Consider the following 113828-nt stretch of genomic DNA (forward strand, 5'->3'; position numbering starts at 1 on the left):
GGCGCGGGGCCACGTCGAGGGCTGGGTCCGTCGCGCGGCCCGCTTGCTCGAGGGGCTGGACGGCGCCGGGTCGTTTGATGCTTGCCTGGCGGCGCTCGATGGCCTTGGGGTCGAGCCCGATCAATTTGACGACTACATCTCGACCTTGCTGGCGGCCACGCCGGGGTTTGCCGGGATGTTCAGCCGGCTCGAGCGGCACCCGCACGAGCGCGCCACGTGGGCGCCCCCGACCTCGCTCGTGGATTTTTGCGCGGTGCGGCTGGTGTTCGAGTGGGCCGCGGTCGAGTCGGCGGCGGCGCAGTATGGTCTGGTCCAGGCCGCGCTGGTCACCGGCGGGGGCACGTCCAAGGCCGAGCCGCAGCACCCAGACGCGAACGCGGCGTATCGACTGTTCTTGGTCGCGCAGAAGCTTGGCCTGTCGCCGGCCGAGCTCGACGCGGTCGTGCCGGAGGACCTCGACGCGCTGCTCGACGCGCTCGATGCATTTGACGAGCTCGAGCGCGGTCGGGTGTTCTTGGAGGCCTACGAGCGCCGCTATCGGACTGAGATCCTCAATGGGCTTCGCGGGGTGCGCCCCGCGGATCCAGCCCAGCGTGGGGACCGACCCAGCGCGCAGTTCGTGACCTGCATCGACGATCGCGAAGAGTCGCTCCGCCGCCACATCGAGGAGATCGATCCGAGCGCAGAGACATTTGGCGCGGCTGGGTCGTTCGGCCTCGCGATTGACTACCGGGGTCTGGATGGCGGTCGTCACGTCTCGCTCGCGCCGACGGGCGTGCGCCCGCGCCACGAGATCGTCGAGCGGCCCCAGGCCAGCGACGCGGCGCTCGGCAAGGTCCGCGAGGATCGGCGCCGACGCTGGGGCCGACTGCTGCACCAGACCTTCTTCGGCACCCGCAGCGCGGTCCGGGGCGCGCTGGCGAGCTTGCTTGTCGGTCCGTTCGCGTGGTTGCCGCTGAGCGTACGGGTGTTGGCGCCGCGGACCAGCGCGCGGGTGGTGGGTGGTCTGGGCGCGCTGGCCTTGCCCACGCCGCGGACCCGCTTGGCCAACGCGGACTCGGGCGAGGCCAGCCCACGCGGGCTCGCGAGTGGCTACACCTTCGCGGAGCAGGTCGATCACGTCTACGCGCTGCTCGAGGGCATGGGCTTGCGCGAGTCGTTCGCGCCGCTGGTGTTCCTGTTGGCGCACGGCTCGACCAGCGTGAACAATCCCCACGCGGCGGCCTACGAGTGTGGTGCCTGCGGTGGGCGACGCGGCGGCGCGACCGGGCGGTTGCTGGCGATCTTCGCCAATGATCCGCGGGTCCGAGCCAAGGTCGCCGAGCGTGGGATCCAGATCCCAGACGACACCTGGTTCGTCGCGGGCGAGCACGACACCGCGGCCGATCGGGTCGATCTCTTCGATCTGGATCTGCTGCCCGAGTCGCACACCACGCAGCTCGCCCGCGCCCGCGCGCTGCTCGACGAAGCGCGGGCGCGCAACAGCCACGAGCGCGCCCGCAAGTTTCAGCTGGCCGCGCTGTCGGCTGGGACCCGAGCCGGACTGCGCCACGTCGAGAGCCGCAGCGCGCACCTTGGGGAGACCCGGCCCGAGTACAACCACTGCACCAACGCGATGTGCCTGGTCGGCCGTCGCAGCCTGACCCGCGGCCTGTTTCTGGACCGGCGGGCGTTCCTGGTCTCCTATGATCCCGAGCACGATCCGAGCGGGGCGGTGCTGGACCGGCTGCTGCTGATCGCCGGGCCGGTCGGCTCGGGCATCAACCTCGAGTACTACTTCTCGCGGGTCGACCCCGAGCGGTTCGGGTCGGGGACCAAGCTGCCGCACAACGTGTGCGGCTACATCGGCGTGCTCAACGGGAGCTGTGGGGATCTGCGCACGGGTCTGACCACGCAGATGACCGAGATCCACGAGCCGATGCGGCTGTTGGTGATCGTCGAGGCCACGACCGAGGCGCTGCTCGGCGTCGTCGGGCGCCAGCCGATCATCGAAGCGTTGGTGATCAAGGGCTGGATCGGCCTGGTCAGCGTGGACCCGCGGACGGGTGACATGCAGGTGTTCGAGGACGGCGCGTTCGTGCCCTACCACGCCGAGCCAACCACGCTGCCAACGGCCCCGAGCTCGGCGGCGTACTACGGGGGACGGCGCGAGCCGCTGCCACCCGCGCGGATGCTCGCGGCGTCTGGCGCTCGCACGCAGGGGGGCCCGTCATGAGCGGCGTGGATCTGAGCGCGATCTGCATGATCGCGGTGCCGCTCGCGCCCTTGCTCGCGTTCGCGTTCGTGGCGATCGCCGAGCTGAGCCGGACCAAGCCGCTCAGCGAGCGGGTCGTGTCCGGCGTGGTGATGTCGGCGAGCGTGGTCGCGCTGGCCGGCTGCGTGTGGCTGGCGGGATCGCTGTGGCGATCACCCGCGGCCGAGTTGGTGGTGGATCGCGGGCCCTGGTTCGAGATCGGTCACTATCGCTTCGCCGCGCGCCTGACGATCGACAGCCTGAGCGCGCTGATGCTGCTGCTGGCGTCGACCCTGACCTTGGTCGGGGTGCGCTTCTCGGTCTCGTACATGCACCAAGATCCCGGCTTTCGCCGGTTCTTTGGGCTGCTCGCGCTGTTCGAGGCCGGGCTGTTGCTGCTGCTCGAGGCTGGCACGATCGATCTGTTGTTCATGGGGTGGGAGCTCGTCGGGTTGACCTCGACCTTCTTGATTGCGTTCTTCCACGGCCGCGAAGCGCCGGTCGCTGCGGGGTTGCGGGCGTTCGTGACCTATCGCTGCTGCGACGTTGGCCTGCTCGCAGGCGCCGTGCTCTTGCATCACCACGCCCACGCCTCGGACTTTGACACCGCGTTTGGGGCCGGGCACTGGCCGGTTGGGACCGCGCAGCTCGAGCCGCACGCGGCCACGTTGATCGCGCTGCTGTTCTTGCTCGCCGCGATGGGCAAGGCCGGCGCGTTCCCGGTTGGCGGGTGGCTGCCGCGGGCGATGGAGGGGCCAACGCCGTCGAGCGGGTTGTTCTACGGCGGGCTCTCGGTCGCGGCGGGGGCGTACCTGCTGCTTCGGGTCGCGCCGCTGTTCGCCGAGTCCATGCTCGCGCGGGTGCTGCTGGGCCTGGTCGGGCTTGCGACGATCGTGCACGCCACGATCGTCAGCCGGGTCCAGACCGACGCGAAGACCCAGCTCACCTACGCGTCGGCGACCCAGATCGGCATCGTGTTCGTGTGGATCGCCCTGGATCTGCGCTGGCTGGCGCTCATCCACTTGCTTGGCCACATCAGCCTGCGGACCTTTCAGCTGCTGCGAGCCCCGGCGGTGCTCGATGATCGGCATCGGCGCGACGCGGCGCTCGGCGGGCAGCGGCTGCACACGGGTCAGCACATCGAGCGGATCGTCCCCGAGCAGGAGCGGCTGCGGCTGTACGCCCTGGCTCGCGCGCGCTTCGAGGTCGACTCGCTGCTCGACGTGCTGGTGGTTTGGCCGTTGCTCTCGCTCGCGGACGGGGCTGCCCGGCTCGAGCGTGGTGTGACGGAGCTGTTGGTTCGCCCGCGGCCTGGCCACGGGTCGCTGTCTGGCTCGCAACTCGACGACGAGGATCTGGCATGAACGACTCGTTTCCATGGCTGTCGATCATCATCGGGCTGCCGCTAATTGGCGCGGCGTGGGTCAGCCGCTCGCACGGTCCGTTGCGCGCGCGGCAGATCGGCGGCGCGATCTCGGGGGTGGTGTTGGTTGCCCTCGCGCTGGCGCTGGTCGAGGTTGTCGGACGCGGGGGCGGTGCGCGGATCGAAGATCCCAGCTTCGCGCTGGGGTGGTTCGGTGACCGCCCGCTGCTGGGCTTGGACGCGCTGAGCGCGGTGCTGGCTGTGACCAACGCCCTCACGGCGTTCGCGGTGATCGTGGGGGCCCCGCGATCTCGCGACGAGCGCTCGCGCATTGTCACGCTGTTGCTGACCGAGGCGCTGATCCTGCTGATGCTGGCGAGCCTGGATCTGGTGCTGCTGGCGATCGCGTTCGTGGGTCTGATGGTCCCGGCCAGGTCGGTGCTGCCGCATCACGAAGCGCCCGACACCACCCGGCTGCATCGCTTCGTGTTGTTCGCGGGCGCGGTGCCGCTGGCCGCCGCGGTCGGGCTGATGTTGGTGGGCGACACGCAGACGCTTGGCTCCGATGTGCTCGATCTGCGCGTGATCTCGACGGTGCAGCACCACAGCGTGGACGCGGTGCTGGGGTTGCTGTTGGTGACGGTGTTCTTCCGCATGGCGCTGCTGCCCCTGCACTCGTGGCTACCGGCGATGACCCAGCATGGCGCGCTGGGATCGACGGTGCTGTTGGTCGCCTCGCAGTCGGGCGCGTACCTGTTCGTGCGCGTGGCCTTCGTGTTCTTCCCTGGTGACGCTGGCGGCCTGACCGCGTGGTTGACGGTGGGCGGGTTGGCATCGGCGGTGTACGCGGGCGTGCTCGGGCTGATCCAAGACGACCTGCGTCGGCTGATCGGGTGGCTGAGCGTCAGCCAGTCGGGCCTGATGATCGTGGGCCTGTGCTCGCTCGAGGCCGAAGGCGTGGCCGGAGCGGTGGTCTACTGGGTTTGCTACGGAACCGCGGTGACCGGCCTGGCGCTGACGATCTGGGCCGTGCAGGCGCGGACCGGGACCACCAAGATCTCCAAGCTCGGCGGCCTCGTCGAGTCCTGTCCGCGCCTCACGGTGGCGTTCGCGGCCTTCGCCGTCGCCAGCGTTGGGTTTCCGGGCTCGCTCGGGTTCGTCGCCGAAGACCTCATGGTCCACGGCGTGCTCGAGCGCTACCCCCTGCTTGGGATCTCGATGATCGCCGCGACGGCCCTCAACGGCATCGCGCTGATCCGTGCGCTGTTTCGCGTGTTCCTGGGGCCGGTCGTGATCACCGCCCCCGCCGACCTTCGCGCCCGAGAGCTGTGGGTGCTGGCCGGCTTGGCCGTCGTCGTGTTCGGGCTTGGCGTGTGGCCGAGCGCCGCGATCGACGTCGTCGGGCTCGCCCGACTCTGCATCCATGGCTGACCTGTCTCTCAGCTGAGTCCTGTACGCAACAGGCTCGATATCTCGGAGATCGCGGCTCGGCCAACATCGACAACGGCGCGCGCACGCGGTTGGCGAACTCGTACCATGGCCTGTTTTTGCTCGGTATCATTGATCTGTCCGGCACTCGCGTCGTAGACCACACGGTGATGATCAAATTCGAGGAACTGCGGCGAGACATCGATGGGCACGGACACACACTGAAGATCGTTGACCTCGATGGGCACCGCCGACGCTCGAACCACCCGCAGGCGTCCGCGCGCAAGGCTGCGGCAAACCTGGGGAGTCAGGCGCCTTGATGCTGCCGGTCTGGACACTGGCGCTGGCTGGCTTGCTCGGCTTCGCGCCACCTTCGGATACACCTGCGCCGATCGACCCGGTCCCCCACGATGGGTCGGCGGCGGTCGGACCCGGCGAGCCGGCCCAGCCGGCGGTCGCGGCTCAACCTGCTCAACCGGCCCCGCCTGCCCAACCGGCCCAACCGGCCCAACCGGCCCAGCCGGTTCAACCAGCCCAGCCGGTTCAACCAGCCCAGCCAGGGGTTGCAGGGGCGCCAGCTCAGCCCGCCGCAGCACCCAAGCAGCCCGCGGACGCCGTGCCGGAGTCGGGGAGTCGGCTGAGCGTCGAGTACAAGCCCAACACGGGCGTCCACATCACCAGCGCTGACGGTCGCTTCGCGATGGCCACCTGGCTGCGCATGCAGCTTCGTGACACGCTGACCCACACGCCAAGCGCCACGCCGGAATTGACCAACGGCATGGAGTTCAGGCGGGCCTCGCTGTTCTTCGCGGGCAACGTGTTTGGCCCCAACAACAAGTACTTCTTGCAGCTGGTGTTCGATCCGCGCGGGCTCGGCATGCAAAATGGCCAAGTCACGCAGTCGCCCTTGTTCGACTTTTTCTTCACGTTTGACTATCTGCGGGACCTGTCGGTGCGGGTTGGGCAATACAAGCCCCAATATAGTCGGCAGTTCATCGCGGCGTGGGCTGATCTGCAATTCGTGGATCGCTCGACCGTGCAGTCGGAGTTCTTGCTCGAACGCGACCTTGGCTTTGATCTGTTCTCGAACGATCTTGGCGGTCTGGATCTGTTTCGCTACTCGCTGGGCCTCTACATGGGGCAGGGGCGCAACAACCTGGCGATCAACGACATGCGCATGGACTACGTCGCGCGGCTCGAGGTGCTCCCGTTTGGCGGATTTGACGAATACGTAGAGGCCGACCTCGACCGCAGGCGCAAGCCAAAGCTGGCGCTGGGGGTGGCGTACTCGTTTAGTGATCACGCGCAGCAGGATCGGGGCGTGCGCGGGGCGACCCCAGCCGACGGCGGGACGACCAACATTCACCAGTTCGTGGCGGACACCATGTTCAAGGTCCGCGGGTTCTCGGCGACGGGTGAGTTCTTCTGGCGTCGCGGGGTGCGTAACCCGGGGTCCGCCGTTGACGACATGGGGGTGGCGATCCCGGTCTCGGCGCCGCGCAACGGGATTGGGTGGTTTGGACAGGCGGGGTATCTGCTCCCGAGGGCGCCGGTGGAGTTCGTGGCGCGGGGTGGACAGACGATCGCGATGGGGAACACCAGCATGGGTAGCATTGGGGAGCTTGGCGGTGGGCTGGGGTGGTACCTGCAGGGCCACGCGATGAAGCTGCAGATGGACTACTTTCACACCTGGGCGAACGCTGGCTTTGCGGATGGGGGGAACCAGGTGCGGTTGCAGCTGCAGATTGGGATCTGAGATCTAGCGAACTCCGCGTTAGGCCGTCGAGTATGGACATCGCCTCGGTGAGCAGCTTGAGCGGGTGCGGGGTTCGATGTGCTGATCGGGCAGCGCGCACGACCCGTGAGGGTCCCTCCGGGCACGGAGGGCTCAAGGCGCTAATTTGCGTTGTCATGGATCGCTGTCAACGAGGTCGGGCTGTGGCTTCGGTCGGGCACTCGCAACGCCCTCTTATTGTGCCCGGAGGGACCCTCACGGGTCTTCTGTGCGCTTCTCGTCGTTCGAGACGGCGGCTACACGCTCGGGATCGAGGGGCGTCTTGGGGGCCAACAATACTGGTTGCGGTGGTTGCACTTGAAGGTCGCGGTGGTCGTTCGAATGCTCTCGAGTGGTCGAGCAGGTGCTGCGGCAGCGCGCGTCCGAGGGTCGATGGGGGTTCCGAGTGCTGCGGCCCGTGCTGCGGCCCGTGGTGCGGCCCGTAGTGCGGGCTGTGCTCCCCAAGCACGACGTCGACCGGGCGCTGTCGAACGCGAGCGTCCAAGCATCGTGCCGCGGCCCGGCGTGGCCCAAGAAGCCGCCGATGACAACCCGCTCGCAACCGAAGCCGGGGGTCGTGCGCAGGCGATGCTCGAGGTACGCCCGCGAAACCAGTGGATGTTGGCAGCCATGGACGGTGGCCCGCTCGAGTGGAGCGGTGGTTGACCAAGAACTGCCCGATCCCGAGCGCGTAGCTGCCGTCTCGAACGACGAGAAGCGCACAGAAGACCCGTGAGGGTCTCTCCGGGCACAATAAGAGGGCGTTGCGAGTGCGTCACCGAAGCCACAGCCCAACCTCGCCGACAGCGATCCATGACAACGCAAATTAGCGTCTTGAGCCCTCCGTGCCCGGAGAGACCCTCACGGGTCGTGCGCGCTGCCCGATCAGCACATCGAACCCCGCAGACCCAAACTAGGCGCGTCGGCACCAGCGCGATCGCGTGAACCCTTGCTCAGCCCGCGTCTTCGCCCTCGCCGCACACGCTTGGCACGACAGACCCGGGCGCCAAGCTGGCGCAGCCCTCGGCCAGCCATGCGTGGGGTCGCGCGGGCCAGCGGGCCAGTTGCCCGCGGCCGTCGACGGCGAGCAAGGTCTCGCCAGCGTCGATGAATCGCAGGGCCGACACGGGGCCGAATCCGCGGAACCGCGCGAGCGCCTCGGGGCTCGACGGACGCCATAGTTCAACGGCGCTGGCGTTGGTGCCACCGCGGCCAAGCGCGAACCACTCGCCGTCGTCGGCGATCGCAACCCCGGTGATCGGCTCGGTGCCGAGCTCGAGGGTTGCGACGCGCTCGCGGGTCTGGGTTGACCACAGCTCGGCGCCGCCTAGTTGATCGATCGTCAAGAAGTACTCGCCCGTGATCGCGATGACCTCGGCGCGACGCTCGGTCTCGAAGGTGCCCAGGATCGCCGCTGTGCCGGGATCCCACACGCGCACGATGTTGCTGCGGTCGGCGCTGACGAGCCGGGATCCGTCGGGCGAGAGCGCGAGGCGATCCACGGGGGCTTCGTGGCCGGACAAGGTTGCGATCGGTTGGCCGTCACCCGCGATCAGCAACACCTTGCGGTCCTCGGTCGCGGCGGCGAGCAGCTTGCCGTCGATGCTCAGCGCGAAGTCCAGGACCCGGCTCTCGTCGGCGCCGCTGACTGTGGCGATGGGCTTGGCGTCGGGCCCGGCCGCGCCGCTGATCAACGCGAGATCGGCGTCGGCGTAGAGCAGCGCGAGGCGGCTGCCGTTGACGCTGACGGCGGCCTTCGTCAGCGGTCGTGGGAGCGGCCAGCGGGCGCTGGTCTGGCCGCCGGACCAGCGCAGCTCGAGCGCGGTGTCGTCGTAGTGGACGGTCGCGGCCACGCCTGCGGTGTTGAGCGCGGCGCTGCGCAGCGGCAAGCTGGCGGTGCTGTTGAGGGTGAGCGGGTGAATGCGAAGCTGCCCGCTCCGATCGCCAACGACCAGCGCGGCGCTGTCGGGGGTGAACGCGAGGCTGGTCAGCGGGGCCTCGTGGGCCTGCGTGGTGGTGAGCAGCTTGCCGGTCTCGATCGACCAGACCCTGGCGATGCGATCTTCGCCCCCCGTTGCGAGCAGCTCACCCTCGGGCGAGAGCGCGAGCGCGGGCAGCAAGGCGAGATCGGCGGGACCTGCCTGGGGCCCGGTGGCGCCGCTCGACGCAGGGGTGGAGGTTGGGGTCGCGGACGCGAGCTCGGCGATTGAGCGCAGGTTTCCGCGGGCGGTGTCCCACACGGTGATGGTTGGGTCGGCCTCGAATTGGATCAGCAGCTCGGCGCCGTCGGGGGTCGCGAGGAGCGAGCGGGCCCGAGCCCCTGCGCGCAGCTGCGGCGGGCTGACGCTGGCCTGGACTTGACCGCTGGCGACGTCCCACAGCTCGATCGCTTCGCCGTGAACCACGCCCACGCGGGTCTCGGCGCCAAGCCCGGGGTTGATCACGACGGCCTGCTCGAGCGTGAGCGTGCGGGCGAGCGCGCTCGCTTGCAGGCGCGCGCTCGCGTTGCCGGCCTTGGGATCGACGGTGTCGATGCTGCCGTCGCGGCGGATGACGCTGACGTTGCCGCCGTCGTCGACGGCCAGGCTTGCAACGGGCGCGAGCGGCATCGGGACCCCAAACGGTGCGGTGATCGGCGCGGGCCCGAGCGCGGCGCCTTCGCTCAGATCCCACACGGTCAGGCTGCCCTCTTCGCTGAGCGCGGCGAGCCGCTGGCCAGAGGGCGAGAGCGCGAGCGCGTCGGTGGTGCCGGCGATGCTGGTCAAGCTGGCGACGCGACGGCCCGTGTCGCGCTCCCACACGCGGAGCTCGTTGGCGTTGACGCTCGCGAGGCGGGCGCCGTCGGCCGTGAATTGCAGCCACTCGATCGGCCCGGCGTGGGCCGAGATCAGCGTGGTGTCACCGGGGCTGGCGAGGTTGGCCGTGAGCCCACGGGTGATCGGCGCGGGCACGTCGTCGATGTTCGAGCCAGCCTCGCTCCAAGCCGACAACGCCCCCAGCGCGAGCTCGAGGCCCTCGCTGCGACGGGTGGGCTCGGGGGCCAGCAGCTCGGCCCGGGCGGCTCGCTCGATCGCCAAGCGCAGACCCAGCGCCGACAGCTCGGTCTCGAGCGTGTTGATCTTCAGGCTCTGCTCGTCGGTGCCCGCGGCTTGTTCCACGGCGTGGCGGGCAGTCGCGACGAAGGTTGGGCCTTGCGGATCACCTGTGCCGCCAGCGAGCTCGGCCAGCTGTGGGGTGGACTTGTTGGACGCCGAAGCTTGGCCGGAGTTGGCGGGGGCGCCGTTTTGTGCCGCGGGGCTGCTGGCGGACACGGGCACGCTGACGGCCACGCGGTACTGCCAGACCACCGCGCCGAGCGTGGCCCCGAGCCCAAGGCACAGCGCGCCGCCTGCATACAGCAGCCGGCGCAGCCACAGCGCGCGGGCGCTCTCGCTGGCGAGCACGAAGTCGCGCTCGCTGGGGGTGACGTCGGGTCGGCCCTCGACCCACTCGATCGCCGCGCGCAGGCCCTGTCCGCGCAGCAGCTGGCCCGAGCGACGGCCACCGGTCTCCCAGCGCTCGAGCGCGTCAGAGACGGGGCGCCCCGCGAGCGCGCGCCGGACCCAATTGCGATCGAAGGCGCGCTCGACCACGCGATTGCGGACCCGCAGCTTGCCACCCGCCGAGGGCGCGACGAGCCCAGCGACCTTGAGACGGGCGACCACCAGCGCGCCCTCGGAGCCGAGCTGGCGCCCGCGAAGATCGACGATCTCACCGCGAAGCACCCGCTCGTAGGCGGCGAGCATGCGGGTGCGGTAGGGGTCGCGGTGGTCCCGGCGCAGCCGCCGGGCCGTGTCGCCCAACAGCGGATCGACCTCGGGGCCGCGCTGCAAGAACGACTCGCGGATCACCCCTTCGACGGCCGTGGCCTCTGCGCCGCGGCTGAACTCGCGCAGCAGCAGGTCACCGCAGATCCACTGGACCAGCGCGGGGTTGCCCGAGGTCCAGTCGTAGAGCGCGTCGAGCAGGGCCTTTTGATCGACGTCGAGCGGCGCGAGCGTGGGCCCAAACTCATCGAGCTGCTCGCGGCTGAAGTCGCGGGGATTGAACTCGCGGGCGGGCAGATCGAAGCTGCTGCGGCCGGGATCGCTGATCAGCTCGTCGCGGGTCAAGGCGCCGATCAAGCACACGCTCAGCCGCCGCCACACGCTGTCGTCGCCGCGGGCGTCGGACATGGCCCGCAGGGCTGCGAAGAAGTCATCGCGGGCCGGGCCGAGCGAGCGGACCAGCTCGAGCTCGTCGATGAACAGCACCAGCGGCTCTTCGCTGGGCTCGAGCAGGACCTCGCGCAAGCACGCGCGCAGGCGGGTCTGTGGAGGGCCCTTTGATCGGCGCCAGGCTTTCTTGGCTTGCTCGACCAGCCCGAGGTTGCGGGCGGCCTCGATCACCACCGAGGCACAAAATGCGTCGGCCCGGGTCTCGGCCCCGATCCCGCCGAGGTCCACGGTTGCGACCCGCACGCCAGCCTTGGCGAGCTGCTCCGACGCGCGGATCCGCAGGCTGGACTTGCCGCTGCCGCGGGCCGACAGCACCAAGGTGTACTCGCCCGCGCGCAGGGCCTCGACGAGGCCGGTGTCGACCTCTCGCTCGATGTAGGGACCTGGGCCGTAAAAGTTGCGGCCGCGCTGCGGTCGGTTGCTCGGACTGGACATCACGACGGGGGTCTATTTATACCCCCAGATGGGCGCGCGTTAGGTCTGGTCAGGGCAGCGGGGTCAGGGCATGAAGAAGCCGGTCCAGAGGGTCGTGGCGTTGCCTTGGCCGGCGGTCTCGATGCCGGTCAGCCCAAACCCTGCCGAGCTGTAGCCGGCCGCGTCGATCGTGAGCGAGGGCGGGATCAGGTTGCCGTCGTCGACCATGTGCGAGCTGCGGCAGACGATATCGCCCGCGCCGTCGACCTTGGCGACCCACGCCTCGCCCCAGTCGATGCCCTCGCCAGGCTCTTCGTTGCCGAACACCCCGCCGATGCCAAGGTTGCCGTCAGCGTCGATGCCGAGCCCACGGATCGCCCACTCGTCACCGACGACGATCCAGTCTTGCTCGGTCTTGACCCACGCCTCGGTGCCGCCCTCGAACTTGTAGAGCCACCCGCGGTACGGGAAGTTGTTCTTCTCGAACGCGAAGTAGACGTTGTCGCCGTCGACCGCGACGTCGACCGGCTCGTAGGTTTGGTTGCCGCCGGCCTGCGGTTGGGTCGTTGACTGCAGGGCGCCGCTGCCAACGAACTCGAGCAGGGTCGCCTCTTGGGTGTTGAAGTCAACGTGCTCGCGGGCGGTGACCCAGATCGTGCCGTTGGCTGCGACCGCGACCTGACCCGAGCGGTCCGTCGAGAAGTTGCCGTCGCCGGTGCCCGACCACGTGGTGGTCCAGACTTCTTCGCCGCTGTCGGCCATGGCCTTGCGGATCCAGACGTCGTCGTCGCCGGTCGCCACGCGCGAGCGGCCGACCACGATGATGCCGCCGGTCGGGTCCACGGCGATGCCGGTGGCGAGGTCGTCGGCGTCCTCCATCACCATCATCGGGCCCTGGACCAGCTGGGTCCAGGTCGCGTCTCCGGTCGCGCCGTCGAGCGCGGCGTACCACAGGTCGTCGTCGTCGGCGCCCTGCATCCACCCCGCGACATAGACCTCGCCACCCGCACCCAGGGCGATCGCTGCAGCCGCGTCGTTGCCGAATTCGCTGTCGAAACTCTGCGTCCACGCGACGGTGCCGTCGGGGTTCCACTTGGCGACCCACGCGTCGTTGTCGGCGTTGATCGTGATACCGGCCGCGTAGATGCTGCCGTCGGCGCCAAGCGCTACGTCAAAGCCGCCAGCGTTGGAGTTGGGGACTGCCTCGCTCGCGGTCCAGACCAAGCCACACGCGCTGACGGTGCAGGTCGACGAGCAGCCGTCGCCGTCGTCGGTGTTGCCGTCGTCACAGGCCTCGCCAGCGTCGACGACTCCGTCACCGCAGATCGGGCCGGTGTCGCCGTCGCCGTCACCGTCTCCATCACCATCGCCGTCGCCGTCGCCATCGCCGTCACCATCGCCGTCGCCGTCGCCGGTCTCGGTCGCGGTCGTGTCGGCCGGGACGTCGTCACTTGGGCAACCAGCCAAGAGCAGGGCGCCGAAGCTCAGCGCAAAAGGTAAGCGATGTAGCGGGAGATTCATGTCGGGAGTTTCCCCACCGATACGTGTGCGGTCAAGGATCGCGGCGCTTTGGTCCGCGGCGGGTGCTTCGGGGGCGGGACCAACGATGTTAGTTTCGGAGCGTGCGCCGCTTCGTCCCGCTGGTGTCGTTCACGATCACCGCTGCCTCGATCTGCACGGTGTTGGTGATCTCGAGGTCAGCCGACGCGAGGGTGCTCGGGTTCGCCGGTCCCGCCCAGGGGAAAGCCGAAGATCCGGCGCTGGCAGAGGTGCGGGCGCTGTACAAGCAGGGCGAGATCAAGTTCCAGACCGCCGAGTACGAAGCGGCGCTGGACTTGTGGATCCGCGCGTTCGCCAGCTTGCCAGACGGCGAACAGACCCGAAGCATCCGGCACGCGCTCGTCTACAACATCGCGGGGGCCCACAGTCGGGCGTACGAGGTCAACCGGGATCCCGCGCACCTTCGCAAGGCCAAGATCCTGCTCGAGAACTACCGAGCGGATCATCGCGCGCTCTACGGTGACGAGCCCGAGGCGATCTCGGAGCGGGCTGACGTCGACGATCGCATCGCCGAGCTCGACACGATGATCGCCGCGTCCGAGGCCGCGGGGGAGACCTCGCCGGTCGCCGCCGAGGGCGACGCCAACCCAGACCCCAACGTCATCGCGCCGGTGCCCCCGGTCGGACCCAACCCCGCGAGTCCGCAGCAGCAGTGGGAGGCCGAGCTCGAGGCCGACCCCACGCTTGGTCCGATGTGGGCGCAAGGCCAAAAGCGGCTCGTGGGCGGGGCGGTCTTGACCGGGATCGGTAGCGTGTTCGCAATCATCTCGATTGGTGCGTTCGTGATCGCGCCTTCGGCCGATGTGTTCGCGGGCGCGTTTTGGACGGGGGGGACCGTGACCGGCGTTATCGGGCTGGGCCTCCTGATCCCCGGGGGGGTGCTGATCGGCAAGGGCGCCTCGCAGCGGCGGCAGGTGCTCGATGTCAAGCCCAAGCCAATCGCGCGATTGGTCCCAATCATGCTATCGGGACAATCGGGACAACCGGGACAACCGGGACAACTGGGGCCCGAGGGCGTGGGCGTGGGCTATGCTCTGCGCTTTTGATGGGTCGCCGCTAACGACCACCCAACAGACCAATGTCCCGCAGGAACTGACCCACCTCGCGATGGTAGCGCTTGCGCTGGACCTGCCAGGCGTGACCGCCGGGGAAGCGAAAGTGACGGGGCCGATCCCAGTGCTCCCACAGCGCGCGAGTGTGGTCCGCCGTGACCAGCGTGTCGCCAAGTCCAGTGATGATCAATCGGCGGTCCCAGGCCACCTTGGGCCGGTGGGTCAGCGGTGAGTGCAGCGACCAAAAGTGGTGAAAGCGCGCGCGCGTCATACCTAGCGCCTCGGCTTGCGCACGCATGGGGTCACCGCCGCCGTGATCCCACAACAGATGCGCCATCGAGGCCGGCGGCATGACCGGAATCACAAAGTCCAAGCGCGCGTCGATCGAGGCCATGAGGGCCGAGGTGTAGCCGCCCAGCGAAGAGCCCATCATGCCGACCGGCGCGCTGTTGCGCTTCAGGATCAACGAGATCACCGTGCCCAGCTCGATCGCGGTCTGGATGAACGCTTCATTGGTGCGCACCAAGTCCGACGAGGGGTGCAGCTGCCCGCCCATGCGCGCCCCCGCCGGGGTTCGGCGCGCGTGAAAGGGCGCGAGGTAATAGTGGACGTCGAGCCCGAGCCCGTGAAACAAAGCGGGCACGTCATACTCGTGGCGGTGCATCCACCACGGGCCCGCGCCCCAGCCATGGGTGAGCAGGATCGACGCCGGCGCCGGATCGAGGTGTCGCCACGACCACAGGTGAGTCTGTGCGATCTCGGGGTAGGTCGCGTACTCGGGTTGGTACGCGGGATCGTAGGGCGTGTAGGGCGTGTCGAAGCTCAGGTGCTCATCGATTCCGACCTCTCGGCCGCGAGCGAGCAGCGGCTGGCGCTGAACCACCCGAGGCTTGGGGAGCACGAGCGGGGGCGCGAGCACGCGCTGGGGGTCGGCGAGCAGCGCTGGATCGACATAGCGCTGCAACCGGGTCACGAGCTGCTCGAACTGCGCGGGGGCCAGCGCCGGCTGGTTGGCGATGAACAGCCGACGCAGGACCGCGAGCAGGATCTTATCGGCCCCGCGAGTTGCCAGGGCGACGAGCTTCTCTGGCATCGCCGGGGGGGCGTGCATGCTCGCGACTGGCAGGTTTTCGTGCTGGGTGGGCCGACTGTGTGGGGCCGCCCGCCGCTCAATCGGCAAACACAGCCTCGAGGGTGTCTGCGCTGAGGATCCGTTCGATGTAGCGCTCGAGCTGCGCCTCCGAAGCGGCTTGGATCTGGGCCGCGTGGTCAGGCGGCAGCTCGCCGAACTTCAGGGTCAGGAGCTTGCCGAGCACGCCGATGCGGCCTTCGAGTCGGCCCTTCTCCATGCCTTCTTGACGGCCCTTCTTCATGCCCTCTTGTCGTAGCTCTTCAGCGATCGTCATGGCGATTTCCTCGGCTTCGGGGATCTGTTCGTGGATTTTCGCACGAAAGGTTGCGAAGTGCATGCCCCCCGCGACCAGGGCAATGTAGCGCAACAGCTGCGCGACGGCCTGCGTCCCGTCCGGTGCGCGCAGCGCCTCCCGGAACTCACAGATCCAGTGTTTGAGCTCGTGCAGCAGCCGCGCGGAGTTTCGACTGTCACGCAGCACCCACAGCGCCAACTTGGGAAACGCAGCCAACGCCCACCCACGCAGGTCTTCGTTGCTGAGGTCAGACAGATCTTCGACGAGCAGCGTGAAGCTGGGCACCAACGGTCCCAACCCGGGTATCGAGTCGGGATGCGGGGTGAACAGCTCGCCAAACGAGACAGGCGCGGTCCAACCTTCAGGTGCGTGGGAGATGACGGCGGGAATGATGAGCGGGAGCGGGGCCTTGTCTCGGCGGTGTCGCTCGTGAATGTTGACGAGGTACCGAAGCATGCGCAGCGGCATGAACGGGTCGTTGGTGCTCTGATGTTCGAGCAACAAGTACAGCAGCACGCGGGTGTCGTTGAATCGGGCAGAGAACAGCAGGTCGGTGTGGCTGTCACGGAGCGCTGGATCAATGAACGAGCCGCGCTCGCGCGCGAGCGTGTGCCATTGGATCTGGGCGCAGAGCTGTGGGGGAATGACCTGGCGAAGCAGGCCAGCAGCGTGCTTGGGTGTATCGAAGGCGGCCTTGAACAGCGCATCGTGGGGTCGTCGTGTCATGGTGATGATCTCCTCAGTGGACGTCTCTACTAGCACTCGGGTCGAGGGGGCCCTGCGGGTGTGGGCGTGACGGGGTGATCGAAACCTGCGTCAGCGGCCTCGTACGGCAGATCCAAATTCCCTCGCGGGCGCGCGCGATTCGCAGGTGGCCGAGATCCGGGCCACACGACGACCCCAGGAATCCCCAAGGTTTTGGGGTGCACTCGGCACCAAGTTGGGCGAGAGTCGTGGCATGACGCGGTTCTGGTCTCTCCACGCTTCGGCGTTCGCCCTCGTGTTCGCGCTGGGCTGCAGCCCTGCAACCTACAGCGAGGCGAACACCAGCGTCGCGGACGAGAGCACCACCGCCGCCGAGAGTGGAACAGGAGGCGACACCCAGGCCGAGGGCGGCGACAACTCGGCGGACGGCAGCTGCGTGGTCGGGTCTGACGGGTGTCCGTGCACACCCGGAGGCGGCTGCGATCCCGGCTTGATGTGCGAAGCCGGTGTGTGCGGCGGCTGCGTGATCGGGTCGGAGGGCTGCGCGTGCACCAGCGGTGGTGGCTGCGATCCCGGGCTCATGTGTGACGCTGGTGTGTGCCTACCGGGCGCGAGCACGGGCGACGGTGACCCCACGACGGGAGACGGAGACGGAGACGGGGACGGGGACGGAGACGCCGATCCGCTGGTGTGCGTGATGCTGCAGAACGGCTGCGACATTGCGGATCCCCAGCTGTGCGTGTGTGAGGGCTGCACCAATAACGGGCAGTGCACGCAGGACGAGGACTGCGTGTGCCCCGACTGCACGAACCAGGACTATTGCGTGGGCCAAGCGTGCACCAACAACGGGGAGTGCAGCCCCTACTACGAAGGCTGCAGCTGCTCGGACTGCGCCGACCATTCTTTTTGCTAGTACCATCAAATTCACTGCGGCAGGGTACTCGTCCCTGGGACGCACTTCGTGCGTCCCAGGGACACAGGAAATGCGTTCAGAGCCCCCTTCAAGGGGGCCACACATACGGATGCGAACAAACGGCCCCGAGGAGCGAAGCGACCAGACGCGCGAGCGGCTGCAGTCGGCGAAGTCCAAGGTCTATGTGGGGGTCATTGCTAGCCCTGCTAGCCGACGGGGGGAATCTCGTCGCACTTGGCCGCGATCGCATCCGCGAGCGTGTTTGCGAGCAGCGTGTTCATCTCGTCGGCCGCCTGCGCCGCCGGGAGGTTGTCGTCGGGCAGCGGGGCGACCTGCGCTGGCTCGCTCATACCCTCCAGAAAGTCGTCGAGCGGGAGGTTGCCTTGGGCGTTGCAAGCGGACTCGAGCAGGAACCCGCCACCGATCACGCACTCGAGCCCACCGCAGCCGCTCTTGGCGGCCGCGACCTTGTCGAGCATGGCCTGGCCCCCCGACACGCCGTTGATCATGAGCGGGGTCTGGTCGGGCTCGTCGGTCATGAAGAACACGACCAGCACCGCGCCCTCGTCTCGCACGAAGCCAGCGTTGGTCGCGTTGTTGGCCGGGTCGAACGCCCAGCCGGCGGGCGCCGTCGACATCTCGATGTTGGATCCGCCGGTCCCGATCGCGGCGGCGTCGGAGAACCAGGTCTTCAATGCGGCGGTCTGGGCCGCGTCGCCAACGTTGAAGCCAAAGTAGTTCTGGCCGCCGCCGGGATCGAACAGGCGGCCCTGCGCGCCGTTCTTGCCCGTGTTCTGGATGTCGGGCGTGACGTAAAAATTATCGCTGGGCATCCCGTCGCCCGTGAACGTGCACATGCCGTTGCTGATGCTGGTGGTGCCTGACCCGGCGTAGCCCATCTCGGAGCTGGTCACCGCGACGTGGACGTTGGTGCCCTCGGGCAGCTCGGCGGCGAGGGTGTCGGCGAACTGCGGGAACGCGAGGCCGAGCGCGGCCTGGTAGCCGCCCATCGACACGGAATTGTCGATCACGAACAGCAGATCGACGAAGTCGCAGCTCTCGTCCCCGGGGCCATCGTCGACGCCAGTGTCGGCTGGGAGCACATCGAGCTTGACGCCGTCGCCATCGCCATCGCCATCGCCGGCGGGATCGCCATCTCCGTCGCCGTCGCCGGGACCACTATCCCCGTCACCGTCGCCGCTGCTGCTGCCAGACTCGAGGGAGGTGCTGATACCCGTGTCGATATCGGAGCTGGTTGAGAACGGATTGGCGCCGCCGTTGTCCGGCGAGCAGCCGATCAGCGCGACAACAGTCAGGGGGATGACGACGAGATGCGAGGATTCGAACATGAGTATTACCCTGTAATTGAGATTGCTACTGACGCCGACGCAGCAACGGCAAGCCGAGCAGGGTCAGCAACATGAGCGCGGGCGCCCTGGTTGGGAGCCCATCACTGGCGCAGGCGCAGCCGCTGTCGGAGTCGTCGAGCCCAAAGCCTGGCGGGAGCCCGCCGGAGTCTTCTCCGCCCGATTCACCGCCGGAGTCGCTGCCGGAGTCACCCCCGGAGTCACCGCCCGAGTCGGCGCCGCCATCACCTGGCATGCCGCCTTGTTCGACGAGGATCCCGATCACGGGGCTCATCGCGGAGTTGTCCCATTCGTCGGCGGCGATGCAGTAGATCTCGTAGCTGCCCTCGGGGATGTTGGTGACCTCCCACGCGAACGGCGGCGCGGCCTTGGTCCCGCCCATCTGCGCGCCGTCGATCCACAGCTGCACCGACGCGAGGTCCTGGTTGTCGTTGGCCTCGCAGGTGATCGTGAAGCTGGCCCCAATTTCGAAGGTGTCGCCGTCGTAGGGGTAGCTGACCACGACGTTGGGCGCTTCGGTGTCCGGGTCGTTGGCGCCGAACATACCCAGCAGCTCTTGATAGGAATTTTGCTGACCCGCGCTGCAGAACTGCTGGTGCTGGGGGTTGCACTGGATCGGCTGACCCTGGCCGCTGACCAGCGTGATGCAGGTGTCGGTGAAGCTCGGGTTCCCGCCCTGGTTGTACGGGTTCATGATGTCCGAGCTGCTGCTGACGTGCTCGAGCCCGTAGGCGTGCGCGACCTCTTGGCTGATCGTCGTGGCCTGGGTGTTGGCGCCAAACTGGCCGAGCTGGCTGGCGCTGTGGAACGCAAACACCACGTTGCTGGGCATCTGGTCGTTGCAGTCGAGCGGGGCGATACCCAGCACGCCGTTGCCAAACGGGTGGTTGGCTGGCCCGGTCAAGCACATGGTGTAGGTGCCGCTCACCGGCCGCGACTCGGTGACCACGACGTTGAACGGCGCCCAGTCCTGCTTGGTCGCGTCCATGATCGACTGGCGCTGCGCCGCGGTCCCGCCCCAGGATGGGTAATTGCCCGAGAAACCGTACTGGCAGGCGATCCACGATGAGTTCGCGACCGCATCATCGTTGCCATTGCAGATGATGTTGGTGCCGTCCATGTTGACATAGACGTACTCGGGATCGGCCGTTGGCGTGGGTGGGGGACCGCCGCCATTGACGATCATGCCCTCGGGGATCGGGACCGACAGCCGGGTGAATTCGTGCGCTTCGACCTCGCCCGCAGGTGGGCTCGCGGCCGCGTCTTCGGAGACCAACAACATGAGCCCGAGCGCGCCGGTGACCACGGTGGCGGACAGCGCCGCGACTCCGAGCTGACGTTGGATTTGGCTAGACATGATCCGCGACGCTCCAGACCGAAGAGCTTCTACAAACCCAAGCGCCTCGCGGGGAGCAAGACGCGCGAACCCAGCCTGAATACCAGTTGGAAGCTGCGAAAAGCAACACCGATGACCGCCGGAGCGGTTGGGGCCCTGGATCCGCCGACACGATCGTGCTCCATGGCCCCTGTATTTCGTCGTTCAATGAGCTCGACCATCGTCCATGATGCGGTGAGCATGCATGAAGCGCGAACAAGCCGCTCGGTGGTCGCCGTCGCGGGTGGAACAGGCTTCATCGGTCGTCACGTGGTCGCGCGCTTGCTCGCTGCTGGCCACGCGGTGGTGGTGCTCGCCCGCGCCCCTCATGGGTTACCCAAGAGCATCGCGGGTGCTCGGCTGCGCGCGGCGGATCTGTCAACGGGCGTGGACCCACAGCTGCTCGATGGATGCGAGGTGCTCGTCAACCTGGTCGGCATCAAGCGCGAGAGCTCCGGTCGCGCCAAGAATAAAGGCGCTCCCGGGTGGAGCTGGGAGCGAGCCCACGTGCAGCTCCCCGAACAGCTGGCCGAGGCGGCTCGACTCGCCGGCTTGACCCGGATGATCCACGTGTCGGTGGCGGGCAGCGATCCCGCGGGCCCGAGCGCGGGTGCGTATCTCGAGACCAAGGCGCGGGGCGAGCAGCGCCTCCGCGCGCGCGCGGACGGGCCCGCGATCACGATCCTTCGACCGGGCGTGGTCTATGGGCAGGGCGACGACATGCTGCGCAACCTCGCCGACTCGATCCGCGCCGCCCCTGTGTTTCCGGCCCCGCGCGGCGGTCGGTCCTTGGTCCAGCCGATCGCGGTCGAGGATGTCGCCGAAGCGGTGCTGCGCTGCGTCGAGCGGCCGGTGGCGAGCGGGCGTGACTATGATCTGGTCGGCCCCGAGCGGCTCGAGCTGCGCGAGCTCGTGGGTCGCGTGGCGAGCTCTTCGGTGGTCGCCCGCCGCTGCGCGGTCGTGTCTGCGCCAGCGGTGCTGCAGCGCGTCGCAGCGTTCGCGCTCGAGCGCGTGTCTGCCGATCCGCTGATCACCCGGTCGCAGCTCGATCTGCTCGCGGTGGGGGTCGTCGGCGACCCGGAGCCGGCCTGGGTCGACCTCGGTCTCGAGCCGCGCGCCCTCGATGAAGCCGCGATCACCCACGCGCTCGCAGGGTTTGAACCGCGGCTGCCGAGCGTCCGCCTGGTCCCCGATCCAGCCGCCGCGGCGAGCCTGAGCGAGCTGGCCGGCAGCCGGATCCCAAGTTGGAAGCTCGCGTGCTTCGCCGCGCTCGCGGTCGCCAGTCTGCTCGCCGGACCGTGGCTCCCAGGATCGATCTGGACGCGAATGGCCGGTCTCGAGCTGGTGTTGTCAGTGCTGGCGCTGGCCCTGCTGCGCCTGCGCTGGGCACCCCTGTGGCGCCCAAGCGCGGCCGCGCTGGCGTGGGGCGTTGGCGCGGGCCTGGTGATGTGGGCCGGCGCGTTTGGGGTCGCGGCCGCGCTCAGGTCACTCGCCCCCGAGCTCTGGTCCGAGACCACCACGATCTACGCATGGTCGGACCAGCTCACCCTCCCGCTCCCGCTCGCGCTCTCGTTGCTCGCCATGATCGTCGCCGGCGAAGAGGTCGTGTGGCGCGGTGCGCTTGGCATCACGCTGGCAAGCCGCCAAGCGCCATGGCTTGGCCCATGGTCAGCCGTGCTGCTCTCATCCGCCCTATTCACGATCGCCCACCTCACCACGGGCCCCCCAGTATTGGCGATCGCAGCAGCCCTAGCCGGCGGCGCCTGGACCTGGCTAGCGATCCGCACCCGCACCCTGTTCGCCCCATTCATCGCCCACCTGGGCTGGGACGCATCGATGCTTTATTTGACCCCCACATAGACCTTAGACTTCGCCGACTGCAGCCGCTGGCGCGGCTGGTCGCTTCGCTCCTCGGGGCCGTTTGTTCGCAGCTGCATGTGTGGCCCCCTGGAAGGGGGCTCGCGTCGCCTCGGCGGAGGCTGGGGTTGTAATTGACCCCAGCACATGCCTTCGCACTTCGCCGACTATCGCCGCCCAATGTCCGCCGAAGCCACGCGAGCCCCCTTTTAGGGGGCCACACATGCGCCAGCGAACAAACGGCCCCGCCAGCGGCTGCAGTCGGCGAAGTCTAAGGTCTCTGTGGGGGTCTATAGAACCGGGGTCATTCAGACAGATGGCAGCTGAGGCAGCCGAACTCGCCCTTGCCGGTGGTCACATCCGTCTCTTCGCCGAGCAGCTCCGCCATCTGCGGGAGCACCGACGAGACCATGAACTTGGTCATCTCTTCGTCGAGATCCATCCCCGACTGGATCGGGTTGTCGGGGTTGAGGGGCGTGAGGTCGTTCGGCATCTTGAAGTCGACCTCTTTGTAGTCTGCGCCGTGGCAGTTGGCGCACTTGAAGGTGTCGAAGCCCTGGGCCTTGAACGACTCTTTCATGGCCGGCAGCACTTTGGTGCCCATGAAGGTCATGCGAGCGTCACGGTCCATCTCGGCCCAGGTCGCGGGGGCCTTCTCCGCTGGCTCGACCGCGCCGCCGTCGTCGCCGCCGCCGTCGTCGGCCGCGACGCCGCTGGTCGTCGACGGATCATCAGTGGCAGGCTTGCTCTTGTCGCAGCCGCTCAGACTGGTCATGCCGAAGCCCGCGCTCAGCAGCAGGCAAAGAGAGATCGTGAGGCTCGAGGGGAGGTTTCGCGTACGCATGGTCGAGATCGCCGACCCACTGGCTACCACAAAAGCTGCGCCTTGCGCGAGCCTGCGTGCAGTCGGCTACCGCTCCCAGGTTCCAAACAGCCAATCGCCCAGCGGGAACGCGAAATTAAAGTTGGCCCGACGCATCTTGCAAGGGTCGTGGTGAAGCCCGTGGTGCGAGCGGGCGAAGCGGACGGGCGGCAGCCGGCCGAGCAGGCTGTCCTTCGGCATGTGCGCGCTCAGGTGTAGCCACTCGTAGACCAGGTAGTAGAGCACGATCGCGGCGTACATCAGCAGGGCGGCGTCGCGGCCAAGCAGCCAATAGGTAGCGAGCGCCATCGGCACGCCGATCATGCCGACGAAGAACAGCGACATCCAAGCGGGAAATAGCGTCACGTGAAAGTCGCGGTGGCTGTCGACAGCCATGAGCTCGCTCGAGAAGAACCGGTGGTGCTGGCTGGTGTGACGGCGGTACAGCCGCCCAAGCCCGACGCTGAGGTGGTGCATGGGCCCGCGGTGGACCCCGTACTCGACGAGGTTGGCGATCACCCAGGTGATCGGAATGATCGCCAGCTCGGCCCAGCCCAGGCTGACGATCATCGACACCGCGACGCAGATCGCGGTAATGCAGATCGCGGTCATCGTCGCGAGGTGGCGCCAGCCGTGATAGCCCGCGCGGATCGACTCTGCGCGGTAGTCGTCTCGATATGCGCGGACGCGGTCGGGAGTGAGGGCCACGAACGCAACCTAACATGCGCTGTTGCCGGGGCCCCGCGCAAACTGGCACTCGTTGGGACACTGTGGCGCTCGGCGGGGAATTTCGACCCACCGGTTTGGCGCGCCCGCGGACGATGTGAGCTGGGCACCACTCAAAGCTGCGTTCACTGCTAGCCAGCGTTCTTGCTGCGCTGAGGCGGGCGAGTGGCTCCCCTCGAAATTCGAAATCGCGGTTCCTCGAAATTTCCATGACGATCTCTGTCCTTTCGAACACTACCTGTGGGCGCGGGCGGATGCCCGGCGTCAGCTGATGATCGCGTCGCCTTCACAAGAGCTGGACACCAGCCACCTGGAAACCGAGACCCTCGCAGGCAGCCACGAGACCCCCGAAGGCAGCGACGACACCATCCCCAGCATTCGTCTGTGTGGTGAGAGCGCAGGTTCAACGGTGGCGGCGGGCTCGATGATCGGCCGCTACAGGATCCGCGAGCGGCTCGGGGCAGGCGGCATGGGCGAGGTGTTCTCGGCCCACGACCTCGAGCTCGATCGCGTCGTCGCGCTGAAGCTGATAAACCAACACGGCGGCGCCAGCACCCGCGGCACGTCTGGCCGCGAGTGCGAGCGGCTCCGGCTCGAGGCGCAGTCGCTCGCGCGTCTGTCCCACCCCAATGTCGTCCACGTATACGAGGTTGGCAGCCACGAAGGCCGGACCTTCCTGGCGATGGAGCTGATCAACGGGCCAACCCTCGCCGACTGGGAGCCCGACTCCCTCGCCGAGATCGTCTCTGTCTACGCCCAGGCGGGCAGCGGGCTCGCGGCCGCCCACGCCGCCGGACTGGCGCACCGCGACTTCAAGCCAAGCAACGTGTTGATCGGCGCCGAGGGCCGGGTCCGGGTCGTTGACTTTGGACTCGCCGTCCCCAAACAAATGATCATCGAGGCCGCGCCAACGCTCGGCGACGAGAGCAACGAAGACGGCCGCGCCGCCTCGGCCAGCCTCGCGGGTCCAGGCACGCTGCCTTACATGGCGCCGGAGCAGGCCTTCATGGGCACGGGCGGGGCGCTGGCGGATCAGTTCAGCTTCTGTGTCTCGCTGTTCGAGGCGCTCTACGGCGCGCGGCCGTTCCCGGCCAAGGGTGTGATGGAGCTGCTCTACAAGCTCGACACCTGCACGGTCGAGTTCCCGGCGGAGCCACCCAAGTTTGCCGTGCCCCGGTGGCTGAAGCGCTTGTTGTTGCGTGGGCTCTCGCGCCGTCCAGAGCAACGCTTTGACACCATGGACGCGCTGGTGACGGAGCTGAGCCGCGATCGCCAGCGGCTGTGGCGTCGCGTCGGGTTCGCGGGGGCCGTCGCGGGCATCACCGCGCTCACCGTGCTGGCTGGCTCGGCGGCGCTGCAACCCGACGCGCCCGCGCAGCTGCCGGAGCCAGTGCTCGACGGGGTCTGGGATGCCCAGCGGCGGGCCGAGCTGTCCCAGGCGTTTGCTTCGCTCGCGCAGCCCGGTGACAGCGAGCTCGCCCAACCAGCGGCGCCAACATGGGCCGCGGGCAGCGAGGCCACGGTGGTCGCCGAGCTCGATGACTGGTCGCAGCACTGGCTCAGCGAGGCCCGCGACGGTGAGCGTCTGCAAGATCCTGCGACCCGCGACGCGGTCCGGGCCTGTCTCGCCGGCCAGCGCGAGCAAGTGAACTTCACGATCAACGCGCTGCTCACCGGTGACTCGGTGCTGCTCGAGGGCGCCGTCGCGGCCGTCGACGCGCTGCCGGAGCCCTCGCGCTGCGACGCCAAGCATGCGGCTGCGTTCGCCAGCGCAGACGCCGAGCTGATGCTGCCTGCGCTCCAAGAGCTGGCCCAAGCTGCCGCCCAGCGCGGACTGGGTCACGTCGAGCAGGCCCGGGTTGGCGCCGACGCGGTGTTGCGTCAGGCCCAGGCCCACGGGTGGGCGAGCGTCGAGCTCGCGGCGCTGCGCCAGCGCGGGCTCGCAGAGATCGACGCGGGTCGCCGCGCCGCTGGGCTCGCGGATCTTCAGCGAGCCCGCGAGCTGGCGATCCGCACGGGCGACCACCGCACCGAGGCCGAGCTGTGGGTCGAGCTGGTCTGGGCCGGGCGCAACCTCGACAACCTCGAGCTGCGTCGGGATCGGCTGGACACCGCGCGCGCTCACGTAGATGCGCTGCTGAGCGCCAGCGACTCGAGCGAGGCCAATCGGCGCGCGCAGCTGTTGCAGGCGACGGTGCGGCTGAGCGCAGCCTTGGATCACATGGACACCGGCGAAGCGGCGCTGGCCGAGCCGTTGTTGCTCGAGGGCCTGCGCCAGCTCGACGGCGTCGACGCTGGCGACTCCATCCTCGCGATCGATCACCTTCACGTGCTCGCGCTCGCCCGCGCCCAAGCTGGCCTGTTCGAGCAGGCCGACTACGACTATCGCCGCGCGCTCGCCCGGGCCGAGCGGGTTCGCGGGCAAGACCACCCAAGCAACGCGCGGATCTGGCATGACGCCGGGGCGCTGGCGCACGAGCGCGGTGAGCTCGAGCTCGCCCGCGAGCGCTTGGTGCGGGCCCGCAACATCCGGGCCGCCGCGCTGCGCGTCGATCACCCCGAGCTCGCCCGCAGCGAGCTCGGCCTGGCCTCACTCGAGTTCGTGGCCCAGCGCTACGAGGTCGCCAAGGACCACGCCCAGCAGGCGCTGCGCTCGCTCGAGCAAGCGACCGGAGACCGCGACGCGCTGCCCGAGACCCTGCGCTTGCTCGGTCAGCTCGAGGCTCGGGAGTCCCGCTGGGAAGCGGCCGTGGGCTACTACGAGCGCTCGCTCGCGCTCATGCCCACGCCCGGGATCCAGCGTTCGCTCGTCGAGCTCGAGCTTGGCAAGTCGCTCGCCGCGCTTGGCCAGCACCAGCGCGCGCTGCCCTTGATCGACGCCGCGCTGCCGCCGATCGCCGCGCGGCTCGGCCCGGCGCACTGCCATCAAATGGTCCGCAGCTACGAGCGCCACGCCGAGTCTTCGCTGAACTTGGGCCTGCCCGCCCAGGCGATCGCCAGCCTCGAGAGCGGGCTGGCTTGCGCAAAAGATCCCAGCACCCGCGCGCGGCTCGAGGCTGAGCTGCAGCGGCTTCACTGACAACCGTAACGCCGACTCACACAAGAGACATCATGCCAAACACGACCACGTCCACCAGCACCGATCCCCGCGACACCAGCACGAGCAGCAGCACGTCCACGACGTCCACGACGTCCACGACGCCGACCAGCCGCGTCACCTCTGGCACCACCTCGACCCGCGGGGATGACGACGACGACCCCAACGGCGGGATCGTCATCATCGGCCGCGGCGGCCCCTGAGGGTTGCGGTGATTCGCACCTGACGGGTCTTGTCGCTTCGCTTTGCTTCGGGCCTCGACTGGGTTCACGCCCGCGGGAGGGCCCGGCGCAACGCGTCACGCTCGAGCGTTGGAAACGCGTGCTCGCACCACAGCGCCCGGTAGCCGTCCTCGCCGAAGCGGGCGAGCACGTCGTCGAGGCACGCGAGCACGGCCGCGCCCAATTCCATCGCGGTGCAGTCGACGCTCAGCAACGGCTCACCGTCTTCGTCGCGTCCGCGGCCGGACGCCGCGAACAGCGAGATCGTCAGGCTGACCCGCTCGCCCACGCGGCGGGCGACCCAGCGGTACGCGCCGGGCTCCTCTTCGAAGCTGCCGCGCGCGATCGGGTCTCCGCGCAGGATCATGTTGGCGAGGGCTCCCAGATCGCCAAGCGCGTCGCCAATGTATGACGCCGACAGGTCGATTGCGCCCTGGGCGCTCGCCACCACCGCTGACGCCCAACCCGCGCCGGTCGGATAGAACCCGATCATCACGGCTCGCTGGCGATCCCGTTCGTCGAACAGCGCGTCGAGGTGATCGCTCAAGCGGGCGTCGTGGTCCGGTATCGGCCACACGCGGGTGTGGATGTGTTCGCTCGCGGGGATCCGTGCGAGCGCGTGGTAGCGCTGACGGATCTCCGCCAAATCGAGGTGGCGAGCGTCGACCTCGAGGTCCACGTCGACCCACCAGCGCTGACGCGCCCGGGTTGGGTTCAGCGTCGCGCCGTGATGTTCGGCGAAGCGTGCCCCGTCGTCGGCCGAGACGAAGGGAAGCGAGACGCGGAGGTAGGAGCGCATGTCGGCGGCTACGATACCCGGGTGGGCTTGGCCACGTGGGGCGCCGAGCTCCCGTGCGACCGAGATGGGCCCGCAGGTTTGGGCGCGCTTGCCACGGCTCCCGACTAGGTGACATCCTATGCCTGTGCTCGGGCGCGCGTCGATCGGGGGTCATTCGGCTCGGCTGCTTGGCCTCGTGCCTTGGCTGCTGCTCGGCTGCACCCGCGGCCTGCCAGCGTTCACGGACGACGGCGGCTCGGACGAGAGCCCCGATCTCGACCCCTACCCGTACGCGACCCAGGGCGGGAGCAGCGAGGACTCGAGCAGCAGCGACACGGACACGGAGACCGAGACCGAGACCGAGACCGAGACCGGTTGGGTCCTCGACTTCCCCCCCGAGAACAACTGCGATCCGCTCATCCAGGATTGCCCGCCCGACCAGGGCTGCTACTGGGAGAACGAGTTCGAAGGGTTTGGCTGCCGCGCGCTCGGCAACGAGGCGGGGTTCGGCGAGGCCTGCATCGATCCCGGCTTCGACTGCTTGGCGGGTCTGTGGTGCGTCCCGGAGTCGAACTATTTCGGAGGCTGCTCGGGCGGACCGGGCTGCTGTAGCCCGCTCTGCAACCTCGAGTTCGGTGAGGGGGCCTGCGGGGCGCCAGAGTTCGCCTGCATGGACCTCGGAGTTTCGTTCACGCCGAACGTGGGCGTCTGCGTGGGCGCGACGGAGTTCGTGCCGGGGGATCTGCAGATCGTCGAGATCTTCGCGGATCCGCCAGGGGTCACGATCTCCGAGATGCCCTACGAGTTCGTCGAGATCCTCAACATGTCCGACAAGCAGCTCGACCTCGGGCTGCTTTGGTTCGGCGACTACATCAACCAAAGCGCCGACAGCATTCAAGATAATTTCGAGGTGGTCGGGGGCGACGGCGGCTGCGTTCAGGCCAGCCAGACCTGCCTGGCGCCGGGTCGGCGGGCGTTGTTCGTTGGCAACGGCTACGTTGGGCCAACCGGTGGGGCGCTGGTGATCAGCTCGCACACGGCGCACATCTTCGGCGCGCTGTTGCAGCCGTTCACCCGGATCAAGCTGTACGAATTGGGCGCCAACGGCGAGTCGTTGATCAGCACCTATCGCTCGTGGAACGACCCGGAGATCGGTCCGTGGCCCGTCGATGAGCAGCCGATCCACCGGATTGATCCGGCGGGCCCCGATATCCCCGACAACTGGGTCTCAGGTCCTGCTACACCTGGCTTTTGAGGCGCTCGAGACCTGGCGGTTGGGCGACATGCTCGCCGCGCCCAGCGAGGCCCACGGGGGTGCTCGATCCCCCGCTCGCCTCAACTTGCACTGACCCAAGATGATGATTGAATCGGCTGCTCCTGGCAAACAGGCATTCTATCAGCTGTGCGAGCTGGTGAACTACGAGGATCCTGCTCCGATGTGGTCGAGGATCTGTGAGTGGAGCCAGGTGTTGACGCTCGCCCAACCTACGTTGCCGCCTCGCATCGTCGAGCTAGGCAGCGGGTTGTCGTTCAAGATAATCTTCGCGCTGCAGATCCTAGGCTACTCGCAAGAGCTCGAGACCATTGATCTGGACATCGCCAGTCTGAGCGCACAGGCTCAGGTGCATCGCTACCTCGAGCCAGGCTTCTCCATCAAGCTGTCTGCCCAAGATGTCACAACCAGGCAGTTTGCTGGCGACTCATGCCTGGTAGTCGGAAATCATTTTGTCGATGACTTCATCGCCAACCAGTTTCCCATACCAGCCTTCCCTCGAGCGAAGGCGTACTCCGATCCGGAAATGCACAGGCGCTACTGGTTGCAGCTCGCTTCGCTTGGCGCAGGGCGCATCGCACATCACTTGGCTTCCATACTATTGGCCCGCTGCGATGCGCCGCTCCTGCTAAATAACTACATCTCCAGGTTTGAGGGTACGCACGGGCTAGAGGAGAAGGTGACCTTCGTCAACAGTGTCATGGCCAAGTTGGCAGATCTGCTCACCAAGTCAGGTCACCACACGCAGCTGTTGTCTCGCAAGAATGACGTGTGGCTCTACAAAAAGCGGTGCATGGCTCAGGAGTGTCGCCATGCCGGCAAGTAGCGGTTCGAAGCAGCCTCTGGCTCGGCTGGCCGATCCCAAGCACACTCCCGCCGCGGTGCAGCGCTTGGGCGAGCGGGTGTTTGTCACGATCAAGCTGCGTCGAATACCTCTGGGCGAGATCGAGCTGGCCTTCTTCAACAGGGATATCGCAGCGAGGCTCGGGTATGAGTGTCTGGAGGGCTTCGAGGCGATGGAGCCGCTGGCGTGTGAGGCTTTTGGCCTCGAGGTCGACGAGCGCGGCTCACACTTGGCATGGGTTGATCGGCAGGAAGATCCCCTGGGCATTGCCATGAGCGGCAACCAAGGGTCAGGGAGGGCCGCCTATGTCGGGCGAAGCATCAACTTGAAGGGGATTGGCCGAACGCCGCTCGCCTTGGCGCCACGCGACTCCGACCACGGACACGGATACGTCGACATCGTCGACGCGGCCTGGGAGTGTGTCGCAAGCGACCTGTTCTACTTCGACTCCAGCTTTGGTACATCACCAACTCTGGCCCTGCTCAGGCGAAGGCAGCCGCGCTGGATCACTACCGAGTATGAATCTGCGGAGGTCGAGACGGCGATCGTGGCTCGCGTAGATAACGGCGCTCTCGACCGGCCGACCCACTTGTTTGTGCCGGGGGCCGAGTTGCGAGCGTCGCTGCTCGACATGACGCGCGCCTTCGCTCGGCAAGAGGCCGAGAAATTCACGCTGGGAGTCGTTCATGGCGCCTTCTCGGCGGGCAATATATCCGTTCACGGGCATATCTTGGACATGGACACCGTGCGCAGTGTGCTGGGGCGACACCCGCAGTATTCGCGCACCGCTCGGTACACATCCAACAGCTTTGGGTTGGAGTGGAGGGGCGCTCTGAGGATCTTGGAGAGCCTCGCTGCCAGCGAGCGAAACAACCCGGACAAGCTGAGCATAGAGGTAATCTCGAGCGTGTTTCATCGTGAGTACGAACTCACCTTGGCGAAGACGTCGTTGTTGTCATTCGGTGTTCCCAAACAAAATATCGAGCGTGTCGTCGCCATCTGCCCGGACGACGTTCAATTTCTCGTGTCCGAGTTCAAGGCCCTGGCCCAGCTGGCCTTTCCGGATCTCAGCGCTCTGTTCACTGGGTGGGTAGGGGCGCCCAGGGTCGAGGTCTTCGACTTCTCGCACTTCCTCCGGCACTATCATCGGCTACGCCAAGCCGCGCTGGATGTGGAAGCGAGGGTCATGGGGGGGCTGAAATTGCTTCGTCGGTCAGAGCCTCGGTTTGAGGTCGTTGGCAACGCTCGGATGTCCAAAGAAGTCGAGGATCATGTTCGCCAGCGGCACATGGTCGAGGACTTCAGCCAACTCGTGGCCCTCGAGCAGCGCGCGCGCGCGTTCATCCTCCGGTTTGATGGCTTCTGCTCCAAAGTAGAGAGGGCGAGCTTGCTCGACTCCGAATCTGTCATCGATCGAACATACGTCATCAATGAAGAGCGGTTCTACTCGAGCGGCTACGGCCAGTGGTGGGTCGAGAACCTCCTAGAAGCCAGGCGCCAAGGGGACTTGGGCAAGGAGAACCTCAATCGGTGCATAGAGGCCATGACGCGAGCCAATCGGCGGCTGTCGGGGAACCAGCGCTACGGCTTGGGCACGACCACTGACATGAGGGTGTTCAAGCAGGGGGTCGTCGGGAGGCTGGTGAGCGGCGCCGGCAAGTACTGCTATTTTCACGAGCCCTTCGCGGAGAACCTCGAGCCCACTGCCATTCGAGTGAACGGGTCTGCGCTGCGGCTGAGCGGGAAGGTGTCAAGTGACGGTCGAGTGTGGGTTTCCGAGCAGCTGAGTATGATGGACATGCCCGAACAGGCGCAGTTCGAGTTGCTGTGTGGCGCGACGCCGATTGCTCTCGAGGACTACTACAATACACAGCCGAGCATCCCCTTTGCGTTGGTTCCTGCTTGACCGGCGGGCGCGCTGATGACCGTGCTCGAGGACGTGGTTGGCTTCCCGTCAGCCCTGGGTCTTGGTCCGCGGCCCCACGAAGCGGTACAGCCCCCGCCGGGAGTCCGCCGCGAGCCAGGCTTGAAGGTAGCGGAGCTCGGGGGTGTCGGGGAGGTCCTCGAGGGCCTCCCCGGACCGAAGGCGGCGGACGGCCTCGACAACGCTGCCCAGCCGCGCGCCGTCGATCCCCGCGCGGCGCAGGCCAAGGAGGTTGGTGCGGTAGTGAAGCGGTGGCTCGCCGGCGAGCAAGGTGTAGGGAAGGACGTCCCGGCGAATGGCGAGCAGGCCGGCGACCATGGCGTAGGCGCCGATCCGGCACCATTGATGCGCCATGCTGCCGCCGCCAATGAAGGCACGCGGGCCGACCTCGACGTGGCCGCCGAGCGTGACCCCAGTCGCGAGGATCACCCCGTCATCGAGATGGCAGTCGTGAGCGACGTGGCTGGTGGTCATCAGATAGCAGCGCGAGCCGATTCGGGTTGGGATGTCCTCGGAGGTAGCGAGCGAGACGTTCGAGCCCTCGCGAAACACATTTTGATCGCCGATCACCAGGCTGGTGGGGGTGCGCGGATCGAACTCGAGGTGCTGGGGGCGCGTGCCGAGCACAGCGTGCGAGGCCACGTAGTTGTTGCTGCCCATGCTCACTCCGCGCCGAATGACAGCGTGGTGCTCGACTACGCAGCCGTCGCCAAGGCTAACGCCGTCCTCGATGACCGCACCAAACCCGATCTCGACCCCCTCACCGAGACAGGCGGTCGCGGCCACGTACGCCCCCGGATGGATGCTCGTCGAAGCCATCGGTCGACTCTACTGCGCGCTCAGCTGCGCGGCGAAGCGCACGGCCTCGACCCCTGCCTCGAGCGTGACGAGCTCGGCCCGATCTTGATCCAGGACCGCGGCGCAGAAGCCTTCGAGCTCGCACCGCAGCGCGTCGAACTCTGGCTCGGCCCGGTAGATGACGCGGGGGACGGGGTCGTGCGCGGGCGTCAGCGATAGCTCGCGGGCGACCAGATCGGCGATCAGGTGGCCGCGCGCGCCGATGGCCTCGAGCCGGCGCTCGCGCTTGGCCGCGCTGCGATCGGCGACGAGCGACAAGCGCGTACCTTCGCGCAGCGCCCCCTCGGCGTGGACCTTGTCGCGGCTCGTATGCGTTGGCCGCAGCTGCGCGATTCCACTTCCCATCCAGGCCAGAAGATCGAGGTCGTGGAGCGCGAGATCGAGGCCGACGCTCAACTCCCAGCTGCGGGCTGGAGGTGGACCGCGGCGCAGCGCGATGAACTCGTGGAGCGGCGCGATCTGTGGCAGTGAGGCCGCGAGCGCGCGCGCGGCCGGGTTGAAGCGCTCGACGTGACCGACCCCCGCGACCAGGCCGGCTGTCCGAAACGTGGCCTCGATCTGCCTCGCCGCGCCCACGCTGGTTGCGAGCGGCTTTTCGAACAGGGCGTGGACGCCCGCGCTGGCGAGGGCGGTTGCGATGGCGACGTTTTGGCTCGGCGGCGTGGCGACGATCGCCGCGTCGATGCCTAGCCCCAGCAGCTCGTCGCAGCTAGCGACCCTTCTGAGGCCCGACACGGTCGCCCGAGGGTCAGGATCCGCGGCGGCGACGAGCTCGACCCCGGCGAGACCCATACACAGCCGCGCGTGCCTGCGACCGAAGTGCCCGAGCCCGATCACGCCGAGGCGCAGGCGAGCGCTCACTCGCGCGCTCCTCGACGGACCGCGGCGATCACCGTGTCGCGCTCGGCCTCGGCGAGGTCGTGACGCACGGGGAGCGAGACCACGCGCGCGGCCGCCCGCTCGGTGTGCGGCAGGCTGGGGCGTTCGCGGGCGAAGGCCGGCTGCATGTGGCAAGGCCGCGGATAGTAGAGCCCATAGCCGACGCTGGCGCGCTCGAGCGCGGCGAGCAGGCGTGGGCGATCGTCGACCTGGATCGTGTACTGGTGCTGGGCGTGGACTGCATCGGGGGCGCAGCGGGGATGCTCGACGACGCCCGCGAGCGCCTGGTCGTAGGCGCGAGCGTGGACCCGACGGGCTTCGTTGCGGGCTTCGAGCCCGCGCAGCTGCACGCGCCCGATCGCTGCAGCGATCTCACTCATGCGTGCGTTGGTGCCGACGCCGAGGTGCATGCCGACCTCGCGGGCGCCGTGGTTTCGCAGCATTCGCAAGCGCTCCGATAGCTCGGGATCGTTGGTGATCAGCATCCCGCCCTCGCCCGTGGTCACGGCCTTGGTTGCGTAGAAGGAGAACACGCCCGCGCTGCCCGTGGTCCCGACGTGGCGGCCCCGCCAGCGGGTGCCGAGGGCTTGGGCGGAGTCTTCGACGAGAGCGCAGCCGTGCTTGCTACACAGCGCAGCGAGGGCGTCGACGGGCGCCGGGTGACCATAGAGGTGGACGGCGATGATCGCCGCCGTCGCCGACGAGAGCAGGGGCGCGACCGTTGCCGCGCTCACGCACATCGTCACCGGATCGATGTCGGCGAAGACTGGGCGGGCTCCGACCATGCACACGGCGTTGGCCGTGGCGATGAAGGTGAACGAGGGCACGATCACCTCATCGCCGGGGCCGATCCCGAGCCCACGCAGGGCGAGCTCGAGCGCCGTGGTTCCGTTGTTTACCGCGATGCCGAAGCGAGCGCCGCAGTGGGCGGCGAACTCGGCCTCGAAGCTGCGCACCTCGGGCCCGGCGGCGAGCTGGCCCGCGCGTAGGACTTGCTCGACAGCCGCGACCTCCTCGTCTCCGAGGACAGGGTGCGACAGCGGAATTTGTGGTGAGTACAGCGGGCGCATCGCCACCAATTCAGAAACTGCGCTTCACACTTCCGACGCTATCACATTCGTGCCGAGACTGTCGCGCCGACGGTGCCAGAGCTGGCCGAATACGACCACCTGACTGGCCTGGATCAGAGCACGACCACGAGCGCAATCACCAGGCCACACCCGGCTTTTGTGCCCACGCGGTCGGGCGATATACTCGCCGCCGAATGGTTTCGACGCGCGTTGCCCTGGCCAAGCCTGCATTCACTCGCTGTCGAGCGCTGGCGCTCGGCCTCGCGCTGTCGCTGCCCACGCTCGGTGGCTGCGAGAAGGTCGACGAGCTGAGCAAAGCTGCAAGCAAGGCCGCTGATCCCAGCGCGCCGCTCGACATCGACATGGCGCAGCTGACCACGCAGTTCGAGAGCCGGGTGACCGCGGCCGCAGGCGCGCCCGCGGTCGAGCAGGCCGCGAACGCGTGCTTCGAGAAGGTCTCGGCCGATCCGCTGGTCGGGGCTGCGGGCGAGCGGATCATGAGCGCGCTCGCGCAGTCACCCAAGCTCGCGGCGGTCGGACAGTCGATCATCGGAGCGCTGGGCGAGTCCAAGCAACTGCAGCAGATCGTGCTCGGGCTGATGGCGGAGAACCCGGGGATGAGCCCAGACGCGATCGGCGACGCGGTCGGGCAACGGATCGAGGCCGTGACCAGCGGCCCGGCGTTCGACCGCGCGTTCGACCAGAGCTTTGACAAGGTGCTCGCCACCCCCTCGGTGGTCGCGGCGCTCGACGGCCTGCAGACGGCGATCGCCAAGAACCCCTACCTCGTCAGCATCATCCGCGAGGCGGTCGAGAAGGCCGAGACCGAGGCCAACTGGGCCGAGCGTCTAACCGAGCTCAACGGCGGCAAGCGACCGAGCTCGAGCGAGGCGACCGCGTTGTTGCTCGATCACTGGTTCACGACCGCGCGGCTCGAGCAGTTCTATGTGGATCTGTTTGGGCTGCCGGCGACGGAGGCCCAGGTTGCGATCGCGGTGGTCGCGTTGCTGGATTCGCCCGCGTTCGTCGGGCACCTCAGCGACGCGCTCGAGTCGATGGCCAGTGATCCGCAGGTGCAGCAGCAGATCGTCGACGTGCTCAACACGATGCTGCTCGACGCGCCCAGCGAGGCCGCGCTCACGGCCGTGCTCGATCCGCTGCTCACCCAGCCTGCGTTCGCGACGGCGCTCGCTACGTTGATCGATGCGCTGGTTCAGGATCCCGCGCTCGCGCCGATCGGCGTGGCCGCGCTCGAAGGGATCGCCAAGGACGAGTCGGTGGGCGCGCTCGTCAACGGTCTTCTGATGGACTGGTAGCGGCCCCGCCGGCTCGGCGTGCGGGTTGGGCCACACGCCGGTCTTCATGATCTTCGGATAGTGGGCCCGCCACGCGGCGACCATGGCGTTGACCGGGATCTCGGCGTGGACGCCGTGGTCGGTCACGTACTCCGGGGGCTCGGGTGGCTTCGGCGGACGCTGTGTGTCGGGGGAAAAGGGGGGACCGTGAGGGCCGCGTCGATCTGGGGCGCGGTTGGCGCTGTGGCGCGCAGGTGATCACCGAAGTGTTTGCCGCTCGAGGCAATCGGTTGGAGCTTGGAACGAGCCATGCAGCCCGGCGGGGCATGCCGCTGATCCACAAACAACAACCCTGCGCTGTCTTGGTGTTCGTCGGGGTGGCCGCGCTGGCGAGCTTTGTCGCGTGCTCGAAAGACAACAACATCGACACCGCGTCGACGCGTCCGGGCGCCGAGCCCGAAGCCAAGAAGCCCGAGGCTTCGCAGCCCGAAGTCAGGAGGCCCGACGACGACGGCGAGCCCGCCAACGCTCCCGCGGGCGTTGGCGCGGACTGGGCCAACCCCGACAGCGTGCCCTTGCAGATCACCGCGGTGGTCATCGACGTTGGCCTCGCGGATCTCTGCGGGATCGAGCGAGCCAAGGCCTTCTTCGAGTACGACAGCGCCAAGCTGAGCTCGGAGGGGGAGCAGATCGCCACGAAGATCGCCGCGTGCTTCACCGACGGTCCCCTCAAAGGGCAGGAGCTGCGGATCGTGGGTCACGCCGACCCGCGCGGCTCGGACGCCTACAACAAGCAGCTGGGCAAGAGCCGGGCCGAGTCTGTCGCCGAGGTGCTGTTCCAAAAAGGCGTCACCAAGCGGCGCGTCGAGGTCGAGAGCCAGGGGGAGGCCCAAGCCCACGAAGACCCCGACAAGTGGCCCCTAGACCGGCGGGTGGAGCTGCGCGTCGGCAGCTGACGGTGGGGCACGCTCTGCGCTGCGTGTCAGCGTGCCAGCGGGTCATCTGGTCTCGGTCCACGCGGGAGTGGTTCATCGCAGCACACTCGCCCGCGCTACCGGACCTGCAAGATCACGTCGCCCTCGTCGCGGTTGGACGGGTCGAACACCATCGGGCCTTCGATCGGCGCCATGCTCAACACCCGCACGCTGTCCTGCGGTCGGCGGGCGGTGTACTGGGTGACGACGCCGAGGTGTTTGGCGACGTGATAGACGCCGACGATCAGCAAGACCCGGTGCTCGGGGTGCTCGGCGCGAAAGTCCGCGCTCGACTCCGCCATCGCGTCGTTCCACAGGGCCATCGCGGGATAAAACGCCGGGCCGCGCTCGCCCATGGTCTGCATGAACCGCGCCTTGAATTCGTCGTCGGGTGGCACGGAGCTGCGGGGCATCAGCGCCCGATCCTGCTCGGAGAGCGTCGCCAGATAGTCCGCATAGGTCGCCCCCGACTCGCGGTAGGCGGTGACCAGCGGGCGCGGGGCGTTGGCCGCGATCACGGGGATGCCGTTGCGCTTGGCAAACTCGATCAACGGTCGATGCGAGCGCTCGTAGTTGTCGTCGCGCTTGGTCTGTTCGCGAAACGTGGGCTCGTCGATCGACCCGGCCAGGTAGGCGTCGAGCGGGGCCTGCTGGTCGGCCTCGAAGAACTCCATGGCCAAGGCCACGGGGCGGTCTTGGGCGGCCATGCCCTGAAGCACGGCGAGCTGGACCTGGCTGCCCACGCCGTGGTGGTGCAGCTCGCCAGCCCCGACGAAGTCGACGTCGGCGAGGCTTGCGATGAAGCTGTCTAGATCGCTCGGGTTGCCTTCACGATCGAAGAAGGCGTGCTCGTTGGGGTCGACGGTGGCCGCTTGCTCGGGGGTCTGCGTTGGTTGATCGTCGCAGCCAACACCCAGTAGCAACGCGGCAGCGAGTAGCAGACGGACCCCTCGCGTGTCGACCCGTGCGCGCCGTGGAGTGAAGGGGTGGGTCCCGTCGACGAGGCTACTCACACACAATAGTGTTGCACGACCGCCCGCGCGTGAGGGATTGCGCCAGGCCCAGGCTCGTCAACGGATTGCGCCGCAGCGGGGGAGCTCCGATGATGGCGGGGTGAAGCCCTGGGACGCCGCCATTTCAGGTCGACTCGTGATCCCTGCCCAACACCACGAGGCGTGGCTGGCGGCCGAGCTCGACTGGAAGAGCGTCGCTGGGTATCAAGTGCTCAAGGGCTACATCAGCGGCGAGACGGTGCGCGACATCGTCGACGGCGTCGACTTCGTGGAGCCGCGCGAATTCCTGGAGATCAACTGGGCCGGCGACGAGATCCAGCTGCGCTCGTTTCAAGGTCAAGCGGGCTTCACCGAGAGCATGGTTGGGTTCGCGGCCGCGTGGGCGGCCGCCGCTCGGTTTGGCGGCGAGGGTGAGTTGATCGGCGTTGGCGTTGTCGCCACGCGGTTTGGCTATCGGGTCCACGTGAACGCCGGCGAGGCCAGCGTGGTCAGGATCGCCGACGAGGAGCTCGACGCGTTTGAAGCCGTCCCGCTCGCGCAGGCGGTGCGCGAGCGAATGACGGCGATCGGCGGGGCGATGAGCGACAAGCTGCGCGCTGGCGAAGGTCCGCGGCCGTTTGCGCGGCCCTCGACCGTCGCGTCCGCACCCGCGCCGGCCAAGAAGAAGTCGGCCGGTACCAAGAAGCCCGCCGCCAAGAAATCAAAAAAGTAGGCTCCTAGGGGGCGCCGCCGCTCGAGCTTGACGGCAGGCAAAACCCCTGCGTGCACACCTCGCCCGAGCCGCACTCTTCCGTGGCCATGCAGGTCTGCACGCACAGGCCGAACTCTTCGAAGCAGAACATGCCGTCGGCGCACGGGTTGTCGCCGTCGCAGGGGATCGTGCACACGCCCGAGGTCGCGGGCTCCTCATCAGGAGCTGGCAGCGTCACGCACGACTGCGGCGGCGGGCACACGTCTTCGTTGGTGGGGCACACGCTCGCGCAGTAGCCGTTGAGGCAGACGGGGGCGGACTGTGAACACTCCGTGTCGTTCGCGCCACCGCAGGGCTGCTGACACAGGCCGCTGGCACACACCTCGCCGGTCTCGCACTCGCTGCTAGCTGTGCACTGGAACCGAAAGGTCGAGGGCTCGGCCGCCTCGATGAAGCAACCCCCAAGGCCCACCCCAAGGCCCAACCAGAGCGCCCCGAGACCCAAGAGCCCGAGCGTCCGTGTCGCAGATCGCTGGCGATGAACCAGTCGATGAACCAGTCGACGAAGGTGTCCGCAAGCGGGCGAGAAGCCCTCGCCCGAGCTGGAAATAGTTGTCGTCAAGCGCGTGCGCATCAGTCGTCCATGATCTCGGACTCTTTTTTACCGAGCGAGTCGTCGACCTGTTTGGTGAAGGCGTCGGTCAGAGTCTGGATGCTGTCGAGCGCAGACTTGAGCTCGTCCTCCGAGATCTCTTTGTCCTTCTCGGCCTTCTTGAACGCGTCGTTGGCGTTTCGCCGGGCCTGGCGAATTGCGACCTTGGCGTCTTCACCCGCGCGCCGGACCTCTTTGACGAGATCCTTGCGGCGCTCCTCTGTGAGGTGCGGGATCGGGACCCGCAGGACCACGCCGTCGGAGCTGGGGTTCAAGCCAAGCCCTGCGTTCATGATCGCCTTCTCGACCGCCGAGAGGGTGTTGGCGTCGAAGGGCTTGACGATCAACAGGCGGGCGTCGGCCTTGGAGACCGTGGCGACCTCGCGCAGCCGCATCTGGGTGCCGTAGGCGTCGACGCGGACGCCGTCGAGCTGGCTTGGGTTGGCGGTCCCGGCTCGGACCCGCGAGAGCGCCTTGCCGAACGAGTCGCGGGCGCTCTCCATGCCCGTCTCGGCCTCCATCAGTACCTCTTCGCTGTCGAAACTGGCCATCGCTCAACTCCTGCCTGGTGGTTGTTCCTGTGGCCACTCGTAGTGCTTGGGCGCGACGAGCGTGCCGAGCCGCTCACCGCACACGACGCGCTCGATGTTGCCGGTGGCGAGCATATCAAACACGACGATCGGGAGGTTGTTCTCCTTGCAAAGTGAGATCGCCGTGGCGTCCATCACATGCAGGCCGCGGGACAGCACGTCGAGGTACTCGACCCGGTCAAACCGGACCGCGTCGGCGTGCTCGAGCGGGTCCTTGTCGTAGACGCCGTCGACCTTGGTGGCCTTGAGCAGCACCTGCGAGCCAACCTCCATCGCGCGCAGGGCCGCGGCGGTGTCGGTTGTGAAGTAGGGGTTGCCGGTGCCGGCGGCGAAGATCACCACGCGGCCCTTCTCGAGGTGGCGGGTGGCCCGCCGACGGATGTAGGACTCCGCGACCTCTTTTATCTCGATCGCCGAGAGCACCCGGGTGTACACGCCGATCCGCTCGAGCCCATCTTGCAGGGCGATCGCGTTCATGACCGTGGCCATCATGCCCATGTAGTCCGCGGTGGCGCGGTCCATGCCCTTGGCAGAGGCCTTGACCCCACGAAAAATGTTGCCGCCGCCGATCACGACCGCGGTCTCGACCCCAAGCTCGACGACGGCCTTGAGCTCACCCGCGATCGTGTCGAGGACCGGGGGATCGATGCCGTAGCCCTGGGCGCCCTGAAGGGCCTCACCGGACAGCTTGAGCGTGACGCGCTGGAACCTGGCTTTTGACATGCTGGGTGATCGTGCGGCGGGGGTTGGGACGAAGGCGCAAAAAAGGCGGGGTTGATGCCCCGCCTCTCAAGCGCTCAGGAGTTGGCGACCTGGGCCGCGACCTCGGCCGCGAAGTCTTCGTTCTTCTTCTCGAGACCCTCGCCGAGCTCGTAGCGAACGAAGCGACGGATCTTCACGTTCTCGCCGATCTTGGCGACCAGCTCGCGCTGGACCTCTTCGATCGTCTTCTTGTCGTCCTTGACGAACTTCTGCTCGAGCAGGACGTTGTCGGCGTAGTACTTGTTGATCTGACCATCGACGATCTTGTCGATGATCTTCTCGGGCTTGCCGTCGTTGATCGCGGTCTCGCGCAGGACGACGCGCTCGGCCTCTACGCGCTCGGCGTCAATGCCTTCGCGGTCGACGGCCAGCGGGCTCATCGCTGCGATCTGCAGGCACACGTCGTGGCAGAAGCTCTGGAAGTCGTCGAGCTTGCCGACAAAGTCGGTCTCGCAGTTGACCTCGAGCAGCACGCCAACGCGACCGCCGTGGACGTAGCTGACGATCGCGCCCTCGGTGGCGATGCGACCGGCCTTCTTCGCGGCCTTCGAGAGGCCCTTGGTGCGCAGGTAGTCGACGGCTTTGTCCATGTCGCCGTCGGTCTCTTTGAGCGCGTTTTTACAGTCGAGCATGCCCGCTTGCGTACGCTCGCGGAGCTCTTTGACCATCGATGCGGTGACCTTCATGGTTGTGTTCTCTTCTCGCTAGATGCAGTGCCGCGGGGGGGGCAGGACTAGTTCGCGTCGGTGTCGGCGGTGGCGGCAGTGCCCTCGCCCTCGGGGGACGCGGCCGCTTCGGGCGTCGGCAGCTGGGTGCGCCGCGAGACCAGCTCGACCTTGGGTCCGTCGCCGCCGGTGGTGACGCGGATCGGCGCGGGCGCGGACTCGATGTCGGCCTCTGCCACCGCGCGCTGCTTGCCAAGCCGCATGCCCTCGGATGCTGCGTCGGCGATCTTGCTGGTGATCAGTTTGATCGAGCGGATCGCGTCGTCGTTGCCGGGGATGATGTACTGGATCTTGGAGGGATCCGCGTTGGTGTCGGCCAGCGCGATCACGGGGATCTTGAGCCGGTTGGCCTCGGCGACCGCGATGTGCTCTTTGGCGGGGTCGATCACGAAGATCGCACCGGGCAGCTTGGGCATGTCCTTGATGCCGCCCAAGTTGCGCTCGAGCTTGCCGCGCTGACGCTCGAGCTGCAGGACCTCTTTCTTGGTCAGCTTCTCGTAGGTGCCGTCCTCGGACATCTTCTCGATGTTGCGCAGCTTGTCGACCGACTGGCGGATGGTCTTCCAGTTGGTGAGCGTGCCGCCGAGCCAGCGGGTGACAACGAAGTACTGGCCGCAGCGCTGGGCCTCGTTGATCAGCACGTCTTGGGCTTGGCGCTTGGTCCCGACGAACAGGATCGGCGCGCCCTCGGCCGCGACGGAGCGCACGTACGCGTAGGTACGGCGCATCAGCTTGGCGGTCTGCTGCAGGTCGACGATGTGGACGCCGTTGCGCGCGCCGAAGATGTACTGGTTCATCTTCGGGTTCCAGCGCTCGGTCCGGTGACCAAAGTGCACGCCGCACTCGAGCAGCTGGCGGATCGTGATGATCCGCTGGGCTTCGTCCATCATTTGAAGGCCGGCATCTGCGGCCACGGTATCGGTCTCGGTCATGTTTTTTTCCTCGCGTTGGGCCTCTGCCCCCTTCGTTGGAGTTGCCCACCGACCGCGGCGTCTTGTTCGCCTCGGCCGGCACGCCGGCGCATCCTCCAGGGGCATGGGGTTTGGTTGAAAAGGCGGCGGTTGGTACCACGCGCCCGCGGGACCGTCTACCGGGTCCGCCAAGCTGATTGCAGGTCGTCTCCACGCCGGCTCTTGGGCGGTGGGGCGGTGGGGCGGGAAGGCGCTGGGTGCGTGTGTGAGTCCGGCCACGTGGTTTGTAAACGGCGAGAGCACTGCCCCGAAGCCGGCGCAGCTGATACGTTCTCGCGGCGCCCATGCCCTGGATCCGTCCCCGTCAAACCTTCGTCGTTGGACTCACCGCGTTGACCCTGATCGCCAGCGGCTGCGCCGGCTTGGTTACGCCGGGCGCGGGCGCGGGGATCCGTGCGGTGGATGTGGATCTCGATCGGCCCGAGATGCAGCAGTTCACGGTCGCGAAGAGCATGACGCAGCTCGAGCGTGACGTGCGAATCGAGACCGGCGGCCGCGACCGACCAAAGCTGACGCCGGCGCTGTTTTGGACCGGCATCGTGGTTGGCACGGTTGGCGCCGTGGGCAGCGTGTCGTTTGGGGTCGCCGGCTTCGTGACCAAGAACCAACTCAGGAGTGGGTACGAGGGCGACGGGCTGACCGTTGAAGACCGCGACAGCATGGTCAACCGCGGCGAGGCCTTCAACACGGCCGCGATGGCGACGGCCACCGCTGCCGTGCTCGGGTACGCGCTGGCGCTCGTGACCTACGGCGTCGACTGGAACCGCTGCGGGCCGTTGGTTCGCAAGCGCCGCGACTGCAAGTAGCGGCCGCTGGCGAAGTCGCGGCCGCTGGCGAGCTCGAGTGAAAGACCAGACGTGGGGTGCGTTGGGTCTACGCGCGGCTGCTCGCCGCTTCACCTCGCCCGCACCGGTCCCGACGCGGGCGCTCCGGTTCGCAACCTCGAAGCGGCGAGCACTGGCGCGGTTTGGTCTGCGGGCAGCCCCCGGCCGGGATGCCCTCTTCTCGTCCCTGAGGCACGATCGTCGTGGTGAGCGAAGGCCAGGCATCGAGCGAGCACGAGCCGCTGTCGTATCGGGCGCGGCTGGTCGGCGTGCTGGCTCTGATCGCGGTCGTGTTCTTGCCGCTGGTTCGCTACGGGTTGGTCTACGACGATGGTTGGACCCTGCGCAGCAATGGGTTCCTGCGTCCCGGGCAGTTCGAGCTCGCGCTCTTGTTCTCGCCCGAGGCGGCGGCGCGTCACGTCCCCGATGCGTTTCGGCCGACGCTGGTCAGCTTCGACGCGCTGAGCGTGTGGGCGCTCGGGGTCGAGCCGTGGGCGCATCATGGGCTGTCGATCCTCTTGCACCTGAGCGTGTGTGGCCTGCTCGCGCGGCTGCTGCGAAGGCTGGGCGTGGACGAGGGGTCGACCCTCGCCAGCGTGGCGCTGTTCGGGCTGCTGGCGATCCACGCCGAGGCGATCGCGGTGGTCTCGTTTCGCGAAGACCTGCTGGCGGCGGCGCTCGGGCTCGCGGCCATGCTCGCGGCCGTGCGCGGGATCCAGACCCCGCGGTGGCGACCGGCGCTCGGGTGGGGGCTGGCGGCGATGGGTCTGCAGGCGCTGGCGTGCGGGGCCAAGCTGTCCGCGGCGCCGCTGCCTGCGATCTTGCTGGTGCTCGCGTGGCTGCGGCCGGGCCCAGGCTGTGCGGTGCTGGCTCGTGATCGCACGCGGCTCGCGGTGATCGTTGGCTTGCTCGCGCTCGGGGTTGCGCTCGCCCTGGCGCAGACCTGGCTCGTCCATGGGGGCAGCCCCTACGGCCCGGACAACCCGCGGATCTTGGCCCAGCGGATCGGGCTGTCGCCGGTGCTCGCGGCCTCGGTGAAGATCCACCTTGGCTATCTTCAGCAGATCCTGGTGCCGCTCGGGCTGTCGCCGGAGTACGTCGATCGCGGGGCGGGGTGGTTCGAGCCCGCGACCATGCTGGCCGGCGCGTGCTTGGCCGCGCTGCTGGTCGCCGCGATCGCGCTGCGCCGGCGCTGGCCGCTGGCGAGCTTCGCCGTGTTGGGGTGGATGCTGGCCTGTGTGCCGACGAGCAACTTGGTGGGGCTGCCAAACATGCGGGCGGATCGGTTCATGTACCTGCCCAGCGTGCCGCTGTGTGTCGCGCTCGCGGTTGGCTTGCTCGCGCTCGGGCGCCGGTTGGTGACCAAGCTCGATCAGGAAGGTGATCTCGATCCGCCGCGCGCGGGGGAAGATCTTCGCGCTTGGCTGCCGCTCGCGCTGTGCGTGTTGATGCAGGGGTCGTTCGCGGTCGCCGAAGCGCGCGTATACGTGAGCAACACCACGCTGTGGCACGAGGCCGCCCGCCGAGCGCCCGGGTCGGCCCGCGCCCACGCGCTGCTGGGGCTCGAGTACAGCGGGGCGGCTCGCGCTGGGGATCACCTGGATGACGAGATTGCGGCGAAGGCCGAGGCTGCGTGTCGCACTGCGCAGCAGCTCGATCCACTCTACGAGCTCCCGCAGCTGTGCCTGGGCTCGCTGGCGATCTCGCGCAAAGATTGGACAGCCGCCTACGAACATCACGCGCGGGCCGTCGAGCTCAGCGTGGATCGAAACGACCGGCCGATCGCCGCGCTCGCCCAGCTGGCCCTGGATCTGCCCAGCGCGTGGCTGCGTCAACATCCCGAGCTGGGTGATCGGCGGCACCTCTCGCGCAGCTGGCTCGAGCGCGGATTGGGCGCGTATCCCTACTCCCCCGAACTCCACGCCGCAGCGGCGCGGGTGTATCACCGGCTTGGAGACGCGGAGCGGGCCATGCAGCTGTATCAGCGTGCAAGGTCGCTGCGACCCGACCGTTGGGAGACGGTCGCTGGGGGGGTGGAACTCGCCCTCGATCTCGGCGATGCTGCGGCGGCTCACCGGACGTGGTGGGCCGAGGCCAAGCTGCTCGAGCGGGCCGACCCGGCCACTCGCACGCGTCTGACCCGTCGCCTCGCCGCAGCGCGTACCTCCCCCGGATTCTCCCTGTTACACTCGCTGCTCGATCCTGGAGTCTTTGCTCATGCGCCGTAATAAGTTTTATGCCCTGCTGGTCATCGCCGCCCTCTCGATCGCCATCGGCGGTGTGGCTTGCGGCGACACCGTTGAAGACCTCGACAAGCTCGACGAGACCTACGGGGCTACCTAAGCCCCCCGCGGGCGCTCTGCACTTTGCCAAATGCGGCTGCTTCGCAGCCGTTCGCTCGCTTCGCTCGCTCGATGGGCCGGCCGTTTGTTCGCGCTGGTATGAGTGGCCCCCCAGAGGGGGGCTCGCTGATCGTTGAGCGGGGGGCTGGTAGGGGTCGCTGATCGTTGAGCGGGGGCTGGTAGGGGTCGCTGAGGGTTGAGCGGGGGCTGGTAGGGCTCGGTTTGGGTTGAGCGGGGGCTGGTAGGGCTCGGTTTGGGTTGAGCGGGGGCTGGTGGGGCTCGCTGGTAGGGGTCGTTGGCGTTGAGCGGAGGGCTGGTGGGGCTCGCTGATCGTTGAGTGGGGGTCGGTTCGGGTTGGGTGGGGGTCGTTTGGCGTTGGGAGAGTGGGTTGAGTGGGAATTGGTTTGGGGAGCGTGAGGGCGTCTGGGGTCGGGAACCTTTGATATTCTCTGCGCGGATGGGCAGGGAGGTCGAAGCGACGGCGAAGCTCGCTCCTTGCCCGCATTGTGGCGCGCTGCACGATGAGGATCTGCTGCGGTGCGAGTCGACGGACTTGCTCTTGCCGCTCGAGGGGCGGCGGCTCGATGGGAAATTTCGGTTTCTGTCGGCGCTTGGTAGCGGCGGGATGGCGACGGTGTACTTGGCGGTCAACGAGCGGGTTGATCGAGAGGTCGCGATTAAATTTTTGCGGCCGGAGGTCGGGCGGGATCCAGAGGCGGTGGCTCGGTTTCGTAGCGAGGCCAAAGCGGCGGGGCGGATCGGGAGCCGGCACATCTGCGAGATCCTGGATCTGGGGGACTCGCCGATCGGGCCGTACATCGTGATGGAGCGGCTGCGGGGGATCGATCTCGCGGCGCTGATTCGGCGGCAGGGGCGGCTGCGGCCGGGCTACGCGGTGCGGGTGGTCCGTCACACCCTCGAGGGGCTCGCGGCGGCGCACGCGGCGGGCATCGTGCATCGGGATCTCAAGCCGGCGAACATCTTTCTGCATCGCACGGAGTCGGGCGACACGGTCGTGAAGCTGATGGACTTCGGCGTGTCGAAATTTCTCGACGGTACCGGCGAAGCGCAGACCGGGAGCGGGATCCTGCTTGGCACCCCAGAGTACATGGCGCCCGAGCAGCTCGAGGGCGCCAACAAGCTGGGCCCGTCCTCGGATCTGTGGGCCATTGGCGCGATCCTGTATCGGGCGATCACGGGGCACCAAGTGTTTAGCGGGCCGACGCTCGTGGCGGTGATCCGATCGATGGCGCTCGACGAAGTGACGGCGCTGTCGCAGCTGGTGGAGGGGGTGCCAGCGGAGCTCGAGGCGATCATCCATCGCTGCTTGCAGCGCGACATCGCGGCCCGGTTCCAGACCGCGGAGGAGCTGTCCGAGGCGCTCGAGCCGTTCGAGACCCTGGAGGTCGACGCCGTCCCGATCGAGCAGCCCGAGTCGACCCGCGAGGTGCCGCTCTCGTCGCTTGGCGTCAGCTCGGACGACGATCCGCAGCCTGCGGGGGCGCCCCCGGGACCGACCGAGCCCGAGCCCGAACCCGAACCCAAGCCCGAGCCCAAGACGGCGATCTGGCGCGAGCGCGAGGGCGAGCAGCAGGCCGCCGCGGAGGAGCTCGATGTCGATGGTGGGTCTGGGCACGGCGGCGGCAACCCAGCTCTGAAGGTCATCGCAGGGATCCTATTCGTGGCGATGCTGGTGGTTGGCGGGCTGTTGGTGTTTGACCGCGAGACGGACGAGCAACCATCGCCACCGTTGGCGAGCAGCGACGAGCGGTCGCGCGAAGCCAGCGGTCCGGCGCCGCAGGATGTCGCGGGTGATCCCGACCTGGTGTTGGACCCGATCTCCGAGCCAGATGAGACCGAGACCGGTGGCGATGAGACCGAGACCGGTAGCAGCGAGACCGAGACCGGTGACGGCGAGACCGGTGACGGCGAGACCGGTGACGGCGAGACCGGTGACAGCGAGACCGGTGACAGCGAGACCTGGGTCGCCGCGACCGAGCGCCCCGCTCCATCGGGGACGTTCCGCGCCGGACCGTACATCGCCCCCAACGAGCCGGGCTCGAACACGGATCTCGCGACCGCCAAGGCGACCTGCGCGAACCTGGCGAGCACTGGCTACGCCGGCGAGTCCGGCTGGAAGTTGGCCAACCCGGCGCAGCTCGGAAAGTTCATTGGCAGCAACAAGATCAAGCGCGGTCGCTATTGGACGACGGCCTTGAACAAGGGGCGCGCGTGGACCTACTCGATGCCGAACGGCAAGAAGATCTCGGAGAAGGCTGAGCGCAGCGTCGCGCGGCCGCTGTGCCTGACCAAGTACTGAGCCCGCGGACGATCGGTATGCAGCGGACACCATGCGGGTCGGTGGTCGATCGCTGCGGCGGTCGGAGAGCTGGCACGGAGGGTCACCGGCGCTTCGCCTTCGATCCCCGGCTGGTTGCACGAAAGGACACGCCTCAGCTGCCCCTTGCACCCACAAGACATCGTAACGATCTGGCAGGCCCGCGGGCGGTTGTGCTTGGCCTACGATGCCAACCCATGGGTCTGTTCGATAGGAAACGCCAAGCCCCCGATCCCACGCCCGAGCCGGAGTTCATGCCCCAGGTTCAACACCAAGCTCAGACCACGCCCGCGCCCGCGCCCGCGCCCGTCCCCGCGCCAACCCCTCGCAACACCACGAGCACCAAGCACATGAGCACCAACAGCGACTACGGGATTCAAAAGGCGATCGAGCTGATGCGCAACCTGCCGGCGGACAACATCCCGCTGATCGTCCAGGTGGTCCGTGCGACGCTCGAGTCCATGAACATCGACGTGCCGTCGATCATCGGCGACGCCAAGGAAAAGCGGGCTCGGATCGCAACCCGGATCGACGGGCTGCGCGAGGAGATCGCCGAGTTCGAAGAGGAGATCGCTGGCCGTCGTAAAGAGATCGCGGCGCTCGAGGCCGACGGGGCAGAGACCAAGACGGTTCAGGAGCGGCTCGAGCTGGCGATGAAAGCCAACGAGGCCGAGGCCAAGAGCGCGCCCGCGGCGAGCGAGGCCGCGAGTCGGCCGCCAACGCCCCCCGCCAAGCAAACCAGCAGCGCGAGCGCGAGCGGGAAGCCGCCGGTGTTCAGCTGAGCCAAGCGCTCGCTCGTGTAAACTTCGTCCGTGGCCGACGTCGACGAAACTCTGGCTGTTGACGCGCCGGCGGTGGTGAACACGAGCGACGCGACGCTGGCCGGAGAGGCGTTGGACTTTGGCCTCAGCGAACCGGCTGGCGGTGGGGTTGGCGGTGGGGCTGGCGGTGGGGGTGGCGGTGCTCGGGCGCTGGCTCGGCTCGCCCCCGGCGACCACGTGGGGCGGTTCTTGGTGCTCGCACGGATCGGCGCGGGCGGCATGGGCGAGGTGTTCTCTGCCTACGACCCACAGCTCGATCGCAAGCTCGCGCTCAAGCTGCTTCACCCCGAGTCTCCGCGCACGGAGTCGACGCTTGGGCGCACGCGGTTGCTGCGTGAAGCCCAGGCCATGGCGCGGCTGCAGCACCCCAACACCGTCGCGATTCACGACGTCGGCGAGCACGAAGGGCGGGTGTTCTTGGCCATGGAGTTCATCGCGGGCCAGACTCTGGGCGCGTGGCTGAAGCAGGCACCACGCAGTTGGCGGGAGATCGTGCAGGTGTTCGTCGCGGCTGGGCGCGGGCTCGCAGCCGCCCACGCGGCCAAGCTGATCCACCGCGACTTCAAGCCAGACAACGTGATGGTTGGCGACGATGGACGGGTGCGGGTCATGGATTTTGGGTTGGCGCGCGCGCGCGAGCCCGGCGAGGCTTCGGCGGTCACCGCCCTCGATCGTGACAGCGTGCTCGAGCGGCTGCGCGGTGATCTCGACGGCAGCCGGGCCAACCTCTCGACGACGGTGACGGCGATGGGCTCGCTGACCGGGACGCCGGCCTACATGGCGCCAGAGCAGTTCTTGTCGCAGGCCGTCGACGCCCGCACCGACCAGTTCTCGTTCTGCGTGGCGCTTCACGAGGCGCTGTTCGGTGAGCGACCCTTCGTTGGCGACACCCCGGCCGCCCTGGCGTTCGCGGTGGTTCAAAACAAGCGCCGCGAGGCCGTCAACGACAAGGTGCCCAGCTGGCTGCGAAGGGCGATCGATCGCGGCTTGGCGATCGACCCCGACCAGCGCTGGCCCAAGCTCGACGCGCTGCTCGCCGAGCTCGAGCGCGATCGCAGCCGACGCTTGCGCCAGCTGGGCCTCGCGCTTGGCGGGCTTGGCTTGGTGGGCCTCGCGACGATCCCCTGGCTCAGCCGCGACGCGCCCGAGGTCTGCACCAACGGCGAGCTGATCATGGCCGAGACCTGGAGCCCGTCGCGCGCGAGCGCGGCCGAGCAAGCGGTGCTAGCGACCCAGCTTGGTCACGCGGCCGACACGTGGACCCGCCTCGTCCCCGAGCTCGATCTGTGGAGTCGCAATTGGGTCGAAGCGCACCGGGACACCTGCGAGGCCACCGAGCTGCACCGCGGGCAGAGCTCCGAGCTCATGCAGCTGCGAATGCGCTGCCTGGACCGGCAGCGGCGGGTGTTCGCGGTGCTGCTCGCGGATCTCGAAGCCGCCGACGCCGACGTGGTCGAGGGCGCCGTCGCGGCTGCGCAGGCGCTCCCGCGTCCAGCTCGCTGCGCCGATGAAGACTACGTCCGCGCTGTGGTCCCGCCGCCCGAGGACCCCGAGCTGGCCGCCGCCGTGGACGAGCTGCGTCGGGAGCTGGCCGCGAGCGAGTCGCTGCGCCGGGTCGCGGCCAGCGAGCGGCTCGCCGAGGTCGAGGCCCTGCGCGAGCGCGCCGCGAGCCTTGGCTATCCGCCCGTGCTCGCCGAGGCTGATCTGCGTCTGGGTCGGCTCCACGCCGAGCAAGCCCACGGTCCCGCCGCGGTCGCGTCGCTGCGCGCGGCGTATTTTTCGGCGGAGGCGCTCGGGCTCGACGAGGTCGCGCTGCGGGCCGCGACCGAGCTCATCTTTGCGAGCGGCGAGCTCGAGGCCAAGTACGACGTCGCGGTGGAGTGGGCCGAGCACGCGGCCGCCACGATCATCCGCAGCGGCACCAACGAAGACGAGGCGCGGCGGCTGGAGCGACTCGCCCAGGTTCACATGGCCAAGGGCGACAACGCCAAGGCCGAGACCGAGCTGCGCCAGGCCCTCGAGCTTCACGGCGACGCGCGGGGCAAGCAAGACGTTGGCAGCGCCGCGATCCACCTGACGCTCGCCGACTTGCTTCAGGATCTGGGTCGCCACGACGAGGCCCAAATCGAGTTCGAGCGCGGCGGCGAGCTGGTCCGCGCCGAGCTCGGTGACGGCCACCCGCGCCTGGGCCTGACCTGGCTCGGCCTCGCCCAGATCGCCGCGGACGAACAGCGCTACGACGAGGCGTTCGCGCTGATGGAGCGCGTGAGCGAGCTGTGGTCCAAGACCTTGCCAGAGGACCACCCGTGGTTTGGTGATCTCTACAACGATCGATCCAGGGCGCACAGCTTCACCGACCAACACGAGCTGGCCCGCCAGGATCTCGAGCGCGCCGTCGAGCTTCGCCGTCGCAGCCTGGGCCCCGACCACCCGAGCTTGGCCGCCTCGCTGACCAACCTTGGCACCCTTCGCTCCGAGCTAGGCGACACCGAGGGCGCGCTCGCGGCCATGCGCGAGGCCGAGGCCATCCACCAACGGGCGCACACGGATCGCTCGGGGCCCGCGGTCTACGCCCATGTCCAGTTGGCGATGGTGTTGGCGGGAACGGGGGAGCTCGACGCCGCGATCGAGCAGGCCAACCTCGCCGAGCAAGCTGGGATCACTGCATTTGGGGACAACCACGACATGGTCTTGCGCGCGCGGATCCTGCAGGCCTACTTCGGCTTGCTCGCGCATGACGACGCTGCAAGGGCACAGGCGCTGATGCTCGGCAACCTCGAGCTCGCCGAGGCGCGCGGGTTTCCGCCCAACGAGATGACCTTCTTGAGCCTCATCATCCTCGCCGAGGCGGAGACGAAGCTCGGCGCGAACGAGCAGGCGCTCGTTCACATCGAGCAAGCCGTGGCGCTCGACCGGCCGCAGAACGACATCAACTATGTCGAGCTCGCGCTCAATCACACGAAGGTGCTAGGGGCGCTCGGCCGCAAGAAAGAAGCACGGGCGGTCGCCCAGCGGGGTCTCGAGCTGCGCCGCGATGATCCGCACGCGAAGGAGCTTCACGACCAGCTGCGCGACTGGCTGCGAAGCCACTGAGGCGGGCCGTGGGCGGCGCTCTCAGGTCTTTGCGCGCCACTTCTCGCTCGAGTCTTTTGGCTTCTCGTATTTCTTCTTCACAGCGGCCCAGGCCACCTTGTGGGCTGTCTCTTCGCGCGAGTCATCCGCATCTCGTCGGTCCTCGCGCTCTTTGTATTGATCCCAGGCGCTGTTGAACGCCTCGCGGTAGATGTCCTGAGCGTGGGCGGGGAGGCTGTTTTGCACACTCTCGGGAAGGTCGGCATTTGTTGCGTACGGCATGATCCTCACTCCAGGCGAATCACCGCACGCGTGGTTGCAAACGACGTACCCGCCCTGCCAGGCACGCAGTCAGGCACGCGGTCAGGCCCGCGAACAAAGCGTGGGCCCGGACGACGCCGGGCTTGTGCCAAACCCGCTCAGTCGCTGGTCACGTTCGACTCATGACCCGTGATGCTGCCGTCTTTGAACAGGTACTCGCGCAGCTGAGCGTCGAACACGGGCATGCGCCGACGGATCCACTCGAGCGCCATCGCGGCGTGCTCGATCTCTTCGTCGCGGTTGTGGGCGAGGATCTTGCGAAGCTCGTCGTCGGTGCAGGCGTCGACGCGCTGGTTGTACCAGTCGACGGCTTCGAGCTCCTCCATCAACGAGACGATCGCACGATGGATGTCCCGGGTCTCGACGCTCAGTTGCTCGAATGGTTCGTGATAGCCTTCGTTAGACACAGCTACCCCATAGCATCCGAGCCAGAGGTTACAACCGATGTCAGGGCGCGGTAGCGAGGGCGGTGACCGTGCAGCCTGCGGGCCGCGGCATCGTGCCCTGGCCAGGCGCGCCCATGGGTGCCTGCTCGTGCGGCTGCGGCTGTCGCTCCGGGTAGGGGGTGCAGGTGACCGTCACCGTGTGACCCGAGCGGCCGACCAATTCCTCGTGGCTGACGGTGTCGGAGGATTTGAGGTTGTGCTCGGTGCCCTTGGCGTCCACGAGGGTGAACTCCTTGCCCAAGTACGCCTCGACTGACTTGGTCCGGGGCAGCTCCGTGTAGGTGAGCGTTCCGGTGACGGTCAACGTGCTTGGATCTGCGGCCGGCTGCGCTGGAGCGGGTGGGTCCTCGGCCGGATCTTCGGCCGGATCGCTCGCGGGCTGCTGGTCTTGCTTGGCGTCGCTCTTTTGCGCTGGCTCGGGCGAGTTTTCGTCTTGACCGGCGGTCGCGCAGCCAAGCAGCGAGGAGCTGAAGCACAGGCTGACGACGACGAGTTTGAGCGGGGGCAGTCGATTCATGAGGCCCGATACTACTGGCAGACGAGCAGCGGCAACAAAGTGCAGGTCAACCCGGCGCAACAGCCGACGGAGGCGCAACTCTGGCCGGAGCCCTGACAGCAATCGTCGAACACGAAGCTGCAGTTCGCGCACGCGAGCGTGCCGCCACCGTAGTTGAAGTCCGAACAGGTCTTGTTCTTCAGATCTGTCCCGTCACAATTTTCGCCGCCCTGCGCGATGTTGTCGCCACACACGGGATCGCCGTCGCCGTCGCCGGAACCGGTTGGGTCGCCGTCGCCGTCGCCGGAATCGGTGGGGTCGCCGTCGCCGGAATCGGTTGGGTCGCCATCTCCATCACCGGAGTCAGTCGGATCGCCGTCGCCGGGCTCCGTGGTGTTGTCGTCGCTCTCGCTGGCGTCGTTGGGGTCGCCGTCACCGTCACCATCACCATCGCCATCACCCATGGGGGGCGTCGTCGCGTCCTCGGCGATCGAGGGCTCGACACACACGCCCTCTTGACCGCAGACCAGGCCGTCGAAGCAGGCTCCGTTCTCCGTACAAGGCAGCCCAAGGGTATCGCCGGGAATGAAGCAAGCGAGCTGCGAGGCACCCAAGGCGATCGCCCACACTCGCGCGCGCATGCTCAAAATTCTCCTGAGAACACCAGGGCGGTGGGCGTTGCTTCGAGTGCGAGATCGGCCCGGCGAGACTTGAACGAGAGCCCGATCAAGGTCGCGCCCGAGGCCGCCGAGGCGACCGCGAGCCCAACCCCTACGCCGAATAGTATGTTGCCCGTGCGCCCGCGGCTTTGGGCGGCCATGCGGGCGTCTTGGGTCGTCACATTGACGAACGCGTTGTTGGCCTGCGCACCCATCAAGCCGCCCGCGACCGCGAGCCCCGCGAACGGAGCCGCGAGCGCGACCAACGTGATGCCCGCTCGCTTTTGGGTTCGGGCTTGCGCCGGGTTGTCCACGTTCGTGTTTGGCGGTGGGGCTGGCGTCTGCGCTCGGGCCACGATTCGCTCGAGCGCCCGCTCGCGTCGCGCGAGGTCATCTTCGAGCTTCTTGACGTCGGTGTCGGTGTCGGGATCCTTGCCAACAGCGCGCTCGTTGGCCCGATAGTCCGCGATCAATCGGCTTGCTAGCTCGAGGTGCTCGCTCTTCGCGTCAACGTCATAGGCGTAGACGTGGGCGCGGGCGAGGTTGTAGCGCAGCCGAGCCAGCGCCAGATCGCGGCGGTTGGCGTCCTCGATCTCTTCGGCGATCGTGTAGGCGCCGGTGAACGCCTCGATCGCGCCAGGATAGTCGTGGGTCTCGTACTTGGTCTGGCCGGTGTGGAACAGCTTTTGGGCGTCTGCGACCGGGTCGCTCTTCGGCCCCTCGACGACTGCCGGCGCGGACGCGAGCGCGCTGCACAATGCGGTCGAGACCAGGGCTCCAGCGAAAAGCACGGCGGGAGTGTAGCATCGAGTGTCAATGCGACCGGGGCCATGTGCTTGGACCCAACATCGACAGCGACCAGAACGCGGGTCTGAAGACCCTGGACCAACCTCCCACCTTGAAATTGGTGGGTGGTCTCACATCCTTTGGGTTTCACGATGCGCGAGGCGATAGACTAGCGGATGTACCGCATGGGTAGTTCGACGTAATGGCGCCCGGCCTGCTGGAGTCCCCAGTCGCGCAGCGCTGCGGCTGAACCGCGGCGCAGCCACGCAGCGTCGAGCTGGAATTCCACCTGGGGTGCCTCGATCACCATCCCCCGCGAGCGCGAGGCGTGAATGATGGTGTCGGCAGCCCCCACGATACCAACGTGAAGTCGCTGCATCGTCCGTGAATGGATGAACATCAGGTCCCCCGGTGAGCCGATCGCACTTCCGCACACCTGACCGCCCCCGCACACCGCCAGCTGATCATGGGAATTGCGCGGCAGCAGAATTTGCAGCGCGCGGTCGTAAGCGCGCTGAACCAGGCCCGAGCAGTCGATCCGCTGATCGCTGGTGCCGCCCAATAGGTACGGGACGCCCAGGTAGGATCGCGCTGCCTCGCAGACGCTCTGGTGACCAGACTGGGCCCGCGGTTCAGCCAGCGGTCGCGCGGTCACCTGCGAGCCAAGCAGCCCCGTCGCCCAGCCAACGGTGCCATCTCGGGCGCGCAGCAACATCCCGGGGCCGTCGTGGGCGAGGTGAGCGACTGGCCCGTCGCCCGCGACGAGCTCGGTCGCCAGCGAGCGGCGCGAACATGCGGGGTGCTGGGCCCAGAGCTCCAGCCCGGCGTCCGGGATCGCGTACCAGGCTTGCACGGGCATGGGTCGCAGATCCAACTCGAGCTTCATGCCATCGAGCAGCAGCGGGGTGAGGGTGTCGACGACCGCGGGCCGCAAGCTGGGCACCGCGATCTCCCCCGTGACGTGCAGCGCGGGCGTGAGCGGCTCGATGTGAAGGCTGAGCTCGAGGTGGGTCCAGCCATGGCGCTCACGCAGGCGCTCGCGCAGGCGCTCGAGCTCTCTCTCGATCGCGCGCAGGTACGCGTGCAGCCGTTCGTCCAAGCCCATCGACGCCGATCTGAATCAGCTTGGGCCCAGCACGCCACGCCTGCGCCACAGCCACTCGAGCAGCACCGGACCAAAGGGCAGCAGCGCGAGCACGCCCGCCACGCCGACCCGCACCAGCCCCACACGGTAGACCCGCGCGACGCTGAGCAGCGCGATCAAATACACGATCAGCAACACGCCGTGGGTCCAGCCAACCCACCCGACGGCTGCGGGCTGGTTGGCGACGTACTTGAGCGGCATGGCGATCCCCAGCAGCGCGACGAAGCTCGCCGTCTCCAGCCGCCCCAGCCAGTAAAACCAAGTCCGGGTGCCTTCATCCATCAGTGGACCACCATCGGTGCGAGCGCGGTCAACAGCGCGACCAAGATCAACCCCGTGCGCCAGCGCGATGGCTCGCGGCCTGGCTCGACCGCGCGCACGGTCTCGTGCAGCGCGACCAACGACGCGACCATCGAGATCGAGACCCACGGGGTACCCAGCGAGATCGAGTGGGCCCGCGCCATGCCCCAGCCGCTGACCCAGGTCAGCACGAAGCCCGGCGTTGCCAGCCAGTGCGCGGCCCGTTGACGTACCTTGTCAGCGCCGGGTGCGATCACGATCGCAATTCCCATCGCAAACGCGATCACGCCAACGAACTTGGCGAGGCGCAGGGCGATCCACAGGGTCACCGCCGGCTTATCCGCGTCCGCGCGGGTCGGTGTCAAGCAGGCCCACGAATTCCGTCACGTCGCGGGGGATCAGCGCGATATCATGTCCCGTGCGGTCGCGTCTGGGGATATCAGCGCTGAGCCTCGCCGCGTCGCTCGTCCTCGCTTGTGGCCCGCGCGCGGATCCACCTCCAGAAGGTTGCGCAGCGATCGCCGCGTTGCTCGACCGCCGCGATCCAGCTGACGCGCGTGTTCCCCAACGTCGACGTCGAGGCGGGCGTGGTCTTGACCCAGCGACCTGGGGACGCGTCGCGCTGGTACCTCGCAACCCAGAGCGGCGTCGTCTACAGCTTCGCCAACGAGGCCGACGCGGTCCCCAGCGTGTTCATCGACGTCACGGACAAGCTCGCGACCGCGTCCGAGGCCGGCCTGCTCGGGCTCGCGTTTCACCCCCAGTTTGCCAGCAACGGCTACGTGTATCTGTCGTTCACGACCCCGGGCGCGGGTGCGTTCACCTCTCGGGTCGCGCGCTATCACAGCGACGATGACGGCCTGAGCCTAAACCCCGCCAGCGAGACCGTGATCTTCGATCTCACCCAGCCGTACACCAACCACAACGGCGGCGACATCCACTTTGGGCCCGACGGGTTCTTGTACATCGGGTTTGGCGACGGCGGGTCCAAAGAAGATCCCAACGGCCACGGGCAGAACACCGACACCTTGCTGGGCTCGATGCTGCGGATCGACGTTGATGGGGCCAGCCCCTACGCGATCCCAGCCGACAATCCGTTCGCCGCTGGCGGCGGGGCCCCCGAGATCTTCGCCTGGGGCCTGCGCAATCCGTGGCGCTTCAGCTTTGATCGCGAGACCGGTGATCTGTGGGCGGGCGACGTCGGGCAGTACGACTGGGAGGAGGTCGATCGGATCCGGCTGGGCGGCAACTACGGCTGGAACCTCAAAGAGGGCGCGCACTGCTTCGCCGTGGATCCCTGCGATCAGCCCGAGCTCATCGATCCCGTGGCCGCGTACGCCAACCCCGACGACGCGTCTGTCGTCGGGGGCTACGTCTACCGCGGCGCGGCGATGCCCGAGCTGATCGGCAGCTACCTCTACACCGACTTTTACCTGGGCACGATCTGGGCGGTCGTGGAGGGCGGGGAGCCCAGCGTGTTGCTTGGCTCGTCCGGTCACGCGTTCGGGGCCTTTGGTGAGGACCTAAACGGCGAGCTGTATGGCGTCGACTATGGCGGCGGGATCTGGCGGCTCGATCCCAACGCCAACGCTGGGGTCGCGTCCGATCTCCCAACCAGCCTGCGCGCGACTGGCTGCGTCGACGCCGATGATCCAACCCAGCCGCCCGCCAGCGCGCTTCGCTATGAGATCAACGTTCCGTTTTGGTCGGACGGGGCCGACAAGTCGCGCTGGCTACACCTCGCCGAGGGCGAGTCGATCACGGTCGAAGCCGACGGCGACTGGTCGCTGCCGCCCGGCTCGGTCGCGGTCAAGCTGTTCACGCTGGGTGATCGCCCCGTCGAGACCCGGCTGCTCGTGCACCACGACGACGGGCGCTGGGCCGGCTACAGCTACGCGTGGAATGAAGACGGCAGCGACGCGCAGCTGCTGCGCGACGGCGAGGTCCGCAGCTTCGGCGCCCAGCAGTGGCTGTACCCGTCGCGGGCCGAGTGCATGTCGTGCCACACCCGCGCGGCTGGGATCTCGCTCGGGCTCGAGACTGGGCAGCTGCAGCGAGACGGACAGCTCGAGGATCTGGTCGCGCGCGGGGGGTTGGGGTCGGTCCCCGTCGGCGACGCGCTGCCCCGCCTCGACGGCGACGCACCCCTGGAGGATCGCGCGCGCGCGTACCTGCACGCGAACTGCAGCCACTGTCACCGCGCGGCTGGGCCCAGCAATACGCCCGGAAATTATCGCTACGATCGCTACTTGGTGGACCCCGCCGAGATCGGCGTGTGCGGGGTGCCGCCGGTCGCCGGGGATCTTGGCGTACCGGGGGCGTTGATCGTGGCACCGGGGGATCCCTCTAGCTCGGTCCTGTCGCTGCGCCTGCACGCGGATGACGAGAATCGGATGCCGCAGCTCGGCAGCCTGATCCACGACGACGCTGGGATCGCCTTGATCGACGCGTGGATCACAGCGCTGGTTGGGTGTCCGTGACCGGCTGGACCGCAGCGGCCGACAGGCGACCGCTTCGATCCACGCGCAGCTGGTGACCCCGCCACTGCACCTCGCGCCGACTCAGCGCGCGCAGCCACGCCAACCCCAGCGCCACGTCGCCGAGCGCCGCCTCGATCACGGCGCGCCAGATCCTCACCGGGCGCCCCGACCAGTACTGTGCGGTGAGCGTCACGACGAGTCGGGCGAACACTGTCAAGCCGGCGGCCGTCGCCGCGAGGATCGGCTGGGCGACGATCCCGAGCCCCGCCAGCGCGAGCACGATCGGCGTGGCGAAGAAGAACAACGGATAGGTGGTCATCAGCGCGGGCCGCTGAGCCCGGACCGCCAGCATCCACCGACCAAAGCGCGCGACCGCCTGCGAGAAGCTTGGATCCCCCCCGCGCGCGCGCCCGAGGATTGGCGTTGCGACGATCCCCCAGCCGCCCGCCCGCAGGCGCCTGGCCATCTCGAGATCTTCGGCAAGAAACTCGGTCAGCTCCGCGGGCGCGCACGCGTGCAGGGCCTCGCGTCGGGCCGCCCAGATCTTGCCGCACAGACCGTAGCCATAGATGCCGCACAGCAGCGGAAACGCGGTGAGCGACGCCCCGAGCACTGCCTCGGACGCGCGAGGTCCCAACCCCTCGTGCGTGCGCAGCTCCGACCACGGACCCCACGACGCGCCGACGCGGGCGTCCGAGGCAGGCGCGCCGACGCGGGCGTCCGGGCTCGACGCGCCCGGGCGCGCGTCGAGCAGCGGCATCAGCAGTTCATCGAGGGGATAGCCGCTGAGGTCGACGTTGCTGTCGACGTTGACGACGATCTCGTAGGTCTCGCCCGCCCCCGCGAGCACGGCCGCGAGCATGCTGGCCTTGCGGTTGGGCCCCGTCGGCGCGTGCAGCTCGAAGCGCGCGTCGATACCCGCGGCCTGCAGCTGGGTGAGCGCCGCGTCGATCACCGGTCGAGCGGTGTCGTGCGGATCATCCACGCTCAACACCACTGTCAGCTTGGCCTCGGTCTCGACGCGAGTGAGCGAGCTGAGGCATGCCAACAGCTCAGGCTCGGCGCCGGCACAGGGGCGGATGAGCAGTACCCGACGGCCCGCGACGGAGGGTCGAGCCTGCCGGCGAAACCGCCGCTGCATCATCGCCCGCTGAATCGCCGCGCCAAGGGCCAACCATGCGAGGACAGCCGCCCACGCCAAGGCGAGGAACGCCGCCCCGCTGCTCACGGCACCCAGCACGAGCGCTTGATAGCCCGCGAAAGACCACATTGCCATTGGTCTGCGGATCTTTGCACCGCTTGGTATTGTTGGTGTGATGCCACGGGGCGAGGACGAGACCGAAGCGGACCACGACGGCCTGGTGCCCTGCATCGAGGTGATCGGGGGTCGCAGCGAGGGCAAGGTCTTCCCGCTCGAGCGGGTGCGCGGCTACGTGGTGGGTCGGTTGCCCGGCGCCGAGATCCACATCGACGACTCGGGCGTGTCGCGACGCCATATCAAGGTCACGCGGCGCGCGGATGGCAGCGTGGATGTCGCGGACATGCGATCGACCAACGGCGTGCTGATCAACGGCGAGAAGGTCGAGAGCGGCCCCCTGTGCGAGGGCGACGTGATCTCGTTGGGGCCTGACGCGGTCCTGCGCTTGGCGTATCGATCAGCGGACCGGATCCACGAGCGCCCGGGCTCCCAGACCCGGCGAGGAACGGACCCAGTTGCCGGAGCACCGCGCCCGATCGACGGCGGCGGCGACTCGACGGCCGTGATCTACTACCGGCCCAAGCTCTCGGACTTGCCGATCAGCGCGCGGCAGCTCGAGGTCAGCCAGCTAGTGGCGACCGGCATGACCAACGCCGCGATCGCCGAGCAGCTCGGGATCAGCCCACGAACGGTGACGAGCCACCTCGATCATATCTACGGTCGCCTCTCCATCAGCTCGCGGGCGGCGTTGACCCGGTGGATCGTCGAGCGCGGACTCGCAGGAAATTCTTGATCCCATTCCCGGCGTCAAGAGCGACCGCAAGAGCCCGCGACCCCAGCGTCCGCCAAAGCCACCTCCAGCATCCGCCGAAGCCCCCTCCAGCGTCCGCCGAAGCCGCCTCCAGCGTCCGCCAAAGCCGCCTCCAGCCTCCGCCGAAGCCACCTCCAGCGTCTGCCGAAGCCACCCGAGCCCCCTTCCAGCGTCCGCCAAAGCCGCCCCCAGCGTCCGCCAAAGCCCCCTCCAGCGTCCGCCGAAGCCCCCTCCAGCGTCCGCCGAAGCCACCCGAGCCCCCCTTCCAGCGTCCGCCAAAGCCGCCTCCAGCGTCCGCCAAAGCCCCCTCCAGCGTCCGCCGAAGCCCCCTCCAGCGTCCGCCGAAGCCACCCGAGCCCCCTTCCAGCGTCCGCCGAAGCCACCTCGAGCGTCCGCCCCGCCTCCAGCCTCCGCCGAAGCCACCTCCAGCGTCCGCCGAAGCCGCCTCCAGCGTCCGCCGAAGCCACCCGAGCCCCCTTCCAGGGGGCCACACATACGGATGCGAACAAACGGTCCCGAGGAGCGAAGCGACCAGACGCGCTAGCGGCTGCAGTCGGCGAAGTGCCTAGGTGTATGTGGGGGTCTAAAGAAGTGTATGTGGGGGTCTAAATGTGGGGGTCTAAAGAAGCTGGCATTATTGGTTGGTGCTGAGCGTCGCTCTCGTCTTGCAGCTGTTCGCCCCTCCCGTCACCGCCCCCGCTGGCGAGCCTGCGGGGGATGAAGCGCCTGCAGAAGCGTACGATCTCGCGGCGGCGACCCGCGACGTCGAGGTGATCCTGATCGATCGGGGCACGGCGTACCTGGACGCGCGGGCGCGACTCGAGGCGTATCCGGCGTTGGCGGCCGAGGCGGTCGTCGCTCGGCTCGAGGCCGTTCCAGCGCCGGGGCCCGAGAAGCGTGACCGGCTGCTCAACGTGCTCGCGGCGCTCAAGCGACCCGAGCACGTGGCGATGTTTGGCGAGCAGCTGCGTCGGGCGATGCTGCAAGATCGACCGACCGAGCTGTGGATGCAGCTGCTGCGACGGCAGGGTCCGGCCGCGACGCCGGTGTTGGTCGGCCTCGTTGGCGATCGCGAGCTGAGCAACGAGCAGCGTGGGATCTTGTTGGAGGCGCTGATCGAGGCGACCGCGAGCGAGGACCTTGGCGAGCTCATGGCCATGGTTGGCCGGGGCGCGAGCGAGCTGCAGGACGCGCTGCGACGCGCGGTGATCCGTCGGGCGCGCGAGCACAGCACGGATCAGGCCGCGATCGCGGCGGGGATCGACGAAGACCTCGACACCGATGCGAGCGACGCCGGCCGGCTGGCACAGCTGCTGATCCTGCGCGCGGCTTGCTGTGCGGTCGACGAGGGGTTCACGGCTCGGCTCGAGGCAGCACTCACGGATCCAGCGGCGCCGTTTCAAGTTCAGGTCGCGGCGATCGACGGACTCGACAGGCTCGGGCGTGGCGCGGGTGTGCTCGAGGCGATGGTGCGCGCGCAGGGCCAGGCGGCGCTCGGGGGCGGGCAGGCGGCCGAGATCTTGGTCTCGTTGGCGCTCGAGGCCCTGCCGCCCGAGACCGCCGCGAGCTTGGGTGCCGAGCTCGCGCTGACCGCCTCCGAAGCCCCGCGGCTGGCCCAGCTCGGCTACCGCTTCGCCGCGCTCGCTCCGGATCACAGCTGGCTCGCCGCCAGCCAGCAACACGCCTGGCCCGAGGTCCGCAAGGCCGCGCTGACGCGGGTCGCGGACAGCGGCGGCTGCGACAAGCCGACCGTGCGCGCGCTCGTCAACATCGCGGGCCCGGTCAGCGCGGGGGGCGAGCGTGACGCTCGGGTTGGTCGGGCAGCCGTCACTGCGATCGGTCGCTGCGACGACCCCAACGCCTACAAGGCCCTGCGTGAGCTGCTCGATAATTCTGGGGTGGATCTGACCCAGCGGGCCGAGGCCGCGCGGCAGCTCGTCGAGCGCGATCCCAGCGGGGCCGACCTCGTCGCGCAGGTGCTGCTCGACGGCCGCTACCCCGATCTCGCGCGCGAGCTGGTGGTCGCGCTTGGCCACGCGAGCAGCCCCAGCGAGACGGTCCGCGACGCCCTGTGCCGAACCAGCCGCGCCAACCCGATGGTCGCCGCGACCGCGGGCCAGACAGCCGCGCGACTGTTCCCCGACCAAGGCTGCGAGTAAGAACAAGAGCCCCGCCACCATCTTGGTAGCGGGGCTCGTACTGGCCCGTCCGCTTTAGTCCGCTCAGCTCAGCGGGGCCGAGCTGTCGAGCTCATCGATGATCGACAGCCCCAGCTGTGACTGACTGGGTCGCGGCTCCTTCTCGAGCGCCGCGTCGAGCACCTCGCCCATGTCCTCGGCGAGCACGAACTCGAGCTGCGAGCGGACCTCCTCGGGGACATCGTCGAGGTCGCGGGCGTTGCGGTGCGGCAGGATGATCCGCGTGATCCCAGCCCGGTGGGCAGCGAGCACCTTGGCCTTGATCCCGCCGACCGGCAGCACCCGCCCGCGGAGCGTGCACTCGCCGGTCATCGCGGTGTCGCTGCGGACCCGACGACCGCTGAGCAGCGAGGTCAGGGCCGTGAAGATCGTGACCCCCGCCGAAGGACCATCCTTGGGCACCGCGCCAGCTGGCACGTGAATGTGGATGTCACGCGTGTCGAGGAAGTCCGGCTCGACACCGATCTTGGCCGCGTTGCTGCGCACGTAGCTCAGCGCGGCGTGGGCAGACTCCTTCATTACGTCACCGAGCTGGCCGGTGATCTTGAGCGTACCCTTGCCTGGCATCTGCGAGGTCTCGATGAACAAGATGTCGCCGCCGACCGGCGTCCACGCCAGCCCCGTTGCGACCCCTGGCACCGCCGTGCGCTCGGCGACCTCGTTGTAGAAGCGCTGCTTGCCCAGGTACTCGTCGAGATCCTCGAGCGCGATCCGGATCGCGGTGGTTGGCTCGTCGCCCTTGCGCCGGGCGACCTGCAGCGCGACCGCCCGCGACAGCTTGCCAAGCTCGCGGCCAAGCTGACGCACGCCCGCCTCGCGGGTGTAGTCGGTGATCATGTGGCGCAGGGCCAGATCCTCGATCTCGAGGGTGTCGGGGCCAAGCGCGTTCTCCTCGAGCTTGCGCGGGATCAGGTGGCCCTTGGCGATCTTCAGCTTCTCCTCTGGGGTGTAGCCGTTGATCTCGACGATATCGAGGCGGTCGCGCAGCGGCGGCGACATCTTGCTGAGATCGTTGGCCGTGACCACGAACATCACCTCGGACATGTCGAAGGGCAGCTCGAGGTAGTGATCCGTGAAGGTGTGGTTTTGCTCGGGGTCGAGCAGCTCGAGCAGCGCGGCCTCGGGCGAGCCGCTCCACCCCTGCGAGAGCTTGTCGACCTCGTCGAGCAGCATCACGGGGTTCTTGACCTTGGCCTTGCGCATCGCGTTGATGATGCGCCCGGGGATCGCTCCGACGTAGGTTCGCCGATGACCACGGACCTCGGCCTCGTCCCGCACACCGCCTAGGGCGATGCGAACGAAGGGCCGCCCCGTGGCCTCGGCGATCGAGCGGCCGAGCGAGGTCTTGCCGACGCCGGGAGGGCCCGCGAGGCACAAGATCGTGCCCTTGCTGCCGCCCGACAGCTTGAGCACGGCCATGTGCTCGAGGATCCGCTGCTTGACGTCGTCGAGCCCGAAGTGGTCTGCGTCGAGCTGGGCAGAGACCTCGTCGAGATCATCTTTGACCTCGGCGCGGGTGCTCCACGGCAGATCCGCGATCGTGTCCAGGTAGGTCCGCGCGACGTTGAACTCGGGGTGCGCGGGGTTGAGCTTGGTCAGCCGCTTGAGCTCGCGGTCGACGACCTTCTGCACTTCTTCGGGCAGATCGGCGGCGGCGAGCTTCTCGGTCAGCTTGTCGGCCTCACCGCTCTCGTCGTCGTCACCAAGCTCGGTCTGGATCGCCTTGACGCGCTCGCGCAAGATCGCCTCGCGCTGGTGCTTGCCAAGCCGCTTGCGCACCTCTTCGTCGATCTTTTGCCGCATCGAGTGCATCTCGTGGGCCTCGTTGACGAAGCGCGCGACCAAGCGCAGGCGCTCGGGGACATCGAGGGTCATCAGCACTTCGACCTCGGCGCGGCGCTCGAGCGGCAGGTGCGAGCCGATCGCGTCGGCGAGGGCGCTGGGATCGAGCCGCTTGGCCACGGCCTCGACGAGGTTGCCGCCGTCGGTGCCCGCGAGCTCGCGGACGTGCTCGCGCAGCGACTCCGCGAGGATCTTGGCTTCGGTCGAGTCGGCGTGTTGGTCTGTCGCCGGCGAGGTCGACACCCGCATGTGCGGATCGCTCTGCAACACCTGCTCTAGCTTGACCCGCTCGCGGGTCTCGACGACGAGGCGCGCGCTGCCATCGTTGCTGCGGCCAATGCGGTGGACCCTCGCGAGGACGCCGACCGGATGCAGGTCGGCGATTGTAGGTGTCTCGGTCTCGGGCTCGCGCTGCGAGGCGATGACGATGATGTCGCCGGCGTTCACGGCGGCGACGAGTGCCAACGAGCGGGGGCGCCCGACTGGCAGGGTCGACACGGCGCCAGGAAGCAGCACCCCACGTCGAAGGGGGAGCAGCGGGTACTCGTTGGTTTGCTTGTCGGTCATGATGATTCCGTTCGTTCGGATGGGCTCTAGCGCGGCTGCTTCGATTCAGGTTCGAGTGAGCCGATGGCGGGGAAGCTAAGACCCGGACCTCGAGGGTCAACCCGCGCGTCGCCTCAAACTCCCTCCCCACCCGGGTAGCCCGAATTCACCACACATCGCGGTGGGGTCGCTTGCGGCGCTCTCGAGGCAGGTTGTGTCAGATCAGCGCGACGAGCTGTCATGCTGCTGCGCTTGCGCCTGCGCCGTCTTTGCCTCGTGTGCCGCCGTGGAGTGTCGCGCAGCAGCAACGACTGTCTTCAAGCAGTCTGATCGACAATCGTACTCGCGCCCACTCGCGGGCGCCCACCCGCGGACACCGTCACTCTGTGAGCTCGAGCGGTCGGGTGGTCCCGCCCGCGAGCACCAGCACCTCGGTCAGCGCGCGGTAGCCGGTGGACTCGTCGCCCGGTTCGCTGATCACCCGACCGCGCACCAGGATCTCGCTGCCGGCTTCGAGCACCCACTCGCGCCAGCGAAAGCCCTTGTGAAACAACACGCCCTGGACCGCAGATGGTTCGCGCGCGGCTCGAGCGATCAGCTGGGCGACGACGAAGGGCGGCGGCGCGAACGGTCCGCCGCGGCCGCGACGTTCGGCCACCTCGATCACGATTGGACAGTCGCACGCGCGCACACAGATCGAGCCGCTTGGATCCTGCAGCTCGAAGTTGACGAACTCGCACAGATCCACGACGGGCTCCCAGCCGCGGACCCCACACTCGCGCTCGACCAGCACCCGCCAGCCCAGCCCGAGCCGGCCCGAGATCGGGGCCCGCCGCGCGTTGGATCCCGCGCGCGCGCGCCCACGCACGACCGCCCAGCCGGGACCCAAGCTCGCGATTGGCGACGGCGCTCGCTTGCCCCGCCTGCGCAGCCGCGCGAGCAAGCCCGCGAGCGGCCGGGCCCACGGTGTGTGTGGCAGCGCGTGGGCTTTGGCCATGGGTGTCAATCCAAGAAGAAGTCGGTGAGCAGCTCTTGCGAGGGATCGACCGCGTACTTGCTCAGATCCGTGACCCCAGCTTCGGCGAGCAGCTCGTCGTCGATGAAGAAGTTGCCCGTGCAGGTCTTCGCGTCGCGGGTCAGCAGCACGTGGGCGGCGTCGGACATGATCTCCACGGTCCGCGACTGCCTCATCATTTGTTCGCCGCCGAGCAGGTTCTCTACCGCCGCGGTCGCGATGGGAGTTCGCGGCCACAGGGCGTTGACGGCCATGCCCTTGCGCGCAAACTCGGCGGCCATGCCCAGCACGCACATGCTCATGCCGTACTTGGCCATCGTGTAGGCGACATGGTTCTGGAACCACCGCGGGTTGAGGTTGAGCGGCGGCGAGATATTGAGGATGTGCGGGTTGTCGGCCTTCAGCAGCTCGGGGATGCACGCCTGCGAGGTGGCGAAGGTCCCGCGCGCGTTGACTTGGTGCATGAGATCGAAGCGCTTGAGCGGCGTCTGCAGCGTCCCGGTCAGCATGATCGCGCTGGCGTTGTTGACCAGGATGTCGAGGCCGCCGAAGGTCTGCACCGCCTGCTTCACCGCGGCCTGGATCTGATCTTCGGAGCGAACATCGACGATCACGGGCAGGGCCTTGCCGCCTGCTTGCTCGATCTCTTTCGCGGCGGTGTAGATCGTGCCTTCGAGCTTGGGGTGGGGCTCGGCGGTCTTGGCCGCGATCACGATGTTGGCCCCGTCCTTGGCGGCGCGCAGCGCAATCGCCTTGCCGATGCCACGGCTCGCGCCAGTGATGAAGAGCGTCTTTCCTGCGAGGTCTGCCATCGCTTGGGTGTGTATCACGAGGGGTGGCCTCCACGCGCTTGGAACTGCTTGCCACACCCATGTCCACGGGCCACAGTGGCGCGGTCGTGTCCCAGGCTCTGCACCGCACCGGGATCTTGTTGGTCAACCTCGGGACCCCGGACGCGCCGGAGCCGGCCGCGGTGCGTCGATATTTGCGGGAGTTCCTGTCGGATCCGCGGGTGATCGACATCAACCCCGTCGGGCGCTGGCTGCTGCTCAATTTGGTGATCCTGCCGTTTCGACCCAAGCGCAGCGCGGCGGCGTACGAAAAGATCTGGACCGAGGCGGGCTCACCGCTGTTGACACATAGCCTCGCGTTGGTCGACGCGCTGCGCGAGCGCATCCCCGCGTGCCCGATCGAGCTGGGCATGCGCTACGGCAGCCCGTCGATCGAGTCTGGGCTCACCCGCCTGCGCGAGCGCAGCTGTGATCAGATCGTGGTCGTGCCCTTGTATCCGCACTACGCCTCGAGCTCGACCGGCTCGAGCGTGGAGAAGGTCTATCGCACGGCCGCCAAGCTGTGGAACACGCCCTACATCACGATCGTCCCGCCGTTCTACGAGCACCCGGCGTTCATCTCGGCGTTCACCGAGGTCGCTCGCGCGAAGCTCGAGTCGCTCGCGCCGGACCACGTGCTGTTCTCGTTTCACGGCTTGCCCGAGCGGCAGGTGATCGCCAGCGCGGATCCCAAGCTGTGCGTGGTCCAGCCCGACTGCTGCGAGCAGCTCGTTGACGGGAACCGCAATTGCTATCGGGCCCAGTGCTTCGCCACCGCGAGGGCGCTCGCGCGTGCCCTGGATCTGGGCCCGGACCACGGCGTCGAGCGGCGCTGGTCGATCTCGTTTCAGTCGCGGCTGGGCCGGACCCCGTGGATCAAGCCCTACACCGACGAGGTGGTCCCGGCGCTGGCCCAGCGGGGCGTGCGTCGGCTGGCGGTGATGTGTCCAGCGTTTGTCGCCGACTGCCTCGAGACGATCGAAGAGATCGGGATGCGGGCCCGCGAAGACTTCACGGCGGCCGGCGGCGAGACCTTGGAGCTGATCCCCTCGCTCAACAGCACCCCGGCGTGGGTCGTGGCGGTCGAGAAGATGATCACCGAGCAGCTGCCCCGCCCGCGCTCGGCGTAGGGGAGCGGCAGCGGCTGGTTCTATTGCTGCGACAACCTGAAGATGTTCCACGCACCGGAGTCGAGCAGGTTGAACCCAAACGGGAATTCGACGTGTCCGTTCGAGTCGACCAGCCCTGCCGGCATGTTGGGAAACGGACCCGCGGCTCGCATCGCTCGGATCGCCTCGTCGTCGAGCTCGGGCACGCCGCTCTTTTGCACGACCCACAGCTTCAGGATGTTTCCCTGGGCGTCGAGCCGGACCATGAGCCCGGTCGTGCGACTCGAGCGACCATATTTGTTGCCGCTGGGGTCGGCGCTGTCGATCGCTTTTTGCGGGCGCCAGTGCTCGCGGACGCGGTCGGCCATGCGGCTGAAGAACGACGAGTAGAGGTGCCGCTCGTTGTCGAGCATGCTCGACTTCTTCCTGTCAACGTCACGCTGGCGGGCGTCGCTGGAGGGAGGCCGACCAAAGGTGTCGTTGAGCATCGAGGCCGAGCCGCCGAGGCCGGCGAGCTGCTTGGGACCGTGCTGCGAGCCGGCGTCGGCGCCTTGGGTGTCGAGCGTGCCGTCGCTGGCGGCGACCAAGCTGTCGTCGCCTGCGCCGGTCTGCTCGCCGCTTCGCTCCCCCGTGTCATCACCACGGACCTGCGCGCGCTCCCCAAGCTCTGGCTTGCCCCGACCAGCTAGAGGCTCGCGCTGGGGCTCTGGGTCGACGGCGGGCTCCGCCTCCGGCTCGACCTGCGAATTCTCGTTCGCGAGCTGCTCGGGCTGCCGATCATTGCTGACCCGGTCATCGGACGAATCGACCAGGTTGAACTCGACAATCTCTTCCTTCTCTGGCTTGGGGACCGGCTCGAGCGCGCGCGCGAGGGCGCTGCCGGTTGCGTAGAGCCCAATACCGTTGGCGAGGACCGCCGCGATGACCAACCCGAGCGCCGCCGTCCACGGCACCCCCTGACGCCGCTGCGGGGCGCTAAACAGGTAGAGTGAGGAACGGGCCACAATTCTCAGCTCGGGCGAGGGCGGCTCGCCCGCTTGCGGGGGCCTGCGTGGACTTGGGAGCCTAGCGAAACACCAGCGGCTTTTCCATGCGCCCCGTGATCTGCGGCGTAGGCGCAAACCGGGAACGGCGTGCCAGTTTCACGTGGGCCGGTCGCGCTCGCGTGTGCGTGCTACGGTTACCCGGTCCGGGGCCGTCGACCCTGGCGCCCTGATATCCTCCCTTGATCCACATGAGCGCGGGAACAAGACGTCCACGGCTGCTCGACGGCCACCCACCCGAGCTCCTCGTCTACGACGAGGACACCAGCTGTCCGTACTTGGACGCGCGGGTGGCTCGGCTGCCGATGCGGCTACCCACCCGTCCGCTGACGGCGGCGGAGTTCAGCGAGCGGCTGCACGTTGGTGATCGCCGCCAAGGCTTGGTGCTGTACCGGCCCAACTGCCCGACGTGCACGGCCTGCGAGGCGATCCGTCTCGACGTCGAGACCTTCCTCCCCAACAAGACCCAGCGCCGGATCCATCGCCGCGGGCGCGAGCGCTTGCGCGTGGAGATCGGCCCGCCGGGCCTGAGCGCCGAGAAGGTCGCGCTGTACAACAAGCACAAGGTTGGCCGCGGGCTGATGGGCGAGGGTGACCCAATCGACGAGACCGGCTACGGCGCGTTCTTGGTCGACTCGTGCGCGGACAGCTTCGAGATCCGCTACTGGATCGATGGGGACAATGGTGAGCAGCTCGCTGGCGTCGCGATCGTCGACCGGGGCACCGACGCGCTGTCGGCCGTCTACACCTACTTCGATCCCGATCTCAAAGATCTGAGCCCTGGCGTGTTCTCGATCCTCGAGCAGGTCGAGCTGTGCAAGCGCACCGGCCTGCGCTGGCTGTACTTGGGGCTGTACGTGTCCGAGTGCCCCTCGATGGCCTACAAGTCGCTGTACCTGCCGCACGAGCGCCTGCACAGCGGGCGCTGGCTGCTCTACGACCGGCTCCCCGACGGCACCATCGGCAAAGTCGGGCAGTAGCTGCGCAATGGCGTTGAGAGCCAGCCCCGAGGAGCCAAGTCTCCGTGGCGGTCATGGGCGGACACGTAAATGGAGAGGCCCCCACTGGCTGCAGGTGGCCAGACGAGAGCCCCCTTGTAGGGGGCCAATCATGCCCCTGCGAACAAACGGCCCATTGGGAGCGAGCGAAGCGAGTGACCGCGAAGTGCCAAGGCGGCCGGGGGGGTAATAGCTACCCGGGGACCATGTTCATGCCGCTGGAGTCGAACGCGGGCTTGATGTCGTCGTCGTCGTCGTCGTCGTAGTCGTCGTCGTCCTCGTCGGGATCGACGGGCACCATGTTCATGCCGCTGGAGTCGAACGCAGGCTTGGCCCCGCCTTCGGTCTCGTCCTCGTCCTCGTCTTCGTCCTCGTCTTCGCCCTCGGTCTCGGACGCGGCCATCATCTCGGCGACCGACATCACGCGCTCACCCGTGGGGCCCACCGTGGGCTGATTCGCGCCGAGGTCACCCTCGACGTCCGCGTCGCTGTCGGGATCGTCCTCTGAGCCGGGGGGGGCCGGCGGGTCCGGGAAGGGCTCGTAGAACGGCTTCTCGCGCATGACCTTGTTGACCAGGCCAAGCGAGATCGACGGCACATAGGTGACCGCCATCAGCCCGATCAACATCAGCCCAATGAACGGGATCACGCCGCGCGCGACCTCGCCAAGCGGCTGCCGGAACACGGACGAGGCCACGAACAAGTTGATGCCGATCGGCGGCGTCAGGTAGCCGATCTCGAGGTTGACGATGAAGATGATCCCCAGGTGGATCGGGTCGATGCCCAGCTGCGTGCCGATCGGGGCCAGCAGCGGCGCGATGATCAAGATCGCGCTGATCGAGTCCATCAACGCGCCGACAAACAGCAAGAAGATGTTGATGATCAACAAGAAGGTGATGGGCGTGAGGTGGCGAGCCAAGATCCACTCGACCACGCGCTCGGGGATCATCTCTTCGACCAGGAACGCGTTGAGCCCAAACGCGAGGGCCATGATGATCAAGATCGTGCCCATGTTGACCACGGCCTCGGTCAGGATCTTGGGGATGTCCTGCGGGCCGATGTCGCGGTGGATCAGCAGCTCGACGATCAACGCGTAGATCACCGAGACCGCGGCGGCCTCGGTCGGGGTGAACACGCCCGAGTAGATGCCGCCGAGGATCACGGCGGGCAGGCTGAGCGCCCAGATCCCGCTGCGCAGCCGGTCCCACACGATCTTGAACTCGAACGGCTCGCGCTTGACGTTCTGGGCGTTGAACACGGCGCGGCCCGCAAGCAGGATGCCGATCAACATGCCCGGCACGACGCCGGCCAAGAACAGCTCCGCCACGTCAATTGACTCCGAGCTCGACGCGACGATCGCGTAGACCAGCATCGGGATCGAGGGTGGGATCAAGATCCCCAGGGAGCCGCCGGACGTGACCAAGCCAAGGGTGAAGCGACGGTCGTAGCCGGCCTTGACCAGCTGCGGGTACATCATCGAGCCAATCGCGATCACCGTGACCGGGCTCGACCCCGAGATCGCCGCGAAGATCACACACGCGAACACTGCCGCAATTGCGAGGCCGCCGGGCAGCCAGCCAACCAGCGCGCGGGCGAAGTCGACGAGCCGCTGGGCGATCCCGCCTGCGCTCATGATCGACCCGCTGGCGACGAAGAAGGGGATCGCCAGCAGCACCTCTTTGCTCATCATCTCTGCGGCCTTCTCGGGCAGCAGATCCAGCGTATCGAGGCCACGGTAGTCCTCGCCGAGCAGCATGAAGCACAAGATCGCCAGCACGCCGATGATCACGAACAGCGGCATGCCAAGCACGACCATGGCCGCGAGCGCGGCGAACAGCAGCGTCAGACCCATGCCGACCCCAAACTTGGGATCTTCAGTCGTGAGGCTGCCCTCGTTGGCCATGGCGGTGAACGCCAGCAGCGCCACGACGATGAACACGCACAGGGCTCCGAACACGCTGGCGCGCTTGCGGATGTGCTCCGAGGGGGGCGCGAGCAAGGTGATCATTGTCCGTCCTCCTCGGCGCCATCGGCGTCGGTAGGTTTGAGGTCGCGCAGCTCAGCCGGCGTCTGTTCGAGCTCGCCGCGCAGCGACAGCACCCCCAGTCCAACAAAGCGGGCGGCCATCAGGGTGTAGGCAACGGGGACGACGATGAAGCTCATGAAATAGGGGATTGCGATGCCGTTGTGGAGCCCGCCAAGTCCGTTGGAGATGACGTACTCCTCGTGTTTCACGATCACGTAGCGGTAGCCGAGGTAGGCCAGCAACAGGCAAAACAGCGCCGTCAACACGCCCGAGAGCAAGCCGCTGATCCGCTGGAGTTTCTCGGGCAGGGCTTGCTGGACCGCCTCGACCCTGAGGTGCAGGTTGTCCTTGGTCGCCATCGAGGCGCCAAGGAACGCGACCCACAAGGTCAGGATCAGACCCAGGGGCTGCGCCCACGCGAGCCCAGCGGGAAACCGGCCGCAGTGAAAGCTGTACTCACCCGCCAAGCGCAGCTCGATGCATTCGTACTGCTCGACCTTGCCGGTTCCAAACAGCAGCACGGTCAGGCCCCAGGCAACGAGCATGGTGATCGTTGCGTACAGGGCACACTTCGCGTGCGAGAGCGGCTCGCCGTGGATCTGCGCGAGCGTCTTGCCGGTCTCGTCGCCGCGGTTCCACAGCTTCCGGCGCGAAGCGGTGCGAAAGCCCAAGTAGATGATCGCCGCCAGCAACACGAGCGAGATCGGCCCGGCGACGTCCTGCAGCGAGACCCACGTTGGTGTGTCGCGCTCGGCCCCGATCAGCTGGGCGAGCTTGTCGGCGAGGACGCTCTCGGGGTCGGCGTAGCGTCGATGGACCACCGAGAGGAACACCACCACCGACATCACGAGCAGCGCGATCACGACGATCACCCGCTCCACTTGGTACAGCCAGTGGTTGAGCTTCTTGAGGAACTCCACCTGCGAACTCTACTACCTAGAAGCCGACCGCAGGTAGGGGGTAGGGTACGCGCGGGAAACGCTCGTGCACCACGCAAAAGACCCAGCGGGGATCCGCTGGGTCTTTGCGACGGGCTTTGGGAGCCAGGCTCAGAGGTGCTTGGTGATCGCCTTGTAGAACGCCGAGCCGTACTTGTCGGTGAACTTCTTGTGGGTCGGCTTGGTCGCCTTGGCGAACGCTTCGAGCTCCGAGCGGGTCGAGTCGTGGACCTGGACGCCGGCCGGGGCGAAGTTGTCGATCAGCTGCTGACCGATCGCCCGGACCGTCTTGCGGCCGTACTCCGACTCCTTCTTGATGTCACCCGCGATCAGGGCCTGGACGTCGGCCGGCAGATCGTTCCAGATGTCGAGGTTCATCACCGCGAGCGCCGGCTGGTAGCTGTGGCGGGTCAGCGTGAAGTGGGTGATCGCCTGGAACCAGGAGGCGGCGAAGGTGAACAGCGGGGTGTTGTCGAAGCCGTCGACGACGCCGGTCTGAAGCGCGGTCATGGCTTCGGTCACGGCGATGGGCTGCGGCGAGGCCCCGAACGCGCGCCAGGTGTTGAGATGCACGTCGTGGGACTGCGAGCGCATCTTCTTGCCCTTGAGGTCGGCGGTGCTCTTGACGAAGCCGAAGTTGGTGCCGATCGACCGGTGCCCGTTCTCGGAGAAGAACAGCAGCTTGAAGCCGGCCTTCTCGAGCATCTTCTCCATGTCGCGGGTGATCTTGTTGTCCAAGATGTCGTCGGCGGCCGAGACGCTGGGGAACAGGTAGGGGAGCTCGAGGGCGGCCACCTCGGGGATGATGCTGGCCAGCGCGCCCGCGCTCCCGGCCCAGCCGGCGATGCCACGCTTTCGGGTGCGGCTGAGGGTGGACTCCTCGTCTCCAAGCCCGCCGCCAAGGTAGACCTTGATCTTGACGCGGCCGTCGGTGCCCTCTTTGACCCGCTTCTTGAGCCGCGACGTGTGCTTCGACCAGGGGGTCCCGCTGGGAGCGACAGTTGCGAACTTGAGCGTGATCTCCGCGTCACCTGCGTGTGCCTTGGGTCGACCAATGAAGAAAGTCGAGACCGCGGCGGCGGAGCCAGCGATGAAGTTGCGGCGGGTAGTATCGAGGGGCTTCTTGCTGTCCGTCATGAGCGGGGCTTTCGACGCGACCCTTGGGGGATTCTTCACCCCTGATCGCTTGTGTGTTTGGGGTGAGTCTACGCGGGGAGCCAACCAGGGTTTACTCTGGTCCCGCTGGCGCAAACCAGCGCTGTTTTCGGCGTGAAAACGCCTGAACGTATCTTCCGTGCGCAAGCGTTGGCGCAGTGGCTGACTAGAACCAGTCTTCGGCGACCTTCTGCTTTTGCAGCTCGACGGCCTTCTCTTTTTCGATGGCCATCTCGGCGTGGATCTCGGCCGGCGCCGCGCTGATGTCGGCGTCGATCACCTCTTGCAGCAGACGATCGAACATCTCTTCGTCGTCGAGCTTGGTCGCGAGGTTCTCGGCCATCAGGACCTTGGTCCCCAAGAAGTAGGGGGCGAGATCGAGCGACTTTTGATAGTGCTCCTGCGACTTGTCTGGATCGCCGCCCGCGAACCCGGGAGCGATCGCATAGAAGGCCCCGAAGTAGCGGTGGGGACCACCATGGTAGTAGCTGGGGTCGAGCTCGAGGGCCCGGGTCATGGTCGCCTTGATGTCGTCCTTTTGCCCGACCAGGACCCCGAAGCCCGAGGCCCGCGCCCACTTGCCGAGCGCGGTCGCGTACCAATACATGGCCGGTAGCCCGGCGATCCCGACGGTGGCGATCGCCTCGTGGTACTTGGTCTTGTTGCGCATCGCCTCGCCAAACTCTGGTGAAGCGGCGATCAGCGCCCGCTCGCCCCACCACACGGCGCGGTCCATGTAGTCGAGATAGGCCTTCTCGTCTCCGCGCAGGTACCCGTCGGCGTAGAAGTAGATCGCGCGGGTCATCAGCGCGAGGGTCTCGGCGTTCTCCGTGGTGGTTGGGGGCGCGCTGCAGCGATCCTTGGGTGAGGTGTCACCTGCGGTGCAACCCATGGCCTGTTCCCACGCAGCGATCGCCTCGAGCACCTTGTCTTTGCCCTGCCCGCGGGCCTCCCAAGCAGCCTTCGCGGACTCGAGCGAGCTTGCTGAGGTCGCGGTCGCGTCTCCGGTCGCGCTTGCGTCGGTGGGCGTCTTGGTTCCCTTGTCTTCCCACGCAGCGGTTCGGCCTTTGCAGCCGCTAGCGAAAGTGAGGGCGATGGCCAGGGCCGCGAGTTCGATCGATCGCTTTGTCATGTCGGGCAGTCCTCGGAAGGGGCGAGCGTGCCGGTCTGAAGATCGGCACTACCCGCATATACCGGCCAGACAGCCTGGTCAACGATCTATGCTCTGCCCCCAGTGACCGACCGGCGAGACCCGAGCGCGCGCGAGCGGGAGCTGCCAGCTCCCGCGAATCCTCAGCTGTTGGCGGTTTGGGCCATCAGCGCTGCGTTCACCACCTACTTTTGTATGTACGCGTTCCGCAAACCCTTCGCGGCGGCGAGCTTCGAGGGCGAGGCGTGGGGCGTCCAACTGAAGATCGCCCTCGTGCTCAGCCAGGTGATCGGCTACGCGCTCTCGAAGTTCATTGGGATCAGGCTCGTCAGCGAGACCCCGAGCCACCGTCGGGCGTGGACCTTGATCGGGTTGATCGTGATCGCCGAGCTCGCGCTGGTCGGGTTCGGACTCGCCGGTCCACGCGGCAAGGTCGTGGCGATGTTCTTCAATGGGTTGCCGCTCGGCGCGGTCTGGGGCTTGGTGTTTGGGTTCCTCGAGGGCCGCAAGACCACCGAGCTGCTCGGCGCTGGATTGTCCGCCTCGTACATCGTCGCCAGCGGAATCGTGAAAGCGGTCGGTCTGAAGTTGATGGACTTCGGGGTCCAAGAGACCTGGATGCCCGCCGCGTGCGGCGCTGTGTTCTTGCCGCTGTTCTTGCTCTCGGTCCTGGCGCTAGCCAAGCTGCCGGCGCCAACCGAAGCCGACATCAACGCCCGGACCAAGCGGGACGTCATGCACGGCGCCCAGCGACGCTCGTTCTTTGCGCGTTTCGCACCTGGGTTGATCGCGCTGACCGCCCTCTATGTGTTTCTCACTGCATATCGCGACTTCCGCGACAATTTCGCGGCCGAGATCTTCGCCCAGCTCGGCGTCCTCGATGCCGCGGTGTTCGCACGAAGCGAGACGCTGGTCGCCGTGTGCGTTCTCGCATTACTAGGGGCGATCTTTGTGATTCAAGACAACCGCCGCGCGCTCTTCGCAATTCACGCGTTGATGGGGCTTGGCGTGGTCCTGATCGCCGCGGCCACGGCAGGGTTTGGACTCGGCCTCATCGATGGGGTCACCTGGATGATCCTCATCGGCGTGGGGCTCTACCTGGGCTACGTGCCCTACGGCTGCGTGCTATTTGACCGGCTGATCGCGGCGACGGGGGTCGTGGGGACCTCTGTGTTCATGATCTACGTGACGGACGCGTTCGGATACGTGGGCTCCGTTGGCGTGCTGCTGTTCAAGAACTTCGGCCAGCGCGAGCTGAGCTGGCTGGACTTCTTGGTCGGTTTTTCCTGGGTCACTGCAGCCGTCGGCGCCGTCGGATTCTTGCTCAGCGCGCTCTACTTTGCCCGCGTCACGTCTGGGGTCACGGCCCCCGTCACGCCCGTCACGCGGGGCAATTCGGGGCAGCCCAGGACGAAGTGACACACAAATGCGACACCAGCGTCACCGACGAAACAGCCCGCGCCAACCGCGAGAACCAAGCGCCCCCGTGCTCGCTAATGTTAGCAAATCTTGCCGCCAGCTTCGCTGGCCAACCACATGTCGGTGCCACTAATGTGATCGCGATGAGTAATGGACATCGCACGGTTGGTGGATGGATGACTCCCCAACCTCACACGATCGGTGATGATCAGACCCTCGCGCTCGCCCGCGAGCGCATGCATGAGCACGGCGTCCGGCACCTCCCGGTGCTGCACGGCGGACACCTCGTCGGCGTGCTCAGCAGTCGGGACATCGCGCTCGTCGAGGCGCTGCCCGGCGTCGATATCACCACACTCACCGTCGACGAGGCCATGAGCGAGGAGCCGTGGACGGTCGAGGCCACAGCCAACCTGAGCTGGGTCGCCGAGACCATGGCCGCGCGCCGGATCGGCACCGCCGTCGTCGTCGAGCGCGAAGGCAGCGATCAGGTCCTGGGTGTGTTCACGACGACCGACGCCCTGCTGGCGCTCGCCAACCTCGCTGGGGAATCCGCGTCCGAATAGAGGCGCAGACCGTTGGACGAGATGGAGCTGCAACTCAAGGCGACCGGCCACACGGCCTCTAGCTTCTTCGACGAGGTGGCTGGGTATGTTGGCTTTTGCCCGGCCGACTCGCTGGTGTTGCGCGAGTTCTTGCCGCTCGCCGAGCCCCACTTCGAGCGGATATCCGAGCACTTCTATGAGCGCATCGTCAGCCATCCCATGGCCCACCAGACGATCACCGGAGGCGCGGAGCAGATCGCTCGACTCAAGCGCACGTTGGTCGAGTGGATGCGATCCGGGCTCGAGGGTCCGCACGACGAAGAGTTTTGTCGTCGCCGCGCCCGCATCGGCCATATTCATGTGCGCATTGGTCTGCCGCAGCGCTACATGGTCACGGCCATGAGCGTGATGCGGCTCGATATTAGCGAAGTAGCGAATCAGGCGTTGGCGAATGACAGCTCGGCCGACAAGGGGGCCAAGCTCGAGCGCTTGAAGACCGCGATTGACCGCCTGTGTGACATCGAACTGTCGATCATGCTCGAGACCTACAAAGTCGAGGTCGAGGATCGTCTGCGCCGACGCGAGCGGCTGGCAACGATCGGGCAGATCGCGGCCAGCATTGGACACGATCTCCGCAATCCGCTGAGCGTGATGGAGTCATCGCTCTATATCCTGCGTCGCCGCTTCAGTGAGGATCCACGCGCGGTCAAGCACGTCGAAAAAATTGCACATCAAATCGACGAGTGCGATGCGATCATCACTCACTTGCTCGATATGGCCCGCAACCAGCCGCCACGACGTGAAGTCGTGGCTGGGGCCGATCTGCTCGACGCTGCGATCGCGGCGGCCCGCGTGCCCAAGGCGTTCGTGCTCGAGCGCGAGGGCTTCGCCAACCTGCAGCTTTGGGTCGATGGCGGGCTGCTCAAGCAGGCGCTGGTCAATTTGTTCATGAACTCCGTGCAAGCGCAGCGGGGCGGCCCCGGGGGCATTTATGTCAACGCGTCAGTCGACGGGGCGAACGTGACGATCTCGGTGACCGACAGGGGTCCCGGCTTTGAACTCGACAACGTGCCAAAGGTGTTCGAGCCGCTGGTGACGACCAAGCCAAGCGGCACGGGCCTGGGTCTCGCGCTAGTCAAGAGCGTGACAGAACGTCACGGCGGTTTGGTGAGCGCAACAAATGCCGCTTCGGGTGGCGCCCAGGTGAAGATATATTTGCCGGGCGCAGTGCCTGGGTCGGCATCGAGTGCCGCGCAAGGACTGCCGTGAAGACCTCGATTCTTCTGATCGACGACAACACCGACTTGGCAGAGAATATCGCTGAGATACTCGAGGACTTGGGTGTCGAGGTCAGGTTGGCCATGAGCGCCGATGAGGCGCTGGCGTGCTTCGACGAGCGCGTGTGGAGCCTGGTGGTCACTGACGTCCGCATGCCTGGCCGCAACGGCCTCGAGCTGCTCGACCTCCTCAAGCAGCGCAGCCCAGGCACGCCTGTATTGGTCATGACGGGCTTTGCCGACCGCGACACGGTGACCCGGGCGTTTGAGTCGGGCGCGCTAGCGATCGTCGACAAGCCCCTGAACCTGGATGCCTTCGTCGATTTCGTCGGGCGGGTCGCGGTGGCCGAAAAGCCAGTGTTGATCGTCGAGGACGACATCTCGCTAATCGAAAATCTCACCGATATTTTGGGGGAAGAGAGAGGGGTGCTCCCCCATCCCGCCACCTCGCTGGCGCGCGCCCGACAGCTCGCCACCGTTGTGGACTTTCGCGTCGCTATCATCGATCTACGCCTGCCTGACGGCGAAGGACTGGATCTCGCCCGCGAGCTTCGGCGCCGTCCCGACGGCAGCGCGCGCCCCGTCATCATCATCACCGGACACCCTGAACAGCTCGATTCGGTCGGTGATGACCCAGACCGGTCATCGCAACTGACTGACCTCATCGTCCTGACTAAGCCATTCTTAGTACCGCTCCTGCTCGAGCGCTTTCGGGAGATCATATGAAACATCTGACATTCTATGAGCCTGGGGAGCCCCTCGTGATGCCGACTCGCCCGCAGCTGCAGAACGCCCATGTCCTGCTCGTCGACGATCATGACGACCTGGCCGAGAACCTGACCGAGATCCTCGAAGAGGAGGGGGCGCGCGTGACCCGGGCCTCGCGCGCATCGGAAGCGATCGCGTTCGCCCAGGCCGGCTTTGACGTCGCGCTCGTCGACATCCGCCTGCCCGACGCGACTGGACTGTCACTGTTGCCGCTGCTCAAGCAGTCGGGCGATGGGTTTGGCGAGGTCCTGTTGATCACCGGCAGCAGCTCGCTCGACGACGCGATCGAGGCGGTGGGACATGACGCCTACGCCTACGTGCTCAAGCCCTTCGATCCTTTCGACCTGCTGGCGACGGTCGGTCGCGCGCTCGAGAAGGTCCGGCTGCAGCGTGAGTCGCGAGAGCTCGAGCGCCGCGCCCGGATCGCCGAGAAGCTCGCCGCCGTGGGCACGCTCTCGGCTGGCCTCGCCCATGAGATCCGCAACCCCCTCAACGCGGCCAGCTTGCAGCTGCAGCTGCTCGAGCGGCGCATCAAGCGGATGACAGAGGATCCCAAGCTGCTCGATCCAGTCGAGCTCGTGCAGAGCGAGCTTGGGCGGCTCTCGCTCCTCGTCGAGGACTTCCTGCGCTTCGCCCGGCCTGCAGATCTGTATCGGCGTCGGTTCGACGCAAACACGATGGTCGCCAACGTCGTCGAGCTGCTCAAGCCGGAGCTAGCGCGCAAGCAGATCGAGCTACGCATCGACTTGCCGCCCGGGCCGCTCCACGTCGACGGTGACCGCGACAAGCTGCAACAGGTCGTCCTCAACGTCGTGCGCAACGCGATCGAGGCGCTCGAGGTCGACGGTGGCAACATCGTGGTCTCGCTCGCGTGGGGCGAGGACGGCATGGTGCGGCTGCGCGTGGCCGACGACGGTCCGGGGATCCCCAACGAGATCTTGCTGCGGATCTTCGAGCCCTTCTTCTCGACCAAGCCGATGGGCACGGGCCTGGGAATGGCGATCTGTCACTCGCTCGTGCAACAACACGGCGGGGCGATGTTGGTGCGCTGTAGGCAAGGGACCGAGGTCGACATCTTGCTGCCCGCCGCCACAGGCGATTGAGGCGGCTCGCGTCTGGGCGCCTGCAGCTGCTGGGTACCGCTCCACGCACGTGATGGTTCTTGGCCCCAAAGCCGGGGCAGAATCTCCCCATGCCCGACGCCTTGCCGCTGACCGTCGCCGATCATCCGCTCTTGCAGCTTGGGGTGTTTGTCGCTCGATTCCCGGAGCCGCTCGCTGCGCTCGAGACTCCGGCGTGGCTGAGCGCTGGGTTTGCGCTCGAGTTTGATGAGGCGCCGCTGCCGTCGGCGGACGACACGACGCGCAAGGCGGTCCGCGACTTGCTGCGGCATGGCGGGTTTCGGCCCTCGGGGCGCAGCAAGCCTGCGAGCGAGTTCTTGCTGGGCGCGGCGAGCAAGGCGGCGCTGGGCTCGATCAACCTCGCTGTGGATCTGTGCAACGTGGTCTCGCTGCACAGCGGGCTGCCGATCAGCGTGGTCGATCTCGACCTGATCTCGGCGCCGCTGCGGGTCGACATCGCCGGGCCCGACAGCAGCTACGTGTTCAACCCCTCGGGCCAGGAGATGCGCCTAGACGGCCTGGTGTGTCTGCACGACGCGGCCGGGCCTTGCGCCAACCCGGTCAAGGACAGCCAGCGGAGCAAGACCCACGCGAACACGCGGGCGACCTTGTGCGTGGTGTGGGGCTGCACGGCGCTGTCCGCCCGCGTGCGCGCGGTGCTCGAGTGGTATCGGCTGCTGCACGCACGCGTGGGTGCGGAGACTCTGTGCTCGGGGCCTTTGGGTCTCGTGTGACGGCGAATAATTGGCCACCATGGTCAGGTGCGATCACGCCCAGTTGTACTCGTGACCCTCGCCGCGCTGACGCTCGCATGCTCGAGCTCCGGGGAGTCGACGCTTGGTTCGGCAGAGCGCACGAAAGCTGACGGCGCCAAGCCGGCGGCGTCGAGCTCGAGCGAGGTCGCCGAGCGGCCTGTGAACGAACCCGCGCCGACCACTCCGGCCGGCTCGGGGTCGAGCGCTGGGGAGCCGGCGCCGGTCGATGAACCGGGCGGCGACGAGCTGGACGAAGCTAGCGAGCTCCCGCAGCCAGCCGCCGAGCCACAGCCTGCCGCGCCCGCGTTGCCCTTGGGGCCTGAGCCGGGCTCGCCAGAGGCCGACGCCGAGCTGGCCGAGCTGCTCGACGAGTCGACGCTGACCCAAGAAGAGTTCGACGCTGCGTTTCGTGGTGCGGGGCCGAAGATCGAGGGGGACCAGTTCGTGTTCGGGGACAACGAGCGCCCGCGCGGGCGTCCGCTCGTGGAGGTGGGGACCCCCAGCGCGAGCGGGGCCAAGGTCACGCCAAGTACGCTCGCGGACCTCGCGGACATGGCCCGGGCCAGTCAGCGTGATCTCGAGGGGTGTTATGCGCTGGCGCTGGGCAAGGATCCAAACCTGGCGGGGTCGGTGACGCTGGGGCTGCGCTTCGACGCGAAGGGGCGGGTCGAGACCGCGAAGATCGAGGGCAGCTCGCCGCTCGGTGTCGCGCTGGATCGCTGCTTGGTGTCGGTCGCGGATCGGTGGAGCTGCAAGGCGGCCGCGGGGGCGTCGGTCCGCGTCCCGCTGAAGTTGTCGATCGCGACCGGCGACTGAGCAGACCTGGGCGCCCCACACGCTCAGCGTGGGCGCTGCAGACTCGCGCTCGCGTCCGCTGGGCCGCCCGCAGGCGGGCGACAACCTCGCTCGAGCGGGCAGGAGTCTGGCCTGTGCGAAGCAGCCTCCCGGGTCCGTTTGCCAGCCGTCGATCCAACCTGCAAGCTGAAACCCACGATGGAGCACCTCACCGCAGCCCAGCTCGCCAACTTGCGGGCCAAGCTCGAGGCCGAGCTCGCACAGCTGAGCGCGCGCCTGATCGCCGAGGCCAGCGCGCTCGCCGACACCCCCACCGCCGAGCCCGGCGACATCGAAGACGCGGCGGCCGAGGAGGCCGGGCGGTTTCGGACCAACTCACTGCTTGGGCGTGACCGAGCCCGCATCAGCGAGATCGAAGCCGCGCTCGAGCGCATGCGCGACGGCACCTACGGGATCTGCGAAGACAGCGACGACGAGATCCCCTATCGCCGCCTCGAGCTCGAGCCAACCACCCGGTTCACCGTCGAGGCGCTCGCGCAGCGTGAGCGTGATGCCGGCCGCGCCGATCCCCAAGAAGGGCAACCCACGGGATACTGATGACTGTTCGCGCATTATTTTCGCTCATTGTCGTTTCTTGTTTGTTGCCGTTGGTGTCTGGCTGCGAGCGCCTGGCGCCTCCGCCCGCGCACGAACAGCCCAAGCCGGCGGAGGACTCTGCGCCAACCGCCAGCGCACCCGCGGCTGAGGCCACTGGGGCGCAGGCGCACGCTGACGATTCAGCGCTCGAGTCGGCCATCTCACCAGGCGAGATCCCAGAGGCCACCGATCGCTACCCCGCGCCGGCCCGACTCATCGCGATTGGTGACGTCCACGGTGACATTCAGGCGACTCGCAAGGCGCTGCAATTGGGGGGGGCGATCGACGCAGAAGATCACTGGATTGGGGGCGAGCTCGTGGTGGTCCAGACTGGCGACCAGCTCGATCGCGGCGACGACGAGCAGGCGATCCTCGAGCTGCTCGCCAAGATTCAGCGCGAGGCGGCGGCGGCCGGCGGTGCGGTGCACCTGCTCAATGGAAATCACGAATACATGAACGCCCTTGGCGATCTGCGCTACGTGACGCCCGGTGGCTTCTCGGACTTCGAGGACGCGCCGGGGGTCGACCCGGCCCGGCCGGAACTCGCAGAGGTCATGGCGCAGGCGCCCAAGCCCACGCACGCACGGGTGGCGGCGTTTTGGCCGGGGCAGCCGTGGGCCAAAGAGCTGGCCAAGCGCAACATGATTGTTGTGGTTGGGGACAGCGTGTTCGTGCATGGGGGGGTGACGCCGGCTTGGGCGGGGAAGATCGAGTCGATTAACGCAGAGTCTCGGGCGTGGCTGGCGGGGGAGCGGGCGGAGCCGCCGGCGGCGGTGGTGGATTCGGATGGGCCGGTTTGGAGTCGGCACTATTCTGATGCGCCTGATGCGGGGGATTGTGCGATGCTCGAGGAGGCGTTGGAGATTATTGGGGTTCGGCGGATGGTGGTGGGGCATACTGTGCATACTGAGGGGGTTGTTTCGGCTTGTGGGGGGCAGGTTTGGATGATTGATGTGGGGATGGCTGGGTATTATGGGGGGCCGGTTGAGGTATTGGAGGTGCGGGAGGATTCGGTGACTGTGTTGCGGTAGGGGGGGCTTTGCGGGGGCTTATTGGTTGTTTGCGGGGGGGCGTGGTTGTTTGCGGGGGTGTTCGTGGTTGTTTGCGGGGGTGTTCGTGGTTGTTTGCGGGGGTGTTCGTGGCCGACGGGGCACCGCGCACGGGCTGCAGATGACCCCAACCCGGCTACGGTCTACTCCAGTTTCGTGACCCCGCTTCCTCTCGTCACTTGATCTTGGCCCGACCGTTTGTGGCTTCGCTAATCTCCACGTGCGTAGATACGCCGGGTTGGGGCCATCTGCGGCCTTTGTGCGCTCCACGTTGGTGGGGCGGTTGCTCCGAACTGGGCAATCGGGCTTCGAACTGGGCAATCGTGGGGCGAACTGGGCAATCGGGCTTCGAACTGGGCAGTCGGGCTTCGAGCTTGAACTGGGCAATTGGGCTTCGAGCTTGAGCTGGGCAATCGGGCTTCGAACTTGAGCTGGGCAATCGGGCTTCGAGCTTGAACTGGGCAATCGTGGGGGCGAACTGGGCAGTCGGGCTTCGGACTGGGCAATCGTGGGGTTTGGGGCTTGGTCTGGCAATCGTGGGGGTTGGTTTGAGGGTGTTCGAGGGGGTGTGAGTGGTTTGGTTCAGGGATCGCGGTGGAGGCGTAGAGGGATGAGGGGGAGGTCGTTGGTGTCGTGGGGGGGAGGGTGATTGTGGGTGGGGAATTTGCGGTCGAGTAGATGGGTGGGGCGGATGTTGCGGATGGCGTTGAGCATGCTGGAGCGGACGTGGGGGTTGTCGGCTTCTAGGGTTTGGATGAGGGCTCGCATTTGCTCGCGGCGTAGGCCGTCTTGGGAGCCGCATAGGTTGCAGGGGAGGATGGGGTAGTTGGCCCAATTCGTGTGCTCGATGATGTCGGACTCGGCGCATTCGATGAGGGGGCGGATGACCTGGAATTGTTGGTCGTCGGTGGTGTACTTGGCGGGCATCGCCTGGAGCTTGCCGGTGTAGAATAGGTTGAGGAGCAGGGTCTCTAGGGCGTCGTCGCGGTGGTGGCCAAGGGCGATCTTGTTGCACCCAAGCCGGGCGGCGTGGGTGTAGAGGACGCCGCGGCGGAGGCGGGAGCAGGCGGCGCAGAAGGCCTTGCCGGGGGGGGGGACGTCGATGACGGTCGAGTAGGTGTCCTCGCGCAGGATCTCGAAGGGGATGCCGGAGCGCTCGAGCCAGTGGCGGAGTGGGGCGCCGTCGTAGCCGGGCTGGACTTGGTCGAGGTGGACGGCGGTGAGGCGAAATTCGATGGGGGCGCGGGTGCGGAGCTGGTCGAGGAGCTCGAGCAGGGTGTAGCTGTCCTTGCCGCCCGAGACCGCGACCATGATGTGATCGCCGGGGGCGACGAGCTCGTAGTTGGCGACGGTCGTGCCCATGATCCGCCGCAGGCGCTTGCTCGCTAGCGGGCTTTGGGTTGTTGCGCTCACGTGTGATCGTCCGGGTCGCGGGTCTCGCCCTGTACGGTGATCGTCACGCGGCGGCCGTGGGCGGCATGGCGATGCTCCCACATGTAGATGCCTTGCCAGGTGCCGAGCGGGAGCTTGCCTTGGGTCACGGGGAAGGTGATCGCGGTCTGGGTCAGCACGCTGCGGACGTGGGCGGGCATGTCGTCGTCGCCCTCGTCGGTGTGGGCGAACATGGGGTCGCCGTCGGGGGCGAGCTTGGCCATGAAGCGCTCGAGATCATTGCGAACCTCGGGGTCGGCGTTCTCGCACACGATCAGCGAGGCCGAGGTGTGATGGATGAACACGTTGCACAAGCCAAACCGGATCCCCGACTTGCTGACGGCGCGCTGGACCCGGGCGGTGATGTCGTGGGTCGCCCGGCCCGAGCTGGCGATCGTGAGGGTCTGCGCCCAAGTTGGCATCGCGGTCAGTCCGACTCGGGCGGTGAGCTGGGCTCGGCGTGGGGGAGCTTGGGGCCGACCTGGTGCTTGGCCTTCCACTGCTCGTAGGGCATGCCGTAGACCTGCTCGCGGGCGCCGTCGAGCTCGAGCGGGACGCCGGCGTCTTGCGCCGCGGCGCTGTACCACTTGGCCAGGCAGTTTCGGCAGAAGCCCGCGAGGTTCATGATGTCGATGTTCTGCACGTCGTTGCGCTCTTGCAGGTGCGCGACGAGGCGACGGAACACGGCAGCCTCGATCTGGGTGCGGGTCTCGTCGTCGGTGTCCATGGGGCCGCAGCCTAACGCCAAGCCGAGGCGGTTGCGAGCCGCAGATAGCGGTACCCTGGGGGCAACATGGCGCGCGCAGCAACACCCCGCCGGCGAAGTGCCCGGCCAGTGACGCGGCGCGCGTTCATGCGACTCGGGCTCGCGTCCGCGGGCGCGGCGGTGGTCGGATGCGGCGAGACCGGGGTGCCGGCCGAGCGAATTGACGCCGGCGATCAGGGCGGCCCCGTCGATCCAATCCTCGGCCAAACCTGCGAGGCGCTAGACCAGCGGGCCTACCTTGCGTCCCAGAACGCGCGCATGTTCTCGGCCCACTGCTCGAGCCCGTCGAGGGTCGAGTCGAGCTCCGAGCGCGTGCGGGCCAGGCCCTCTACGGCGCCGCGAAGCTCGAGCTTGGCCTTGCGCAGGCGACCGCGGATCGCGGCCTCGCTCTCGTTGAGGGTCTCGCCGATCTCTCGGGCCGGCATCTGCTCCCAGTAGCTCATCTCGAGCACGATCTGCGAGTCGATGGGGATGTGGCGCAGGGCAGTCAACAGCAGCTGCTGCTCGCGACGCAGGTGCAAGACCGAGGTGACCCCCAGCCCACAGTCCGCCAGCGAGGTCGAAGCCACGTCGACGTCATGCTTGCGAGCGTCGCGAAGGTAGCGAAGCAGCACGTTGCGGGCGATGGCGAACAGGAAGGTCCGAAAGCTGGCTTCACCTCGGTAGCGCGCGCGCGACTCGATGCAGGCCATGAAGGTTTGCTGCACGAGATCCTCGATCTCGGACGGGCTCGAAACCTTGTTCGCGAAGAAGCGGTAGACCGCGCTGTAGTGGCGATCGAACAGCCGGCTGCCGGACAGGGTGTCACCGCCTGCCCACGCTGCGAGGAGCTCGGCGTCCGAGTGCACGCGCCGACGATACCAAACCTGACTGCGGCCCGCTCGCGCGTCGTCCCAAATTGTTCAGATATCGCCGTTCTATGGGGTATTTATGTCGGGCCGGAGCGCTCGCGTCACTACCCGTCGGGCGGGACATGCCAGAGCCAGCATCCATCAATGAAGCGGGGCGAGGGTCCCCAGCCCCCGAGCGATCCGCGTTGCGACCCGGCGCGGGCCTTACCGAGGCCGAGGGGTTGTTCGACGATTCGTTGTTGGACGAGACTATGAGCTGTGTCGTCCAGTCTTCTGCGGCCCGAGTCAGGACACGGCGGCAGCTGATGGCGACCCACCCTGCGCCGCTCGGTCGTGGCAACGACGCCGCCTCGCCCCATGGCGATGGTGATGGCGACGGCGGTGGCGATGGCCTGGGTGTCCCAACCGACACGCTCGAGCGCGAGCTGGTCCGACGGCGCCTGCGCTCGCGCATGTTTGGCTCGGAGGAACCCGGGGTCCAAGTGGATCGCTTCGTGTTGTTGGAGCGGATCGGGGCCGGGGGCATGGGCCAGGTCTACGCCGCGTGGGACGAGCACCTCGCCCGACGGGTCGCGCTCAAGCTGCTGCGCAACGCCACCGAAAAGTCCCACGTTCGGCTGCTGCGCGAGGCTCAGGCTCAGGCCCGGGTGTCGCACCCCAACGTCGTGCCGATCTACGAGGCCGGCGTCGATCAGGGCCGGCTGTGGTTGGCAATGGAGTACGTAGAGGGCGCCACGCTGCGCGACTGGTACCCAAGCGCGCCAACCTGGGAGGCCGTGCTCGCGGTCCTGATCGAGTGCGGTCGGGGGCTCGAGGCCGCGCACCAAGCCGGGCTCGTCCACCGCGACTTCAAGCCTGCCAACGTGATGATCGGCGCGGACGGCCGGCCCCGGGTGCTCGACTTTGGGCTCGCGCGCGGGATCGAGGGGGGTCCGCTCGCCAGCTTCGATCTGAGCAGTCACGACGAAGAGGTCACGTGGAGCTCGGGGTCCAGCGAGAGCCGAGGCATGCTCGATCGCTCGGTGACCGTGCAGGGCAGGCTGCTCGGCACCCCCGCGTACATGGCCCCCGAGCAGTACGAAGGCCAGCGCGCCGACGTGCTCAGCGATCAATTTTCGTTCTGCGTGGCCGCCTACGAGTGCCTGTTTAGGCAGCGCCCGTTCAGCGGCAAGACCCTGGGTGAGCTGTCGCGGGTGATCACGGAGGGGGTGCCCAATCCGATCCCGCGCGACACCAAGGTCCCGCGTCGGATCTGCGAGGCGCTGCTGCGCGGGTTGGCGGTCGACCCAGGTAGCCGCTGGCCAAGCATGTCCGCGCTGCTCGATCAGCTCGAGCGGACCGCGAAGCCAGAGCGTCGATGGATGTGGGGCTCGGTCGCGGTCGCGGTGCTCGGGCTCGGGGTCGCGCTTGGGGTCGCGGTCGCCGACGCCGAAGCGCCCGCGCAGTGCTCGATCACCGCGGACGCGCTGGCGGGCAGCTGGGATGACGCGCGCCGCGAACAACTTGGCGTGGCGCTGCGGGCCAGCAAGCTGGCGAGCGCCGACGCGACCGCGCGGGTGGTCACCGAAGAGTTTGACGGCTGGACCGAGCGATGGTTGGCCGCGCAGCGTGACTCGTGCGAGGCGACCCACGTGCAGGGGGTGCAGTCTGCGGAGCTGCTGGATCGCCGCAGTGGGTGCTTGGAACGCCAGCGCCGCGAGTTCAACGTGCTGGTCTCGCGGTTTCTCGCGGCGGATGGGGCCACGGCGGTCGCCAACGCGACGGCGTTGATTGAACAGCTGCCCGACATTGCGCGCTGCGACCCCACGCACCTCGATGATTTGGCGGCGCTGCCAAGTGATTCAGACGCGGCGGCCGGGGTGCTCGCTGGGTTCGAGCAGCTCGCCAACGCGCGGGTGCGGTTGGTCTCGGGCGACCGGGCGGGCGCGCTCGAGATCTGTGCGGAGCTTGGGGCAAGCCCGGCGGCGAAGCATGCTCCGCTGGCGCTCGGGATCGAGCTGTTGCTCGCTCAGAGTGAGGCGCTGGCGGGCGAGCCTGCCGCGGTGGCGGAGCGGCTGCAGGCCGGGATCAGCCGCGCGGTGGAGCTGGGGCTCACGGACATCGAGGCGGAGCTGCGGGTTGCGATGGCGGAGCTGCTGGTTGGGAATTGGACGGTGCCACAAGCCGAGAGCTTGCTCGTGGACGAGGCTGCGCTGGTGCTGCAGCGTGTCGGCGACTCCGATGATCTGCGATGGATCGCGGTAGAGAGCGCGCGGGCGGCTCTGCACGACACGCTTGGGCGTCATGAGAAGGCTATTGTCACCTACGAGCGCGCGCTCGCCCTCGCAGAGGCTCGTGGTCTACGCGACCGAACTCAGCTCCTCATTGGGTTGGCCAACGCGCTGCGCAATTTTGGCGACGATGAGCGGGCATGGCAGGTCTACCAGCAGGCGAGCGATAGCGTGATCGCCCGCTGGGGCAGCGATGCGCCCGACATCGCTACAATCGAGTTTGACCGTGGGCTACTCGCGCTCGACACCGGCGATCTCGAGCGCGCCAAGAGGCATCTTCAGCGAGCGCGGATGCTGAGCGTGGAGATTTGGGGTGAGCAGTCGCTCGCCGTGGCCGATGTGGATTTCGCCGAAGCCCGGCTCGCGCTCGCCGAAGGCTCGCTCGACCGGGGCCAAGCGCTGTGCGAGGCGGTTGAGCCGATTTATCTGCGAACGCTCGGGCCCCATCACGCACAGATGGGTCGCCTGCTCAACGCGCTCGGCGTGTTTCGCTTCTTCGATGGCGACTACCAAGGCTCGCTCGACGCGTACCAGCGGGCGCTGGGAATCGCGACGCGGAACCTAGGAGAGCGCCACGAAGAGGTTGGCGCGCTGCACAGCAACATCGGCGAGTCCCAGCTCGCGCTGGGTCGCTCGCACGACGCTGCTGCCTCGTTCGCCCATGCGCTGCGGATCCTCGAGCCGCTAGCGTGGGCGGACGGGGAGGGATCGCACCCCAAGCTGGCGTTCCCGCTCAAGGGCCAAGGTCTCGCGCTTATCGAGGCTGGAGCTCTTGATGCTGCGATCCCCCTGCTCGAGCGCTCACTCGAGATAAATGAACGCCACGGTCAAGAACCGCTCGAACGAGCGACGACGCGCTTCGCGCTTGCGCGAGCCCTCAGGCCGCGCAACCCGGATCGAGCAGCTGATCTAGCGAAGACGGCGCTCGCGGAATTCGAGGCGCTCGGGCAACATGGCGAAGCCACCGCTGTGACCGCGTGGCTCAGTGACAACTGATCTTTTCATGATCACCAACGGCATCTAACCCACCCGATCGAGAAACATCCATGTCCAAACTGCAAGACCTCAACCTTCAAACCACGCACGTCGCATCTACCGTCTATGACTCGGGGCCGATGACCTTCACGCCCAACGAGGTCACGTACTTCGACGCTCCCAGCACCGACAATGTCGTCATCAGCATCGCACCAGCGGCCGGTACGACGATCACCGGAGTGTCGTCCGATCAAGGGTTGAGTTGGACGCAGGCCGCGGGTACCTGGAACTCGTCGTTTCTGCCAATGCCCGCGGCTCCCGGTCAGACTGTGGTCAATATTACAATTACGATTCCAGGGCGCATCCATGACCCTAGCTTCACTGTCAAGAGCAAGAAACGCGGATAGTGCCGCATACCCGAACTCTGTTTGGGATTAGGAGCGGAGCCGGGGCTGTGGGCGTAGAGCGGCGGCGACAACGACGACGTTGCATGATCTCCAGGGGCGCCCCGGGCTCGCTCACAGCAAGTCCGAGGCGCCCCAGTCCCACATGCGCGCGATCCCCTTACAACGCTTGCGCAGATCCGCCATCGCCACCCGGTTATCCCCATAAGCCGGAAACACGTCCACCAGCGCGACGTCAGCCTGCAGCGTGGGCAGCAGCTTGAACGCGTCCCCGCCGGTCACCCGAACCTGCTCGCACCCTTGCTTGGCGAGCACGGCCATGGCCCGCGGCATGATCAACTCCACCAGCTCGCGCGAGCGCTCGACCACGGTGATCTCCGTGACCGCGCGGCGCTTGCCAACTTCGATCAGCTGGTGCGCGAGCCCAAGCCCGGCGATCACGACCCTGCCCTTGGCCAGCTTGGTGCCAGGCCGAAGCGTCAACATCTCCGCAGGGGTCAGGCTCATCCACGGGAATTTGCGAAACGGCAGCCCGGGCCCCTGTCGCTCGAACAGGATCGGGATCTCGATGTCACCGTCGAACACCACCGTGCCGGTCTTGCGCCCCCACCAGGTCTCGAGCGGCGCGCCGCGGCGGTGCAGGCGAACGGCATAGCGAAACTGGCCGCCGTCCGAGTCGACGTACTCGCCCTCGCGCAGATCCTCGACCCCGCGCGTCGTGGGGGCGACCTCGGCGAACAGGTTGACGGTTGGGTAGGTGTGGGCCTGGATGTTGAGCTCGGGGGCCCACACCAACTTGCGGTTCCACGGCACGCAGCTGTCTAGCCGCCGGCGCACGTCGGCGGCGAGGTGGGCACGCTGGGCCTCGGTCAGCTCGATCATTCACGGCATGATAGCAAGGCTCGCGGGGGTCGGGACCCGATCGCCCGGACGCGCAAAATTGCAAGAGGGGACCCGTGAGGGTCCCCTTGTTGCATGAATGCATGCATGCAGCATGCTCGCGCAGGCGCGAAGGCAGCGGCGCGCTGGCTCAGCCGAAGTTGCTGGCGACGAAGTCCCAGTTGACCAGGTTGTCCATGATCACACCAATGAACTTGGCGCGGTCATTGCGATAGTCGACGTAGTAGGCGTGCTCCCACACGTCGATGGTCAGCAGCGCGGTCTGGTCGTGCTTGAGGGGCGTGTCGGCGTTGCCGGTGGTCACGATCTCGAGGCCCTTGGCGCCCTTGACCAGCCAACCCCAGCCCGAGCCGAACTGGCCCGCACACGCGGCGCTGAACTTGGACTTGAAGTCGGCGTAGGAGCCGAACGAGGCTTCGATCGCCTTGGCGAGCTCACCGGTGGGCTGACCGCCGCCGCCGGGCTTGAGGCAGTTCCAGAAGAAGGTGTGGTTCCAGACCTGCGCGGCGTTGTTGAACAGGCCGCCGTCGGAGCCACGGATGATCTCTTCGAGCGACTTGTCGGCCCACTGCGTGCCTTCGATCGCGGCGTTGAGCTTGGCGACGTAGCCGGCGTGGTGCTTGCCGTAGTGGAAGTTGAGGGTCTCCTCGCTCATGTGAGGGGCGAGGGCATCTTTTGCAAAGGGGAGTTTGGGCAGTTCGAACGGCATCTGGGCATCCTCTTGGTGGTGGTCGTGGATCTGGGTTGGACTATTGCCCCCCAAGCGACGCGGATCAAGCGCGCCGTTATTGCGTCGTCGCTTGGTCAACCCATTGGCGGGCGTGACCACGCGTCTGCGCTGGCCAAATGGACCGCGCGCGAGCTTCCACGGCTCACCGTGGTCGGACTCACGCCGACTGACACTCGAGCGCTCCCGGGTCGAGCCGGCGCATCCATGCGCTCAAGGTGCTGCGGGGGACGTCGAGAATGCGCGCGGCCCTGCGGATGCTGCCCTCTTCGGCGACGACGGTCTGGAGCAGCGCCGCGTGCATGTACGCGTAGGTGCCTCGCGGCACCGAGATCTGATCCCCCCGACGGATCGGGGTCTCGGCTGGGGGGATCAGCTCGGCGGCGGTGATCGGGCCCTCGCTCAAGGCCGCCGCCCGCAGCACCGCGTTGCGCAGGGCTCGGACGTTGCCCGGCCAGGTGTGGACCAGCGCCTCGGCGGCGGCCGCTTGCGAGACCACGATCTCGCGGCCGAGCTCGGCCGAGGCCAGGTCGATGAAGTGTTCGAGCAGCACCGGGATGTCCGAGCGCCGCCGGCGAAGCGGTGGCAGCTCGATCTGCACGACGCCGAGCCGGTGATACAGATCCTCGCGGAACTCACCGTTGGCGACCATCGCGGGCAGATCACGGTGGGTCGCCGCGATGATGTGACAGTCGATCTCGACCTCGCGCTCGGCACCCACCGGGGTCAGCCGGCGGGTCTCGAGCACGCGCAGCAGCTTGGCCTGCGCGTGGGCGGGGAGCTCGGCGACCTCGTCGAGGAACACCGTGCCAAGCCCGGCCCGGACGAACGCCCCGGCGTGATCACGGTGGGCGCCCGTGAACGCCCCGCGCGTGTGCCCGAACAGCTCCGACTCGAACAGGCCGTCTGGGATCGCGCCACAATTGATCGCGACGAAGGGGGTCTCGGGCAGGGTGCCAAAGTCGTGGAGCGTGCGCGCAGCCAGCTCCTTGCCGGTGCCGGTCTCGCCGCGCAGCAACACGGGCAAGGGCAGCAGCGCGAGCTTCTCCAGCTCGCGGCGCAGGGTCTTCATGGCCCGCGAGCGGCCGATCAACCGGTGCGTGGGCTTGTTCGGGTGGATCGGGACGATCGGCGCGGTGGTCAGCCCGCCGCGGGGGCCGCCCCGCGCCCGGCGAGGGCGGGCCTCGTCGACGGGCTTGTCGATCCGCGTGATCGACATGCGCACGCGCCCAACCTCCACGCTCATGCCTGGCTCGAGGATCGCGCTGGCGACCGGCACGCCGTCGACCAGCGTGCCGTTCGTCGAGCCTAGATCCTCGATCAGGTAGCCCTTCGGGGTGTGGATGATCCGCGCGTGGCGGAAGCTGGCGAAGCGATCACTGATGCGCACCTGGCATTCGTCGGCCGAGCCGATCAGCAGCGGATCGCTGTGGGGCAGCGACCGCGTGCGACCATCATCGAACTCGAGGGCCAGGCGCAGGTGAGGATCGGTCTCGCGGGGCAGGCGGTCAGTCATACAGCGGCTCATGCCTGGGGGATGTCGACCGGCGCGGGGGCTGCTTTGCAGGGTTTTTGACGCCAATTTTTGGGGCGTGGATCCGCCGTGGTGGAGCTCACTGGAACTCGCGCGCCGGCGATTGGTGCTGATCCCGCGTTTTCGCGCCGCAGCGTGAGCCAGCGGGGACTTTTGCTTTCTTGGACCTTCGTTACACTCGCCAGCAATGTCCGCGAAGTTCGACCCCAACATCGAGCTCAACCCCAACCCGATCTTGGCGATGGTGCTGGTGCTCGTCATCGCTGGGTTCGCAATCGTGTACGCGATCGTCTCGACCGGCGACGTGAAGCCCGACGCGGCCGCGCCCGCAGCTGCCCAGTGAGTTGGCCAGTGAGTTGGCCGGCGAGCTGGCTCGCGCTCGCGTTTGGTCTGGTGCTTGGCGTGGCCGGCTGCGAGAAAGATCAGCCGCCGGTCGCCGAGCCAAGCCCCGACGCGGCTGGTTCGGCCCACGCGATCGTCGTTGTCGAGGATCCCGGCGCAAACCCAACTCCTGCGCCGCCGGATCCCGAAGCCAGCCACGAGCCGGCGATCGGGACCACGAAGATCGTCGCTTCCGACGTCGCCTGTCAGAGCGACGCGGACTGCGTGAAGTCGACGTGCTGTCACGCGACGAGCTGTGTCGCGGCCACCGACGCGCCCGACTGCGCGTCCACCATGTGCACGACGGACTGCCGCGGTGGGACCATGGACTGCAACGGCGGGTGCTTGTGCCAAGCGGGCAAGTGCGCCGCGCGGCTGTGGTGGGCGCCCGAGTAGTCGTCACCGCCCGGCGACCTCAGCTACCCTGAGGGATGCTCGGCTCCAAAGCTGCGTTCTCCTCCGCCTTGCTCATTGCTGCAGGGCTCGCATCGACGACCGCCTGCGGGACCAAGCGGCCCGATCGCGTGGTTGTCACGGGTGAGCGCGCCAACCCTCAGACCAAGCCGGCGGCGAAGCCCGAGCGAGCCAAGGTCGCGCTGTCGATCACGCTGACCCGCAAGCCCGGCGATCTAGACGCGCCCTTCGAACTCAGCGCAACGGCGCCGCCGCTTGCCGATCCGCTGAGCGGCCTCGAGAAGAGTTGGAGCTGTCGGTCGACCGAGTCGGTCCCGCCGCCGTGTGGGTGGGCCAAGCTGTGCGGCGAGCTGGGTCGCCGGTGGGCGGACCAATTGCTGGCGACCGATATTGGCAACGAGCTCGCCCGGCACGGGTACCAAGAAGACTGCGGCGACGACGGAGACCTCCCCGAGCAGTCGAGCAGCGGCGACTTCGTCGACCACGCCGCCGTGATCCGCCACCAGACCGACGCGCTCGCCGAGGACGGCGTCGCCGAGCTCGTCGTTCAGACCCAGGCGGGCTGGCAACCGGTCGCGCGGATCCGCGAAGTCGCAGTCGAAGGAATGTCGGTCGCGCGGGTCCACCAGCCGTGGAAGAGCTGGCAGCTCGAGACCGACGGGCATCCTGGCGACGAGCTGGTGCTGCTGGTCACCGGTACGCAGACCGGCGCCGACGACCCCGTGCTGTTTGCTCGCGCCGTCGTCTGTCATGTGTCGCCAAAGCCCGAGTGCCGAAGGATCGAGCTGAGCCGGGCCAAGACGCTCGAGCTGCTGGTCGATGGGACCTTCTCGGTCGATGGCGATGCGCCCGTGGCCTTTGACGCGCTGCAGGGGGCGGATCAGATGCTGATCACCACCCTCCCAGACGGCGGGCACTGATTTCTTTTAAATTAGCTTTGTATTTATTGTTGGAATGGGTAGTATATGGCTTGCGTGCCATGATCGCTCGATCCCCACTGGCTGCCCTCGCTTTCGCTGCGCTGACCACCATCGCGTGTGGTCCACCGGGGTTGGTGGGCGAGTCCGGGGGCTCCGACGAGAGCACGACTGGGACGAGCGAGACGACGACCCACTCGTCGAGCGCCGGGACCAGCACCGAGACCGAGACCGAGACGACCCAAGACCCGACCCAGAACCCGACGACCCTGCTGTTCGTCGATGACGGCTTCGACGAGGGCGAGTGGACCAACCAGTGCGATCCCTTCGCTCAGGATTGTCCCGAGGGCGAGAAGTGCGTGGCCTATGCCAGCACTGGCGACTGGTGGGATGACAACAAGTGCGTGCCCGTGCTCGGCAGCCAAGCAGCCGGCGAGCCCTGTTCGTACGACGGCCCCGTCGACGCGACCGACGACTGCGATCAAGATTCGGCGTGTTGGAACGTGGAGGAGGTCGATGGCGAGTGGACGGGGGTCTGCCACTGGTTTTGCGGTGGTACCCCCGACACGCCGATGTGCCCCGAGGGGACGACGTGTCCAATCACCTCCGACGGGACGTTCGCGCTGTGCGTGTGGACCTGCGATCCGGTGCTGCAAGACTGCGACGACGGCTTGGGCTGCTACTGGGCAAACACCGAGTTCACGTGCGTGCCCACGACCCAGGACATCCCCGCTGGTGAGCCGTGCGGCTTCGTCAACGACTGCGAGCGCGGGTTGCTGTGCGCGCCCGCCGAGGCGCTCCCAGCCTGCGAAGGATCCAGCTGCTGCACGCCCTACTGTGACCTGATGCTTGGCGACGCGCAGTGCGACGCGGTGCCCGGGACCAGCTGCGTGCCGTTCTATGAAGAGGGCAGGGCGCCAGCCAGCTATGCGCACGTTGGTGTTTGCTTGATCCCATAGCGAACGGCAGGGTCTATGTGGGGGTCATGATAAACCGGCCCGTTACGCTATCAGGGTGCTTGGCGATCTGCTCGGGCGGCCCGCTCGCGACCACTCGCCCGCCCTGATCACCGCCCTCCGGCCCCACGTCGATCACCCAATCAGCGCACTTGATCACGTCGAGGTCGTGCTCGATCACGACGACGGTGTTGCCCTCGTCAACGAGCCGCTCGAGCACCTCGAGCAGCTTGCGGACATCATCGAAGTGCAGCCCGGTCGTGGGCTCGTCCAAGATGTACAGCGAATTGGGCGTGGCGCCGCCAGTGTTCCGACCGCTGCGGCGGCGGGCGAGCTCGCGGGCCAGCTTGATGCGCTGGGCCTCGCCGCCCGACAAGGTGGTGGCTGGCTGGCCAAGCGTCATGTACCCAAGCCCGACGTCGCGCAGGACCTCGAGCTTGGTCCGCAGCCCCGCGTGGTTGGCAAAGAACTCTGCAGCCTCGGCGATCGGCATGTCGAGCGCCTCTGCGATGTTCTTGCCGCGATAGGTGATCGACAGGGTCTCGCGTTCATAGCGGCGGCCCTCGCAGACCCGGCAGGTCACCCACACGTCGGCCAAGAAGTGCATCTCGATCCGGCGCAGGCCCTCGCCGTGGCAGTGCTCGCAGCGGCCGCCCTTCACGTTGAACGAGAAGCGCGAGGCCGTGAACCCGCGCATGCGGGCCTCGTTGGTCTGGGCATAGAGGTTGCGCAGCTCCGTGAACACGCCCGTGTAGGTCGCGGGGTTGCTGCGCGGGGATCGGCCGATCGGCGACTGGTCCACGGCCACGACCCGATCGCAGCGCTCGAGGTTGCGGATCGCGTCGTGCTCGAGCCCCCAGCTGTTGGCGCGGTTGAGCCTGCGTTGGGCTTCTGGCAGCAGGGTGTCGACGATCAGGCTGGACTTGCCCGAGCCGCTGACCCCGGTCACGCAGGTCATGTGGCCCAGGGGGATCTTGGCGGTGACGTTGCGCAGGTTGTGGCCGCGGGCGCCGACGATCTCGATCCAGCCATCGGGCGCGCGGCGTGGGGTGGGGCGCTCGATCCGGGCGCGGCCCGACAGATACGCGGCCGTCCGCGAGCGACGATCCTCGAGCAGGGCGGGGACCGTACCCGCGAACACGACCTCCCCGCCAAGCACGCCAGCGCCCGGGCCCATGTCGACCACGTACTCGGCGGCGCGGATCGTGTCGGCGTCGTGCTCGACGACGATCACGGTGTTGCCAAGATCCCGCAGCCGGATCAGCATCGCGATCAGCCGGGCGTTGTCGCGTTGGTGCAGGCCAATGCTGGGCTCGTCGAGCACATAGGTGACGCCCACCAGCGCCGAGCCGATCTGCGTGGCCAGGCGGATCCGCTGGGCCTCGCCGCCCGACAGCGTCATCGTGGCGCGATCGCAGCTCAAGTACGCCAGGCCCAGCTCGATCATCGCCGCGAGCCGGGCCAGCGCCTGGGCCAGGATCGCCGCGGCGATCTCGGCGTGCTCGGCCTGCCTGGCGTCACCTGTCTGACCCACATCCAGATCCACCAGCGCGGTCAGGCAGCGATGCAGCGCGTCGATCGGCATCGTTGCGAGCTCATGAATGTTGCGCCCGCCGATCTTGACGTGGCGCGCCTCGATCCGCAGCCGCTGCCCGTCACAGCCCGAGCACTGAACCTCGCTCATGAACGGCTCGAGCTCGGCGAGGGTCCCGGCTTCGGGATCGGCGTCGGCCCGCGTCTCGGCCTCGCGCAGGCGCTGCTCGAGCAGGGGGATCAACCCGGGAAACGGCTCGCCCCCAGACTGCTTGGTCCGCGGGCGGCCGGACTTCTTGGTGTCGCTGCGCTTGGACGACTTGGACGCGGCCAGCGGCGCGATGACCTGGTCGCCGCTGCCCTGCAGCAGCGTGATCTGGTGAAGCTCGTCGAGCTCGGACCACGGCGCGTAGAGATCAATGTTGTAGTGGGCAGCGACGGCGGCGAGCTGCTTGCCCAGCGCCGCTTGCCCGCGCAGATCCAAGGCGGCGATCGCCCCTTCTTTGATGCTCTTGTGCGGATCCGGGATCAGCCGGCGCGGGTCGAAGATCCGTCGGCGCCCCAGCCCGCCGCAGGTTGGGCACGCGCCGTCGGGGCTGTTGAACGAGAACAGGCCGGGGGTGATCGGCGGGTAGCTCAGGCCATGCTCGAAGTCGGTGAAGTACTCGCAGAACACCAGCGGCTCGCCCTCGACCGGGAGGATCTCCACGCGGCCGTCGGTCAGCCGCAGCGCGACCTCGATCGAGTCCGACAGGCGCGAGCGGATCCCCGGCTTGAGCACCAGGCGATCGACGTAGACGTCGATGTCGTGGCGAACCATGGGATCGAGCTCGATGTCCTCGTCGAGGTCGCGCAGCTGCTCGTCAATTGCCACGCGCACGAAGCCCTGGCGGCGCAGATCCTCGAGCAGCTCGCGGTGATCCCCCGGGGCCCCGCGCGCAACGGGGGCGACCACCGAAAATTTACTGCGCGGCGGCAGGGCCTCGATCGCGTCGATCATTTCTTCGACGCTGTGCCGCCGCATGGGCTCGCCGCTGCGCCAGCTGTAGACCTCGCCGATCCGCGCGAACAACAGGCGCAAGAAGTCGTAGACCTCTGTCGTGGTCCCGACCGTCGAGCGCGGGTTGCGGCCCCGGTTCTCTTGCTGCAGCGCGATCGTGGGGCTCAGGCCCTCGATCAGATCGACGTCGGGCTTGGGCAGCTGGGCCAGGAATTGCCGGGCCGAGGCGCTGAGGCTCTCGACGTAGCGGCGCTGGCCCTCGGCGAAGATCGTGTCGAACGCGAGGCTGCTCTTGCCCGAGCCCGAGGGCCCGGTGATCACGATCAGGGCGTCGCGGGGCAGCTCGACGTCGACGTCGCGCAGGTTGTGGGTCCGGGCGCCGCGAATGCGGATCGATCGCGGCGCGGCGGGCAGGTGATCCCGAACGCTCACGAGCTCGCTCGCGACCCCTGACGTCCGCTGGCCATCGCGCGGGCCAGCTCGATCGCGGCGGCCATGCTGGTGAAGTTGGCGACCCCGCGCCCCGCGATGTCCTTCGCGGTCCCGTGATCCGGTGAGGTCCGCACGAACGGCAGCCCCAGCGTGACGTTGACCCCGTCGTGGAAGTGCGCGAGCTTGAACGGGCCCAGCCCCTGGTCGTGGTACATCGCCACGAGGCCGTCGAGCTGGCCGACTTGGTGCTGGTGAAAGGCGGTGTCGGCCGGCAGCGGACCGACGAAGCTGGCGGGGATCCCATCGGCTTTCGCCCACGCGCGCAGGGCCTGGATCGCGGGCGTGATCACGCGCTGCTCTTCGTCGCCTAGCAGCCCGCGCTCGCCTGCGTGGGGGTTGAGCCCCAGCACGCCCACGCGCGGCGTGGCCACGGCGAAGTCCTGGGTGAGCGCGCGGGCCAACAGCGACGCGGCGCGGATCACCGCGGGCGCGTCGAGCCGGTCGGCAACCTCGCGCAGCGGCAGGTGGATCGTTGCGAGCACGACCTTGATCGAGGATCCCGCCATGAGCATGGCGAACTCGCGGGTCCCAGCGCGCTCGGCTAGGTACTCCGTGTGGCCGGGATGCCGCAGGCCTTCACCGCTGGCGACGGCCTTGTCGATCGGCGCGGTCACCAGCGCGGGCTGTTCGGCGGGGGTGGTGGGGGCGAGTACGAGATCCACCCCCCGCTCGAGCGCCAAGAATTGACCCAGGCGCGCGCCCGCTCGCGCGCCCAGCGGATCCAAGAGCGGCTCGAGCTGGGCCAGCCCCGCCCGCGCCCAGCTGGTTTCCAGCGCGGCCGCGAGCTCGCGCAGCTGCGCGTGACAGGCAACGACCTGGTCGCGTTCGCGCAGCAAGCCTTCGCTGGCCACGCGCAGCAGCAGCTCGGGGCCGATGCCGGCGGGATCCCCTTGGGTGATGACGAGCTGGGTCACAACGCACTGCCCTCGACAGTGCGCCGAGCGGGTGGACATCCTAACATTGCCGGAGATGTTCTCGACGCGCGCGATCACTGCTGCCCTCGCGGTCCTCGTCACGTTCTCGCTGGGCACGCCGGTTTTGGCCGCGCCGGCCAAGCGAGATCAGACCCAGATCGCCCGTCAAGCCCAGGAAGAAGCGCGCGCGCGGGCGGAGCAGCGCGGGTCGATCGACGACAGCCAGCCGCGTCGCTCGACCCGCGGGGACGGGAGCCGGCTCCCGCGCATGCACAGCCCCATGGTCCACGCCAGGCCCAAGCCCAGCCGCGAGCCCGTGATCGGCTGGTCGTCGGCGCTCGGGGAGCCGGAGTTTGATGATCGTCGCCGCCGCCTTCCAGCCGCGCCCGTGCCCAAGGGCTACATCCCCGCGATCCACGTCGGCGAGCGCTTCGTGTTCGACGTGTACTTTGCCGGCAACCCCGCGGGCCTCGCCGAGGCCGGGGTCGTGGAGTACCAGGCGGATCCTCGGGGCGACGCCCCGCAGGGAAGCGGGATGTACCGGCTAGAGGGTCAGGCGGTCACGTCTGGGGTCGTCTCGCTGCTCGCCTCCATGGAAGATCGGATGATCACCTGGATCGACGCCGGGGATGGCGCGGTGATCTCCAGCGTCAACATCCTGGATCGGGCCGGGCTCGGGGTTGGCAAGGGCTACAAGCGCCGCGTCACCGAGATCGAGTACGAGGGGCGGGGCAGCATCCGCATCACCGACGCCAAGGACGAAAAGACCACAAAGATGACGCGGCAGGTCCCGCGCAACACCTTTGACCCGCTCTCGGCGATGGCCTGGGTCCGCTCGCTGGACCTCGCGGAGGGCGAGACGGTCTCGGCTCACGCGATGGACGGCAAGGTCCTGCTCAAGGTCGAGGTCATCGGCCGGGGCAAGGCCAAGCTCGACCCCATGCCCAGCGTCGCGCAGGGGCTCGGGGTCAGCCCCGACGACGTCCACCTGCTCGAGGGCACCTTGTCCTGGGTCGACCGCTACGGGACCGTACGCGAGGATCTACGCAAGTACAGCTTCCGCGCGTATGTCACACATGACGATCGGCGCCTGCTGCTGGCGATCGAGACCGATATGTGGCTCGGGGTGCTGAAGTTGGTGCTCAACCGCTACGATCCGCCCAGCGCCGGGCACGGGGGCGCCGGCCCCAGCCCCCGGCCGGACTGAACCCATGACCGGGATCGTCTAAAAACGCCAACGATTCCGCGTCCGGCCAGCTTCGACGTTACAATCCGCCGGCGACGGCCCCATGGCGCAGAACTACAAACCACTCTACAGGCTCGCGGCCGGCGGCATGGCCGAAGTCTGGGTCGCCCAGTCGGTCTCGGTCGCGGGTTTCAAAAAGAAGGTAGCGATCAAGCGCATCCTTCCGGGGCTGCTCAAGGACGATCGTTTCGTCCGCATGTTCCTGGATGAGGCGCGGCTGAGCCTGCACTTCAACCACGCCAACGTCGTCACCGTCTTCGACCTTGGTAAGTCCGACGAGACCTACTTCATCGTGATGGAGTACGTCGAGGGCACGACCCTCAAGCAGGTGCTCGAGCACTTGCAAGAGCGGGGCAAGAAGGTCCCGCTGCCGCTGGTCATCTGGATCCTCAACGAGACGCTCAAGGGCCTGCAGTACGCCCACGACCTCAACGATCCCGACACCGGCGAGCCGCTGCACGTCGTCCACCGCGACATCTCGCCGCCAAACTTGCTGATCTCGTGGAACGGCGAGGTCAAGCTGACGGACTTTGGTCTGGCCAAGGCGACCTCGCAGCTCGAGTCGACCGACGCGGGCGTGGTCAAGGGCAAGTTCAGCTACCTCTCGCCCGAGGCCGCGCACGGTCAGCCGGTTGACGGGCGCACCGACGTGTTCGCGGTTGGCATCCTCGCCTACGAGATGCTGACCATGCGTCGGCTGTTTCTTGGCGACACCGACTACCAGACCGTCGAGGCGGTCCGGGCCGCAGAGATCCCCAGCATTCGGGCCCAAAACCCCGAGGTCTCGGCCGAGCTCGAGCAGATCATCCTCAAGTCGCTGACCCGCGACGTCAACGATCGCTACCGCAACGCGGCGGACTTCGCCGACGCGCTGCTCGGGTACTTGTTCGAGAACCGGCTCAAGGTCTCGGCCCGGGATCTATCGACCTTGATGGGCGACCTGCGCGAGCGCAAGGAAGCCGAAGACAAGGTCAAGGCCAAGACCGATCTCAACTTGATCGAGCAGCTGATGGCCGAAGAGCTGGCCAACTTCCGCTCGATCGATGAGGACAGCGGCGAGGGCGACACGGGCGAGGCGGCCGGATCGCGGGCGCTGCTCGAGGACGAGTTTGATTCTTCGGCGCCGCTCGTTGATGGCCTCGATGATCTGTTGGGTCCGGCCTCGGATCCGCCGCCGATGTCGTCGAGCCCGGGCTCGTCTTCAACCTCGGGCGTGGGGACGATGTTGGGCACGGGCGTGGGTCGGTCGCCGCTGCCGATCAAGACCGCGGCCCCGACCAAGCCTCAACCCAGGCCCGAGCCAGAGGACCCGCCCGAGATCGAGGAGCCCCAGGTCGCCGCGACGCGGCTGCCAAGCCCAGCCCCGCGCGAGACCTCGAGCAACGCGGGGATCTGGGTAATGATCGCGCTGCTGTTGGTTGGCGGCGGCGCGGCGGCGGCGTGGTATCTGCAGCTGATCCCGGGGTTGTGAGCGGCGCATGATCGAGCCCTTCGCTGGCAAGCTTCCCCGGATCCACCCGAGCGCGTTCGTGCACGCGGCCGCCGTGTTGATCGGCGACATCGAGATCGGCGCCGAGTCGAGCATCTGGCCCAACGTCACCCTGCGGGGGGACGACGGGCCGATCTTGATCGGCAGCCAGACATCGATCCAGGACAACTCCTCGATCCACTGCACCGAGGGCTTGTCGTACACGCGCGTGGGTGATCGCGTGACCGTGGGTCACATGGTGGTCCTGCATGGCTGCACGATCCAAGACGACGCGCTGATCGGCATGGGCTCGGTGGTGCTCGACAACGCCGTGGTCGAGTCGGGGGCGCTGGTCGCCGCCGGGACCTTGGTGCCGCCGCGGAAGGTCGTGAAGGCTGGGACGGTGGTCGCGGGCAACCCAATGCGGGTGCTGCGAGAGTGCACCGAGAAGGACCGCGAGATGATCGCGTTCTCTTGGCGCGCGTATGTGAAGCGGGCGGGCGAGTATCGCTAGGCGGGAGTCTTGCCGTCGTCCTGGGCGTCCTCTTGAAGGAGCGCGCGCAGGTCAGGCGGGATCTCCATTGGTTGAAACGCGCTGACGTTCGCGCCGCCCGAGTTGCCAACGGGGATCCGCCCGATCGCCGAGCCGACTACGCCGCCCGGGATGCGCAGCAGTTGACCGATGATCTCTCGGAGGTCGCGGCGCCGCCAGCCCACGCGCAGCATCCCGACATGACTGCGCAGGTGCGGGACCACGTAGCGCTGGCCAAGCACGTGGGCGCGCTCGTAGCAACGAAACGCGGCCGCGTCGTCGCCTGTGCGCAGGTGCTCGTCTGCGCGCTGCATCTCCAGTTCAAAACCGCCGCGCAGAGCTGCTCGCACACCCACAAGCTACCCGATGTCCGAGCGGAGTGACGGGGCGACGAGGTTTTTCGGGCCGGACGCTGATACGATGTCCCATGCTTCCCTGCCCTGGTTGTCAGCGACACATCCGCCCCGATCATTCCGCTTGTCCGTTCTGCGCGCGGCCGACCGCGTCCGCGGCCACGCTGCCAACCGCCGGCTTGAGCTTGGCGTTCACGGCCGGCTTGAGCTTGTTCGCGTGCACGACCGGCGACGACAGCTCGGACACGCAACAGGAACAAGAACTCGACGAGCAAGAATTCGGCGGGGCGGACTACGGCGGGGCGCCACCTCCGTGTGACGACACCGACGACGCGCAGCTCTTGGTCGTGGGAAGCAACGCCGTCGACACCACGGACGCGGTCAACGTGTTCGAGTCCAGCTGCGATCAGCTGTCGGGCACGGGCGCCGATGTAATCTACAAGTTCATCCCGGAGTCATCGGGGATCTACAACGTCACGCTCGTCAACCCCGACTTCGAGGGGTGGCTGCTGCCGTTCGGCGACTATCTGTGTGAGCCGTATTCCCCTGGGGAGTGCGTGCCCGCGCAGGCCTTGGAGATCCAAGCCTACGTGGGAACGTCCGCCTACATCATCCTCGACGGCACAGCTGGCGGGACCGCGACGATCGACATCAGCGCGAAGTGAGCGGCTCCGAATTATGGTCACGCGCTACGTGACAATCTCGAACTGCGCCTCGGTCTGGGCCTTGGTCGCGCGCTGCTGCCAAGCGTCGTCAAACCGTCGGCGCAGCGCCGGACTCGAGGGCAAGATCAGCGGCGCCGGCTCGTAGCTGCGCCGCTCCTTGTCGCTTGGGTCGCGCACGCGTCCGTGCTCGACGGCGTTGCTGGCCTCGGCGAGCGGCAACCCACCCAGCAGCCGCTGCAGCGCGAGAAACCGACCCTCGGCGACGGGATCCAGAAATTTCATGCGCCCGTGATAGTGCGCGGCCACGTGATAGTGCGAGGGCACGACCACGATCCCGTCGAGCTTCAGCCGCTCACACACGACCAGCATCAACATAGCGACGTCATCGAACATCCGCAGCCCCGGGTGCCGCTGACCCGGCAAGGGGACACGCCCGGCCGACCAGCTCACGCGAGGGTTTTGCAGCAGCATCCACTCGATGCGCAGCAGCTCCATGCTGGGGATCGTCAGGCGATCACGGGACACGCGGACCTCGATCAGCAGCAGCTCGTCGCTGGCGTCGCCAAACACCCGCACGGTGTCGCCGGTCTCGGGATCACGCGCGATCTCGATGCGGGGCTCGAAGTCCAGCCTGCGCAGGCGCGGCAGCACGCCATAGCGCTCGAGCGCGAGCTCGATCCCGGCCGGCGTGTAGTAGCCCAACACCTTGCCGGGACCTCCAAGCCCGCCATCGGGCGCGGCGCCAAGTAGATCCGACTCGTCGAAGTGGAGCTCACCCGGCGCGGTGCCCGAGAGCTCGCGTGGATCGATGACCTGGGCCAGATGCCGATAGCGCTCGAGGGTGATCGTTGCTGTAGAGGGCAGGCGCGGTTGGCTAGGGCCCCCGAGCGCTGCGATCAGTCCGCCCGCGCTGTGCCGCCACGCGTCGCTGCCGTAGCCGCCCGCCAGCAGCCACACGATTGACTGAATGCCGCGCCGACGCAGCTGCGTGATCACATGGTGATCCCGCGCGAGCATCCCGGCGTCGCTGATGTTCCAGTTGCCAAGTCCGTCGTCGTGGGCGGGATCGCAGCCGGCCAGGTAAAACACCAAGTGCGGGCGGTGGCGGTCCAACATGGGGCCCAGCTCTGCGCGCAGGGTTGCGAGGTAGCCGGCATCTTCCACGCCGTCACCCAGGGCGATCGCCGTCGAGGCCACTGCATCGGTTGGCCCCCAGTGGGAATTGTGGATCGAGAAGGTCCACACCGAAGGGTCATCGGCGAACAGCGCCCGGGTGCCGTCGCCGTCGTGGATGTCTAGATCGATCACCGCGATCGGCTCGGTCATCCCGCGGCTGCGCAGCTCGGCAACCGCGACCGCGACATCGTTGATCAGGCAAAACCCCCGGCCCCGATCGCGGTGGGCGTGGTGGAAGCCGCCGCCAAGGTTCACGGCCAGCTTGTGCTGGCGACGGGCCGACCACGCGGCGAGCAAGGTGCCGCCGGTCATGCGGCGCTGCAGCTCCAGGATTCGCCCCGCGACCGCGGGCGGCAGCGACATGCCAAAGGTCGCTTCGATCACCGCGGGGGTGGTGAGGCTGGCGACGTAGTCCAAGTCGTGCACCCGCTCGAGCTTGGTCAGCGGCGCGAGGTCGGGGATCACGACGGCGTCGCGGCCGACCACGCCCTCGCGGACCAACGCCGCCAAGATCCGCTCGCCGCGGAGCCCGTCGATCGGCAAGCCGGGGAGCTCGTGCCCGTACCCCTGCGTGTAGACCAGCACCGCCGGCTCGCCGCGGAGCGTGGCCTCGAACCGGCGGAGTCGATGGCGCAGCGAAAGGGGCAGCCAGTTCTTTGGCTGCAGCTGCCTCGCCTCCACCATGCCCACGAACTGTAGCCATGGTTCTGGGTGATGCGACATCGATGGAGAGCCGTAAGTGGTCAGACCAGTTGATCACCGTTCCATCTGGTGATATCGATCGGCCATGACCCTCGGGCTGGAACCGGTGGCGCGCAGCTCGCTGAGCGACGCTGTGTTCGACCAGATCGCCGCACAGATCCTCACCAGCCGGATCGAGCCTGGCCAACCGCTGCCGTCAGAGCGGGATCTGTGCAAGGCGCTAGGGGTCAACCGAGGGGCGCTCCGCGAGGCGCTCAAGCGCTTGGTCCAAGCCGGGCTGATCGAGCAGCGCCACGGCGGCGGCACCACGGTGCTCGACTATCGGCGCAGCGGCGGCCTGGATCTGCTCACCCGGCTGCTGCTCGCGCCCGATGGCCAGCCGGATCTGAAGGTCGCGCGCGCGATCATGGAGATGCGCGCCGCGCTCGCCCCGGACATCGCCAAGCTGTGCGCGCAACGGGCCACGCCGCAGCTGATCCCGCAGCTGCGCGCGGTCATCCGCAACATGCAAGCGGCCGCAGCGCCCGAGGATCTCGAGCGGCTGCAGGTGTTGTCGCTCGAGCTGTGGGAGCTGCTGGTCACCGGCGCCGACAACATCGCGTACCGCTTGGCCTTCAACACGCTGCGGCACACCTATGAGCAGATCCGCGAGGCCTTGGTGATCGCGCTGGCCAACGAGCTGCGCCAGGTCAACGCCTGCCATGCCCTCGTCGAAGCGGTCGCGGTGGGTGATGCCGCGCGCGCCCACGCTCGCGCCACCAAGATCGTCGAGCGCGGCAGCGAAGGGGTCTTGGCCGCGCTCGAGTTGTTTGACCAGCTGCAGTCTGGAGCACCCCGAGCATGATCGACTCCAAGCCCAAATATGCGCGCGCGCGCGATCTAACCCTCGGGCAGGCCGGCGCGATCTGGCTGCGCGAGCTCCAGCCAAAGTTCTTGCTGCTGCACCTGTTTGGGTGGGTTGGCTATCGCGTGTATCTGCTCGGCCAGGGCGACTGGGGCTGGCTCGATCTGGTTCCGGTCGCGTTGCTGCTGGCGCTGCACCCGTTCGCAGAGTGGATCATCCACGTGTTCATCCTGCACCACCGGCCCCGGCAGGTGCTGGGTCTACGCTGGGACTACCACGCGGCCCGCATGCATCGGCTGCACCACCGCGATCCTTGGGACCTGCGCTTCGTGCTGATGCCGCTGCCGATCATGGTGCTTGGCCTGGCGTTGGGGGCCGTCGTGTTCTGGCTGCTCGCGCCCACCGCTGGGGTGTGGGCGACGACCATGATCGCAACCGCTGGGATCGCGGCCTACTACGAGTGGATCCACTTCCTGACCCACACCAGCTACCGCCCCAAGGGTCGCATCTACGAGCGGCAGTGGCGGCTGCACCGGCTCCACCACTTCAAGAACGAGCGCTACTGGATGGGGGTCACCCGGCACCTTGGCGACCTGGTGCTCGGGACCTTCCCAGATCGCGCCAACGTGAAGACCTCGAAGACCGCGCGAACCCTGGGCTTGCTCGATCCGCCGGCCGGCGAAGATGCTTGAGCCCGCGGGCTCAGGTGCTGCAGTTGCAGGTGTATGAGCTCGCGTCCGAGGGCCGATCCGCGTGGTCCATCTCATCTTCTTTGCACATCTCGAGCCCCGCATCGACGTCGTCGAGGGCCTCGTACACGATGTCGCCGCGGCCGACCTCGCTGTCGTCTTGGGCCTTCCACACGACCTCGCACGAGACGTCTTTCTCGGACGAGCAGGCGCCGAGCAGGCACGCGAACAGGAAGGTTGATGTCCAGATGATGTGCTTCATGGCGACGGCTCCACGGGAAATCTATCAGGTATCGGGGGGTGTTGGGTCGGTTGGTGATCGCTCGGTTGGCGGGTGAGTGGGGGATCAACCGACATGAGGGTTCGCTGAGATCGTCGATTGGCGGGTGGGGCAGGGGGCCACAGTCCCCTGTTTACGTCGTTAAAGTGACTCGATGAAGGGGGCGCGTGCGGTGGACATGCTATGTTGGGCCGTCGTGGCCGGTCTGCCGACCTCCCGGCACCTGCGGACCTCGTTGATCGGAACGCTCGTGCTCTTGTTCGCTAGCTGCGAGGGCCGAACATTGCCGCCGCAGGACGACGGGATCGGCTTCGGCGAAGACGGCGACGGCGACGGCGATCCCAACACGGGCGACGGCGACGGCGACGGCGACGGTGATGACGACGGCGATGACGACGGGGTCGACACCGGAACTGCCCCCTGCCTCGCGGTCGTCAACGACCTGGTGATCACCGACGACACCGCCGCGCAGTCAGTCGACTGCGTAGAGGAGGTGCTTGGGGATCTGACGATCGGCCCAACCACGCAGCTGGTCAACCTAGACATGCTCGCCAACCTGCGAGCGGTCGGTGGCACGATCGACGTGTTTGGCAACCTCTCGCTGACCAGCCTCGAGGGGCTCGAGCAGCTCGAGCAGGTCGGCTGGCTGCACGTGCGTCGCAATCACAACCTTGGCGATCTGCACGGTCTGGACGGGCTCGGCTCGGTCGATCACATCACGATCAGCAAGAACGCTGGGATGACCAGCCTCGCCGGGTTGCCGGATCATATCGCCCCCAGCGCGCTCGAGGTCGCCGACAATGACCTGCTGCCAAGCCTCGACGGCCTGCCCTTGTTTAAGCTGGTGAGCGGCGGCAAGCAGATCGCAATCGAGATCGAGGGCAACCCTTCGCTCGTGGATCTGAGCGGGCTCTCGGACTGCTGCGCGTCGCAGCAAGCTTCGCTGGTCATCGACAGGAATCACGCGCTCACGGACCTCGACGGGCTCGAGGGCTTCCTGCGGCTCGAGAGCCTGCGTCTGTACGACAACTACGCCCTCGCTGATCTAGACGGGCTCGAGAACTTGATCGAGGTCCAGACCCTCGAGGTGAAGTACGACCATTGCCAGCCAGACATGCAGGCGAGCTTGATCGACTTTGGCCAAGCTACGAGCTTGGCCAGCGTCAACGTGCTGGAGATCGAGTGGGTCCCGAGCATGACCAGCCTCGACGGGCTCGAGGCGCTGACCGAGCTGTCCAAGCTGGTGGTTCGCAACAATGCTTCGCTGCCGTATGCGGACGTGCTCGCGCTGCAGGGCGCGACCAAGCCGGGGATGGTGCTGGTGTGTGGCGGCGTCGACGGACCGGAGTGCTCGAACACTCCCTGCCCGATGTTTTAGACCCCCACAGCCGCCTTCGCACTTCAGGTCACTCGCTTCGCTCGCTCCCGACGGGTAGGCTGTTCGCGGGGGTATGTGTGGCCCCCTCGAAGGCCTCGAAGGGGGCTCTCGTCTGGGCACCAACGGCTGGGCGGGTACCTCGCCATTACGTGGGAGCTGGCTTTAGGCCCCCACAGTCGCCTTCGCAATCGCTCAGTTGGTCGTTTCCACGCGTGCAGCCGCCGCCCGGCTCCTGTCGGCGATGAACATCCAGTCCAACGCGTCCGAGAGGTTCATTGGGCGACCATCCCACTTGGGCGTTGTCGTGCTGGCGTCGATGTGTACGTCCGCCTCACGCAAGAACCGCTCGAGAGCCTCTAAATCTTGGCCGCTCCCTACGCGCGGGGGCGCGGCCAGTATCGTGTGACCGCGCTGATCGATGAACATGATCTTGTCAGCTCGAACCTCCACGGACAGCCCGCCCTCGTGAATCATGCGATGGTGACCGGGGCAGACGAGTACTAGATTCGCCAAGCGGGTTGGGCCACCTTCAGCCCACGCCTGAATGTGGTGACCATGAAGGTGTCGCTTTCGCCCGCAGCCCGGCACCCGGCACCCGCCGTCACGCAGCCACAGCGCGCGCGTGATCGCGGAGGGGATCGAACGCGTGCTGCGACCGACGTCGAGCAGCTCCCCCTCGGCGCCGGTCACGACGTCGACCCGGGCGCTGTCGCACGCCAGCATGCGCGCCACGTGAAGCGGCACTGGCGTGCCATCACGCAAGAACCCACCGACCCCACCGGGGCCGTGCTCGAGTTGGTCCCTCGAGGTGATGACGACAAGCTCGTAGCCGGAGCTGAGCGTGCGGGGGCTGTGCTGTAGATAGGCCCGCGCGACATTGACGATCGCGTCGGCTTGCTGTTGCTGGAGCTGCTCGCCGTAGGTGGCCGACAGTGGGTCTGCAGGCATGCCCGCGGAGGCTTCCGCGGAAGCCTGTGGCTGGGTCGGATCAGTGGAGGCTTCCGCGGAAGCCTGTGCGTTGGGCGCCTGATCGGTTGGCGCCGCCGCGGAGGCTTCCGCGGAAGCCTCGGCCTCGCCGGTCGACATGGCAGATTGCATGGCTTCCCAGACCACAGCAGCCTCCTCTGGAGTCAACTGCATCTCGATGCGAACCATGCCCCCAAGGGTCTCGGCTCGCCGGACGAAGCGGCGCTGGTCTCGCGGCAGCTCGCCAGGGATCTCTGCATCGACGCGGCAACGCTTGTAGGCCCGGGTTAGAAGTTCGATCTGCGACGCGGTCGCGTGGACCGCAGCGTCGATGAACTCTTGCTCGTTCTCGGGCGTGGCGACACGCGTGATCGCCCGGACCTTTGAATAGCTGAGCTCACCCCGGCTAAACAACGCATCAACCGCTGTCAATGTGCCGAGCGCCCGCGCAACCCGGACCTTTTCGCGTGCCGCCTTGAGCCCAATGCTGATCCGCCAGCTGAGCCAGTGCGCACATGAGAGAAACCCCGTGCCGCCCCAGGCTTCGTGGGCATCGAAGACCCGAAGCCGCGTGATGAGGGCATGCTCGGCGACGTCGATTCGTGCGGCAAATGTAGCGATCTCATCGCCGATTGCCTGAAGCTGCTCTTGGTTCAACGAATCATGCAATGTCGCGGCATCGGACATCTATACATTGTACATATCCCAATGTTCAGGTCAAGCGCCAAAGAGTGAACACGAGGCTCGCAGAGAGTTCCCGGGCGGGCCGCGGGTCCGCGGGTTAGCGATGAAGGGCTGGCCGTCGGCGTTGCGTCCGGGCGATCTCGTAGGCTCGCGGACCGACGATTTCCGCCCGTCCCTCCTCGATTCGACCACTGATGTAGATGCCGAACGGCCCGACCATTGTCATCATCAAGAACGAGAGCGCCAGGCCCTCGAGGTGGTACCTTGCCGCCCAGACGCCGAGCGGCAGGCCCAGGACGGTAGCGAGGATCGACAAGCGCCGAAATTTCCGAGGCTCCTTCCTTCGGCGCCGGTGGAGCGCACCTGCCCTGAACGGGACCAAGTTGGTCGTGAGCACGCGCCCGATCAGCTCGTTGAAGGCGGGACCACGGATGAACTGGGCGAAGCTCGCGTCGCGCGCTGCTCGAGGCGGCCCTCGGTCTCGAACAAGACCATCAGCAGACCCTCGAGGGTCGAGGCCGCCACACTCACGGGCTCTGGGGTCCGAACGAAGTGGGCGACCAGGGAGCGCGGCGTGGTCCAAAACCACAGCTCGGTGGCGCCAAAGCGGACGCCAGCCTCGTCGAGGCGCAGGACGTAATGATGAGGGTCCGCGAGCTGGTGCCGAGCGAGCTTGGCGAGCCCCGCCTGAGCGTCGATCTCGAGCGCGCCGTGATCGACAAATTTCGCCTCGCGCTCGAGCGCTCTGACCAATTCATTGGCGACGGAGTCAGGGGGATCGACGCTCACGAGAGCGGACCGTAGCACCTGGCCCGCGAGTTTCGTCGTTTATCCTTGCGCGTCGTGAGCGAGCCAGGGCTTGGCACCTAACCGCTCAGGGCCACACCGGCCACTCCGTATGCAGCGGCGAGGTCGCTGAGCGCGGACCAGCTGGCGAAGTCGTCGAGCTGCCAGTCGCCTCCCCGCAGCTCGAGCCGACCGTAGGCTTGATAATAGTCGCGATGCCAAGCACCAACAGACGGCAGCGACGCGTCCACGCGCACGACTCCAACCAAGATCACGTCGGTCACACCGGCGTCGTGGAGCAGCTCGAGTACCTGGGTCATGCGGGCTAGAGAGACCCGCTCATCAACGTAGAGATGCAGCGGCCGCACGATGGGGGGCGGGGGCTCGTCGTCGTTCCAGGTTCCTCGCGTGTCGTCGTCGAAGGTCTCAACAGCTTCTCGCAGGGCGGCCGCGAGCGCGGCGTCACTCATGCCGACCTTGCCGGTCGGGTCTGCCTCATGGGCGCTCCACCACGGCGACAAGAACGCGCGTACCTCACCGCTGGCGAAGACCTCGGCGAGTCCGAGTTCATCGCCATGCGTGGTTCCGGTTGCATCGAGGTAGCGCCAGATGTAGCGATCATCGAGCTCCTCGATGCTGCGGGCGTGCAACTCGAGCGGACTCGTGTGGACCGTGAATTGGTTGGTCGCTTGAATGGCCGACGCGTACAGGTCGGCGCTGTGTTGGCACCGAACGATGGACTCCCGCAGGTCCTCGCGAGGGAGGCGCGTTGTGACGAACACGAGCGACCCGAGCACGAAGCAGACGATCGCGGCCGCGCTGACTCCCCGCGGCGCTCGCCAACCCCGAAGCCCTGCGCGCCAGGCTGCGTGGCCGGCGGGGAGCAACAGGCCCGCCGCGAGCGCACACGCGGCCAGGGCTGCCCCACGCACGAGCTCGAAGCCGCGCATGTGCGAGCAGCCAGAGAGGTACTTCATGCATTCGCCGAAGAAGCGCGGGGGCTGATCAGTGAACCACTCGAGCAGCGGGGCGAGGAAGTTCTCGAAGCGAGAGTCAACGACCGTGGCGGCGGCGAGCAGCGCGACCACCGGAACCAGCAGCGGCGCGGCGACGCGACGCAGCTGCGAGCCCGTCACTCGATCGTGTTGACGCAGTCCAACCCAAACCGTGATCGCGCAGCCCCAGCCCAAAGCGACCACGGCGAAGATGCCGTCGCGGAATTCCGCGTAGGCCCACGCGCTCGCGGAGGCCAACTGATCCCGCGGTATGCGGTCGAGGATCTCGCCGGTCTCGGGCGAGATGGCGGGGTACAGCTCGAGGACAGAGGCTCGCGCCGAGGCGATCACGAGCCCCATGCCGACGATCGTGAACACCAAGCCCATGATCCCGACGCAGACTGCCCACCGCCCATTTCGGACGCGGGCCGGTGGTTCCCGTGCCTCACTCACGGCAGGTTCATCCACAGCGTGAGGGGATGCTCCAACCAGTCGAGCAGGCCAATCGTCAAGAGCACGATGCCGGCGGTGGCGAGGGCGAGGGCGACGACATTGTGGAGCGCGTGGCGAGTCATGACCCCCACATGGACCTGAGACTTCGCCGACTGCAGCCGCTGGCGCGTCTGGTTGCTGCGCTGCTCGGGGCTGTTTGTTCGCATCCGCATGTGTGGCCGCCTAGAAGCTCTAGCTCTAGCAGCAGGATCCCGCGCGGGCACGTCGTGATCTCGGAATTATCAAGACGGATCTCATCCGGCGGGCAGGCGTTCCCAGTCGATGCTGAGCGCGTCGAACATCCCGGACGCGAGCTGGCCCTTGGTCTCGCTGATCTGCGGCCGCCCAAAGCGCACGTTTGGATCACTGCGCGAGTACACCGTGACCACGCGCTCGATTGGGTGCACGAGCCAGTAGTGCTTGACGGCGTGGGCCTCGTAAAAGCGCAGCTTCGTGATCTGATCGCGGGCCGCCGTTGAGGGAGACAGCACCTCGATCACCCAGTCGGGGCCGCCCTGAAACCCGCGCTCGTCGAGGCCCGTGTGATCGCAGATCACCGCGAGATCGGGCTGAACCACCGTGTTGATCTGATCCGGCTGGCTGTCGATCGGGCCAAGGCGGACGTCGAAGGGGGCGACGAACACCTCGCAGGGCCGATCGATCAAGAAGTTGGCGATCTGCCGGTAGAGCTCGCCAACGACCCGCTGGTGGATCGTGCTAGGCGCCGGGCTCATCGCCACCGCGACGCCCTCGTGCAGCTCCCAGCGCTCGTCCTCGGGCCAGCGCAGGACGTCGGCGTAGGAGAAGCGCGAGGACTGTTCGGCGGGCTTTGGCACGACGCCCCGAGTATAGTGCGTTTTCAGCTCGGGCGAGGGCTTCTCCCCCGCGGGAACCTGGCCCACGCCTCGACATGCTACGCATCAAAACC

Annotated in this window: 104 protein-coding genes (2 of these 104 cut by a window edge); 50 read left to right on the forward strand and 54 right to left on the reverse strand. The window is 67.5% G+C overall.

The window, feature by feature from the left end:
• The 3 genes in view from DB30_RS04455 to DB30_RS04465 are tightly spaced (each overlapping or abutting the next) and all read left to right on the forward strand, a layout consistent with a single transcriptional unit that may run on beyond the window.
• A protein-coding gene (locus DB30_RS04455; RefSeq protein ID WP_052546721.1) for a putative inorganic carbon transporter subunit DabA crosses the window boundary here: on the forward strand, window positions 1-2215 show its 3' portion. The gene continues 911 nt to the left of window position 1, outside the view; 2215 of the gene's 3126 nt are visible here — the last part of the coding sequence; its start codon lies off the left edge, out of view; the stop codon is at window positions 2213-2215.
• Window positions 2212-3597 carry a proton-conducting transporter transmembrane domain-containing protein gene (locus DB30_RS04460; protein ID WP_052546722.1) on the forward strand — a complete coding sequence of 462 codons (1386 nt, stop codon included), beginning with the start codon at window positions 2212-2214 and terminating at the stop codon, window positions 3595-3597. Before DB30_RS04455 ends, DB30_RS04460 begins: the two co-directional genes overlap by 4 nt.
• On the forward strand, window positions 3594-5027 hold the full coding sequence (locus DB30_RS04465; protein ID WP_052546723.1) for a proton-conducting transporter transmembrane domain-containing protein: 1434 nt from the start codon (window positions 3594-3596) through the stop codon (window positions 5025-5027). Before DB30_RS04460 ends, DB30_RS04465 begins: the two co-directional genes overlap by 4 nt.
• An 8-nt stretch (window positions 5028-5035) precedes the next feature.
• Here the strand turns inward: DB30_RS04465 and DB30_RS04470 are convergent, their stop codons facing one another.
• Window positions 5036-5272: a hypothetical protein gene (locus DB30_RS04470; RefSeq protein ID WP_153258225.1), complete on the reverse strand. Its 237-nt coding sequence runs from the start codon at window positions 5270-5272 to the stop codon at window positions 5036-5038.
• A gap of 68 nt (window positions 5273-5340) precedes the next feature.
• On the opposite strand from DB30_RS04470, the gene DB30_RS04475 reads away from it, so the two are divergent.
• Both DB30_RS04475 and DB30_RS04480 read left to right on the forward strand, forming a co-directional pair.
• Window positions 5341-6780 carry a hypothetical protein gene (locus tag DB30_RS04475; RefSeq protein WP_165703623.1) on the forward strand — a complete coding sequence of 480 codons (1440 nt, stop codon included), beginning with the start codon at window positions 5341-5343 and terminating at the stop codon, window positions 6778-6780.
• Between the two features lie 528 nt (window positions 6781-7308).
• Window positions 7309-7464 (forward strand): hypothetical protein, encoded by a 156-nt coding sequence (locus DB30_RS04480; protein ID WP_153258229.1) that lies wholly within the window; start codon window positions 7309-7311, stop codon window positions 7462-7464.
• 287 nt (window positions 7465-7751) lie between these two features.
• On the opposite strand, the gene DB30_RS04485 is transcribed toward DB30_RS04480, so the two are convergent.
• Window positions 7752-11489 (reverse strand): AAA-like domain-containing protein, encoded by a 3738-nt coding sequence (locus DB30_RS04485; RefSeq protein ID WP_052546726.1) that lies wholly within the window; start codon window positions 11487-11489, stop codon window positions 7752-7754.
• A 63-nt stretch (window positions 11490-11552) separates the two neighbouring features.
• Window positions 11553-12989 (reverse strand): DUF4215 domain-containing protein, encoded by a 1437-nt coding sequence (locus DB30_RS41220; RefSeq protein ID WP_052546727.1) that lies wholly within the window; start codon window positions 12987-12989, stop codon window positions 11553-11555.
• A gap of 101 nt (window positions 12990-13090) precedes the next feature.
• Here DB30_RS41220 and DB30_RS04495 point away from each other — a divergent pair, with 101 nt between their 5' ends.
• Entirely contained in the window at window positions 13091-14074 is a 984-nt protein-coding gene (locus DB30_RS04495) for a tetratricopeptide repeat protein (RefSeq protein ID WP_052546728.1), read from the forward strand.
• Window positions 14075-14084: 10 nt separating this feature from the next.
• Here DB30_RS04495 and DB30_RS04500 read toward each other — a convergent pair whose 3' ends face one another.
• Window positions 14085-15191, reverse strand: a complete 1107-nt coding sequence (locus DB30_RS04500; RefSeq protein WP_052546729.1) for an alpha/beta hydrolase family protein — start codon at window positions 15189-15191, stop codon at window positions 14085-14087.
• 58 nt (window positions 15192-15249) lie between these two features.
• Window positions 15250-16233: an Rpn family recombination-promoting nuclease/putative transposase gene (locus DB30_RS04505; protein WP_146658033.1), complete on the reverse strand. Its 984-nt coding sequence runs from the start codon at window positions 16231-16233 to the stop codon at window positions 15250-15252.
• Between the two features lie 232 nt (window positions 16234-16465).
• On the opposite strand from DB30_RS04505, the gene DB30_RS04510 reads away from it, so the two are divergent.
• The gene (locus DB30_RS04510; protein ID WP_052546731.1) at window positions 16466-17125 is read left to right on the forward strand and encodes a hypothetical protein; all 660 of its coding nucleotides are present in this window, start codon (window positions 16466-16468) and stop codon (window positions 17123-17125) included.
• Between the two features lie 206 nt (window positions 17126-17331).
• Here the strand turns inward: DB30_RS04510 and DB30_RS04515 are convergent, their stop codons facing one another.
• Complete coding sequence (locus tag DB30_RS04515) at window positions 17332-18474, reverse strand: hypothetical protein (protein WP_052546732.1); 1143 nt, start codon at window positions 18472-18474, stop codon at window positions 17332-17334.
• Window positions 18475-18499: 25 nt separating this feature from the next.
• Window positions 18500-19849 (reverse strand): Ig-like domain-containing protein, encoded by a 1350-nt coding sequence (locus DB30_RS04520; RefSeq protein WP_052546733.1) that lies wholly within the window; start codon window positions 19847-19849, stop codon window positions 18500-18502.
• A gap of 186 nt (window positions 19850-20035) precedes the next feature.
• Here DB30_RS04520 and DB30_RS04525 point away from each other — a divergent pair, with 186 nt between their 5' ends.
• Window positions 20036-21727 carry an NAD-dependent epimerase/dehydratase family protein gene (locus DB30_RS04525; protein ID WP_052546734.1) on the forward strand — a complete coding sequence of 564 codons (1692 nt, stop codon included), beginning with the start codon at window positions 20036-20038 and terminating at the stop codon, window positions 21725-21727.
• 301 nt (window positions 21728-22028) lie between these two features.
• Here the strand turns inward: DB30_RS04525 and DB30_RS04530 are convergent, their stop codons facing one another.
• Together DB30_RS04530 and DB30_RS04535 are read right to left on the reverse strand one after the other, a co-directional pair.
• Window positions 22029-22568, reverse strand: coding sequence for a hypothetical protein (locus tag DB30_RS04530; protein ID WP_052546735.1), 540 nt, complete (start codon window positions 22566-22568; stop codon window positions 22029-22031).
• A 66-nt stretch (window positions 22569-22634) separates the two neighbouring features.
• Complete coding sequence (locus tag DB30_RS04535; protein ID WP_052546736.1) at window positions 22635-23294, reverse strand: sterol desaturase family protein; 660 nt, start codon at window positions 23292-23294, stop codon at window positions 22635-22637.
• Window positions 23295-23583: 289 nt separating this feature from the next.
• Here DB30_RS04535 and DB30_RS04540 point away from each other — a divergent pair, with 289 nt between their 5' ends.
• Window positions 23584-26391 (forward strand): serine/threonine-protein kinase, encoded by a 2808-nt coding sequence (locus tag DB30_RS04540; protein WP_052546737.1) that lies wholly within the window; start codon window positions 23584-23586, stop codon window positions 26389-26391.
• A 32-nt stretch (window positions 26392-26423) separates the two neighbouring features.
• A complete protein-coding gene (locus DB30_RS04545) occupies window positions 26424-26612 on the forward strand; it encodes a hypothetical protein (RefSeq protein ID WP_146658035.1) in 189 nt (62 codons plus the stop codon).
• A 64-nt stretch (window positions 26613-26676) separates the two neighbouring features.
• Here the strand turns inward: DB30_RS04545 and DB30_RS04550 are convergent, their stop codons facing one another.
• Window positions 26677-27429: a hypothetical protein gene (locus tag DB30_RS04550; RefSeq protein ID WP_052546739.1), complete on the reverse strand. Its 753-nt coding sequence runs from the start codon at window positions 27427-27429 to the stop codon at window positions 26677-26679.
• 118 nt (window positions 27430-27547) lie between these two features.
• Here DB30_RS04550 and DB30_RS04555 point away from each other — a divergent pair, with 118 nt between their 5' ends.
• The 3 genes from DB30_RS04555 to DB30_RS04565 all read left to right on the forward strand — a co-directional run bounded on the left by DB30_RS04555 (window position 27548) and on the right by DB30_RS04565 (window position 31431).
• Window positions 27548-28663 carry a hypothetical protein gene (locus tag DB30_RS04555; RefSeq protein WP_052546740.1) on the forward strand — a complete coding sequence of 372 codons (1116 nt, stop codon included), beginning with the start codon at window positions 27548-27550 and terminating at the stop codon, window positions 28661-28663.
• Between the two features lie 100 nt (window positions 28664-28763).
• On the forward strand, window positions 28764-29507 hold the full coding sequence (locus DB30_RS04560) for a hypothetical protein (protein ID WP_052546741.1): 744 nt from the start codon (window positions 28764-28766) through the stop codon (window positions 29505-29507).
• A 55-nt stretch (window positions 29508-29562) separates the two neighbouring features.
• Window positions 29563-31431, forward strand: a complete 1869-nt coding sequence (locus DB30_RS04565; protein WP_052546742.1) for a hypothetical protein — start codon at window positions 29563-29565, stop codon at window positions 31429-31431.
• A 48-nt stretch (window positions 31432-31479) separates the two neighbouring features.
• Here DB30_RS04565 and lpxA read toward each other — a convergent pair whose 3' ends face one another.
• Genes lpxA through DB30_RS04580 form a run of 3 tightly spaced genes read right to left on the reverse strand, consistent with a single transcriptional unit; the run spans window position 31480 to window position 34256 of the window.
• The gene (gene lpxA / locus DB30_RS04570; RefSeq protein ID WP_052546743.1) at window positions 31480-32268 is read right to left on the reverse strand and encodes an acyl-ACP--UDP-N-acetylglucosamine O-acyltransferase; all 789 of its coding nucleotides are present in this window, start codon (window positions 32266-32268) and stop codon (window positions 31480-31482) included.
• A 9-nt stretch (window positions 32269-32277) separates the two neighbouring features.
• On the reverse strand, window positions 32278-33168 hold the full coding sequence (locus tag DB30_RS04575) for a Gfo/Idh/MocA family protein (protein ID WP_052546744.1): 891 nt from the start codon (window positions 33166-33168) through the stop codon (window positions 32278-32280).
• Window positions 33165-34256, reverse strand: a complete 1092-nt coding sequence (locus DB30_RS04580; RefSeq protein ID WP_146658036.1) for a DegT/DnrJ/EryC1/StrS family aminotransferase — start codon at window positions 34254-34256, stop codon at window positions 33165-33167. Before DB30_RS04580 ends, DB30_RS04575 begins: the two co-directional genes overlap by 4 nt.
• 194 nt (window positions 34257-34450) lie before the next feature.
• Here DB30_RS04580 and DB30_RS04585 point away from each other — a divergent pair, with 194 nt between their 5' ends.
• Together DB30_RS04585 and DB30_RS04590 are read left to right on the forward strand one after the other, a co-directional pair.
• Complete coding sequence (locus DB30_RS04585) at window positions 34451-35572, forward strand: hypothetical protein (RefSeq protein WP_052546746.1); 1122 nt, start codon at window positions 34451-34453, stop codon at window positions 35570-35572.
• A 305-nt stretch (window positions 35573-35877) separates the two neighbouring features.
• Window positions 35878-36507: an OmpA family protein gene (locus tag DB30_RS04590; protein ID WP_146658037.1), complete on the forward strand. Its 630-nt coding sequence runs from the start codon at window positions 35878-35880 to the stop codon at window positions 36505-36507.
• 95 nt (window positions 36508-36602) lie between these two features.
• Here the strand turns inward: DB30_RS04590 and DB30_RS04595 are convergent, their stop codons facing one another.
• Window positions 36603-37538 (reverse strand): ChaN family lipoprotein, encoded by a 936-nt coding sequence (locus DB30_RS04595; RefSeq protein WP_165703624.1) that lies wholly within the window; start codon window positions 37536-37538, stop codon window positions 36603-36605.
• Window positions 37539-37674: 136 nt separating this feature from the next.
• On the opposite strand from DB30_RS04595, the gene DB30_RS04600 reads away from it, so the two are divergent.
• The gene (locus DB30_RS04600) at window positions 37675-38250 is read left to right on the forward strand and encodes a hypothetical protein (RefSeq protein WP_052546749.1); all 576 of its coding nucleotides are present in this window, start codon (window positions 37675-37677) and stop codon (window positions 38248-38250) included.
• 4 nt (window positions 38251-38254) lie between these two features.
• Here DB30_RS04600 and DB30_RS04605 read toward each other — a convergent pair whose 3' ends face one another.
• The 5 genes from DB30_RS04605 to rpsB all read right to left on the reverse strand — a co-directional run bounded on the left by DB30_RS04605 (window position 38255) and on the right by rpsB (window position 41848).
• Window positions 38255-38701, reverse strand: a complete 447-nt coding sequence (locus DB30_RS04605) for a hypothetical protein (RefSeq protein ID WP_146658039.1) — start codon at window positions 38699-38701, stop codon at window positions 38255-38257.
• 161 nt (window positions 38702-38862) lie between these two features.
• Window positions 38863-39432 carry a ribosome recycling factor gene (frr, locus tag DB30_RS04610; protein ID WP_052546751.1) on the reverse strand — a complete coding sequence of 190 codons (570 nt, stop codon included), beginning with the start codon at window positions 39430-39432 and terminating at the stop codon, window positions 38863-38865.
• 3 nt (window positions 39433-39435) lie between these two features.
• Complete coding sequence (gene pyrH / locus DB30_RS04615; protein ID WP_052546752.1) at window positions 39436-40194, reverse strand: UMP kinase; 759 nt, start codon at window positions 40192-40194, stop codon at window positions 39436-39438.
• Between the two features lie 74 nt (window positions 40195-40268).
• Window positions 40269-40919: a translation elongation factor Ts gene (gene tsf / locus DB30_RS04620; protein WP_052546753.1), complete on the reverse strand. Its 651-nt coding sequence runs from the start codon at window positions 40917-40919 to the stop codon at window positions 40269-40271.
• 47 nt (window positions 40920-40966) lie between these two features.
• Entirely contained in the window at window positions 40967-41848 is an 882-nt protein-coding gene (gene rpsB, locus DB30_RS04625) for a 30S ribosomal protein S2 (RefSeq protein WP_052546827.1), read from the reverse strand.
• A gap of 365 nt (window positions 41849-42213) precedes the next feature.
• Here rpsB and DB30_RS04630 point away from each other — a divergent pair, with 365 nt between their 5' ends.
• The 6 genes from DB30_RS04630 (at window position 42214) to DB30_RS04650 (ending at window position 51347) form a co-directional block, all read left to right on the forward strand.
• Window positions 42214-42735, forward strand: a complete 522-nt coding sequence (locus tag DB30_RS04630; protein WP_052546754.1) for a hypothetical protein — start codon at window positions 42214-42216, stop codon at window positions 42733-42735.
• 224 nt (window positions 42736-42959) lie between these two features.
• Entirely contained in the window at window positions 42960-44981 is a 2022-nt protein-coding gene (locus DB30_RS04635; RefSeq protein ID WP_146658041.1) for a tetratricopeptide repeat protein, read from the forward strand.
• Window positions 44971-45096, forward strand: coding sequence for a hypothetical protein (locus tag DB30_RS42705; protein WP_276204329.1), 126 nt, complete (start codon window positions 44971-44973; stop codon window positions 45094-45096). The genes DB30_RS04635 and DB30_RS42705 overlap by 11 nt, the downstream gene beginning before the upstream one ends.
• A 456-nt stretch (window positions 45097-45552) precedes the next feature.
• Entirely contained in the window at window positions 45553-47415 is a 1863-nt protein-coding gene (locus DB30_RS04640) for a serine/threonine-protein kinase (RefSeq protein WP_052546756.1), read from the forward strand.
• A gap of 215 nt (window positions 47416-47630) precedes the next feature.
• Window positions 47631-48215 carry a hypothetical protein gene (locus tag DB30_RS04645; protein WP_052546757.1) on the forward strand — a complete coding sequence of 195 codons (585 nt, stop codon included), beginning with the start codon at window positions 47631-47633 and terminating at the stop codon, window positions 48213-48215.
• A 30-nt stretch (window positions 48216-48245) separates the two neighbouring features.
• On the forward strand, window positions 48246-51347 hold the full coding sequence (locus DB30_RS04650) for a protein kinase domain-containing protein (RefSeq protein WP_052546758.1): 3102 nt from the start codon (window positions 48246-48248) through the stop codon (window positions 51345-51347).
• A 21-nt stretch (window positions 51348-51368) separates the two neighbouring features.
• Here the strand turns inward: DB30_RS04650 and chaB are convergent, their stop codons facing one another.
• The 8 genes from chaB to DB30_RS04690 form a co-directional block, all read right to left on the reverse strand.
• Entirely contained in the window at window positions 51369-51608 is a 240-nt protein-coding gene (chaB, locus tag DB30_RS04655; protein WP_052546759.1) for a putative cation transport regulator ChaB, read from the reverse strand.
• A gap of 137 nt (window positions 51609-51745) precedes the next feature.
• Window positions 51746-52054 carry an encapsulin-associated ferritin-like protein gene (locus DB30_RS04660; RefSeq protein ID WP_052546760.1) on the reverse strand — a complete coding sequence of 103 codons (309 nt, stop codon included), beginning with the start codon at window positions 52052-52054 and terminating at the stop codon, window positions 51746-51748.
• Between the two features lie 40 nt (window positions 52055-52094).
• The gene (locus DB30_RS04665; protein ID WP_052546761.1) at window positions 52095-52610 is read right to left on the reverse strand and encodes a hypothetical protein; all 516 of its coding nucleotides are present in this window, start codon (window positions 52608-52610) and stop codon (window positions 52095-52097) included.
• Between the two features lie 11 nt (window positions 52611-52621).
• Window positions 52622-53230 (reverse strand): hypothetical protein, encoded by a 609-nt coding sequence (locus DB30_RS04670; protein ID WP_052546762.1) that lies wholly within the window; start codon window positions 53228-53230, stop codon window positions 52622-52624.
• A 2-nt stretch (window positions 53231-53232) separates the two neighbouring features.
• Window positions 53233-54039, reverse strand: coding sequence for a hypothetical protein (locus DB30_RS04675; RefSeq protein WP_052546763.1), 807 nt, complete (start codon window positions 54037-54039; stop codon window positions 53233-53235).
• Between the two features lie 164 nt (window positions 54040-54203).
• Window positions 54204-55139 carry a C40 family peptidase gene (locus DB30_RS04680; protein ID WP_146658042.1) on the reverse strand — a complete coding sequence of 312 codons (936 nt, stop codon included), beginning with the start codon at window positions 55137-55139 and terminating at the stop codon, window positions 54204-54206.
• A 15-nt stretch (window positions 55140-55154) separates the two neighbouring features.
• Window positions 55155-55460: a DUF3817 domain-containing protein gene (locus tag DB30_RS04685; protein ID WP_052546765.1), complete on the reverse strand. Its 306-nt coding sequence runs from the start codon at window positions 55458-55460 to the stop codon at window positions 55155-55157.
• Complete coding sequence (locus DB30_RS04690; RefSeq protein WP_052546766.1) at window positions 55460-55807, reverse strand: hypothetical protein; 348 nt, start codon at window positions 55805-55807, stop codon at window positions 55460-55462. The genes DB30_RS04685 and DB30_RS04690 overlap by 1 nt, the downstream gene beginning before the upstream one ends.
• A 228-nt stretch (window positions 55808-56035) precedes the next feature.
• On the opposite strand from DB30_RS04690, the gene DB30_RS04695 reads away from it, so the two are divergent.
• Window positions 56036-57958, forward strand: a complete 1923-nt coding sequence (locus tag DB30_RS04695; protein WP_165703625.1) for a PQQ-dependent sugar dehydrogenase — start codon at window positions 56036-56038, stop codon at window positions 57956-57958.
• On the opposite strand, the gene DB30_RS04700 is transcribed toward DB30_RS04695, so the two are convergent.
• Window positions 57933-59234: a glycosyltransferase family 2 protein gene (locus tag DB30_RS04700; protein ID WP_205632910.1), complete on the reverse strand. Its 1302-nt coding sequence runs from the start codon at window positions 59232-59234 to the stop codon at window positions 57933-57935. The genes DB30_RS04695 and DB30_RS04700 overlap by 26 nt on opposite strands.
• A 40-nt stretch (window positions 59235-59274) precedes the next feature.
• Here DB30_RS04700 and DB30_RS04705 point away from each other — a divergent pair, with 40 nt between their 5' ends.
• Both DB30_RS04705 and DB30_RS04710 read left to right on the forward strand, forming a co-directional pair.
• On the forward strand, window positions 59275-59949 hold the full coding sequence (locus DB30_RS04705; RefSeq protein WP_052546769.1) for a LuxR C-terminal-related transcriptional regulator: 675 nt from the start codon (window positions 59275-59277) through the stop codon (window positions 59947-59949).
• Window positions 59950-60611: 662 nt separating this feature from the next.
• A complete protein-coding gene (locus tag DB30_RS04710; RefSeq protein ID WP_146658044.1) occupies window positions 60612-62126 on the forward strand; it encodes a hypothetical protein in 1515 nt (504 codons plus the stop codon).
• A 63-nt stretch (window positions 62127-62189) separates the two neighbouring features.
• Here DB30_RS04710 and lon read toward each other — a convergent pair whose 3' ends face one another.
• The 3 genes from lon to DB30_RS04725 all read right to left on the reverse strand — a co-directional run bounded on the left by lon (window position 62190) and on the right by DB30_RS04725 (window position 66380).
• On the reverse strand, window positions 62190-64574 hold the full coding sequence (lon, locus tag DB30_RS04715; RefSeq protein ID WP_146658045.1) for an endopeptidase La: 2385 nt from the start codon (window positions 64572-64574) through the stop codon (window positions 62190-62192).
• 358 nt (window positions 64575-64932) lie between these two features.
• Window positions 64933-65550, reverse strand: coding sequence for a hypothetical protein (locus DB30_RS04720; RefSeq protein WP_052546771.1), 618 nt, complete (start codon window positions 65548-65550; stop codon window positions 64933-64935).
• Between the two features lie 5 nt (window positions 65551-65555).
• The gene (locus DB30_RS04725) at window positions 65556-66380 is read right to left on the reverse strand and encodes an SDR family oxidoreductase (protein WP_052546772.1); all 825 of its coding nucleotides are present in this window, start codon (window positions 66378-66380) and stop codon (window positions 65556-65558) included.
• 86 nt (window positions 66381-66466) lie between these two features.
• Between DB30_RS04725 and hemH the strand changes: the two genes are divergently transcribed.
• Entirely contained in the window at window positions 66467-67528 is a 1062-nt protein-coding gene (gene hemH, locus DB30_RS04730) for a ferrochelatase (protein ID WP_240480164.1), read from the forward strand.
• Between the two features lie 20 nt (window positions 67529-67548).
• On the opposite strand, the gene DB30_RS04735 is transcribed toward hemH, so the two are convergent.
• Complete coding sequence (locus DB30_RS04735; protein ID WP_146658046.1) at window positions 67549-68511, reverse strand: TonB family protein; 963 nt, start codon at window positions 68509-68511, stop codon at window positions 67549-67551.
• A gap of 230 nt (window positions 68512-68741) precedes the next feature.
• On the opposite strand from DB30_RS04735, the gene DB30_RS04740 reads away from it, so the two are divergent.
• On the forward strand, window positions 68742-69530 hold the full coding sequence (locus DB30_RS04740) for an arginyltransferase (protein WP_052546775.1): 789 nt from the start codon (window positions 68742-68744) through the stop codon (window positions 69528-69530).
• A gap of 211 nt (window positions 69531-69741) precedes the next feature.
• On the opposite strand, the gene DB30_RS04745 is transcribed toward DB30_RS04740, so the two are convergent.
• The 4 genes from DB30_RS04745 to DB30_RS04760 form a co-directional block, all read right to left on the reverse strand.
• A complete protein-coding gene (locus DB30_RS04745) occupies window positions 69742-71556 on the reverse strand; it encodes a TRAP transporter large permease (protein WP_205632911.1) in 1815 nt (604 codons plus the stop codon).
• Window positions 71553-72494, reverse strand: a complete 942-nt coding sequence (locus tag DB30_RS04750; RefSeq protein ID WP_052546776.1) for a TRAP transporter small permease — start codon at window positions 72492-72494, stop codon at window positions 71553-71555. The genes DB30_RS04745 and DB30_RS04750 overlap by 4 nt, the downstream gene beginning before the upstream one ends.
• 129 nt (window positions 72495-72623) lie before the next feature.
• Entirely contained in the window at window positions 72624-73649 is a 1026-nt protein-coding gene (locus DB30_RS04755) for a TRAP transporter substrate-binding protein (RefSeq protein WP_052546777.1), read from the reverse strand.
• A 184-nt stretch (window positions 73650-73833) separates the two neighbouring features.
• Window positions 73834-74799, reverse strand: a complete 966-nt coding sequence (locus DB30_RS04760; protein WP_052546778.1) for a TRAP transporter TatT component family protein — start codon at window positions 74797-74799, stop codon at window positions 73834-73836.
• A gap of 102 nt (window positions 74800-74901) precedes the next feature.
• On the opposite strand from DB30_RS04760, the gene DB30_RS04765 reads away from it, so the two are divergent.
• From DB30_RS04765 to DB30_RS04805, 9 genes are all read left to right on the forward strand, one after another.
• Window positions 74902-76236, forward strand: a complete 1335-nt coding sequence (locus DB30_RS04765; protein ID WP_205632912.1) for a DUF5690 family protein — start codon at window positions 74902-74904, stop codon at window positions 76234-76236.
• A gap of 176 nt (window positions 76237-76412) precedes the next feature.
• Window positions 76413-76799 carry a CBS domain-containing protein gene (locus DB30_RS04770; protein ID WP_052546779.1) on the forward strand — a complete coding sequence of 129 codons (387 nt, stop codon included), beginning with the start codon at window positions 76413-76415 and terminating at the stop codon, window positions 76797-76799.
• 21 nt (window positions 76800-76820) lie between these two features.
• Complete coding sequence (locus DB30_RS04775) at window positions 76821-78047, forward strand: protoglobin domain-containing protein (RefSeq protein WP_146658047.1); 1227 nt, start codon at window positions 76821-76823, stop codon at window positions 78045-78047.
• Window positions 78044-78781 carry a response regulator gene (locus DB30_RS04780; RefSeq protein WP_052546781.1) on the forward strand — a complete coding sequence of 246 codons (738 nt, stop codon included), beginning with the start codon at window positions 78044-78046 and terminating at the stop codon, window positions 78779-78781. The genes DB30_RS04775 and DB30_RS04780 overlap by 4 nt, the downstream gene beginning before the upstream one ends.
• A gap of 38 nt (window positions 78782-78819) precedes the next feature.
• The gene (locus DB30_RS04785) at window positions 78820-79926 is read left to right on the forward strand and encodes a sensor histidine kinase (RefSeq protein WP_165703627.1); all 1107 of its coding nucleotides are present in this window, start codon (window positions 78820-78822) and stop codon (window positions 79924-79926) included.
• Window positions 79927-80015: 89 nt separating this feature from the next.
• Window positions 80016-80678, forward strand: coding sequence for a phenylalanine--tRNA ligase beta subunit-related protein (locus DB30_RS04790; protein WP_052546783.1), 663 nt, complete (start codon window positions 80016-80018; stop codon window positions 80676-80678).
• 27 nt (window positions 80679-80705) lie between these two features.
• Complete coding sequence (locus tag DB30_RS04795) at window positions 80706-81515, forward strand: hypothetical protein (RefSeq protein WP_205632913.1); 810 nt, start codon at window positions 80706-80708, stop codon at window positions 81513-81515.
• Window positions 81516-81692: 177 nt separating this feature from the next.
• Window positions 81693-82091 carry a TraR/DksA family transcriptional regulator gene (locus DB30_RS04800; protein WP_052546785.1) on the forward strand — a complete coding sequence of 133 codons (399 nt, stop codon included), beginning with the start codon at window positions 81693-81695 and terminating at the stop codon, window positions 82089-82091.
• A 53-nt stretch (window positions 82092-82144) separates the two neighbouring features.
• Window positions 82145-83161, forward strand: coding sequence for a shewanella-like protein phosphatase (locus tag DB30_RS04805; RefSeq protein WP_165703628.1), 1017 nt, complete (start codon window positions 82145-82147; stop codon window positions 83159-83161).
• A gap of 600 nt (window positions 83162-83761) precedes the next feature.
• Here DB30_RS04805 and ttcA read toward each other — a convergent pair.
• From ttcA to DB30_RS04825, 4 genes are all read right to left on the reverse strand, one after another.
• On the reverse strand, window positions 83762-84592 hold the full coding sequence (gene ttcA / locus DB30_RS04810) for a tRNA 2-thiocytidine(32) synthetase TtcA (protein ID WP_240480165.1): 831 nt from the start codon (window positions 84590-84592) through the stop codon (window positions 83762-83764).
• A complete protein-coding gene (locus DB30_RS04815; protein ID WP_052546787.1) occupies window positions 84589-85032 on the reverse strand; it encodes a secondary thiamine-phosphate synthase enzyme YjbQ in 444 nt (147 codons plus the stop codon). Before DB30_RS04815 ends, ttcA begins: the two co-directional genes overlap by 4 nt.
• A gap of 5 nt (window positions 85033-85037) precedes the next feature.
• Window positions 85038-85337, reverse strand: a complete 300-nt coding sequence (locus DB30_RS04820) for a DUF1244 domain-containing protein (RefSeq protein WP_052546788.1) — start codon at window positions 85335-85337, stop codon at window positions 85038-85040.
• Window positions 85338-85609: 272 nt separating this feature from the next.
• The gene (locus tag DB30_RS04825) at window positions 85610-86224 is read right to left on the reverse strand and encodes an RNA polymerase sigma factor (RefSeq protein ID WP_052546789.1); all 615 of its coding nucleotides are present in this window, start codon (window positions 86222-86224) and stop codon (window positions 85610-85612) included.
• A gap of 308 nt (window positions 86225-86532) precedes the next feature.
• Here DB30_RS04825 and DB30_RS04830 point away from each other — a divergent pair, with 308 nt between their 5' ends.
• The gene (locus DB30_RS04830; protein ID WP_052546790.1) at window positions 86533-89493 is read left to right on the forward strand and encodes a tetratricopeptide repeat protein; all 2961 of its coding nucleotides are present in this window, start codon (window positions 86533-86535) and stop codon (window positions 89491-89493) included.
• Window positions 89494-89543: 50 nt separating this feature from the next.
• Window positions 89544-89879, forward strand: a complete 336-nt coding sequence (locus DB30_RS04835) for a hypothetical protein (protein ID WP_052546791.1) — start codon at window positions 89544-89546, stop codon at window positions 89877-89879.
• Window positions 89880-89990: 111 nt separating this feature from the next.
• Here the strand turns inward: DB30_RS04835 and DB30_RS04840 are convergent, their stop codons facing one another.
• The 3 genes from DB30_RS04840 to DB30_RS04850 all read right to left on the reverse strand — a co-directional run bounded on the left by DB30_RS04840 (window position 89991) and on the right by DB30_RS04850 (window position 93019).
• Complete coding sequence (locus tag DB30_RS04840; protein ID WP_052546792.1) at window positions 89991-90758, reverse strand: hypothetical protein; 768 nt, start codon at window positions 90756-90758, stop codon at window positions 89991-89993.
• A gap of 148 nt (window positions 90759-90906) precedes the next feature.
• Entirely contained in the window at window positions 90907-91485 is a 579-nt protein-coding gene (locus tag DB30_RS04845) for a superoxide dismutase (protein ID WP_052546828.1), read from the reverse strand.
• A gap of 178 nt (window positions 91486-91663) precedes the next feature.
• Window positions 91664-93019 carry a sigma 54-interacting transcriptional regulator gene (locus tag DB30_RS04850; protein ID WP_052546793.1) on the reverse strand — a complete coding sequence of 452 codons (1356 nt, stop codon included), beginning with the start codon at window positions 93017-93019 and terminating at the stop codon, window positions 91664-91666.
• A 205-nt stretch (window positions 93020-93224) separates the two neighbouring features.
• Between DB30_RS04850 and DB30_RS04855 the strand changes: the two genes are divergently transcribed.
• Genes DB30_RS04855 through DB30_RS04870 form a run of 4 tightly spaced genes read left to right on the forward strand, consistent with a single transcriptional unit; the run spans window position 93225 to window position 95708 of the window.
• The gene (locus tag DB30_RS04855) at window positions 93225-93380 is read left to right on the forward strand and encodes a hypothetical protein (RefSeq protein WP_165703629.1); all 156 of its coding nucleotides are present in this window, start codon (window positions 93225-93227) and stop codon (window positions 93378-93380) included.
• Window positions 93381-93388: 8 nt separating this feature from the next.
• Complete coding sequence (locus DB30_RS04860) at window positions 93389-93814, forward strand: hypothetical protein (RefSeq protein ID WP_052546794.1); 426 nt, start codon at window positions 93389-93391, stop codon at window positions 93812-93814.
• A 35-nt stretch (window positions 93815-93849) separates the two neighbouring features.
• The gene (locus DB30_RS04865; protein WP_052546795.1) at window positions 93850-94752 is read left to right on the forward strand and encodes a hypothetical protein; all 903 of its coding nucleotides are present in this window, start codon (window positions 93850-93852) and stop codon (window positions 94750-94752) included.
• 59 nt (window positions 94753-94811) lie between these two features.
• Entirely contained in the window at window positions 94812-95708 is an 897-nt protein-coding gene (locus DB30_RS04870; RefSeq protein ID WP_240480166.1) for a ribulose phosphate epimerase, read from the forward strand.
• Between the two features lie 13 nt (window positions 95709-95721).
• On the opposite strand, the gene uvrA is transcribed toward DB30_RS04870, so the two are convergent.
• Both uvrA and pdxA read right to left on the reverse strand, forming a co-directional pair.
• Window positions 95722-98670, reverse strand: a complete 2949-nt coding sequence (gene uvrA, locus DB30_RS04875) for an excinuclease ABC subunit UvrA (RefSeq protein ID WP_146658051.1) — start codon at window positions 98668-98670, stop codon at window positions 95722-95724.
• Window positions 98667-99644, reverse strand: a complete 978-nt coding sequence (gene pdxA, locus DB30_RS04880; RefSeq protein ID WP_052546797.1) for a 4-hydroxythreonine-4-phosphate dehydrogenase PdxA — start codon at window positions 99642-99644, stop codon at window positions 98667-98669. The genes uvrA and pdxA overlap by 4 nt, the downstream gene beginning before the upstream one ends.
• A 55-nt stretch (window positions 99645-99699) precedes the next feature.
• On the opposite strand from pdxA, the gene DB30_RS04885 reads away from it, so the two are divergent.
• The 3 genes from DB30_RS04885 (at window position 99700) to DB30_RS04895 (ending at window position 102872) form a co-directional block, all read left to right on the forward strand.
• A complete protein-coding gene (locus tag DB30_RS04885; RefSeq protein WP_165703630.1) occupies window positions 99700-100851 on the forward strand; it encodes a DUF3108 domain-containing protein in 1152 nt (383 codons plus the stop codon).
• 82 nt (window positions 100852-100933) lie between these two features.
• Window positions 100934-102361 (forward strand): serine/threonine protein kinase, encoded by a 1428-nt coding sequence (locus tag DB30_RS04890; protein WP_052546799.1) that lies wholly within the window; start codon window positions 100934-100936, stop codon window positions 102359-102361.
• Window positions 102362-102368: 7 nt separating this feature from the next.
• Window positions 102369-102872 carry a gamma carbonic anhydrase family protein gene (locus tag DB30_RS04895; RefSeq protein ID WP_052546800.1) on the forward strand — a complete coding sequence of 168 codons (504 nt, stop codon included), beginning with the start codon at window positions 102369-102371 and terminating at the stop codon, window positions 102870-102872.
• Here the strand turns inward: DB30_RS04895 and DB30_RS04900 are convergent.
• Window positions 102869-103246 (reverse strand): DUF3703 domain-containing protein, encoded by a 378-nt coding sequence (locus DB30_RS04900; protein WP_338082181.1) that lies wholly within the window; start codon window positions 103244-103246, stop codon window positions 102869-102871. The two genes, DB30_RS04895 and DB30_RS04900, sit on opposite strands and share 4 nt — an antisense overlap.
• A 71-nt stretch (window positions 103247-103317) precedes the next feature.
• Between DB30_RS04900 and DB30_RS04905 the strand changes: the two genes are divergently transcribed.
• Complete coding sequence (locus tag DB30_RS04905) at window positions 103318-103908, forward strand: hypothetical protein (RefSeq protein ID WP_146658054.1); 591 nt, start codon at window positions 103318-103320, stop codon at window positions 103906-103908.
• A gap of 24 nt (window positions 103909-103932) precedes the next feature.
• Here DB30_RS04905 and DB30_RS04910 read toward each other — a convergent pair whose 3' ends face one another.
• Window positions 103933-105768, reverse strand: coding sequence for a histone deacetylase family protein (locus DB30_RS04910; RefSeq protein WP_165703631.1), 1836 nt, complete (start codon window positions 105766-105768; stop codon window positions 103933-103935).
• Between the two features lie 103 nt (window positions 105769-105871).
• On the opposite strand from DB30_RS04910, the gene DB30_RS04915 reads away from it, so the two are divergent.
• Together DB30_RS04915 and DB30_RS04920 are read left to right on the forward strand one after the other, a co-directional pair.
• Window positions 105872-106630: a FadR/GntR family transcriptional regulator gene (locus DB30_RS04915; protein ID WP_052546804.1), complete on the forward strand. Its 759-nt coding sequence runs from the start codon at window positions 105872-105874 to the stop codon at window positions 106628-106630.
• Window positions 106627-107322, forward strand: coding sequence for a sterol desaturase family protein (locus DB30_RS04920; protein ID WP_052546805.1), 696 nt, complete (start codon window positions 106627-106629; stop codon window positions 107320-107322). Before DB30_RS04915 ends, DB30_RS04920 begins: the two co-directional genes overlap by 4 nt.
• 10 nt (window positions 107323-107332) lie before the next feature.
• Here the strand turns inward: DB30_RS04920 and DB30_RS04925 are convergent, their stop codons facing one another.
• Window positions 107333-107581 (reverse strand): hypothetical protein, encoded by a 249-nt coding sequence (locus DB30_RS04925; RefSeq protein WP_052546806.1) that lies wholly within the window; start codon window positions 107579-107581, stop codon window positions 107333-107335.
• A 214-nt stretch (window positions 107582-107795) separates the two neighbouring features.
• Here DB30_RS04925 and DB30_RS04930 point away from each other — a divergent pair, with 214 nt between their 5' ends.
• On the forward strand, window positions 107796-108977 hold the full coding sequence (locus DB30_RS04930; protein WP_153258232.1) for a hypothetical protein: 1182 nt from the start codon (window positions 107796-107798) through the stop codon (window positions 108975-108977).
• 192 nt (window positions 108978-109169) lie between these two features.
• On the opposite strand, the gene DB30_RS04935 is transcribed toward DB30_RS04930, so the two are convergent.
• The 6 genes from DB30_RS04935 to DB30_RS04960 form a co-directional block, all read right to left on the reverse strand.
• A complete protein-coding gene (locus DB30_RS04935; RefSeq protein WP_052546808.1) occupies window positions 109170-110630 on the reverse strand; it encodes an HNH endonuclease signature motif containing protein in 1461 nt (486 codons plus the stop codon).
• Window positions 110631-110724: 94 nt separating this feature from the next.
• A complete protein-coding gene (locus DB30_RS04940) occupies window positions 110725-110943 on the reverse strand; it encodes a hypothetical protein (RefSeq protein WP_146658057.1) in 219 nt (72 codons plus the stop codon).
• 89 nt (window positions 110944-111032) lie between these two features.
• A complete protein-coding gene (locus DB30_RS04945) occupies window positions 111033-111416 on the reverse strand; it encodes a hypothetical protein (RefSeq protein WP_052546810.1) in 384 nt (127 codons plus the stop codon).
• A 77-nt stretch (window positions 111417-111493) separates the two neighbouring features.
• A complete protein-coding gene (locus DB30_RS04950; protein WP_146658058.1) occupies window positions 111494-112861 on the reverse strand; it encodes a hypothetical protein in 1368 nt (455 codons plus the stop codon).
• Window positions 112858-113073 carry a hypothetical protein gene (locus DB30_RS04955; protein WP_052546812.1) on the reverse strand — a complete coding sequence of 72 codons (216 nt, stop codon included), beginning with the start codon at window positions 113071-113073 and terminating at the stop codon, window positions 112858-112860. Before DB30_RS04955 ends, DB30_RS04950 begins: the two co-directional genes overlap by 4 nt.
• Window positions 113074-113154: 81 nt before the next feature.
• Entirely contained in the window at window positions 113155-113736 is a 582-nt protein-coding gene (locus DB30_RS04960) for a Uma2 family endonuclease (RefSeq protein WP_052546830.1), read from the reverse strand.
• A gap of 74 nt (window positions 113737-113810) precedes the next feature.
• Between DB30_RS04960 and DB30_RS04965 the strand changes: the two genes are divergently transcribed.
• A protein-coding gene (locus DB30_RS04965) for a M1 family metallopeptidase (RefSeq protein ID WP_052546813.1) crosses the window boundary here: on the forward strand, window positions 113811-113828 show its beginning. It continues 1344 nt past the right edge of the window; the window shows 18 of its 1362 coding nt (coding positions 1-18); the start codon lies at window positions 113811-113813; the stop codon falls past the right edge of the window.

Source organism: Enhygromyxa salina (assembly GCF_000737335.2).
Lineage (GTDB): Bacteria > Myxococcota_A > Polyangia > Nannocystales > Nannocystaceae > Plesiocystis > Plesiocystis salina_C.

What these genes read in the sequence shown, in the direction of transcription:
- DB30_RS04630 (WP_052546754.1), top strand. Translation starts at nt 42,214, where the DNA reads ATGCCCTGGATCCGTCCCCGTCAAACCTTCGTCGTTGGACTCACCGCG.
- chaB (WP_052546759.1), bottom strand. Translation starts at nt 51,608, where the DNA reads ATGCCGTACGCAACAAATGCCGACCTTCCCGAGAGTGTGCAAAACAGC.
- DB30_RS04515 (WP_052546732.1), bottom strand. Translation starts at nt 18,474, where the DNA reads ATGTTCGAATCCTCGCATCTCGTCGTCATCCCCCTGACTGTTGTCGCG.
- DB30_RS04910 (WP_165703631.1), bottom strand. Translation starts at nt 105,768, where the DNA reads ATGGTGGAGGCGAGGCAGCTGCAGCCAAAGAACTGGCTGCCCCTTTCG.
- DB30_RS04845 (WP_052546828.1), bottom strand. Translation starts at nt 91,485, where the DNA reads ATGCCGTTCGAACTGCCCAAACTCCCCTTTGCAAAAGATGCCCTCGCC.
- DB30_RS04820 (WP_052546788.1), bottom strand. Translation starts at nt 85,337, where the DNA reads ATGGACACCGACGACGAGACCCGCACCCAGATCGAGGCTGCCGTGTTC.
- DB30_RS04510 (WP_052546731.1), top strand. Translation starts at nt 16,466, where the DNA reads ATGACGCGGTTCTGGTCTCTCCACGCTTCGGCGTTCGCCCTCGTGTTC.
- lon (WP_146658045.1), bottom strand. Translation starts at nt 64,574, where the DNA reads ATGACCGACAAGCAAACCAACGAGTACCCGCTGCTCCCCCTTCGACGT.
- DB30_RS04525 (WP_052546734.1), top strand. Translation starts at nt 20,036, where the DNA reads ATGAGCTCGACCATCGTCCATGATGCGGTGAGCATGCATGAAGCGCGA.
- DB30_RS04790 (WP_052546783.1), top strand. Translation starts at nt 80,016, where the DNA reads ATGCCCGACGCCTTGCCGCTGACCGTCGCCGATCATCCGCTCTTGCAG.
- DB30_RS04560 (WP_052546741.1), top strand. Translation starts at nt 28,764, where the DNA reads ATGATGATTGAATCGGCTGCTCCTGGCAAACAGGCATTCTATCAGCTG.
- DB30_RS04915 (WP_052546804.1), top strand. Translation starts at nt 105,872, where the DNA reads ATGACCCTCGGGCTGGAACCGGTGGCGCGCAGCTCGCTGAGCGACGCT.
- lpxA (WP_052546743.1), bottom strand. Translation starts at nt 32,268, where the DNA reads ATGGCTTCGACGAGCATCCATCCGGGGGCGTACGTGGCCGCGACCGCC.
- DB30_RS04855 (WP_165703629.1), top strand. Translation starts at nt 93,225, where the DNA reads ATGTCCGCGAAGTTCGACCCCAACATCGAGCTCAACCCCAACCCGATC.
- DB30_RS04670 (WP_052546762.1), bottom strand. Translation starts at nt 53,230, where the DNA reads ATGCGCGCGCGAGTGTGGGCGATCGCCTTGGGTGCCTCGCAGCTCGCT.
- DB30_RS04830 (WP_052546790.1), top strand. Translation starts at nt 86,533, where the DNA reads ATGGCGACCCACCCTGCGCCGCTCGGTCGTGGCAACGACGCCGCCTCG.
- DB30_RS04920 (WP_052546805.1), top strand. Translation starts at nt 106,627, where the DNA reads ATGATCGACTCCAAGCCCAAATATGCGCGCGCGCGCGATCTAACCCTC.
- DB30_RS04905 (WP_146658054.1), top strand. Translation starts at nt 103,318, where the DNA reads ATGCTTCCCTGCCCTGGTTGTCAGCGACACATCCGCCCCGATCATTCC.
- DB30_RS04500 (WP_052546729.1), bottom strand. Translation starts at nt 15,191, where the DNA reads ATGCACGCCCCCCCGGCGATGCCAGAGAAGCTCGTCGCCCTGGCAACT.
- frr (WP_052546751.1), bottom strand. Translation starts at nt 39,432, where the DNA reads ATGGCCAGTTTCGACAGCGAAGAGGTACTGATGGAGGCCGAGACGGGC.
- DB30_RS04870 (WP_240480166.1), top strand. Translation starts at nt 94,812, where the DNA reads ATGATCGCTCGATCCCCACTGGCTGCCCTCGCTTTCGCTGCGCTGACC.
- DB30_RS04485 (WP_052546726.1), bottom strand. Translation starts at nt 11,489, where the DNA reads ATGTCCAGTCCGAGCAACCGACCGCAGCGCGGCCGCAACTTTTACGGC.
- rpsB (WP_052546827.1), bottom strand. Translation starts at nt 41,848, where the DNA reads ATGATGGACGAAGCCCAGCGGATCATCACGATCCGCCAGCTGCTCGAG.
- DB30_RS04550 (WP_052546739.1), bottom strand. Translation starts at nt 27,429, where the DNA reads ATGCGCTCCTACCTCCGCGTCTCGCTTCCCTTCGTCTCGGCCGACGAC.
- DB30_RS04800 (WP_052546785.1), top strand. Translation starts at nt 81,693, where the DNA reads ATGGAGCACCTCACCGCAGCCCAGCTCGCCAACTTGCGGGCCAAGCTC.
- DB30_RS04505 (WP_146658033.1), bottom strand. Translation starts at nt 16,233, where the DNA reads ATGACACGACGACCCCACGATGCGCTGTTCAAGGCCGCCTTCGATACA.
- DB30_RS41220 (WP_052546727.1), bottom strand. Translation starts at nt 12,989, where the DNA reads ATGAATCTCCCGCTACATCGCTTACCTTTTGCGCTGAGCTTCGGCGCC.
- DB30_RS04770 (WP_052546779.1), top strand. Translation starts at nt 76,413, where the DNA reads ATGACTCCCCAACCTCACACGATCGGTGATGATCAGACCCTCGCGCTC.
- DB30_RS04520 (WP_052546733.1), bottom strand. Translation starts at nt 19,849, where the DNA reads ATGTCTAGCCAAATCCAACGTCAGCTCGGAGTCGCGGCGCTGTCCGCC.
- DB30_RS04720 (WP_052546771.1), bottom strand. Translation starts at nt 65,550, where the DNA reads ATGGCCAAAGCCCACGCGCTGCCACACACACCGTGGGCCCGGCCGCTC.
- DB30_RS04465 (WP_052546723.1), top strand. Translation starts at nt 3,594, where the DNA reads ATGAACGACTCGTTTCCATGGCTGTCGATCATCATCGGGCTGCCGCTA.
- DB30_RS04590 (WP_146658037.1), top strand. Translation starts at nt 35,878, where the DNA reads ATGCCGCTGATCCACAAACAACAACCCTGCGCTGTCTTGGTGTTCGTC.
- DB30_RS04460 (WP_052546722.1), top strand. Translation starts at nt 2,212, where the DNA reads ATGAGCGGCGTGGATCTGAGCGCGATCTGCATGATCGCGGTGCCGCTC.
- DB30_RS04555 (WP_052546740.1), top strand. Translation starts at nt 27,548, where the DNA reads ATGCCTGTGCTCGGGCGCGCGTCGATCGGGGGTCATTCGGCTCGGCTG.
- DB30_RS04725 (WP_052546772.1), bottom strand. Translation starts at nt 66,380, where the DNA reads ATGGCAGACCTCGCAGGAAAGACGCTCTTCATCACTGGCGCGAGCCGT.
- DB30_RS04700 (WP_205632910.1), bottom strand. Translation starts at nt 59,234, where the DNA reads ATGGCAATGTGGTCTTTCGCGGGCTATCAAGCGCTCGTGCTGGGTGCC.
- tsf (WP_052546753.1), bottom strand. Translation starts at nt 40,919, where the DNA reads ATGAAGGTCACCGCATCGATGGTCAAAGAGCTCCGCGAGCGTACGCAA.
- DB30_RS04745 (WP_205632911.1), bottom strand. Translation starts at nt 71,556, where the DNA reads ATGATCACCTTGCTCGCGCCCCCCTCGGAGCACATCCGCAAGCGCGCC.
- DB30_RS04540 (WP_052546737.1), top strand. Translation starts at nt 23,584, where the DNA reads ATGATCGCGTCGCCTTCACAAGAGCTGGACACCAGCCACCTGGAAACC.
- DB30_RS04815 (WP_052546787.1), bottom strand. Translation starts at nt 85,032, where the DNA reads ATGCCAACTTGGGCGCAGACCCTCACGATCGCCAGCTCGGGCCGGGCG.
- DB30_RS04585 (WP_052546746.1), top strand. Translation starts at nt 34,451, where the DNA reads ATGGTTTCGACGCGCGTTGCCCTGGCCAAGCCTGCATTCACTCGCTGT.
- DB30_RS04640 (WP_052546756.1), top strand. Translation starts at nt 45,553, where the DNA reads ATGGGCAGGGAGGTCGAAGCGACGGCGAAGCTCGCTCCTTGCCCGCAT.
- DB30_RS04580 (WP_146658036.1), bottom strand. Translation starts at nt 34,256, where the DNA reads ATGCGCCCGCTGTACTCACCACAAATTCCGCTGTCGCACCCTGTCCTC.
- DB30_RS04840 (WP_052546792.1), bottom strand. Translation starts at nt 90,758, where the DNA reads ATGATCGAGCTGACCGAGGCCCAGCGTGCCCACCTCGCCGCCGACGTG.
- DB30_RS04935 (WP_052546808.1), bottom strand. Translation starts at nt 110,630, where the DNA reads ATGTCCGATGCCGCGACATTGCATGATTCGTTGAACCAAGAGCAGCTT.
- DB30_RS04775 (WP_146658047.1), top strand. Translation starts at nt 76,821, where the DNA reads ATGGAGCTGCAACTCAAGGCGACCGGCCACACGGCCTCTAGCTTCTTC.
- DB30_RS04850 (WP_052546793.1), bottom strand. Translation starts at nt 93,019, where the DNA reads ATGACTGACCGCCTGCCCCGCGAGACCGATCCTCACCTGCGCCTGGCC.
- DB30_RS04740 (WP_052546775.1), top strand. Translation starts at nt 68,742, where the DNA reads ATGAGCGCGGGAACAAGACGTCCACGGCTGCTCGACGGCCACCCACCC.
- DB30_RS04680 (WP_146658042.1), bottom strand. Translation starts at nt 55,139, where the DNA reads ATGGGCTTGGACGAACGGCTGCACGCGTACCTGCGCGCGATCGAGAGA.
- DB30_RS04890 (WP_052546799.1), top strand. Translation starts at nt 100,934, where the DNA reads ATGGCGCAGAACTACAAACCACTCTACAGGCTCGCGGCCGGCGGCATG.
- DB30_RS04895 (WP_052546800.1), top strand. Translation starts at nt 102,369, where the DNA reads ATGATCGAGCCCTTCGCTGGCAAGCTTCCCCGGATCCACCCGAGCGCG.
- DB30_RS04545 (WP_146658035.1), top strand. Translation starts at nt 26,424, where the DNA reads ATGCCAAACACGACCACGTCCACCAGCACCGATCCCCGCGACACCAGC.
- DB30_RS04665 (WP_052546761.1), bottom strand. Translation starts at nt 52,610, where the DNA reads ATGAATCGACTGCCCCCGCTCAAACTCGTCGTCGTCAGCCTGTGCTTC.
- DB30_RS04755 (WP_052546777.1), bottom strand. Translation starts at nt 73,649, where the DNA reads ATGACGGACAGCAAGAAGCCCCTCGATACTACCCGCCGCAACTTCATC.
- pyrH (WP_052546752.1), bottom strand. Translation starts at nt 40,194, where the DNA reads ATGTCAAAAGCCAGGTTCCAGCGCGTCACGCTCAAGCTGTCCGGTGAG.
- DB30_RS04705 (WP_052546769.1), top strand. Translation starts at nt 59,275, where the DNA reads ATGCCACGGGGCGAGGACGAGACCGAAGCGGACCACGACGGCCTGGTG.
- DB30_RS04925 (WP_052546806.1), bottom strand. Translation starts at nt 107,581, where the DNA reads ATGAAGCACATCATCTGGACATCAACCTTCCTGTTCGCGTGCCTGCTC.
- DB30_RS04885 (WP_165703630.1), top strand. Translation starts at nt 99,700, where the DNA reads ATGTTCTCGACGCGCGCGATCACTGCTGCCCTCGCGGTCCTCGTCACG.
- DB30_RS04835 (WP_052546791.1), top strand. Translation starts at nt 89,544, where the DNA reads ATGTCCAAACTGCAAGACCTCAACCTTCAAACCACGCACGTCGCATCT.
- DB30_RS04785 (WP_165703627.1), top strand. Translation starts at nt 78,820, where the DNA reads ATGCCGACTCGCCCGCAGCTGCAGAACGCCCATGTCCTGCTCGTCGAC.
- DB30_RS04955 (WP_052546812.1), bottom strand. Translation starts at nt 113,073, where the DNA reads ATGCGGATGCGAACAAACAGCCCCGAGCAGCGCAGCAACCAGACGCGC.
- DB30_RS04645 (WP_052546757.1), top strand. Translation starts at nt 47,631, where the DNA reads ATGGGTCTGTTCGATAGGAAACGCCAAGCCCCCGATCCCACGCCCGAG.
- DB30_RS42705 (WP_276204329.1), top strand. Translation starts at nt 44,971, where the DNA reads ATGCGCCGTAATAAGTTTTATGCCCTGCTGGTCATCGCCGCCCTCTCG.
- DB30_RS04760 (WP_052546778.1), bottom strand. Translation starts at nt 74,799, where the DNA reads ATGACAAAGCGATCGATCGAACTCGCGGCCCTGGCCATCGCCCTCACT.
- DB30_RS04685 (WP_052546765.1), bottom strand. Translation starts at nt 55,460, where the DNA reads ATGGATGAAGGCACCCGGACTTGGTTTTACTGGCTGGGGCGGCTGGAG.
- DB30_RS04530 (WP_052546735.1), bottom strand. Translation starts at nt 22,568, where the DNA reads ATGCGTACGCGAAACCTCCCCTCGAGCCTCACGATCTCTCTTTGCCTG.
- DB30_RS04865 (WP_052546795.1), top strand. Translation starts at nt 93,850, where the DNA reads ATGCTCGGCTCCAAAGCTGCGTTCTCCTCCGCCTTGCTCATTGCTGCA.